The 115,343-nt window shown below is 38.6% G+C and carries 109 protein-coding genes (1 of these 109 running past the window's edge); 64 read left to right on the top strand and 45 right to left on the bottom strand.

The window, feature by feature from the left end; translation table 11 throughout:
• Positions 1-249 precede the first annotated feature (249 nt).
• From OQX64_RS13940 to OQX64_RS13910, 7 genes are all read left to right on the top strand, one after another.
• Positions 250-669, top strand: a complete 420-nt coding sequence (locus OQX64_RS13940; RefSeq protein ID WP_088299749.1) for a cobalamin B12-binding domain-containing protein — start codon at positions 250-252, stop codon at positions 667-669.
• 3 nt (positions 670-672) lie between these two features.
• Complete coding sequence (locus tag OQX64_RS13935) at positions 673-1,452, top strand: enoyl-CoA hydratase-related protein (RefSeq protein WP_265819239.1); 780 nt, start codon at positions 673-675, stop codon at positions 1,450-1,452.
• A 131-nt stretch (positions 1,453-1,583) separates the two neighbouring features.
• On the top strand, positions 1,584-2,996 hold the full coding sequence (locus OQX64_RS13930) for a sigma-54-dependent transcriptional regulator (protein WP_265819238.1): 1,413 nt from the start codon (positions 1,584-1,586) through the stop codon (positions 2,994-2,996).
• A gap of 49 nt (positions 2,997-3,045) precedes the next feature.
• Positions 3,046-4,095, top strand: coding sequence for an AI-2E family transporter (locus tag OQX64_RS13925; RefSeq protein ID WP_265819237.1), 1,050 nt, complete (start codon positions 3,046-3,048; stop codon positions 4,093-4,095).
• 71 nt (positions 4,096-4,166) lie between these two features.
• Complete coding sequence (locus tag OQX64_RS13920; protein ID WP_088299745.1) at positions 4,167-4,433, top strand: YtxH domain-containing protein; 267 nt, start codon at positions 4,167-4,169, stop codon at positions 4,431-4,433.
• A 55-nt stretch (positions 4,434-4,488) separates the two neighbouring features.
• Positions 4,489-4,869, top strand: a complete 381-nt coding sequence (locus OQX64_RS13915) for a phage holin family protein (RefSeq protein ID WP_088299744.1) — start codon at positions 4,489-4,491, stop codon at positions 4,867-4,869.
• Positions 4,856-5,293 carry a hypothetical protein gene (locus OQX64_RS13910; RefSeq protein WP_088299743.1) on the top strand — a complete coding sequence of 146 codons (438 nt, stop codon included), beginning with the start codon at positions 4,856-4,858 and terminating at the stop codon, positions 5,291-5,293. The genes OQX64_RS13915 and OQX64_RS13910 overlap by 14 nt, the downstream gene beginning before the upstream one ends.
• A 324-nt stretch (positions 5,294-5,617) precedes the next feature.
• Here OQX64_RS13910 and aspS read toward each other — a convergent pair whose 3' ends face one another.
• The 4 genes from aspS to OQX64_RS13890 form a co-directional block, all read right to left on the bottom strand.
• Positions 5,618-7,363 (bottom strand): aspartate--tRNA ligase, encoded by a 1,746-nt coding sequence (gene aspS, locus OQX64_RS13905; RefSeq protein ID WP_088299742.1) that lies wholly within the window; start codon positions 7,361-7,363, stop codon positions 5,618-5,620.
• Positions 7,364-7,538: 175 nt separating this feature from the next.
• Positions 7,539-8,108: a Crp/Fnr family transcriptional regulator gene (locus OQX64_RS13900; RefSeq protein ID WP_265819236.1), complete on the bottom strand. Its 570-nt coding sequence runs from the start codon at positions 8,106-8,108 to the stop codon at positions 7,539-7,541.
• A gap of 15 nt (positions 8,109-8,123) precedes the next feature.
• A complete protein-coding gene (locus OQX64_RS13895) occupies positions 8,124-8,348 on the bottom strand; it encodes a DUF2798 domain-containing protein (protein ID WP_088299740.1) in 225 nt (74 codons plus the stop codon).
• Positions 8,349-8,425: 77 nt separating this feature from the next.
• Positions 8,426-8,827: a hypothetical protein gene (locus OQX64_RS13890; protein WP_265819235.1), complete on the bottom strand. Its 402-nt coding sequence runs from the start codon at positions 8,825-8,827 to the stop codon at positions 8,426-8,428.
• Between the two features lie 199 nt (positions 8,828-9,026).
• On the opposite strand from OQX64_RS13890, the gene OQX64_RS13885 reads away from it, so the two are divergent.
• From OQX64_RS13885 to OQX64_RS13865, 5 genes are all read left to right on the top strand, one after another.
• Positions 9,027-9,584: an RNA polymerase sigma factor gene (locus OQX64_RS13885; protein ID WP_172406425.1), complete on the top strand. Its 558-nt coding sequence runs from the start codon at positions 9,027-9,029 to the stop codon at positions 9,582-9,584.
• Positions 9,577-10,104 carry a hypothetical protein gene (locus tag OQX64_RS13880; RefSeq protein ID WP_265819234.1) on the top strand — a complete coding sequence of 176 codons (528 nt, stop codon included), beginning with the start codon at positions 9,577-9,579 and terminating at the stop codon, positions 10,102-10,104. Before OQX64_RS13885 ends, OQX64_RS13880 begins: the two co-directional genes overlap by 8 nt.
• 125 nt (positions 10,105-10,229) lie before the next feature.
• Positions 10,230-11,519: a hypothetical protein gene (locus tag OQX64_RS13875; RefSeq protein WP_265819233.1), complete on the top strand. Its 1,290-nt coding sequence runs from the start codon at positions 10,230-10,232 to the stop codon at positions 11,517-11,519.
• A gap of 133 nt (positions 11,520-11,652) precedes the next feature.
• Positions 11,653-13,020, top strand: a complete 1,368-nt coding sequence (locus OQX64_RS13870) for a S41 family peptidase (protein ID WP_265819232.1) — start codon at positions 11,653-11,655, stop codon at positions 13,018-13,020.
• A gap of 134 nt (positions 13,021-13,154) precedes the next feature.
• The gene (locus tag OQX64_RS13865) at positions 13,155-13,931 is read left to right on the top strand and encodes a TerC family protein (protein ID WP_265819231.1); all 777 of its coding nucleotides are present in this window, start codon (positions 13,155-13,157) and stop codon (positions 13,929-13,931) included.
• 61 nt (positions 13,932-13,992) lie between these two features.
• Here the strand turns inward: OQX64_RS13865 and OQX64_RS13860 are convergent, their stop codons facing one another.
• Positions 13,993-14,883, bottom strand: coding sequence for a bestrophin family protein (locus OQX64_RS13860; protein ID WP_088299735.1), 891 nt, complete (start codon positions 14,881-14,883; stop codon positions 13,993-13,995).
• A 122-nt stretch (positions 14,884-15,005) separates the two neighbouring features.
• On the opposite strand from OQX64_RS13860, the gene OQX64_RS13855 reads away from it, so the two are divergent.
• Both OQX64_RS13855 and OQX64_RS13850 read left to right on the top strand, forming a co-directional pair.
• Positions 15,006-16,526 carry an MFS transporter gene (locus OQX64_RS13855; protein WP_265819230.1) on the top strand — a complete coding sequence of 507 codons (1,521 nt, stop codon included), beginning with the start codon at positions 15,006-15,008 and terminating at the stop codon, positions 16,524-16,526.
• A 1-nt stretch (position 16,527) separates the two neighbouring features.
• Positions 16,528-16,770 carry a DUF6814 family protein gene (locus tag OQX64_RS13850; protein ID WP_265819229.1) on the top strand — a complete coding sequence of 81 codons (243 nt, stop codon included), beginning with the start codon at positions 16,528-16,530 and terminating at the stop codon, positions 16,768-16,770.
• 77 nt (positions 16,771-16,847) lie between these two features.
• On the opposite strand, the gene OQX64_RS13845 is transcribed toward OQX64_RS13850, so the two are convergent.
• From OQX64_RS13845 to OQX64_RS13830, 4 genes are all read right to left on the bottom strand, one after another.
• Positions 16,848-17,525: an OmpA family protein gene (locus tag OQX64_RS13845; RefSeq protein WP_172406424.1), complete on the bottom strand. Its 678-nt coding sequence runs from the start codon at positions 17,523-17,525 to the stop codon at positions 16,848-16,850.
• Positions 17,526-17,698: 173 nt separating this feature from the next.
• Complete coding sequence (locus OQX64_RS13840; RefSeq protein WP_265819228.1) at positions 17,699-18,391, bottom strand: ABC transporter ATP-binding protein; 693 nt, start codon at positions 18,389-18,391, stop codon at positions 17,699-17,701.
• A gap of 1 nt (position 18,392) precedes the next feature.
• The gene (locus OQX64_RS13835) at positions 18,393-19,865 is read right to left on the bottom strand and encodes a DUF5687 family protein (RefSeq protein ID WP_265819227.1); all 1,473 of its coding nucleotides are present in this window, start codon (positions 19,863-19,865) and stop codon (positions 18,393-18,395) included.
• Between the two features lie 57 nt (positions 19,866-19,922).
• On the bottom strand, positions 19,923-21,203 hold the full coding sequence (locus OQX64_RS13830) for a replication-associated recombination protein A (RefSeq protein WP_088299729.1): 1,281 nt from the start codon (positions 21,201-21,203) through the stop codon (positions 19,923-19,925).
• Positions 21,204-21,580: 377 nt separating this feature from the next.
• Here OQX64_RS13830 and OQX64_RS13825 point away from each other — a divergent pair, with 377 nt between their 5' ends.
• Complete coding sequence (locus tag OQX64_RS13825) at positions 21,581-22,312, top strand: class I SAM-dependent methyltransferase (RefSeq protein ID WP_265819226.1); 732 nt, start codon at positions 21,581-21,583, stop codon at positions 22,310-22,312.
• Positions 22,313-22,514: 202 nt separating this feature from the next.
• Here the strand turns inward: OQX64_RS13825 and hisS are convergent, their stop codons facing one another.
• Together hisS and OQX64_RS13815 are read right to left on the bottom strand one after the other, a co-directional pair.
• Positions 22,515-23,906, bottom strand: a complete 1,392-nt coding sequence (hisS, locus tag OQX64_RS13820) for a histidine--tRNA ligase (protein ID WP_265819225.1) — start codon at positions 23,904-23,906, stop codon at positions 22,515-22,517.
• A 191-nt stretch (positions 23,907-24,097) separates the two neighbouring features.
• Positions 24,098-24,388, bottom strand: a complete 291-nt coding sequence (locus OQX64_RS13815) for a LytR/AlgR family response regulator transcription factor (RefSeq protein ID WP_322974973.1) — start codon at positions 24,386-24,388, stop codon at positions 24,098-24,100.
• Positions 24,389-24,874: 486 nt separating this feature from the next.
• On the opposite strand from OQX64_RS13815, the gene fumC reads away from it, so the two are divergent.
• The 8 genes from fumC to OQX64_RS13775 all read left to right on the top strand — a co-directional run bounded on the left by fumC (position 24,875) and on the right by OQX64_RS13775 (position 30,635).
• Positions 24,875-26,272, top strand: coding sequence for a class II fumarate hydratase (gene fumC, locus OQX64_RS13810; protein WP_088299726.1), 1,398 nt, complete (start codon positions 24,875-24,877; stop codon positions 26,270-26,272).
• Positions 26,273-26,341: 69 nt separating this feature from the next.
• The gene (locus OQX64_RS13805) at positions 26,342-26,677 is read left to right on the top strand and encodes a hypothetical protein (protein ID WP_088299725.1); all 336 of its coding nucleotides are present in this window, start codon (positions 26,342-26,344) and stop codon (positions 26,675-26,677) included.
• 48 nt (positions 26,678-26,725) lie between these two features.
• A complete protein-coding gene (locus OQX64_RS13800; RefSeq protein WP_088299724.1) occupies positions 26,726-27,241 on the top strand; it encodes a fumarate hydratase in 516 nt (171 codons plus the stop codon).
• Between the two features lies 1 nt (position 27,242).
• The gene (locus tag OQX64_RS13795) at positions 27,243-28,049 is read left to right on the top strand and encodes a S1/P1 nuclease (protein WP_088299723.1); all 807 of its coding nucleotides are present in this window, start codon (positions 27,243-27,245) and stop codon (positions 28,047-28,049) included.
• Positions 28,050-28,154: 105 nt separating this feature from the next.
• Positions 28,155-28,574, top strand: a complete 420-nt coding sequence (locus OQX64_RS13790) for a hypothetical protein (protein ID WP_088299722.1) — start codon at positions 28,155-28,157, stop codon at positions 28,572-28,574.
• 14 nt (positions 28,575-28,588) lie between these two features.
• Positions 28,589-29,011: a low molecular weight protein-tyrosine-phosphatase gene (locus OQX64_RS13785; RefSeq protein ID WP_322974972.1), complete on the top strand. Its 423-nt coding sequence runs from the start codon at positions 28,589-28,591 to the stop codon at positions 29,009-29,011.
• 46 nt (positions 29,012-29,057) lie between these two features.
• Positions 29,058-29,822: a ThuA domain-containing protein gene (locus OQX64_RS13780; protein WP_265819223.1), complete on the top strand. Its 765-nt coding sequence runs from the start codon at positions 29,058-29,060 to the stop codon at positions 29,820-29,822.
• A gap of 357 nt (positions 29,823-30,179) precedes the next feature.
• Positions 30,180-30,635 (top strand): ferritin-like domain-containing protein, encoded by a 456-nt coding sequence (locus OQX64_RS13775; RefSeq protein WP_088299719.1) that lies wholly within the window; start codon positions 30,180-30,182, stop codon positions 30,633-30,635.
• A 62-nt stretch (positions 30,636-30,697) separates the two neighbouring features.
• Here OQX64_RS13775 and cphA read toward each other — a convergent pair whose 3' ends face one another.
• Complete coding sequence (gene cphA / locus OQX64_RS13770; RefSeq protein WP_265819221.1) at positions 30,698-33,313, bottom strand: cyanophycin synthetase; 2,616 nt, start codon at positions 33,311-33,313, stop codon at positions 30,698-30,700.
• Positions 33,314-33,606: 293 nt separating this feature from the next.
• Between cphA and OQX64_RS13765 the strand changes: the two genes are divergently transcribed.
• The 4 genes from OQX64_RS13765 to OQX64_RS13750 all read left to right on the top strand — a co-directional run bounded on the left by OQX64_RS13765 (position 33,607) and on the right by OQX64_RS13750 (position 38,612).
• Positions 33,607-34,482: a cyanophycinase gene (locus tag OQX64_RS13765; protein ID WP_265819219.1), complete on the top strand. Its 876-nt coding sequence runs from the start codon at positions 33,607-33,609 to the stop codon at positions 34,480-34,482.
• A 116-nt stretch (positions 34,483-34,598) separates the two neighbouring features.
• Positions 34,599-35,441: an isoaspartyl peptidase/L-asparaginase gene (locus OQX64_RS13760; RefSeq protein ID WP_265819218.1), complete on the top strand. Its 843-nt coding sequence runs from the start codon at positions 34,599-34,601 to the stop codon at positions 35,439-35,441.
• A 29-nt stretch (positions 35,442-35,470) separates the two neighbouring features.
• Complete coding sequence (locus OQX64_RS13755) at positions 35,471-36,151, top strand: hypothetical protein (RefSeq protein ID WP_265819217.1); 681 nt, start codon at positions 35,471-35,473, stop codon at positions 36,149-36,151.
• A 292-nt stretch (positions 36,152-36,443) separates the two neighbouring features.
• The gene (locus OQX64_RS13750) at positions 36,444-38,612 is read left to right on the top strand and encodes a carboxy terminal-processing peptidase (protein ID WP_253248947.1); all 2,169 of its coding nucleotides are present in this window, start codon (positions 36,444-36,446) and stop codon (positions 38,610-38,612) included.
• 77 nt (positions 38,613-38,689) lie between these two features.
• Here OQX64_RS13750 and OQX64_RS13745 read toward each other — a convergent pair whose 3' ends face one another.
• The 3 genes from OQX64_RS13745 to OQX64_RS13735 form a co-directional block, all read right to left on the bottom strand.
• On the bottom strand, positions 38,690-39,610 hold the full coding sequence (locus tag OQX64_RS13745; protein WP_265819216.1) for a helix-turn-helix domain-containing protein: 921 nt from the start codon (positions 39,608-39,610) through the stop codon (positions 38,690-38,692).
• 9 nt (positions 39,611-39,619) lie between these two features.
• Positions 39,620-40,513 (bottom strand): SDR family oxidoreductase, encoded by an 894-nt coding sequence (locus OQX64_RS13740; RefSeq protein WP_265819214.1) that lies wholly within the window; start codon positions 40,511-40,513, stop codon positions 39,620-39,622.
• A 206-nt stretch (positions 40,514-40,719) separates the two neighbouring features.
• Positions 40,720-41,652: an SPFH domain-containing protein gene (locus tag OQX64_RS13735; protein ID WP_265819212.1), complete on the bottom strand. Its 933-nt coding sequence runs from the start codon at positions 41,650-41,652 to the stop codon at positions 40,720-40,722.
• Between the two features lie 89 nt (positions 41,653-41,741).
• Here OQX64_RS13735 and OQX64_RS13730 point away from each other — a divergent pair, with 89 nt between their 5' ends.
• The gene (locus OQX64_RS13730; protein ID WP_265819211.1) at positions 41,742-43,784 is read left to right on the top strand and encodes a M13 family metallopeptidase; all 2,043 of its coding nucleotides are present in this window, start codon (positions 41,742-41,744) and stop codon (positions 43,782-43,784) included.
• Between the two features lie 108 nt (positions 43,785-43,892).
• Positions 43,893-44,078: a hypothetical protein gene (locus OQX64_RS13725; RefSeq protein WP_088299709.1), complete on the top strand. Its 186-nt coding sequence runs from the start codon at positions 43,893-43,895 to the stop codon at positions 44,076-44,078.
• 44 nt (positions 44,079-44,122) lie between these two features.
• Here the strand turns inward: OQX64_RS13725 and OQX64_RS13720 are convergent, their stop codons facing one another.
• The 3 genes from OQX64_RS13720 to OQX64_RS13710 form a co-directional block, all read right to left on the bottom strand.
• Positions 44,123-44,311, bottom strand: coding sequence for a hypothetical protein (locus OQX64_RS13720; RefSeq protein WP_088299708.1), 189 nt, complete (start codon positions 44,309-44,311; stop codon positions 44,123-44,125).
• Positions 44,312-44,375: 64 nt separating this feature from the next.
• On the bottom strand, positions 44,376-45,473 hold the full coding sequence (locus tag OQX64_RS13715; protein ID WP_265819209.1) for a CapA family protein: 1,098 nt from the start codon (positions 45,471-45,473) through the stop codon (positions 44,376-44,378).
• 89 nt (positions 45,474-45,562) lie between these two features.
• Positions 45,563-46,120: a C40 family peptidase gene (locus OQX64_RS13710; RefSeq protein WP_088299706.1), complete on the bottom strand. Its 558-nt coding sequence runs from the start codon at positions 46,118-46,120 to the stop codon at positions 45,563-45,565.
• 655 nt (positions 46,121-46,775) lie between these two features.
• Here OQX64_RS13710 and pdhA point away from each other — a divergent pair.
• Both pdhA and OQX64_RS13700 read left to right on the top strand, forming a co-directional pair.
• Positions 46,776-47,771, top strand: a complete 996-nt coding sequence (pdhA, locus tag OQX64_RS13705) for a pyruvate dehydrogenase (acetyl-transferring) E1 component subunit alpha (protein ID WP_088299705.1) — start codon at positions 46,776-46,778, stop codon at positions 47,769-47,771.
• 30 nt (positions 47,772-47,801) lie between these two features.
• Entirely contained in the window at positions 47,802-49,493 is a 1,692-nt protein-coding gene (locus OQX64_RS13700; RefSeq protein WP_265819207.1) for a pyruvate dehydrogenase complex dihydrolipoamide acetyltransferase, read from the top strand.
• 165 nt (positions 49,494-49,658) lie between these two features.
• Here the strand turns inward: OQX64_RS13700 and OQX64_RS13695 are convergent, their stop codons facing one another.
• Positions 49,659-50,036 carry a GxxExxY protein gene (locus OQX64_RS13695; protein WP_088299703.1) on the bottom strand — a complete coding sequence of 126 codons (378 nt, stop codon included), beginning with the start codon at positions 50,034-50,036 and terminating at the stop codon, positions 49,659-49,661.
• Positions 50,037-50,781: 745 nt separating this feature from the next.
• Here OQX64_RS13695 and OQX64_RS13690 point away from each other — a divergent pair.
• The 5 genes from OQX64_RS13690 (at position 50,782) to OQX64_RS13670 (ending at position 54,777) form a co-directional block, all read left to right on the top strand.
• Positions 50,782-51,333, top strand: coding sequence for a cupin domain-containing protein (locus OQX64_RS13690; RefSeq protein WP_265819206.1), 552 nt, complete (start codon positions 50,782-50,784; stop codon positions 51,331-51,333).
• Positions 51,334-51,401: 68 nt separating this feature from the next.
• The gene (locus OQX64_RS13685; RefSeq protein WP_088299701.1) at positions 51,402-52,631 is read left to right on the top strand and encodes a serine hydrolase domain-containing protein; all 1,230 of its coding nucleotides are present in this window, start codon (positions 51,402-51,404) and stop codon (positions 52,629-52,631) included.
• Between the two features lie 5 nt (positions 52,632-52,636).
• Positions 52,637-53,620: a hypothetical protein gene (locus tag OQX64_RS13680; RefSeq protein WP_265819205.1), complete on the top strand. Its 984-nt coding sequence runs from the start codon at positions 52,637-52,639 to the stop codon at positions 53,618-53,620.
• A gap of 98 nt (positions 53,621-53,718) precedes the next feature.
• Entirely contained in the window at positions 53,719-54,024 is a 306-nt protein-coding gene (locus tag OQX64_RS13675; protein ID WP_088299699.1) for a YbaB/EbfC family nucleoid-associated protein, read from the top strand.
• 75 nt (positions 54,025-54,099) lie between these two features.
• Positions 54,100-54,777 (top strand): metal-dependent hydrolase, encoded by a 678-nt coding sequence (locus OQX64_RS13670; RefSeq protein WP_088299698.1) that lies wholly within the window; start codon positions 54,100-54,102, stop codon positions 54,775-54,777.
• Positions 54,778-54,880: 103 nt separating this feature from the next.
• Here OQX64_RS13670 and OQX64_RS13665 read toward each other — a convergent pair whose 3' ends face one another.
• Positions 54,881-55,219: a hypothetical protein gene (locus OQX64_RS13665; RefSeq protein WP_088299697.1), complete on the bottom strand. Its 339-nt coding sequence runs from the start codon at positions 55,217-55,219 to the stop codon at positions 54,881-54,883.
• Between the two features lie 88 nt (positions 55,220-55,307).
• Positions 55,308-58,112: a DNA polymerase I gene (gene polA / locus OQX64_RS13660; RefSeq protein WP_265819203.1), complete on the bottom strand. Its 2,805-nt coding sequence runs from the start codon at positions 58,110-58,112 to the stop codon at positions 55,308-55,310.
• A gap of 203 nt (positions 58,113-58,315) precedes the next feature.
• On the opposite strand from polA, the gene OQX64_RS13655 reads away from it, so the two are divergent.
• The gene (locus tag OQX64_RS13655; protein ID WP_265819202.1) at positions 58,316-58,999 is read left to right on the top strand and encodes a hypothetical protein; all 684 of its coding nucleotides are present in this window, start codon (positions 58,316-58,318) and stop codon (positions 58,997-58,999) included.
• 139 nt (positions 59,000-59,138) lie between these two features.
• Here OQX64_RS13655 and OQX64_RS13650 read toward each other — a convergent pair whose 3' ends face one another.
• The 3 genes from OQX64_RS13650 to OQX64_RS13640 form a co-directional block, all read right to left on the bottom strand.
• Complete coding sequence (locus OQX64_RS13650; protein WP_265819201.1) at positions 59,139-59,729, bottom strand: DNA-3-methyladenine glycosylase I; 591 nt, start codon at positions 59,727-59,729, stop codon at positions 59,139-59,141.
• 165 nt (positions 59,730-59,894) lie between these two features.
• A complete protein-coding gene (locus OQX64_RS13645; RefSeq protein WP_088299693.1) occupies positions 59,895-60,272 on the bottom strand; it encodes a four helix bundle protein in 378 nt (125 codons plus the stop codon).
• Positions 60,273-60,325: 53 nt separating this feature from the next.
• The gene (locus OQX64_RS13640) at positions 60,326-60,679 is read right to left on the bottom strand and encodes a carboxymuconolactone decarboxylase family protein (protein ID WP_265819200.1); all 354 of its coding nucleotides are present in this window, start codon (positions 60,677-60,679) and stop codon (positions 60,326-60,328) included.
• 57 nt (positions 60,680-60,736) lie between these two features.
• On the opposite strand from OQX64_RS13640, the gene OQX64_RS13635 reads away from it, so the two are divergent.
• On the top strand, positions 60,737-61,096 hold the full coding sequence (locus tag OQX64_RS13635) for a hypothetical protein (RefSeq protein WP_265819199.1): 360 nt from the start codon (positions 60,737-60,739) through the stop codon (positions 61,094-61,096).
• Here OQX64_RS13635 and OQX64_RS13630 read toward each other — a convergent pair.
• The gene (locus tag OQX64_RS13630; RefSeq protein ID WP_265819198.1) at positions 61,086-61,418 is read right to left on the bottom strand and encodes an MGMT family protein; all 333 of its coding nucleotides are present in this window, start codon (positions 61,416-61,418) and stop codon (positions 61,086-61,088) included. The genes OQX64_RS13635 and OQX64_RS13630 overlap by 11 nt on opposite strands.
• On the bottom strand, positions 61,418-62,068 hold the full coding sequence (trmB, locus tag OQX64_RS13625) for a tRNA (guanosine(46)-N7)-methyltransferase TrmB (RefSeq protein ID WP_088299689.1): 651 nt from the start codon (positions 62,066-62,068) through the stop codon (positions 61,418-61,420). The genes OQX64_RS13630 and trmB overlap by 1 nt, the downstream gene beginning before the upstream one ends.
• A 113-nt stretch (positions 62,069-62,181) precedes the next feature.
• Between trmB and fcl the strand changes: the two genes are divergently transcribed.
• Together fcl and OQX64_RS13615 are read left to right on the top strand one after the other, a co-directional pair.
• A complete protein-coding gene (fcl, locus tag OQX64_RS13620; protein WP_265819197.1) occupies positions 62,182-63,108 on the top strand; it encodes a GDP-L-fucose synthase in 927 nt (308 codons plus the stop codon).
• 183 nt (positions 63,109-63,291) lie between these two features.
• Complete coding sequence (locus tag OQX64_RS13615; protein ID WP_265819196.1) at positions 63,292-64,224, top strand: hydrogen peroxide-inducible genes activator; 933 nt, start codon at positions 63,292-63,294, stop codon at positions 64,222-64,224.
• 187 nt (positions 64,225-64,411) lie between these two features.
• Here the strand turns inward: OQX64_RS13615 and OQX64_RS13610 are convergent, their stop codons facing one another.
• From OQX64_RS13610 to OQX64_RS13595, 4 genes are all read right to left on the bottom strand, one after another.
• Positions 64,412-64,873: a hypothetical protein gene (locus OQX64_RS13610; protein WP_088299686.1), complete on the bottom strand. Its 462-nt coding sequence runs from the start codon at positions 64,871-64,873 to the stop codon at positions 64,412-64,414.
• A gap of 100 nt (positions 64,874-64,973) precedes the next feature.
• Positions 64,974-65,582 carry a superoxide dismutase gene (locus tag OQX64_RS13605; RefSeq protein ID WP_265819195.1) on the bottom strand — a complete coding sequence of 203 codons (609 nt, stop codon included), beginning with the start codon at positions 65,580-65,582 and terminating at the stop codon, positions 64,974-64,976.
• A gap of 144 nt (positions 65,583-65,726) precedes the next feature.
• A complete protein-coding gene (locus OQX64_RS13600) occupies positions 65,727-66,194 on the bottom strand; it encodes a nucleoside deaminase (protein ID WP_265819194.1) in 468 nt (155 codons plus the stop codon).
• 847 nt (positions 66,195-67,041) lie between these two features.
• Positions 67,042-67,377 carry a tRNA-binding protein gene (locus tag OQX64_RS13595; RefSeq protein WP_088299947.1) on the bottom strand — a complete coding sequence of 112 codons (336 nt, stop codon included), beginning with the start codon at positions 67,375-67,377 and terminating at the stop codon, positions 67,042-67,044.
• Between the two features lie 229 nt (positions 67,378-67,606).
• On the opposite strand from OQX64_RS13595, the gene OQX64_RS13590 reads away from it, so the two are divergent.
• From OQX64_RS13590 to OQX64_RS13580, 3 genes are all read left to right on the top strand, one after another.
• A complete protein-coding gene (locus OQX64_RS13590) occupies positions 67,607-69,082 on the top strand; it encodes a xylulokinase (RefSeq protein ID WP_265819193.1) in 1,476 nt (491 codons plus the stop codon).
• Between the two features lie 24 nt (positions 69,083-69,106).
• A complete protein-coding gene (gene xylA / locus OQX64_RS13585) occupies positions 69,107-70,438 on the top strand; it encodes a xylose isomerase (protein ID WP_088299682.1) in 1,332 nt (443 codons plus the stop codon).
• Between the two features lie 130 nt (positions 70,439-70,568).
• Positions 70,569-72,248, top strand: a complete 1,680-nt coding sequence (locus OQX64_RS13580; protein ID WP_088299681.1) for a sodium/sugar symporter — start codon at positions 70,569-70,571, stop codon at positions 72,246-72,248.
• Positions 72,249-72,374: 126 nt separating this feature from the next.
• Here OQX64_RS13580 and OQX64_RS13575 read toward each other — a convergent pair whose 3' ends face one another.
• From OQX64_RS13575 to OQX64_RS13540, 8 genes are all read right to left on the bottom strand, one after another.
• A complete protein-coding gene (locus OQX64_RS13575; RefSeq protein ID WP_088299680.1) occupies positions 72,375-72,758 on the bottom strand; it encodes a hypothetical protein in 384 nt (127 codons plus the stop codon).
• A 2-nt stretch (positions 72,759-72,760) separates the two neighbouring features.
• Positions 72,761-73,990 carry an ABC transporter permease gene (locus tag OQX64_RS13570; protein ID WP_265819192.1) on the bottom strand — a complete coding sequence of 410 codons (1,230 nt, stop codon included), beginning with the start codon at positions 73,988-73,990 and terminating at the stop codon, positions 72,761-72,763.
• A 97-nt stretch (positions 73,991-74,087) separates the two neighbouring features.
• Positions 74,088-74,726 carry an MBL fold metallo-hydrolase gene (locus OQX64_RS13565; RefSeq protein WP_265819191.1) on the bottom strand — a complete coding sequence of 213 codons (639 nt, stop codon included), beginning with the start codon at positions 74,724-74,726 and terminating at the stop codon, positions 74,088-74,090.
• A gap of 3 nt (positions 74,727-74,729) precedes the next feature.
• On the bottom strand, positions 74,730-75,320 hold the full coding sequence (locus OQX64_RS13560; protein ID WP_265819190.1) for a gliding motility lipoprotein GldD: 591 nt from the start codon (positions 75,318-75,320) through the stop codon (positions 74,730-74,732).
• Between the two features lie 39 nt (positions 75,321-75,359).
• Positions 75,360-76,103, bottom strand: a complete 744-nt coding sequence (locus OQX64_RS13555) for a shikimate dehydrogenase family protein (RefSeq protein WP_265819189.1) — start codon at positions 76,101-76,103, stop codon at positions 75,360-75,362.
• Positions 76,104-76,184: 81 nt separating this feature from the next.
• Positions 76,185-76,952, bottom strand: coding sequence for a phosphosulfolactate synthase (locus tag OQX64_RS13550; RefSeq protein WP_088299676.1), 768 nt, complete (start codon positions 76,950-76,952; stop codon positions 76,185-76,187).
• A 60-nt stretch (positions 76,953-77,012) separates the two neighbouring features.
• Positions 77,013-78,416 carry a tetratricopeptide repeat protein gene (locus tag OQX64_RS13545; protein ID WP_265819188.1) on the bottom strand — a complete coding sequence of 468 codons (1,404 nt, stop codon included), beginning with the start codon at positions 78,414-78,416 and terminating at the stop codon, positions 77,013-77,015.
• A gap of 369 nt (positions 78,417-78,785) precedes the next feature.
• Positions 78,786-81,299 (bottom strand): M1 family metallopeptidase, encoded by a 2,514-nt coding sequence (locus OQX64_RS13540; protein ID WP_265819187.1) that lies wholly within the window; start codon positions 81,297-81,299, stop codon positions 78,786-78,788.
• A gap of 123 nt (positions 81,300-81,422) precedes the next feature.
• Here OQX64_RS13540 and OQX64_RS13535 point away from each other — a divergent pair, with 123 nt between their 5' ends.
• Together OQX64_RS13535 and OQX64_RS13530 are read left to right on the top strand one after the other, a co-directional pair.
• Entirely contained in the window at positions 81,423-82,964 is a 1,542-nt protein-coding gene (locus OQX64_RS13535) for an aldehyde dehydrogenase family protein (RefSeq protein ID WP_265819186.1), read from the top strand.
• Between the two features lie 64 nt (positions 82,965-83,028).
• Positions 83,029-83,745 (top strand): 3-ketoacyl-ACP reductase, encoded by a 717-nt coding sequence (locus tag OQX64_RS13530; RefSeq protein WP_088299672.1) that lies wholly within the window; start codon positions 83,029-83,031, stop codon positions 83,743-83,745.
• A gap of 60 nt (positions 83,746-83,805) precedes the next feature.
• Here OQX64_RS13530 and OQX64_RS13525 read toward each other — a convergent pair whose 3' ends face one another.
• Positions 83,806-85,617, bottom strand: coding sequence for a DUF4153 domain-containing protein (locus OQX64_RS13525; protein WP_265819185.1), 1,812 nt, complete (start codon positions 85,615-85,617; stop codon positions 83,806-83,808).
• A gap of 131 nt (positions 85,618-85,748) precedes the next feature.
• On the opposite strand from OQX64_RS13525, the gene OQX64_RS13520 reads away from it, so the two are divergent.
• The 4 genes from OQX64_RS13520 to OQX64_RS13505 all read left to right on the top strand — a co-directional run bounded on the left by OQX64_RS13520 (position 85,749) and on the right by OQX64_RS13505 (position 90,734).
• Positions 85,749-88,559 (top strand): TonB-dependent receptor, encoded by a 2,811-nt coding sequence (locus tag OQX64_RS13520; RefSeq protein ID WP_265819184.1) that lies wholly within the window; start codon positions 85,749-85,751, stop codon positions 88,557-88,559.
• 43 nt (positions 88,560-88,602) lie between these two features.
• Positions 88,603-89,376 (top strand): GLPGLI family protein, encoded by a 774-nt coding sequence (locus OQX64_RS13515; RefSeq protein WP_088299669.1) that lies wholly within the window; start codon positions 88,603-88,605, stop codon positions 89,374-89,376.
• Positions 89,377-89,397: 21 nt separating this feature from the next.
• Entirely contained in the window at positions 89,398-89,967 is a 570-nt protein-coding gene (locus tag OQX64_RS13510; RefSeq protein ID WP_265819183.1) for a Crp/Fnr family transcriptional regulator, read from the top strand.
• A 332-nt stretch (positions 89,968-90,299) separates the two neighbouring features.
• The gene (locus OQX64_RS13505) at positions 90,300-90,734 is read left to right on the top strand and encodes a carboxymuconolactone decarboxylase family protein (protein WP_265819182.1); all 435 of its coding nucleotides are present in this window, start codon (positions 90,300-90,302) and stop codon (positions 90,732-90,734) included.
• Positions 90,735-90,784: 50 nt separating this feature from the next.
• Here the strand turns inward: OQX64_RS13505 and OQX64_RS13500 are convergent, their stop codons facing one another.
• Positions 90,785-91,549 carry a rhamnogalacturonan acetylesterase gene (locus OQX64_RS13500; RefSeq protein ID WP_265819181.1) on the bottom strand — a complete coding sequence of 255 codons (765 nt, stop codon included), beginning with the start codon at positions 91,547-91,549 and terminating at the stop codon, positions 90,785-90,787.
• Between the two features lie 39 nt (positions 91,550-91,588).
• A complete protein-coding gene (locus OQX64_RS13495) occupies positions 91,589-93,226 on the bottom strand; it encodes a glycoside hydrolase 43 family protein (RefSeq protein ID WP_265819623.1) in 1,638 nt (545 codons plus the stop codon).
• Between the two features lie 286 nt (positions 93,227-93,512).
• Here OQX64_RS13495 and OQX64_RS13490 point away from each other — a divergent pair, with 286 nt between their 5' ends.
• The 11 genes from OQX64_RS13490 to OQX64_RS13440 all read left to right on the top strand — a co-directional run bounded on the left by OQX64_RS13490 (position 93,513) and on the right by OQX64_RS13440 (position 109,088).
• Complete coding sequence (locus OQX64_RS13490) at positions 93,513-94,469, top strand: pectinesterase family protein (protein WP_265819180.1); 957 nt, start codon at positions 93,513-93,515, stop codon at positions 94,467-94,469.
• A gap of 158 nt (positions 94,470-94,627) precedes the next feature.
• Entirely contained in the window at positions 94,628-96,301 is a 1,674-nt protein-coding gene (locus OQX64_RS13485; protein WP_265819179.1) for a glycoside hydrolase family 28 protein, read from the top strand.
• The gene (locus tag OQX64_RS13480) at positions 96,301-98,235 is read left to right on the top strand and encodes a glycoside hydrolase family 88 protein (protein ID WP_265819178.1); all 1,935 of its coding nucleotides are present in this window, start codon (positions 96,301-96,303) and stop codon (positions 98,233-98,235) included. Before OQX64_RS13485 ends, OQX64_RS13480 begins: the two co-directional genes overlap by 1 nt.
• Before the next feature lie 76 nt (positions 98,236-98,311).
• On the top strand, positions 98,312-99,325 hold the full coding sequence (gene pelA / locus OQX64_RS13475; protein ID WP_265819177.1) for a pectate lyase: 1,014 nt from the start codon (positions 98,312-98,314) through the stop codon (positions 99,323-99,325).
• A gap of 107 nt (positions 99,326-99,432) precedes the next feature.
• Entirely contained in the window at positions 99,433-100,944 is a 1,512-nt protein-coding gene (locus tag OQX64_RS13470; RefSeq protein ID WP_265819176.1) for a tagaturonate reductase, read from the top strand.
• A gap of 2 nt (positions 100,945-100,946) precedes the next feature.
• Positions 100,947-102,593 (top strand): UxaA family hydrolase, encoded by a 1,647-nt coding sequence (locus tag OQX64_RS13465; protein WP_265819175.1) that lies wholly within the window; start codon positions 100,947-100,949, stop codon positions 102,591-102,593.
• Positions 102,594-102,841: 248 nt separating this feature from the next.
• Entirely contained in the window at positions 102,842-104,242 is a 1,401-nt protein-coding gene (gene uxaC / locus OQX64_RS13460) for a glucuronate isomerase (protein WP_265819174.1), read from the top strand.
• Positions 104,243-104,331: 89 nt separating this feature from the next.
• The gene (locus OQX64_RS13455; protein ID WP_265819173.1) at positions 104,332-105,387 is read left to right on the top strand and encodes a sugar kinase; all 1,056 of its coding nucleotides are present in this window, start codon (positions 104,332-104,334) and stop codon (positions 105,385-105,387) included.
• The gene (locus OQX64_RS13450; RefSeq protein ID WP_172406422.1) at positions 105,380-106,042 is read left to right on the top strand and encodes a bifunctional 4-hydroxy-2-oxoglutarate aldolase/2-dehydro-3-deoxy-phosphogluconate aldolase; all 663 of its coding nucleotides are present in this window, start codon (positions 105,380-105,382) and stop codon (positions 106,040-106,042) included. Before OQX64_RS13455 ends, OQX64_RS13450 begins: the two co-directional genes overlap by 8 nt.
• Before the next feature lie 16 nt (positions 106,043-106,058).
• Positions 106,059-107,432: an MFS transporter gene (locus OQX64_RS13445; protein WP_265819172.1), complete on the top strand. Its 1,374-nt coding sequence runs from the start codon at positions 106,059-106,061 to the stop codon at positions 107,430-107,432.
• A gap of 39 nt (positions 107,433-107,471) precedes the next feature.
• Positions 107,472-109,088 carry an NADP-dependent glyceraldehyde-3-phosphate dehydrogenase gene (locus OQX64_RS13440; protein ID WP_088299658.1) on the top strand — a complete coding sequence of 539 codons (1,617 nt, stop codon included), beginning with the start codon at positions 107,472-107,474 and terminating at the stop codon, positions 109,086-109,088.
• Positions 109,089-109,218: 130 nt separating this feature from the next.
• On the opposite strand, the gene OQX64_RS13435 is transcribed toward OQX64_RS13440, so the two are convergent.
• From OQX64_RS13435 to OQX64_RS13425, 3 genes are all read right to left on the bottom strand, one after another.
• Entirely contained in the window at positions 109,219-110,298 is a 1,080-nt protein-coding gene (locus tag OQX64_RS13435) for an NADH:flavin oxidoreductase/NADH oxidase (RefSeq protein ID WP_265819171.1), read from the bottom strand.
• Between the two features lie 99 nt (positions 110,299-110,397).
• Positions 110,398-111,387, bottom strand: a complete 990-nt coding sequence (locus tag OQX64_RS13430; RefSeq protein WP_265819170.1) for an aldo/keto reductase — start codon at positions 111,385-111,387, stop codon at positions 110,398-110,400.
• Entirely contained in the window at positions 111,387-111,785 is a 399-nt protein-coding gene (locus OQX64_RS13425; RefSeq protein ID WP_088299655.1) for a DoxX family protein, read from the bottom strand. The genes OQX64_RS13430 and OQX64_RS13425 overlap by 1 nt, the downstream gene beginning before the upstream one ends.
• A 179-nt stretch (positions 111,786-111,964) precedes the next feature.
• Here OQX64_RS13425 and OQX64_RS13420 point away from each other — a divergent pair, with 179 nt between their 5' ends.
• Genes OQX64_RS13420 through OQX64_RS13405 form a run of 4 tightly spaced genes read left to right on the top strand, consistent with a single transcriptional unit; the run spans position 111,965 to position 114,865 of the window.
• On the top strand, positions 111,965-112,792 hold the full coding sequence (locus OQX64_RS13420; protein WP_265819169.1) for an ATP-binding cassette domain-containing protein: 828 nt from the start codon (positions 111,965-111,967) through the stop codon (positions 112,790-112,792).
• Between the two features lie 6 nt (positions 112,793-112,798).
• Complete coding sequence (locus tag OQX64_RS13415; protein WP_265819168.1) at positions 112,799-113,608, top strand: hypothetical protein; 810 nt, start codon at positions 112,799-112,801, stop codon at positions 113,606-113,608.
• A gap of 17 nt (positions 113,609-113,625) precedes the next feature.
• The gene (locus tag OQX64_RS13410; protein WP_265819166.1) at positions 113,626-114,000 is read left to right on the top strand and encodes a GntR family transcriptional regulator; all 375 of its coding nucleotides are present in this window, start codon (positions 113,626-113,628) and stop codon (positions 113,998-114,000) included.
• A gap of 4 nt (positions 114,001-114,004) precedes the next feature.
• Positions 114,005-114,865 (top strand): hypothetical protein, encoded by an 861-nt coding sequence (locus OQX64_RS13405; RefSeq protein WP_265819165.1) that lies wholly within the window; start codon positions 114,005-114,007, stop codon positions 114,863-114,865.
• Positions 114,866-115,033: 168 nt separating this feature from the next.
• Here OQX64_RS13405 and OQX64_RS13400 read toward each other — a convergent pair whose 3' ends face one another.
• Positions 115,034-115,343 carry the end of a DUF6263 family protein gene (locus tag OQX64_RS13400; protein ID WP_265819164.1) on the bottom strand. It continues 605 nt past the right edge of the window, so 310 of the gene's 915 nt are visible here — the last part of the coding sequence; the start codon falls outside the window, past its right edge; the stop codon is at positions 115,034-115,036.

The raw sequence follows: 115,343 nt of genomic DNA, 5'->3' as shown, positions 1-115,343 counted from the left end.
AGCGTATTTAGGTAATGATTAGAAAATAGAAAATGTATAAATAGGGAATTAAGTAGTAACTTAATGAATAGGGAGTTGGAAACGGTAAATAAATGGAGCTTGCTTTGCTCTTCATCATTTCCCATCTATAGGCAGGAACGTAAAAATAGAGAATGGGCTGGAAATCTATTTTTATTATTGATTTCCCGTTACCTATTCTCTATTCACATAAAAGAAAAATCAATACATTTACATCAATTTAATATTACCATGAGCAAAGTATTAAACAGACCAATACGCGTTTTAGTCGCGAAGGTTGGATTAGATGGGCACGATAGAGGTGCCAAGGTAATTGCCACATCACTACGCGATGCCGGGATGGAAGTAATATATACGGGCTTGCGGCAAACCCCAGAAATGGTTGTAAATACCGCATTGCAGGAAGATGTGGATGCAATAGGCATATCTATACTTTCTGGGGCACACATGACCATCTTTCCAAAAATTATTCATTTTATGAAAGAAAAACAGCTCGACGACGTTTTGTTAACAGGTGGGGGGATTATACCTGAATCGGACCGGATGAAACTTGCGGAAATTGGTGTCGGAGAATTATTTCCGCCAGGAACCACCATGGCCAGTATTGTAGCATACATTCAGAATTGGGTAGCAGAAAACAGAAATTTTTAAATTATGACATATCAGCATTTAATATCAGAGATAAAAGAGAATATTCTTTATGTGACCATCAATCGCGAAAGGGCATTAAATGCCTTAAACAAAGAAACGCTAGCTGAACTGGCAAAAGTAGTTTCATTTGCAAATGAAACTGCAGAGGTGAAAGGTGTGATTTTGACGGGCGCAGGCGAAAAAGCTTTTGTTGCCGGAGCCGATATTAAAGAATTTTCGGAGTACAATGCCGAACAAGGGAAAGCACTGGCGAGAAATGGGCAACGTGATGTTTTTAATGCTATTGAAAATTCACTAAAACCTTTTATCGCAGCCATTAATGGTTTTGCTTTGGGCGGCGGATTAGAACTTGCCATGGCCTGCCACATGCGCATTGCATCCTCACATGCGAAACTCGGTTTACCTGAAGTTACGCTGGGGTTAATTCCGGGTTATGGTGGAACACAAAGGCTAACCCAACTGGTTGGGAAGGGGAAAGCCATTGAACTAATTACCACGGCTGGTATGATCTCTGCAGACGAAGCCCTGAAAATAGGTTTGGTAAACCATACAGTCGATCCATCTGATTTGATGAATAAAGCAACTGAAATTTTAAACCTGATTAAACAACGCGCGCCATTGGCCGTATCTGCTGCCATAAAAGCGGTTAATACTTGTGTTAATGAATTAAATGGTTATGACGTTGAAATAGAAGAATTTGGGAAATGTTTCGAAACAAGTGACTTTAAAGAAGGTGTTTCTGCATTTATTGATAAGCGGAAAGCGCACTTTAAGGGAATTTAGGATTGTAAATTGCTCTTAAAATATGTTTGTTTTAATTAATCATTGATCTTTATAATTTCTAAATTATCGCTCTATTTAGGAATGCTTGCTGCTAATCTGGAGGTTTTTAGCTAAACAATTAGTAAACGCTCATGAATAAAAAGATTTTAATAGTAGATGATGAAATAAGTATAGGGTTATTCCTGTCTAAATTTTTAACAAAGAATGGTTTCGAAGTGTCAAACGCTATATCGGGTGCCGCTGCGATGGAGATTTTATCACAGGAAACGTTCGACTTGATTATCTGCGATTATCGTCTTAATGATACCGATGGGCGTGAAATTTTAATTAAAGTAAAGGATAAACATCCATCCACAATTGTCATCATTATTACCGGTTATTCAGATGTAAAACTTGCCGTAGAGTTGATTAAACTTGGTGCATATGACTATATTACCAAACCCCTGTATCCTGATAAAATTTTAGCGGCTATTCATACTGCACTCGAAAGTCAGAAAAGCTTAAAGGAAATTGTATTGCAGGCTAATGCAAAAGATGTTGCAGAATACGAGACAGATCCTGTTGATTTTATTTGCGGCCAAAGCGAAGCCTCTTGCGAACTGCTGAAGGAAATTCATTTGATTGCACCAACATCCTATAGTATAATTTTAACAGGTAAAAGTGGAACCGGAAAAGAATGTGTAGCTAAAGCAATTCATTCCAACAGTTTAAGAAAAGATAAGCCTTTTATCGCTATGGATTGTGGTTCATTAACGAAAGAACTTGCAGGAAGCGAATTTTTCGGACATGAAAAGGGTGCCTATACCGGAGCCTTGTTTACCAAAATTGGCCATTTTGAGCAGGCTAATGGAGGTACTTTGTTTTTGGATGAAGTTGGAAATTTGTCCTATGAAATTCAAGCCGTTCTGTTAAGGGCCGTTCAGGAACGCAAAGTGAAGCGCATCGGAAGTACAAAAGAAATTGATATCGATGTTCGTATTATCGTAGCAACCAATGAAAATATTGCTTTGAACATTAATAAAGGAACATTCAGAGAGGATTTATTTCACCGTTTTAATGAGTATTCTATTCATCTGCCATCACTTAAAGAGCGTGGAAATGACATTTTAATTTTTGCGGCTAAATTTTTAATGGTCGCAAACCTGGAGCTGAATAAAAAAATTAAAGGTTTTTCTGAAGGAGTAAAAACATGCTTCCTGAATTATAGCTGGCCGGGTAATATCCGCGAATTAAAAAATGTAGTCAGAAGATTAGCCCTGCTAACTGATGGAAACGAAATCCAGGTTGATGTTCTGCCATTGGAATTATCAAATTATACTGGTCGTGAGGAAAAGCATAAAAATGGTATTGAAGCGATTAATCCATCGAAAGCCTTAAAAAATGCAGCGAAGGAAGCAGAATATGATGCCATTCTAAATGCTTTAATAAAGGTTAATTTTAATAAAACCAAGGCAGCACAAATTTTAAATATTGACAGGAAGACACTCTATAATAAAATGAAAGGCCTTAAATTAAATGAAGCCTTTAAAACTGAAGATCGCTAAAAACAAATTGCAGGGTTTTGCTATTTAAATGTTGCAGTGCTTCTAAATTATGTCCGTATTTTCTTATAAACAGCGTCAGAATATTAATCTTGTGATCATCATAGCACTTGGTGTGCTGATTGCCTATTCATTAAAAGATATATTTTCTGCCATACTATCTACACTGGTCTTATACACCATTATGCGTCCGGTATATATTTATCTGGCCGAAGTAAAAAACTGGAATAAGCGTATTGTGGCCATTATGCTCATTACCATTAGTATAGTGCTGATTATATTGCCTTTTTATGCATTAAGCAGTATGGTGATCAGTAAAATTTCAGAGTTAAGGAGTAATGAAATTTTCTTTAAAAATTTACTGGTTAAAATTCAGCACCTGCTTCCTTTAAAAATTAATGAAAATTTAATTCAGGAAGGTTTAAACCGGCTGGGTAACTGGGCCACACAGCTTTTCCCGTCTTTAATTTCAAGCGCAGTAAATATCATATTGAGTTTGCTGGTGATGTATTTCCTGCTTTACTTTATGCTGATAGAACGAAAGCAATTTGAATTCTCTCTGGTTAAGTATGCCCCTTTCAGAGAACAGAATGCACTTCGTTTTGGCGATGAAATGAAAAATACTACTTATGCAAATGTACTTGGCCAGGGGCTGATTTGTTTGGTTCAGGGTTCGCTTGTCAGTTTATCTTTTTATGTTTTGGGTTATCAGGATCCTGTTTTCTGGGGTGTAATTACTACATTTATTTCTTTCGTGCCTGTTTTGGGCCCTCCGGTAGTATTTGTTCCGGCTGCTATTCTTCAAATTGTGAACGGACATAATTTTGAAGGTTGGGCAATGCTGATTTTTGGTTTCGTGGTGATTATAAATATTGATAACGTGCTAAGGTTTGTTATTGCTAAAAAAGTAGGCAACATTCATCCCATCATCACCGTAATTGGCGTAATTATTGGTATCCCATTATTTGGGATTCTGGGGCTCGTTTTTGGGCCGCTTTTGCTATCTTACTTTATATTGCTGATTAAAATTTATGAAACGAGCACGCTTGCCTCAGAAAGATTAGAAAGAATTAAAACAAATAATGAGCATAATGAGTTATAAATTACAGCTTAACAATTAAATAATATAGTAATCCTTATATTGTAAACGTTAAACCCTTAAAATACATAATTATGAATGATAACTCAAAAGTTGTAGTTGCCCTTTTAGCAGGATTAGCTGCCGGTGCCGCCTTAGGTATTTTATTTGCACCTGATAAAGGTGACGAAACCCGCGATAAATTAAGCCAGTCTTTAAAAGATTTAGGCGATTCTATTAAAGATAAAGCTGCTGATGAAATTAACAGTCTGTCCAGCCTGAAAGATAAAGTCGTGACCTCAATTAAAACCAAATTGAGAAGTGTTGAAGAGGAGTATAGTGACGACGTAGAGCACGCATAAGCAATAAAATAATAGCTGGGTGTTTTATGGCACCCAGTTAAATTTCATCTTAACTATGCAAGAAAATAAAGAGAAAGGTATCGAGGATATTTTCGATGATGCCAAAGGCTATTTAGAGGCAAGAGTAGAATATACCCGACTTTACCTCGTGGAAAAGGTATCTAAAATATTTGCCGATTTAGTAACCAATACGGTGGTAATTGTATGCTTTATTCTGGCATTCTTATTTGGTAGTGTAACATTGGCTCTCTTCTTATCTAGCGTTTTAAATAGTTATGCCGGAGGGTTTGGCTGCGTTTCATTAATTTATATTTTACTTGCAGTTGTGGTGTATTTAACTAAAGATAAATACATCGAAAAGGCAATTATAAATATCGCAATTAGTAAGTATTTCAACAAACTTGCCGATAAGGAGGAAGAAGATGAGAAGTTATAAAAATATCAGCAATCTGGAAGATTTGCAAGCCAAAAAGCTTGAGCTTAAGGTAGAATATACATTAAAACAAAACCTGCTTATTGCGGATTCAAAAAATTATGCAAAACAATTTACTTTTGGGGCACTGATTAAAAAATACGCTACTCCGAATAATTTTTTCAAAGCTGACGAGAAATTGAATATCAGCGGAACAGCGATGTCTTTGCTGCTGCCGATGTTTATGAATAAGACACTTTTCAGGGGTGCAGGCTTTTTAACTAAAGCAGCAGTCGGATTGGTTTCTGGTAAGGTTGGTAAATCTTTAGATGCAGAACATCTTTCAGCAATTTACAATTCGGTTAAAGGCTGGTTCGGCAGCAGAAAAGATAAGAAAGCAAAAAAGTTTATTGATTATGGCATTCCGCCAGATAGCGAAACATATTAGTCTGATGATTTATTAATCATCCGTTAATTAGTTAACGAGGTGCAAAAATTAGATAAACAAAAAACTCCTGATGATTCATCAGGAGTTTTTTGTTTATGCTCGTAATTTCGTATTTCTGCGCTTAGCCCCATGAACGAATAACAACTAAACTGATGAACCGTTATAAATCAGTTTTAATTTTACCCTACTGGTTGGTGTCTCACCTAACAGCTTAAATTTATCTTATTTAATGCATTTATGGGCATTAATTTCAGTTGGTGGGGCACCACACCGATAGACAAAAGGCTGCTATGGAGTATTTTTAGCCCCATGAACTAATGAACCTTATAAATCCGTTTTAATTTTCAGCTCTTTTAATTGTTTTTCATCAATAGTACTCGGACTGTCAATCATCACATCCCTGCCCGAATTATTTTTAGGGAAAGCGATAACATCACGAATGGAGTCCAAACCAGCGAAAATGGATGTTAAACGATCAAAACCAAAGGCAATACCTCCGTGTGGCGGTGCGCCAAATTCAAAGGCATCCATTAAGAAGCCAAATTGTTTCTGTGCTTCTTCTGCACTGAAACCTAAGTGTTTAAACATTAGTGCCTGAAGGGTACGGTCATGAATCCTGATTGATCCGCCACCAACCTCAGTTCCGTTAATGACCATATCATAGGCGTTGGCACGTACATTTTTTGGATCGGTATCTAATAATGCAATGTCTTCTGGCTTAGGAGAGGTAAAAGGGTGGTGCATGGCATGATAGCGTTCCGTTTCTTCATCCCATTCTAACAGAGGAAAATCCAACACCCAAAGCGCAGAAAATGTATTTTTATCACGTAGCCCTAAACGGTTACCCATTTCCAAACGAAGTTCGTTCAATTGTTTGCGCACTTTATCTGTAGAACCTGCTAAAATTAAAAGTAAGTCACCCTTTTCCGTTTTAAATACCTGGCTCCACTGTTTCAAATCTTCTTCATTGAAAAACTTGTCAACAGAAGATTTTATGGTTCCATCTTCGTTATGACGGGCATAAATAAGTCCTGTGGCACCAATTTGCGGGCGTTTGATAAAATCTGTTAATTCATCTAACTGCTTGCGAGTATAGTTTGCGGCCCCTTTGGCATTAATACCAACGACCAATTCTGCATTGTCAAAAACCGGGAAGCCTTTGCCTTTCACCAAATCATTCAGTTCTACAAACTGCATGGCAAAACGGGTATCAGGTTTATCAGAACCATATAATCGCATAGCATCTGCATACTGCATTCTTGGAACCTCTGGTAAATCATAATTGCGTACCTCTTTAAAAAGCGTACGGATTAAGCCCTCAAAAGTATTTAAGATATCTTCCTGTTCAATGAAAGACATTTCACAGTCTATTTGTGTGAATTCTGGCTGACGGTCTGCCCTTAAATCTTCATCTCTGAAACATTTTACAATCTGGAAATACCTGTCGAAACCTGAAACCATCAGCAATTGCTTAAAAGTTTGCGGTGATTGAGGCAAAGCATAAAATTCACCCTCATTCATACGGCTTGGCACCACAAAATCTCTTGCACCTTCTGGGGTAGATTTAATTAAAACAGGGGTTTCCACTTCAATAAAATCTAAAGCATCCAGGTAGCGACGAACAGATTGCGCTATTTTATGGCGTAAAACCAGGTTATTGCGAACCGGGTTACGGCGCAAATCCAGGTAGCGATATTTCATGCGTAATTCATCACCACCATCAGTATCATCTTCGATCATGAATGGAGGCAGTTTAGCTGCATTTAAAATTTCTAAAGCCGTGATTTTTATCTCTACATCGCCAGTAGGCATTTTAGGATTTTTGTTGCTCCGTTCAACAACAATACCGGAAGCCTTAATCACAAACTCCCTGCCTAAGGTACGTGCAGATTCGCATAACTCGCGGTTATCATCCATGTTAAAAACCAACTGGGTAATACCATAACGATCGCGGATGTCTATAAAAGTCATCCCACCTAAATCTCTTGATTTTTGTACCCAACCACACAAGGTTACACTTTCGCCTAAGTTATTAAGGGTGAGTGCACCACAAGTTACTGTTCTTAACATATATTGTAATCTAAATTGAGCGGCAAAAATACCGAATTAGTTTTAAACTTTGGAATAGAAGCGCCGAGGTTTTTTAGCTACTTAAGCAGTTTAAGGTGAATAGTTTCTTAAACAGGAAAATATCAAATTTAATAACCATTGCCTTATTCAGAATTTAATCATTCATAAAAAGGCATTAACCCTTAGACTTTAATCTGCTCAGTGTTTCCGGCGAGATGTTCAGGTATGATGCAATCATTTTATTTGACAGTCTTTTCACAATGATTGGATGTTGATGAAGTAATTGCTGATACCTTTCCGTAACATCTGATGTGATAAATGACATTAAACGGTTGGTGTTGGTTACATAGGCATACTCCAGATAATGACGATATAGTTTTTCCCAATGTGGAACAATTGTTAAAAGGTTATAGAAGTCGGTTTTATTTATGCTCAGCAATGTGGTGCTTTCTGTAGCCTGAACAAATTCCAAAGACTTCGCTTCGGTAACAAAACTAACCAAAGCTGTTACAAATTGATCTTCGAAAGCAAAGAGCCTGGTTGCTTCACTTCCTTTTTCATTTAAAAAATAGATTCGCAGGCAACCCTTGGTTACAAAATATATTTTATTGCTAATTTGACCTGGACTTACCAAGTGTTCATTCCGCTTTACTTTTGATATAGTAAAAAACGATAAAACAGTTTTCAGATCATGTTCACTAATTTCAATACGATGGCTGATATAATTTGAAAGCTGTTGGTACATTATTTTAATAGCGAATTAGTTTTTTGACGCAATTTTCTCTGCTAATTTACGGGCAATAGGAATAATGATAAAGGCAGAAAGATATGATACAGGTAACATCACGCTCCAGGCCTTTAAAAATTTAATGAACCAATCTTCACCAAAACCATAGTTCCGCATCAGTCCTACAAATGCCATAATTAAGGTCATTGGGATGACTACCAGTAGTGTGTTGAGGTATTTAAAATATGCTTTTTTCATATGAATTTTGTTTTTAAGACAAAGATGCAGGGATAAAAAAAGCTAAACTATGATGTAAGTCAATAAATAGAAATGGGCTAATATTTCTCTTCCAGGATTACCTGTACGGCTATTACTTTCCAGTTGCCCCCCATATTCTTCCATTGGAAAATTTCCTCTGTTTGGATGGTTTGTTTTTTAGAGAAGACTATTCCTTTCACTTGAACAACTGTTTTCCTGGCAATCTTTTCGGATACTATTTCACCATCAATGGATGATCTTAGCCGATAGTGTGTGGTAGAAATCTCTTTTGTTTTTTTAAAATACTTTTCGGTTTGGTAAACCAGTTCTTTTCTGTCATACACGGTGGCATCGGCATTGCTGTATTGTATGCCATCATCAAATTGGCTCATGTATAGGCTAATATCTTTTCTTTCAAAAGCCAGATTAGCTTTTTGGTGTACAGTATCCAGTTCGTTTAAGATTAAATCAATTTCCATGGCATGAAGTTAAAAGTTTGCATGAAGCTTTAAAAATAATAATGAGGGGTGATCCTCTTTCGGAATTAACAGATAAAGTGCGTAAAAGATTTGATGGTTTTTATTAAAGTTTACAGGTGCAAGGTTTATTTAAACTTTTTTATACATTGATGCAACGTTTTAAATTCCCTTATGTCTTATCATCAGAATCTTCGAAATTTTGGAAACGGTATATATCGATAAAAACCTGGAATTGGTAAAAGCATGCATGCAGGGCAGCCGTGCAGCACAGTTTGATTTATACAAACTGTATGCGAAAGCGATGTATAATGTAGCCTTGCGGATTTTAAATTACGAAGAAGAGGCTGAAGATGTTTTACAGGAATCCTTTTTGGATGCCTTTACCAGGATTGTTGATTTTAGACAGGAAACAACATTTGGTTTATGGCTGAAACAGATCGTGATTAACAAATCCATTAATTATCTGCGAAAACGTAAAATGGAATTTGTGAGCACTGATGAGGTGTCTGAAGTGCCTGATGAAATCAGTTTCGACGATTATGATATCCGTTTACAAGTTGAAGAGGTTAGAAAAGCAATTACTGAATTGCCAGATGGTTACAGGGTGGTTTTAAGTCTATACCTGTTAGAAGGCTATGATCATGAAGAAATATCACATATTTTAAAAATTAGTGAAAATACCAGTCGCACGCAATACATGAGGGCAAAAAAGAAATTAAAAAGCATATTAGAACTGAAAGGGATGAGAGATGAATAATAGATTAGAAACTTTTGTTAAAGAGAACCGGAGATCTTTCGATATGATGGAACCATCGCCGGCACTTTGGGCAAAAATTGAACAAAAACTGGATCAGAAAAAAGAAAAAAAGCCGGTAAAGCTATACTTATGGATAAGTGTAGCAGCAGCAATAGTAGTTGTTTTCAGTTTAGGCTGGTTCTACGCAGGAAAGATGCAAAGCGGCGAAATAGAAATCGCTGATGTAAATACTGTTTATGCAAAGAAAGAAGTTCAGTTTGCAGGTCTGATTGTAGAGAAGAAAGATAGTCTGGCAATTTTTGCTGCTGCAAATCCGGAGTTATATAAAAAATTTACGGCAGATTTAAAGAAACTGGATGAGGAATATGAACGGTTAAAAAATGAACTTCCTGCTTCTCCTAATCAAACGTTTGTAGTGAAGGCCATGGTTAAAAATCGCGAAATTCAATTGCAATTGTTAAAACAGCAACTCCTGATCATCAACCAGGTAGACGACTATAAAAAAGTAAATCAGATTTAGGTAAAAGACAATTCGAAATTCAAGTATAAAATGGGTGCATTGCTCATTTGATACCTGTTATTAAATATAACATATGATGGTTTTAGTCCGCCGGCAGGTTTAGGCCATTATTTATAATAAACATCATGAAAATAAAAATATTATTAGCCTTGATGGCGCTCTTTGCCGTTAAAAGTGATGCACAGGAAACTGTTGTGATGCAGTTACCCACTGAAAGCTATGTGGTAAATTCAAAGGTTTCCACTCCCGCCAATGTTAATGCTACTGTGTCTTTAAAACAGGATGAGCAGGGCGGCGATACTGAAAAGTTTAAATCTTTCAGTAAAAGTTTCAATGTCGATATCAATGATAAAGTAAACCTGAATAACCAATACGGTACCATTACCATTAAAACCTGGGATAAAAAAGAGGTTAAGGTAGATGTAGATATTAGGGCTTTCAGCAATTCTGATGGGGATGCGCAAAAAATGATTGATGCCGTTACCATTGATGCCAGCAAAAATGGAGATATGGTTACAGTTAAAACCAATATGAGTGAAAGAGATGGCCGTTATGGCCGGGGAACGAGAAATGGTGTCACCAGCTGGCGCAGAGAAGTTAAAATCAACTATGTGGTTTACATGCCTGCCGCAAATTCACTTCAGCTTATTCAACAGTATGGTAATGTGGAAGTAGGCAACTTTACTGGCCCAACCTCTTTAAAAGTGCAATATGGTAATTTACTTGTGGGCAGCCTGAACAACAGCAACAATTATATTAATGTACAATATGGTAAATGCGATATCCGGGAATTAAATGCGGGCGTAGTTAAGCACAGTTATAATGGCCCCGTGAATATTGGCAGCGCAGGGACTTTAGAATTGGATGCAGAGTATGTCGGCGTTAATATCAATACCATCCGCAGGTCTGCTGATTTGAGCATTCAATATGGTAAAGGCTTAAACGTGGGTACCATTGGGGGGAATTTATTGTTAAATACAGAATACGCCAAGGTGAACATTAATACCATCAGGGGAAATATGGTAGCTAAACAAGCATATGCAGACCTGACCATCGCATCAGCAGGTAAAATTGCAGTGGATGCTGAATATTCAAATGTCACTTTGGGTTCGGTTAACGGTGATGCCAATATTAAAATGGATTATAACCGTTTAAATGTGAATGAAATTACGCCTGCCTGCAAAAGCTTTACCTTTGCCGGTGAATATGTTGGCGTTGGTTTGGGGTTTGCAGAGCGATATAACGGGAACTTTAATGTGTCTACTTCTTATGCCGGCTTTAAATTCGGATCAAATGTATCCGCTTCATTAACCAGCAAAGATGATGAGGACAAGCGATATTCCGGTAAAATCGGGAATGGTAGCACTGGAAATGTAAATATTAAAACCAGCTACGGTTCGGTTACTTTTAAATAAGAATTTACAGGCTAGATGAGCTAAACAGGCCTTTCCGCATTTGGGAAGGCTTATTGTTTTAATAATAACTAGTTTAGTAAATTAAAGGAGATAAATTAAGCATAATTTCAATAGCTGTTTACTTTTTAATTTCATGAAAAAATTTTTCCTTTTAATGCTTATGCCCTTGCTGAGTTTTGCACAATCAAATAAACTTAGTAAAGCGGATAAAATTTATGGGTTATCGAAATTGTGGCAAGAGGTAAATTATAACTTTGTTTACCTCAATAAAGTTGACCGCATTAAATGGGATAGTACTTATAAAGTATTAATCAATACCATTCCTGAAACCAAAAGCGATTACGAATATTATCGTGAGCTACAACGTTTTTTGGCCATGCTGAAAGATGGACATACTGATCTTTATATGCCTGCCGGACGTGATTTCGAACCTTTAAATACGAAGTTTGGTGATTACAGGCTGTTCATAGAAAACATGGCTGGTAAAGCAATTGTTACCCGTGTTAACCTCAGTAAGAAAGAGGAGATTCCGATAGGGAGTGAGGTCATTGAAGTAAACGGCAAGCCTACGGCTGCATATATTTCTGAAAATATTACCCCGTATATTTCCTCATCAACGGATTATGGACTTCAGGATATCAGTATAAGCACCTTATTGCAGGGGCTGGATGGTACGCAGTTTAAAATTAAAATTAAAACTCCGAAAGGAAAGGTATTGTCATTTACCCTAACGCATCAACAAACTACGGAAACCGAAGTTTTTCCAGCTTTTCCCTCTGAAGGGAAATTGTTTAGTTTTAAATGGGAAACCAAAGGAATTGCCTACATAGCGTTAAACTCTTTTACCGACGAGAAAATCGATTCTATGTTTGTGGCTAAACTGCCAGAACTTTACAAGGCAAAAGCCCTGATTTTAGATTTAAGAAGCAATGGGGGCGGAACCACAGGTATTGGAAGCTATATCCTGAAATACCTGACCAATGATAGTTTGTTATATGGCTCACGATATTCTACCAGGCAATTAAATTCTGCTTTTAAAGCCTGGGGTAAATACACAACGGCTAAAGATACGGTGAATAATTCATGGAATGCAAAAGCGCTACTCACCTATCAGGATAATTATTTTTATAATTTTGATTATTATCCGCTTAAAAATGACCTTTCGGCAAAACGAATAGTTGTTCCTACCGTGCTATTGATTGGGCACAATACCGCATCAGCTGCTGAAGATTTTCTGATTTATGCGGATAACCAGAAACACATGACTAAAATTGGTCAGAATTCTTGTGGTAGTACAGGGCAGCCTTTTCTTTTCGATCTTCAAGGTGGGGCAGTGGTGAGGGTATGTACCAAAAAAGACACCTATCCTGACGGACGCGAATTTGTGGGCTATGGCGTTAAACCTGATATTGAGGTTGTACCAAAGGTGGAAGATTTAATCAATAACAATGATCCTGCGCTGAAAAAAGCAATAGATTTTTTGAGCAAGAAGCTAAAATAATTCTAAAGAATAAAATTAGCGACTAAGCAGAGATCAAAAATCTTCGTCAGGCAGATCAAAACTAAAATATCACATCATCTGTTCCATATAAGGTGGTTGATTTATTTATCTTCGCCTTATCAGATAAAAAACATATGGATTTCTTAAGTACTCCGGAAGCCTGGATCTCACTTTTAACCTTAACTCTTCTGGAAATTGTTCTGGGCATTGATAACATCGTCTTTATTTCCATCCTTTCAGGCAAGTTACCTCAAAACCAGCAGAAAAAAGCCCGTCAGCTTGGCTTAGGTCTGGCCATGATTACGAGGGTAATGTTGCTCCTGTCGCTTAGCTGGATCATGACGCTTACTTCTCCTTTGTTTAATATCGGAAGCTGGGTTGGTATTGATGGTGGGGAATGGTATGAAAAGCTGGCCATTTCAGGCCGTGATTTGATTTTAATTATTGGCGGATTGTTCCTGATTTATAAAAGTACGCACGAAATTCATCACAAACTGGAAGGTGAAGAAGACGAGGAAGGGAAAACAAAAGTACATTCGTTCTGGGCAACCATTGTTCAGATCCTCGTCTTAGATATTGTTTTTTCATTAGATTCTGTAATCACTGCAGTGGGGATGGCAGAACATATTGAAATTATGATTGCAGCCGTAGTCATCGCCGTAATTATCATGATGTTTTCTGCCGGTAAAATCAGTGAGTTTGTGAATAACCATCCAACAGTTAAAATGCTTGCCCTTTCTTTCTTACTTTTAATTGGGGTTTCGCTTCTTGCAGAAGGACTTGATCAGCATATTCCTAAGGGTTATGTGTATTTTGCAATGGCCTTTTCAGTCCTAGTGGAAATGCTTAACCTCAAGATGAAAAAGAATACGAAGAAACCGGTTGAACTCAGAAATATGCCAAAGAAATAGTGAAATCACCATTGAACTTCTCAACTTTAGTTTAAAGTCTATATCTTTTTAAGAATAAATCTTACAGCACATATTCTTCATTAATTGGTTTTATAGGGTCTGGAATATCAGTTTCTTCCAGCATTTGCAGCAGATTAATTTCAATTGTTCTGGTGATTTGATTCAATGGAATTCCTGCAGAATTATTTTCAAAAGGATCTACCAGGCTCATTCCATTAATCTGAGTAGAAACGAAAACAAAACCAATTAACCAGCCTAAAAAGATAGAAGCTGGCCCGGCAGACTGGCTAATTACCAGTGTAAAGGTAACCACGAAAAGCCAGATAAACACTTTAGTCAAATAAGTGTAGGTGGTAGGGAAAATAGTGTTTTTAATCCGCTCACTCATGCCCATTGAATCTGAAAATCGAACCAGCATTTCATTGATCTCAATAAACCTGAAGCCGTCAATTTTATTTTCTTTAGACAGTTTTTGTAATTCTCTCGACTGGATATTTAGTATTGCATTGTGCACATTTGAATGTTTGCGAACTTCAATCAGTTCTTCAGGAGGTAAATATTTAATGTAAATTTCATCTACAGTACTACGTAAGCTCGCTTTAAGCGCATAAAGAAAAGCAATATGCCTGAAAATAATCCTTTTGGTACTTGCTTCATCATCATCTACATAATTAATCAAGGCCCTTGCATAAGAGCGGGAATCATTTACGATAGCACCCCATATTTTTCTGGCTTCCCACCATCTGTCATAAGCCTGGTTATTATTAAAGCCGATAAAAAAAGCAATTGCCGTACCTAAAACGGTAGGAATAATGGAAGGAATTTCAAAATGATGCGCAATTAAATATTCACGAATGAGATAAGCCGCAGTGCAGGAGGCAATCATAATGAGGTCAACCTGCCATGTATTTCTTAAAATTCTACTGAGTCTGATATTTTGTATTAAAAGCATATATATGATTTTCGGTATGAAAGTACAAAACTATGGCCAAAATGCTTTACTATTCTAATTTAAATCATCACTAATCTTTTTACCACTCAAATGTTTATATTCGGAAACCAAATATTCTGTTTATGAGCGAAGCATTACCTAAGAATAGTATTTTTAAAGTGATAGGTGCCTCTTCACTGGGCACATTAATTGAATGGTATGATTTTTATATTTTCGGCAGTTTAGCTGTCATTATTGGCGATCAGCTTTTTCCAAAAGATGCCGGCGCTTCAGCACTGATCAATACGCTTGCTATTTTTGCTGCGGGTTTTATTGTCCGTCCGTTTGGTGCTTTGGTTTTTGGGCGGCTGGGTGATCTAATAGGCAGGAAATATACTTTTCTACTGACATTGGTCCTCATGGGGGGCTCAACCTTTCTAATTGGTTTAGTACCTTCTTATAAAAGCATTGGTTATGCTGCTCCGGTTTTAGTATTGGTGTTGAGGTTAATCCAGGGGTTGGCACTTGGCGGGGAATACGGTGGTGCAGCAACGTACGTGGCTGAACATGCTCCGAAAAATAAGCGGGGATTCTTCACCAGCTGGATTCAAACTACTGCAACATTGGGCTTATTTCTTTCTCTGGGCATTATTGTAATGACCAAAAATGTTTTAGGGGCTGATACTTTTGCCGATTGGGGCTGGCGGATTCCTTTTTTATTATCGATTTTACTGGTAGTGGTATCCATCTATATCCGGATGAAAATGCATGAATCGCCCATGTTTTCTAAATTAAAAGCAGAAGGAAATGTATCTAAGAACCCACTGAAAGAAAGTTTTAATAACAAAGCCAACTTTAAAATGGTCTTACTGGCTTTATTTGGAGCAACTATGGGGCAGGGAGTGATCTGGTACACGGGGCAGTTTTATGCTCAATCTTTTCTGGAAAATACCTGCAAGCTTGATTTTAATGATTCAAGATATATTTTGCTATGGGGCATTGCTTTTGCCACACCCTTTTTTGTAATTTTTGGTGCCTGGAGCGACCGGGTGGGTCGGAAGTGGATTATGCTGGGTGGAATGCTGCTTGGGATTATTTTTTACCGGCCTATTTATCAAACCTTTTTAGATGATACGGATACTTCCAAAATGGATTTAAGTTTGGCAAACTACAGCAAGCCTTCGGTTAAACGTGAGTTAATTGACGGAACACCTGATAGTCTTTATACGGCTACCACTAAAGTTTTACTCTCTAATGGTGCATCTTTTAACCGTGTTCAGGCAGATACAATTTCAAAGACTTCAGGAATTCTTACAGGAAAAGAAATCATTAAAGATAAAATTTTACCAACATCCATCTTCTGGAAGTTTGTCGGACTTATTTTCTTTCAGATTTTACTGGTTACGATGGTGTATGGCCCTATTGCCGCATTTCTGGTTGAACTCTTTCCAACCAAAATCAGGTACACTTCCATGTCGCTCCCATACCACATTGGTAATGGCGTATTTGGAGGTTTAGTGCCATTTATTGCCACTTTAATAGCCAGTTTTTCTGGCTCCACACCGCTCTCCGGTTTGTGGTATCCTATCGGAATTGCCACGCTGAGTTTAATTATAGGAACAGTTTATTTATCTAACAAGAAGGATGAAAGCATAAACGATTAATATGAACAGGTTAAAGAAATTATTAGGAATCATATGGATAGCTTTAGGCCCGTTGGCCATGGCATTCCTGTTTTTGCAGGCCATTGATAAAGTTGGATTGGCAAATAGTGATATAGAAAGAATGAATACCATTTTGCAATGGGGGATCATTCTGTTTATCTTTTTTCCGATTAGTTTAGGTTTGGTGGTTTTTGGCTTTTATGCCTGGAAAGGTGAATATGATCAGTTGGAAAACCCTGATTAAGGGAAATAAAAAACCCCGATGCTTTTTGGCATCGGGGTGGATATATGAAGACCTCATAGGTAGAGGGTAATTGCTTATTATCCTTGTTTTTGAGCCGTTTGTTTTAATGAATCATTTGCAACGATTACAATCTCCACACGACGATTTGCTGCACGGCCGGCTTCTGTTTCATTGTCAGCAATTGGCTCAGAAAAACCTTTACCAATAGTTACCAGTCTTGAAGATGGAACACCCTGAGAAACGGCATAAGCTTTAACTGCTGCAGCTCTTCTTTCTGATAATCCCTGATTGTAAGTTTCAGTACCTTTGCTATCTGTATGTCCGATGATTTTAATATCAGTATCAGGGTATTGATTTAATGATGCAGCTAAACTCTGAACGTTTGTTTTAGCAGCGTCTTTTAATGCTGTTTTATCAAAATCAAATAAAATACCACTGTCAAATTTTACAATAATACCTTCACCTTCACGGATAACCTCTGCATTCGGTATTGCTTTTTGAATTTCAGCCGCTTGTCTGTCCATTCTGCGACCAATAAATGCACCTGCAGTACCACCAATAGCACCACCAATTAATGCACCTACAGCGGTATTACCTGCTTTCTTTCCAATTAACGCACCCACAACACCGCCTGCTGCTGCACCAATACCAGCACCTTTCTGTGTTTTGGTTAAACTATCACAACTTTGAAATGCGATTGATCCTACTGCTAATCCTATGCTTAATGTTGCTATTCTTACTTTTGAGATACTCATGATTATTTATATTTAAATTCTGAATATTGATATTCAAACACGATGCCAAAAAATCATTTAAATAAAATTTCGTGAGTTTTACACATTTAAAGGTTAAAAAGAATAACATGTTATGATTTAGTATGCCCAATCAAATTGTCATTCATTTATAATGTATCATTCTTAGTACAAGATTAAGCAGAGAAATAACTCTCCAGTTCTTTTAATGTATTTTCATCTGTTTTAAAGTCTTTAATGACCTGGCCCTTCTCTACTAAAATAATTCGGTTGCAAACATCGGTCACGTGATTTAAATCATGACTGGAAATAAAAGTAGTCATACTGCCGGCTTGTGTTTTTAATAAATTTTTTAGCCTGATCTGAGTGGTCGGATCAAGATTGGCGAAAGGCTCATCTAAAATCAGGATTTCGGGTTTTTGCATTAATGCAGCTGCAATTCCAACTTTAACCTGGTTGCCCTTACTAAAATCACGGATATATTTGCCGCTGTTTAAAATCTCGCCATTAAAAAATTCTCCATACTGAGTAAGGTAGGCCGAAACATCTGCAGCACCTAGGTCGTGAAGGCTTCCTATAAAAATAAAATATTCTTCAGGAGTTAGATAATCAATTAAAAACCCTTCATCAAGAAATGAAGCAGTATAATTTTTCCAGTTATCATGCTGCATGACGTTTTCGCCTTTCGATAAAACTTCGCCTTGGGTTGGGCGAATTAAATCTAATAGCATACGGAAGAACGTGGTTTTTCCTGCCCCGTTATTACCTACTAAACCTACGGTTTCACCAGCTCCGATATGTAAATCTTCGATGTTTACAACGATTTTATCGCCATAAACTTTTTGTAAATTTTTAACTTCTAAAATCATATTATTCTCTAAAGCCTTCGGCTATTTTATAACGTTGTAATTCAAGTCTTTTTGTAATATAGTTTACCCAGAAACCACGCATGAGCAGCATAACCAGGCCGAAAATTGAAACGGCTATTAAACCCCAGTAAGGCTTGTTGAGTATTCCGAAGGGTACATAAATTAAAATTGGCGTTAATGCATAAGGAAACATTAAAAGCCATTGCGTTGCGCCTGTCCCCTGGTAATTAAAGCTTGCTGCTTTGGTAATGTCTAAGCGCTTGTAATTTAAGGTGGCAAGATAAAGTACCACCACTGTACCGAAGCCTATATTATAAAGGTAAGCTGCTAAATGAAGCAATAAGAGTTTGGGGCTTAAAAATCCATAAAAACTGGCAAGCAAAGTAATCACGGTACAGCCGATAGTAAAAAGTAAAAACTTGGCCTTGATGTAATCTTTAAAGTTGATTTTATTGGCCAGGATTCCATCAAAGTGAGCACTTTGCCATGCAAACATAAACTGTCCGTAAATAATGATGGAAATTCCGGTCATGAAAATGGCACCGAACATCATTTGTCCGAAAGCATCTGCATTTATGGCTTTTTCTTTGTAGAAAATAAATCCATAGAACAGAAAGAAAAAACCCATAATCACGGAAGAACGAGGTCTTTTATGGCGAAGAATTAATTTCAGTTCTAAAGCAGCTAATTCACCTACTTTGCCAAAACGATTTAAGAAGGCATAATCTGTACTTGCTTTTTTCTCCTGCTTGCTGCCAAGTTCTTCCGTATATAGGTTTTTACGAAGGAAAGTGGAATTCAGATAGAAGATAACGATTGCTGCAAGTGTGAAAACGAAGCCGATATATGGTTTTGAAGCAATGGTTTTAAAAAGGTAATCAGAGGCTGCCATTACCGAAATCACTTTATAATATTCAAGTGCAGCGAAAGCAGCGAAAATTACCAGGCCGGCAAGTGTGTAAAGTACATTGCTAATCGATTTTCTTTTGATGTAAAGTGCCAGATAATTGTTAAAAACAGATAAGGAAAGAATGGTAACGATATACATTAAAGCTGCAAAAGCACCGTAGGTTGGTGCAATTTTCATAAAGCAAAATGGCCAGAATATAAAAAAAGGCCACAGGTTAAATGCCGAGAAAAGTGCTTTAACATTTAGAAAATTAATAATCTTGCTTCTGGAAATGCGAAGATGCAGATAAGGAATAATACTTAAAGTTGGCAACTCCTGCAATTGCAAACGCATAATGAAATCAAGGGCGAAATAATAGAGGATTAATCCGTTAAAACTTTTGATTACATCTTGATTTGGGAAGGCTTTCGGCAAAAAATATTGCATTCCAAAACCTGCACCAAGGGCGAGAACCAGAAAATAAAGCATGAAAAAACCCAGAACGATTTGACCGGCAATACTGCTGCCCCGATTCCGCGAACGCCAGAAGGATTTCCATTGATGGCTTAAAAAAGTATTCAACATATATAGTTTAGGTATTAGTTCTCCTGTTTAGTATTTATTTTGGTTAAAATGTTACAGCTAATAGTTGTATTTATCTTTCCAGTTTTGTTTGAGTTTTTCACGAAGCTTTTCTTCTGCAGGGTTTTTACCCGGATCATAAAGTTTGGTGCCGCTTAATTCATCAGGGAAATATTCCTGTGCTTCAAAATTTCCTTCATAGCCATGCGAATATTTATAATCTTTTCCATAACCGATATTTTTCATCAGTTTGGTTGGTGCATTTCGGATATGTAGCGGAACAGGCAGGTTTCCGGTTTGCTTCACTAAGGCCTGGGCATGGTTGATTGCTTCGTAAGCTGCATTGCTTTTGGGTGAACTGGCCAGGTAGGTTACACATTGCGACAAAATAATCCGCGCTTCGGGATAACCAATAACATTTACGGCAGTGAAGCAATTATTGGCCAGAAGCAATGCATTTGGATTGGCATTGCCGATATCTTCTGAAGATAAAATCAATAATCTCCGGGCAATAAACAGGGGGTCTTCGCCGCCTTCAATCATGCGGGCCAGCCAGTAAACAGCCGCATTAGGGTCGCTACCACGGATAGATTTGATAAATGCAGAAATGATATCATAATGTTGCTCACCGGCTTTATCATAAAGTGCTAAGTTTTGTTGCGCATGAGCCAGAACATTATCATTCGTCAAGGAGATTTCATTTCCGCCAATACCATTTATCGCAATTTCTAACACATTTAAAAGCTTGCGCGCATCGCCACCTGAAAGTCGAATGAGTGCTTCGTGTTCTTTAATGGTTATTTTCTTTTCGGCAAGAATCGGGTCTTTTTTTATCGCTGTTTGAAGTAAACCGGCCAGTTCATCTTCGGTCAGCGATTTTAAAATGTAAACCTGGCAGCGTGAAAGTAAAGCGGAAATCACTTCAAACGATGGGTTTTCTGTTGTGGCACCAATTAAGGTTACTAAGCCGCGCTCTACTGCGCCAAGCAAACTATCTTGTTGCGATTTGCTGAAACGATGAATTTCATCAATAAATAAAATGGGCAAACCCAAAAAACTATCTTTTAATGCGGCCGCTTTATCAATTACCTCGCGAATATCTTTAACGCCACTATTAATGGCACTCAAATTAAAAAACGGGCGATCCAGTGCCTGTGAAATAATATATGCCAAAGTTGTTTTGCCAACCCCGGGCGGTCCCCAGAAAATCATGGAGGGCAATTGGCTGCTTTCTATTGCCTTGCGTAAAACGGCACCTTCTCCTACCAAATGTTTCTGCCCTACATATTCATCCAGGTTTTGAGGACGCATTCTTTCGGCTAACGGTGCTAGATTTTGCATAATGGTAAATATATGAAAAAATGATTTTTAACTACAGATTTCATAAGGGAACACGGTTTATGGGTTGCGATATTTCAATCCGTGCGATTAAAAACAATCAATTATAAATCCTGTTTTATGCCTCTGTTTTTGAATGATGTTCATATCTTTATTTTCATTAGACTGATGTTCTATATGCATTTTATGCACGTTATGAAATGGGATTGAAGATTCGGCCCTCGAATTTTAAACACAAACCTTAATCTGTTGTTTATTTATGTGTGATTTATAAGTTAATTTGAATAGATAGATCCGAACTATTCAACATTCATCCATTCATTCACCCAATCATTCACGCATTCATTTATCCAATCATTCACGCATTCAATCTTTAAGATATGAAAGATAACTTTTCTATACAAGCGGCAGAATATGCCATTTACCGCCCTACTTACCCTGTTGAATTATACGACTTCCTTTTTAAATTGGTGGATCAGAAGGATACTGCATGGGATTGTGCCACTGGAAACGGTCAGGTGGCGAGGATATTGGCACAACACTTTCGGCAGGTTTATGCTACTGATATCAGTGAGAAACAATTGAGCCAGGCACTTAAATTGCCAAATATTTTATATAAAGTCGAATCTTCCGATCAGGTAAATGTTGCTGATCAAAGTTTCGATTTAATCACAGTAGCCCAGGCTATTCACTGGTTCAATTTTGAAGCCTTTTATTCGGAAGTGAAGCGTACCTTGAAACCAAATGGTTTGATTGCTGTGATGGGTTATGGTTTGATGCTGATCGATAAAAAAGTGGATCAGGTCATTTATAAATTATATGAAGATATTTTAGGTAAATACTGGGATAGTGAACGCCGGTATATCGAGGAGGGTTATAAAACGATTCCTTTCCCTTTTGAGGAAATTACAGCACCTCATTTTCAAATCAAAACCACCTGGAATTTTAACCAGCTGATCGGATATTTAAATACCTGGTCATCACTGCAGCATTATAAAAAGGCAAATGAACGCAATCCGCTGGAGTATGTGATGATTGAGTTAAAAGAAGCCTGGGGCAATGATGCAGAGAAAGAAGTGCGTTTTCCGGTATTGTTGCGGGTTGGGAGGTAAGTTTAACCGCCAAGCTAACAAATAAAAGGCGCGAAGAAACGCAAAGTTGGATGTTTAGTTTTAACACGGAGAAGAACAAGAAAGACACAGCGCACACGAAGTTTAGGCCATTGTTACGGAGAGGCGCGATAACAAAGCTTTAAAAAGCTCTGTTTTCCCCCTGTGAAACCCTCGGTATAAGCTGTGGTTAAAATCGAAAACCTTATTTCAGCAAATCCAGAATACCTAAAACCGTCAGTTTTTTCTGCTCGCCACTTTGCATATCTTTCAAGGTTAATTCACCACTGGCCATTTCATCGCCACCGATTAAAATAACATATGGGATTTTCTTCGCATCAGCATAAGCCATTTGCTTTTTTAATTTCGCTGAAGATGGGTAAAGCTCCGCTGCAACACCTGCACTTCTGAATTGTTGTAAAATAGGCAAAGCATATTTTTCTGCCTCGGCGTCGAAGTTACTGATTAAAACTTTAGTGCCTACTTCTGCTGATGTCGGGAAAAGCTTTAATTCTTCTAAAACATCATAAATACGATCTGCACCGAAAGAAACGCCCACTCCAGTTAAATCTTTTAAGCCGAACATGCCGGTTAAATCGTCATAACGGCCACCTCCTCCAATACTACCCATGGCTACCTCATTGGTTTTGACTTCGAAAATACAACCGGTGTAATAATTTAGGCCTCGGGCCAGGGTGATATCTAATTCGAGTTTTGCAGTTAAAGGCAAACCATAAGAAATTAAACTTTCTACATATTCGAAAACCTGCTCAATTTCGGCAACACCTTTTAAGCCTGTTTCTGAGGTAGCAAGAACTTCTTTCAGGCTTGCTAATTTTTCTTCGTTGCTGCCCTCTAATAAAATCACCGGACGAAGTTTCTCCAGGTCATCTTCTGTAAAGCCGCGTTCTAAAAGTTCTTTACTCACTCCATCCAGGCCAATTTTATCCAGCTTATCAATGGCTACAGTCATGTCGATAATTAAATCAGGTTTGCCTATAATCTCGGCAATGCCTGATAGAATTTTTCTATTATTAATTTTAATGCTGAAATCTTTCAGGCCTAATTTGGCTAAGGCTTCGTTGTAAATCAGGATAAATTCAGCTTCGTTTAATAAGCTGTCTGAGCCTACCACATCCACATCACATTGATAAAATTCCCGGTACCGGCCTTTTTGTGGCCTGTCTGCACGCCATACCGGCTGCACCTGAAAACGTTTGAACGGTAGCGTAATTTCATGCTGGTGCATCACCACGTAACGGGCGAAAGGAACGGTTAAGTCGTAGCGGAGGGCTTTTTCAGAGATTAATGGGATTAGTTTATTGCTGTTTTCCTCTTCTGCAAAGTCGAAAGATTTCTTTTTAGGATCTTTGAGGTATTCCCCGCTATTCAAAATTTTAAAAATCAGTTTATCCCCTTCATCGCCATATTTGCCGGTTAAGGTAGAAAGGTTTTCAAAGCTTGGTGTTTGTATTTCAGCGTAACCATATTTTCTGAAAACCGTTTTAATGGTATCATAAATAAAGTTGCGTTTGACCATTTCAACCGGTGAAAAATCGCGGGTACCTTTTGCTAATGAGGGTTTAATAACTGACATAGCCGCAAAAGTACAAAAAGGTTTATTAACCACGGTTATGTTTTACCGCCCAGTAGTCGTCATTTCGACTGGAGCGAAGCGCAATGGAGAAATCTTTGAACATTGCTATCGCGTTTATTCTAAAGATTTCTCCGCTGCGGTCGAAATGACGACAAAATTTAGAATATTAAGAAATATTCATCAGCTTAATCCTACTTCCCCAACACAGCTTTAACCATTTCCCTGTTCGGTTTTGATACGGGGATTTTATCGCCGTTGCTCATTAGCAATAGTCCACCATCTTCTTTTAACCAGCTTTTAACAAACTTCGGATTTACCAGATGACTTTGGTGTGCCCTGACAAATCCCTGAGGTTTCAATAAATCAGAATATTCCTTTAGTGGTTTGGAGATTAAAATCTTTTCTTCGTTTGATAAATAGAAAAAAGTATAAGTATTATCAGCTAAACAGCGAACAATATCATTTACTGCAACATAGCGGATTTCATGCTGCTGCGGTAGTACAATTTTAGGGGCAGAAGATTAAATTCCGGGCTGTAAAATGCCAAAATAGTAAATGAAACCATCAACTTAGTATTTGTATGGTTACGGTCAGTATTTAATCTGTAAAGCGAAACCGAATCAGGCTTACTGTAAACTTATTTTAGTAATAGGACAGTATAATAATAGTGGAACGGTTGCGAGGGACTTTCGACGGGGTTAAGTCGGAGGTTCGTCGGACTTATGACAATTGTACCCGACTAAACTGCGTCTAAAATATGACCTAACTTTATCAAAAAGGTTACTTTATTGTAAGCCGGGCAAAATGTATTAACAGTCTGATTTAACTATCTTCAAGTGACCATTTACGTTTTGGTTTTTGTAGATATAATCAAATAACTCTCAAATCATAGATTTTAAATATCGAAGATAATACCTTGCTTTATAGGCAAAAAACTTAAATTTGCGACAATAAAAATCAAAATTATCATGAGTTTCAGAATAGAACACGATACCATGGGCGAGGTGCAGGTGCCTGCAGACAAATACTGGGGTGCACAAACCGAACGCTCACGCAATAACTTTAAAATCGGACCGGAAGGGTCGATGCCTAAAGAAATTATTCATGCTTTTGGCTATTTAAAAAAGGCCGCTGCTTTAGCTAACACCGAACTTGGTGTACTTTCTGCTGAAAAAGCAACATTAATTGCAAAAGCTTGTGATGAAATTATTGCCGGCGATTTAGACGATCAATTTCCATTGGTGATCTGGCAAACAGGTTCTGGTACACAGAGTAATATGAACGGCAATGAAGTCATTGCAAACCGTGCACATGTCATCAACGGTGGCGCATTAGCCGATGATAAAAAAGTACTTCACCCAAATGATGATGTAAATAAATCACAATCATCTAATGATACTTACCCTACTGCAATGCACATTGCAGCATATAAACTTACGGTAGAAAACACCATTCCAGGCTTAGAACATTTAAGAAATGCCCTGGCTAAAAAGGTAGAAGAATTTAACACGATTGTTAAAACAGGTCGTACCCATTTTATGGATGCAACTCCGCTTACTTTAGGGCAGGAATTTTCAGGTTATGTACAGCAAATTGATAACAGCATCCGCGCCATTAAAAATGCCCTTGTGATGGTGGCTGAATTGGCTTTAGGTGGTACGGCTGTTGGTACAGGTTTAAATACACCTAAGGGTTACGATGTTTTAGTGGCGAAGAAAATTGCCGAATTAACGGGGTTGCCTTTTGTTACCGCACCAAATAAGTTTGAGGCTTTGGCAGCACATGATGCAATGGTTGAACTTTCCGGTGCTTTAAAACGTACTGCAGTTGCTTTAATGAAAGTGGCAAACGATGTGCGGATGTTAAGCTCTGGTCCACGTTGTGGAATTGGTGAAATTGTGATTCCTGATAATGAGCCCGGTTCTTCTATTATGCCTGGGAAAGTAAATCCAACACAACCAGAAGCTTTAACCATGGTTTGCGCCCAGGTAATGGGTAATGATGTAGCCGTTTCAGTAGGCGGGATGTCGGGTCATTTCGAATTAAATGTTTTCAAACCTTTAATTGCAGCTAACGTATTGCAATCTGCCCGTTTAATTGGTGATGCCTGTGTTTCTTTTACTGATAAATGTGCGGAAGGCATTACGGCGAATTTACCAGAAATTGAAAAGCATTTGCAAAACTCACTGATGCTGGTAACGGCTTTAAATCCACATGTAGGGTATGAGAATGCGGCAAAAATTGCTAAGAAGGCACACAAGGAAAACAAAACGCTAAAAGCTGCGGCTGTAGAATTGGGCTTATTAACCAACGCGCAATTCGATGAGTGGGTTCGTCCGGAAGATATGGTTGGAAGTTTAAAATAGCATATTCAGGCCTGATAGGTTTCAAAAACTATCAGGCCTGAGTTTAAATAAAAGCTTAATTAATAAAACATGGATAATTCAGTTTTGCCATTCTTATTTGCCTTGATACCATTAATTTCACCACTTTTGGTTTTTATTGCCTCTTGTCTTTACATGATTAAAATCGCAAGGGTTGATGCCATTTTACTTTGTGTGGGTTCAGGAATTACCTTATTGATAAGTGGCATGTATATTTGGATGCCACATATAGCTCAAAATAGAGCAATGCCCGTTGGAGAGGTAAGTTTTTACTATTCTATACTTGGAGGTATTGGTCTTTTAGGCGGGCTTTTTTTTGCAACCGGGCTTTTTCTATTAATCAATAATATGCTAAATGCCAATAAGCTGTTTCGCGAAAAATTTTAAAACATCGGCAATGCATCAGAAACCTTATTTTACATTTTCATCAGCACAATGCCAAAAAACAATCAAAAACTAAAATTTCTGTATGTGATGTTTTTCACCGCCATTTTGCTGTATTCTTCCTGTTCCAGGCGGCCCAATATTCAAGGTAAAGGTGAAGAATTTATGCAGGGGGTATGGAATGAAGATACCGTCGCTTTTAGCCATAAGCGGAGCAATTATACGCAGCATCATTTTAAAGTGACCTGCGATTCTATTTATATTGATCTGGTCACGCACAGTAAAATAAACTTTTATGAAGATTCTTGTTACCATAATGGAATCTGGAAAGAATATGCAAAAGGCGTGTATGCGGTTAGGGGCGATACGCTATATGTGGGTGCCACCTTTACACACGCCAATTATAAACAGAAAATTTCCGGCTGTTACCGCATTGGCCGTTACGATAAAAACTTTCTGATCAAAAAACATTCAACTGATACCTTGATATTAGAGAGCTTAAATGATCAAAGTGAAATCAGATTGGCACTCAAAGAAAAAATCACCTGTGTACAAAAAGAATTATAAAATGAAATTTAAATCGATCAAAAAGAAATTAAAAACCATTGCTGTCGTTGGCCTGCTCGCCTATTTACCTGTTCAGGCCAATGCCTGGGGGATGATAGGTCACCGTGTAGTTGGAGAAATTGCAGATAGTTACTTAAAGACCAAAACCCGTAAGGCTATCAGGGCTATTTTAGGAACAGAATCTTTGGCCATGTCTGCCAACTGGGGCGATTTTATAAAATCAGATTCCACTTATAATTACATGTACAACTGGCATTTTGTAAACCTTCCAGGTGGATTGGATAAGCAGGGTGTTTACCATATTTTAGAAACGGAAAAAGCACCAAACCTCTACAATAAGATCATCGATTTAACTGCCGTTTTGAAAAAGGCAGGCAGTACGGCATCAGAAAAGAAACTGGCGCTGAGGATGCTGGTGCATATGGCCGGCGATTTATGTCAGCCCATGCACGTGGCACATAAGGAAGATTTAGGCGGGAATAAGGTTTCAGTGATGTGGTTTAATGAAAAATCTAACCTGCACCGTGTTTGGGATGAGCAATTAATTGAATATCAACAGCTCAGTTATACCGAATTTGCCAAAGCGATTAACCATCCATCAGCCGTTGAGCTTTATAATTGGCAAAATACGAGTTTAAAAGATTGCGTTTATGATGCCTATACCATTTGTGGTAAAATTTATGAAGGTGCAAAACCAGATTCCAGGTTAAGCTACCGCTACAATTTCGACTGGTCTGAAACACTTAACCAGCAATTATTAAAAGGCGGTGTTCGGTTGGCTAAAATGCTGAATGACATTTACGGATAACCTGCTTACAGCACAGTTAAATCCTCCAGAAATGGGGGATTTTTTTTTATGCAGCAAATTCATCATTAATTTCCTTTACCTTACATACATCCAACATTTAACGATATGAAAAAACTATTATCTGTACTTTTAATTTGCACTGCGATTGCCTGTACAAAAGATGCTTATAAAACACTTGTTTCAAAAAAATGGGTAATTGAATCAGTAACGGTTCAGCCGGCGATGACCATGGGCGATAAGACGAGCGAAAACTATATAGCGCTATCAGGACCCGAAAGTTGTGTAGCCAACTTATCACTATCTTTTGCCAAAGATAGTTCTTACGTAGCGGGTGCTAATGGGGCACTTTGCGACAGGATGAACGATGCGAGTGTAAAAACCTGGAGAAGAGAAGGTAACAAGATTGTTTTATCTGCTTCCCCTTCAACGCCGTTATTCTTTGATGGCAAAAAATTGACACAAACCACCACGACTGAACAAGAAGGAAAAACTTATACCTTTGTATACGTGTATAAATCTAAATAGCATTGAAAATTTTAATGGTTTGTCTGGGTAATATTTGTCGCTCTCCTTTAGCTGAGGGCATTATGCATCACCTTGCAAAACAAGAAAACTTGGATTGGGAAATTGCATCGGCCGGAACCGGAAACTGGCACATCGGTCAGGCACCTGATCGTAGAAGTATAGCCGCGGCTCAGGATTCTGGCTATGACATCAGCAGGCAAAGGGCGCAACAATTCTCTGTTGCTATGTTTTCAACATATGATTTGATTCTGGTGATGGACCGGAAAAATTTAAGCGATGTTAAGAATCTGGCCAAGACAAAAGAGGAGCGGTTGAAGGTTAAACTTTTTCTAAAGGATGATGAATTGGCAGATCCTTATTGGGATGATACCCTGTTTGCACCAGTTTGTAAACAAGTTGAGGATCGGTGTAAAGAAATTATCAAAGAACTTTCCTAAATTTATCTGTATTACAGAAAGCATTTAAACGTCTAACCAAATTTCGATGAAAAAAATAATAACAATGGCGATTACGCTAGTCATCCTGCAAAGTATCGCATTTGCGCAAAGCTATCCCGGTATTCTGGTCTTTTCTAAAACAAAAGGCTATCGACATGCATCTATTGAAGAAGGTAAAAAAGCAATTATCCAGTTAGGTCAGTTACATCATTATACTGTTGATACCACCGAAAACGCGGAGCTTTTTACCGAAAGTAATTTAAAAAAGTATGCTGCCATTATCTTTTTAAGCACCACAGGTGATGTATTGAACGACATACAGCAATCCGCATTTGAACGTTACATCCAGGCGGGAGGAGGCTTTGTGGGCATTCATGCGGCAACAGATACAGAATATGACTGGGCATGGTATGGCAAATTGGTAGGTGCTTACTTTGTTAGCCACCCCAAAGTGCAGGAAGCCAGATTTGTCATAAAAGATAGAAATCACCCTGCAACCAGGTTTCTGACAGATTCTGTATGGATGCATACAGATGAGCTTTATAATTTCAAAAATGTCAATCCGGATATCAAAGTGCTGATCACGATTGATGAAGCTTCTTATCAGGGTGGTAATAATGGTAATTTTCATCCCTTCAGCTGGTACCATAATTTTGATGGCGGCCGGGCGTTTTACACTTCAATGGGGCACACCAAAGAATGTTGGAACGATCAAAAATTTCTGATGCACTTAAATGGAGGCATAGTATATGCAATTGGAAAACATCAAAAACTGGATTACCGCAAAGCAAAAACCAAACTACTGGAGTAGCTCAATTAAGCTGCAATAATAAATGAGAAAGATAAAAATCTAATCATTTTCATGACGTTTAATCAGGAGTCAAATATTGGAAACCGAAACCTGACAGAGAGCATTAACTATTAATACTTAGTTGAAAAGTACGAACTTAAACGTCAGGTATACGCTACCTTTCAGTAAATAAAGTCTTTTGATATTTAAAAGTTTCGAGGAATTTTTAATCTATTTGAAAAGAAATCATATCATGGCGAAATGTCAGCTGATGATTGAAAATGAGGCGATAGTATTTTCAGGAATTAAAATTTAGAAATAAATATAAACTATTCCATGCCGATCATGTTCCATTAGTACATCAAAACTTATAAAAACATGAATACTGCAACAATAACAACAGAAGTATTAAACGATTTAGTGCAAATTAATAACGACCGTATTGCCGGTTATGAAAAAGCACGTACCGAATTAAAAGATGCCGATGCCGATTTAAAATCCTTATTCCTGGATATGATCTCAGAAAGTCAGAAATATAAAATGGCTCTGGGAACAGAGATCGCTGCTTTAGGAGAAGATATTGATACAGGTACCACAAATTCTGGAAAAATATATAGGGCTTGGATGGATGTTAAAGCATTATTTACAGGCCATGACAGAAAAACAGTTTTAAATAATTGTGAAGGTGGAGAAGATGCTGCTCAAAGCGCTTATAAAATGGCTTTAGAAGTGGAAGATCTTCCGGCCAACATCAGAACGTTGATTTCAGATCAGAAAGCTTCTTTAAGAACTTCACACGATGAAATCAAAAGATTGCGCGATGCTCAGGTATAATTTGGCTGAGTGAAACGAAAAAATCCTCCTGATATGAGCTATCGGGAGGATTTTTTCGTTTCTTAAGATTCCAGTTCTCTATCCAGATGTTCAGTTACCCGCTGGATGGTGTTATCAATGGTGTTACTTAAAATGGTTAAGTAAGATCCTTTCTTCGCCGTATTGATGGCAATTTGCAAACATTCTGTACTCTTATTATTGATGATGATTTCCTTGTTGGGATCTACCTCTTTAATGCCCTTAATCAATAAATTGATCAGTTCATCTTGCTTACGGCCGCGCAGGTATTTTTCCTGGCAAATGTAAATCTTATCGAACATTTGTGCCGAGATGCGCGCGGTTTCAATAATATCTTCATCACGCCTGTCGCCCGTTCCGGAAATGATGCCTACATGTTCTGTGGCTTCAACGCTTTGCAGGTATGCTTTCACGCCATTAAAACCATCAGGATTATGTGCAAAATCTACCAATACTTTAAAATCTTTAAACCGGAACACGTTCATCCTGCCAGGTGTATGTGCTGCAGATGGGATAAAGGTTTCTAAGGCTAAGCGGATATCTTCCGGCTTGTAGCCCCATAAGTAAGTTGACAATGTTGCTGCCAGAACGTTCTGAATCATAAAGTTCACCGCGCCGCCAAAAGTAAGCGGAATATGTGTTGCTTTATCAACCCTTAATTTCCAGTCTCCCGTTTTAATGGTGATATAACCATTTTCATATATGGCGGCGATACCACCCTTTCTGCAATGTTCTTTAATCACCGGATTGTTTTCATCCATGCTGAAATAAGCTACATTACAGCGTGCATCTCTGGCAATTTTCACACAATAGCCGTTATCAGCATTTAATACGGCCCATCCTTTACGGCGAACAGCGCCAACTACTACCGCTTTAACCCGGGTTAAATCATCCAGGTTATGGATATCAGATATACCCAGGTGATCTTCCTGAATATTGGTAATCACCCCAATATCACACGCATTAAAACCCAGTCCGGCTCTTAAAATTCCACCACGCGCGGTTTCAAGAACGGCAAATTCTACCGTAGGGTCTTTTAAAATAAATTCGGCACTAACCGGCCCTGTGGTATCACCTTTCATCAGCATGGTGTTGTGCACGTAAACACCATCACTGGTGGTATAACCTACACGTTTACCGTTACTGCGGATAATATGGGCAATTAACCGTGTAGTGGTGGTTTTTCCATTGGTTCCGGTTACCGCTATAATGGGAATAGAGGATAGCCTGTTTTGCGGGTAAAGCATGTCTACAACAGAAGCGGCAACATTTCTGGGTAAGCCTTCGCTTGGTGCCAGGTGCATTCTAAAACCCGGGGCAGCATTTACTTCCAATACCACACCGCCATTTTCTGTTAGTGGCTGGGTCAGGTTTTGCGCCATGATGTCAATTCCGCAGATATCCAGTCCGATTACCCTCGAAATTCTTTCGCAGATAAATATATTTTGCGGATGAACAATATCCGTTACATCGATGGATGTTCCCCCGGTACTCAGGTTAGCTGTTGATTTTAAATAAACGACCTCGCCTTTTTCAGGAATGGTTTCTAAAGTATATTCCTTTTTGGCCAGTAAATCTAAAGTATCACGGTCAACAGCGATTTCGGTTAATACATTTTCATGCCCGTAACCGCGACGTGGATCTTCATTTTCCTTATCGATTAACTCCTGGATCGTGTGAATACCATTTCCCAGTACATGTGCCGGATCACGCTGCGCAGCTGCCACTACCTTATGGTCAATCACCAGCACCCGGAAGTCAAAGCCGGTAATGAATTTTTCTATAATGACTTTTCTCGAATACGTCTTCGCATATTCGAAAGCTTCTTTGGCAGCCTCCAGGGTTTTAACATTAATGGTGGCACCTTTGCCGTGATTTCCATCCAGTGGTTTAAAAACTAAAGGAAAACCTACTTTACTTACCGATGCTTCCAGTTCATCTGGATTCGAAATGGTTACACCTGAAGCTACGGGAATGGCTGCTTCTGTTAATAAGCGCTTGGTTTCTTCTTTGTTACTGGCAATGTCAACAGCAATGCTGCTGGTTTTTTCAGTCATGGTTGCCCTGAAACGCACCTGGTTTTTGCCATAACCCAACTGCACCAGCGAACTTTTATTTAACCTGATCCATGGAATATTTCTGCTCACTGCTTCCTGAACAATTGATCCTGTACTTGGGCCAAGGGCTTCCAGTTCACGGATTTCCTTCATCCTCCTGATATCATGCTCCAAATCATATTCTTCATTATCAATCAGTGCCTGAGCGATTTTCACTGCCGCCTCTGCGGCATAAACGCCTACTTTTTCTTCCAGATAGCTGAATACGACATTGTAGATCCCCTCAGTTTTGGTTTGGCGGGTTCTGCCAAAGCCAGTTTCCATTCCGGCAATGGTTTGAATTTCAAGGGCAATATGTTCAATCACATGCCCCATCCAGGTGCCTTCTTTAACGCGTGTAAAGAAACCACCTTCCACACCTTTAGAGCAGCGGTGGATAAACATACTGGGTAATAATTTTTCTATTCGCTCACTAAACCCCTCAATCAGATTGGTTGGTCTTTGCTCCAGCTCCTCTAAATCCAGTCTCATCTGGATGAGTTTTTTGCGGTTAATCGACCATATATTTGGTCCTCTTAATACTTGTATGTTATGTATCTTCATGTAATGTTTTGTCGTTATGATTAAAAGAACGGATTTTAGGCGAACCTTTTTTCAAATGGAGAGACTAAAATTGATGATTGTAAATTATGCATTTATTTTGAAAATTGGCAATTCAAATAGCTAAATCAATTTCATAGGCGATTTGTTTTATTTTCAGACCTAACTTTAACTCAAATTATTCATAATTATTTCAACCATTGTTGATAATTGCAGAATTATTGACAAAAAAAGTCGTGTTTTTTATCTTAACCTGATATATTTGGGTTTTTTGATAGAATACTAATACACATAAAATGGTTCCTAAGGGCAAACTCATCATTATTGGAGGTGCAATAAATACAGGCAGCTTTGCAGAAACACAGTTCGGATTGCCCGAAAATATGAATTTTTTCGAACGGGGAATTTTAAAGAGAATTACGACAGAATCAGTCAGAGATGTTGAATCGAGGTTCGAAATCATTACCACGGCCTCTTTAATGCCCGAAAAAGTGGGGGAAGAATACATTAAGGCTTATGCCCAGTTAGATGTGCATAATGTTGGCGTATTGAACATAACCAATCGGGAAGAAGCAAATGCCGAAGAAAATTGTGAGCGCATTAAGGCCGCTGAAGTGATTATTTTTACCGGAGGAGATCAGTTAAGGCTATCATCTATTTTCGGTGGAACCAAAATCCATCAGATTCTGATTGATAAATATAAAACGGAACCCGTAGTTATTGCAGGAACATCAGCAGGTGCGGCGGCAAGTTCCAAGAATATGATTTATCAGGGAAGTAGTAAGGATGCCTTGCTAAAAGGCGAGGTGAAAATTACAGGCGGACTGGGTTTTATTGATGATGTAATTGTAGATACACACTTCGTGCAGCGCGGGCGGATTGGAAGATTACTTTATGCCGCTGCGAGTAATCCCGGGATCCTGGGGATCGGCCTGGGTGAAGACACGGGCTTATTTATCTCGGATGGACACATCATGGAAGCCATTGGTTCAGGCATGGTAATCCTGGTTGATGGCCGTCAGATGGCTGATACCAATTTAACCGATGTAGAAATGGGGCAGCCTGTATCTATCAAAAATATGGTGGTGCATGTGATGTGTGACGGCGATGTTTACGATCTGACTGATCATAGCCTGGTGATCCACCATCCAAAAGTTGTTCCGATAGAATAGTGAAAGGTTGAAGGTTTACCAGATAGAAGGCCTGATGTTATCGCTCAATGATAAAAAGTTCAGGGCTTAGCACTTCAATCTAACTTCTCATATCTAACATCTCAAATCTCTTAAAAATGAAATTAATTATACATGGTGGCTTTTTCAGCGAGTCATCAACCAATCAGGAAACAAAGAAAGCCAAACAGGATGCACTGTCTGCTATTGTTCAGCTTGGTTACGCTTACCTGGAAAATCATTCTGCACTTGAAACAGTTGTTTATACGGTTGCTTTGCTTGAGGATAATGAACTGTTTAATGCAGGGATTGGTTCTCAGATTCAAAGTGACGGGAAAGTACGCTTAAGCGCTTCCTTAATGGATGGGAAGACGGAAAAATTCAGCGGTGTGATTAATATAGAAGAGGTAAAGAACCCCATTCAGATTGCGCAAAGTTTATTGGCATATGATGACCGGGTACTGAGTGGTGAAGGTGCGCAACACTTTGCACGTGAAAAAGGGTTTGGGTATTTTAATCCGGTTACTGATCAGCGGCAATCTGAATATGAAGCGAAGATAAACCAGCAAAACAATAAGGGAACTGTAGGTTGTGTGGCTTTAGATGCGGACGGAAATATTGCGGCGGCTACATCTACAGGAGGAAAAGGATTTGAAATTCCTTGTAGAGTAAGTGATTCAGCTACAGTAGCAGGTAACTACGCTAATCAGTTTGCCGGTGTTTCCTGTACCGGAGTTGGCGAAGATATTGTGAGTGGTGCACTGGCCTCAAAAATAGTGACCAGGGTTACCGACGGGTTTTCTTTAAAAGATGCCTGCGACAAATCTTTCCGGGAACTTAAATCATTTGATGGTTTTGCAGGAGTTATTGGCATCTCCAATACTGGTGAAATTTATCATTGCGATTCACACCCTTACATGGTTTGGGCATCTTTTGATGTTAATTTACAGGTATTTAACTAAAGTTAAATATAAAGTATTATTTTTGTTGCATGTCCAAAATTGTATTGGCGCTCATAAGCCTTTTTGCCTCATTTCAACTACATGCTCAAAATTTTGATAGCCAGGAACCCGCTGCTGGCAATGCAATAACAATATCGGTATCAAAATTTGATCTGGTAGATGGCAATTCCTTTTATGAAGAAGCGGAGAGTTTCGAAAAAAAGGGCGATTTTAATGAAGCATTGACCTTATTTGGCAAGGCCGCATTTGAATATAATTCAGTAAAAAACTTTAATAGGTATGGTCAGGCCATTATAAAAATGAGCAATATGCATTATATGCTCGGTCGTTTTGGTGATGCAGAACAAATTCTATTAAATGTTGCGCTTAAAAACTATTCTAAAATGGGCAGCAGAAATGGCCTGATGAATACCTATGGCTTACTTGGTAAGGTTTATCTGGCCAATAATAAATCTACACAATCCATGTGGTTTTATACCCAGCAAGGCATGCTGGCCAAACAGTTAAAAAGCAATAATGCCTACCTCGAATCGGTTTTGGGCATTGTGCAGGTTAAAATAAAAAAGAAGGATTTTACCTTGGCTTTAAGGGATCTTAAAGCTGCAGAGTGGTTTGCCAATTCGGTAAAAATTACACAATATAAAGGCCAGATTCGTGATGCAAGGGAAATGATTTCTGCTAAAACAAATCCTAAAAAGGGTTTAAAATAATATCCCCGCTACTTTCACTATAAAAATCAATCGGACAAAGATTTTTGTGAACAAAAATCCATTTCAATATTCTTGTGGTCATCCGGCATAAAAGCCTGATGATCTAAGATCTTAAAACAAAATAAATCTAATTACGTTACCATTTTAGAATTGTTAAATAAGAAGCTTTTGGTTAGATTTGATCAGTTTTAACAAGAGACGGTAATAATGCTGTCTCTTTTTTGTTTTTTCGTTAAAATGGTATCATATTGGCTATATAGAATTGAAAATGGATTTTAAATCATTTAAAGAGATGTTGAAGAGAGTATTTTTTGTAATTTTTACGGCAGCAGTGATTGCATGTCATGCTGCTCCAAAGCCCCAGCCAATAGTGGATGGCATTGCGAATGTTATGCCTGACCAGCAACAACAGCTTGTGATCAAAGAAGTAGTTAACCTGATTGAAAGCTATAACTATAAAAAAGTTCAGGTAAATGATTCCATTTCTTCTTTAATCCTTGATAAATATATTAAGGCTTTAGACCAGGGGAAAAATTATTTCTTAGCTTCTGATATTGCCGCATTTGAGAAATACAGGTATACGCTGGATGATGATTTTAAAAATGGTGACCTGAGTGGTCCGTTTTATATCTATAATGTTTACGCAAAAAGGCTGAATGAGTATTTTGCCTATTCGCTGGCGCAGATTAAAAATAAATACGATTTCAATCAGAATGACACCTATGTTTACGATCGTGAAAAGCTGCCATGGGCACCTTCAACAGCAGCATTAAATGATACCTGGAAAAAAAGGGTAAAGTATGAACTGATTAATTTAAACCTGGCTGGCTCTGCCCAGGATAAAAATGTTACAACGCTTACCAAACGTTATCAGAACTTAAAATCGCAGATCGCTAAAAATAATAATCAGGATGTTTTTCAGATTCTGATGGATGCTTTTACAGAATCAATTGACCCACACACCAATTATTTCGTACCGGCAAGGGCAACAGAATTTAATGAAGAAATGTCAAGGTCTTTTGAGGGTATTGGTGCACGTTTACAACTGGAAAATGAAGTAGTAAAGATTGCCGAAATTATCCCCGGCGGACCAGCGTTTAAAGGAAAACAATTAACTGCGGGTGATCGGATTATTGCTGTTGCCCAGGGAAATGATGATTTTGTGGATATTGTAGGGTGGAGATTAGATGCCACTGTCAGTAAAATTAAAGGTCCGAAAGGAACTAAAGTACGCTTAAAAGTTATTCCGGTTGGAAAAGAAATGTCTTCTAAGCCCGTCATTATTGAGATGATGCGCGAGAAGGTTATTCTCGAAGATCAGTCTGCTAAGAAAAAAGTAAAAACGGTAACAACCAATGGCAAGAACTATAAAATTGGCGTGATTTCACTTCCTGCTTTCTATGCTGATTTTAAAGCGGCTAATGCAGGAGACAAGAACTATAAAAGTACAACCCGTGATGTACGGAAATTGGTGGATTCTTTGAAAAATATTGATAAGGTTGATGCTATTGTAATGGATTTACGCGGCAACGGCGGCGGATCTCTTGTAGAAGCGATTTCCCTTACAGGCTTATTTATTGACCGCGGACCAGTTGTTCAGGTAAAAGATCTGCGAGGCAAGATCGAAGTGGATGAAGATGAAAATGCAGGTGTGGCCTGGAATGGACCATTTGGTGTTATAGTTGACCGTTTAAGTGCTTCAGCTTCAGAAATTTTTGCCGGAGCGATACAGGATTACGGACGTGGAATTATTATGGGTAGTCAAACTTACGGTAAGGGAACTGTTCAATCATCTATTGATTTGAATAAACTGGTTAACCCGGGCATGTTGCAGAAAATTGCCGGCCTGGTAACGAAAGACAAAACACTTGGTACTTCACCAACTTCAACTAATGCTTCAGATATTAACTTAGGCCAGATTAACCTTACCATGGCCAAATTTTACCGGGTGGCCGGAAGCAGTACGCAGCATAAAGGTGTTTTACCGGATGTTATTTTTCCTTCACTTTATCCAATGGATAAAATCGGAGAGGATACTGAACCATCGGCATTGCCCTGGGATGTTATTCCGAGTTCTAATTTTACTGCAGTGGCTAACCTATCAGCTGTAAAAGCAGGACTCATGAAAAACAGTGAACAACGTATCTCAAACTCTTTGGATTTTAAATACCTGAAAGAGGATATTGCTGAATTGAAAAAGCGTGATAAGGAAGTTTCTGTTCCCTTGAATGAGGCCAAGCTTAAAGCTGAACGAGAAGCCCAGGAAGCCAAATCTTTGGCCAGACAAAATGATTTAAGGGCTTTGAGAGGCTTGCCTGCAATTAAGAAAGGAGAGAAAATAACCAAACAGGATACTTTTGATTTCATTGAAGATGAATCTTTAAAAGTGATGGGTGATTTTATGCAGCAATCTGGTAATTATGTAATGAATTTGGGAGGTGCAGCGGCACCTAAACTTTAATCATAAAAAGTGAAAAAAAACGGGCGATCTATTTCAGATCGCCCGTTTTTTTTTGGAATTAACCTCAAGACCAGATTTCAATTAAAAGATTGCCTGAACGCCGAGGGGGTAAGGTTTGTCTTGGATTTAAACAGCTTTGTAAAAGATTGCAAATGTTCAAAACCAAGTGCATAAGCAATTTCACTAATGGAAAGATTTGTGGTAGAAAGTTTCTCTTTAGCCAGGTCAATCAGTTTTTGATGTAAATATTGCTGTGTATTCTGTCCAATAAGTGTTTTTAATAGTCCGGAAAGATAACCTGGCGAAACATTTAGTTTTTCAGCGATGTAACCTACGGTAGGCAATCCCCTAAGGCCAAGATTATCATTTGCAAAGTAACCCTTAACGATCTCTTCCAGTTGATCAAGTAGCTGATGATTGATGGCTTTACGTGTAATAAATTGCCGTCCGTAGAAACGTTGTGCATAATTGAGAAGCAATGCTATTTGCGCGATCACGACATCCTGAGTAAAGTGATCGATATTGCTATTGGTTTCATTTTTTACCAATTGGGCAATGGCATTAAGAATTGTTTCTTCATTTTCAGAAACATGCAGGGCTTCAAATAAAGCATAGTCGAAGAAATCATAATCTTTTATGGTTTTAGCCAGATGCGTATTCCAGAGTAATTCTGAATGGAACAGAATCATCCAGCCAGTTGGACGATGGTATTGATCCTGATTAACTTCAACGGTAAAAACTTGACCCGGAGCCATGAAAAATAACACACCATCATCAAAGTCGCTCATTTGCTGTCCGTATTTAATTTTAGCATCCGGAACACGCTTTAGTGCTATGGAATAAAAATCAAAAATCATCGTCTTTGATCGTCCATTCACCTGCATTTGCACTTCCTCCATGTTAACAACGCTAATTAACGGATGCCCAGGCTTGGGCAATCCAGCCAATTTATGATATTCTGATATTGTTTTAAAGCGGTAGCGGCTCAGGTTTTCCATGGTTATAATTTACGTAAAATAAATCCCTTGCTCCAAATCCTGAATTAAACCGGAATATTGGGGCTCCCAATGCAAACGCTGACGGGTTAATTTTGCTGAAGCAGGCCCGTCAATATTTGCAAAATGTTCAAACCAGCCAAAATGGGCAGCAACTTCATCGTTTGATTTTGATACAACAGGTAAGTTCAGCTGCTTACCAATGGCTTCAGCTATCGATTTAAAGGTTATTGATTCTTCTGCCACACCATGAAAACGAGCTCCAGGCCTGGCCTGCTCCAAAGCCAATCTGAAAAGAACAGCGGCGTCAAGACGATGAACAGCTGTCCATCGGTTTGCGCCATCTTCTACATAGGCTGATGAACCCTTTTGGCGGGCAATATCAATAAGCATGGGTATAAAGCCATGCACATCGCCTTCGCCATGAACTGATGGCGATAAACGGACAACTGATATGCGGACATTCTTCGCAGCAAGATTATCAACTGCTTTTTCTGTAGCAATCCTGGGATTTTGACCATTATAATCAGGCATTTTATCTTCAGTAGCCAGTTGACCAGGGCTCACGATCAACGTTCCGGAGGTAACAATAAAGGGCTTATCCGTTCCCGTTATTTCATTTCCAATAGCCGCTATTGCTACACGATCAATTTCACACACGGCTTTAAAACGGCTAAAATCATGAATAAATCCAGTATGTATAATCCCATCAGCAGCATTTGCTCCTCTGCGTAAACTTTCCAGATCTTCCAGGTCACCCTTATGCACTTCGGCACCGGCCAGCAATAGTGCTTTTTCTGCAGCTTCATTTCGGGCTAAACCCAAAACCTGGTGGCCGGCATTAATTAATTCTTTTACTACAGCTGAACCAACAAAGCCTGTTGCTCCTGTTACAAAAACTTTCATAGCGATTTATTTTAATTTCATAAATAATGTTACATGAGTTTTGAGATCCCGCATACGTATCTCTTTAATCACTGTACAAAACTCCATTATTTTTGAGTACACTATTTAGCCTAATCCATTTTTGATTTAGCCAAAACGAAATTATACAGGGCAAAAAAAAGACTGCTGCATTTCAGCAACAGTCTCTCTATATATAGCAGAATATATTAGTCTTTCTTTGGAGCATTTTGACTTAACTGCATGGCCATCATTTCTTTCATGGTTTTATTCATGCCTTCTGTACTGCCATCCAGGAAAATGATATTACCTTCACCATATTCGGCAAATTGTTTAATCGCTTCCGTCCACATGGTAAATAAAATAACTGAAGTATCTAAATTTGCCTGTTGCATTTCATGCGCGGCATTAGTCATACCCTTTGCTACCTCTTCTCTGAACAAAGCAATACCTTGTCCACGGAGTTGTGCAGCTTCCCGCTCGGCAGTCGCTGCAATTTTAATGGCGTTACCATCTGCTTCGGCACCTTTGGTTTTGGTAATTAATAAGGCCTGACCTTCATTTTCTGCAGCTGCCTTTAAATTATTGGAAGCAACTACACGGCTCATGGAGCGCATAATTTCTTCATCGAATGTAATGTCATTTAATTGAAGATCTTGTAAATGATAACCCCATCCATCTAAAACCTGGTCTATCTGCTCTTTAACATGCAAAACGATTTCGTTACGTTGCGCCAGAACATTGGCCTGTTTCTGGGTAGCCACATAAGCACGGATGGAACCTTCTATTGTTCTGATCAGTGCCTGCATTAAATTGGTTGCATCTACAAACTTAAAGGCTACGTTTTTGATGGTTTCTTCATCCTGGTTAACAACAGAATATAAAAGCATTGCTTTAAAATAAACATTGGCCTGATCCTGGGTAACTGCCTGAAATGACAACTCAACAGAGCGATTTTGAATTGAAATTCTGGAATAAATTTGCTCTATTAGTGGGATTTTGAAGTTTAATCCTGGCCTGAGTTGTCTACGGTATTTTCCGAAAACCGTTACTACTGCTATGGTTCCTTGTTTAACAGTAACAAATGAGCTTAGCAAAATAATAATCGCCAGGAAAATGAGAATGTAAATAGTGTACTGCATAATTAGATTTTTTTTGAAGTTAAAAAAAAATCATACAAACTACATAATGCTTTTTGTAGCTTTATTTTTTCCTAACTAGATTATACTACATGAAAAAGAATTTATTTCTCTCTGCGGCGGTAATAATGTTATTCGCAGCCTGTCAGAATGATAAAAATCATCAAGCTACAGAAACAGATCAGCGGACTGTTTTTTTTGATACTGCCGGAATGGATTCGACAGTAAAACCCGGCGATAACTTTTTCCTTTATGCCAATGGAAAATGGATGAAAAACGCACAAATCCCACAAACAGAAACCGGATGGGGTTCTTTCTATACCTTATATAATGATAACCTTAAAAATTTAAAGGTCATTCTGGAAAACGCGGCTAAAAGCAAAGTAGCAAAGGGTAGTAATGAACAAAAGGTTGGCGATTTTTATGCCAGCGGAATGGATTCTTTAACCATCGAAAAGCTTGGGGTAATGCCCGTAAAGCCACTGTTGGAGAAAATAGACGGTATTAAAAACGATGAGGATCTCATTAATTTTGTATCTGAAGGTTTTAAAAATGGCAATGGAGACTTATTCGGTTTTGGTGTTGATCCGGATGATAAAATGAGTTCAAAAAACGTGCTTATCTTTACCCAGACAGGGATAAATTTACCAGAACGTAGTTATTATCTCGATCAGGATGATAAGGCAAAAAAAATCAGGACAGAATATTTGAAATACATCACCAAAATATTTAACCTTGCCGGAGATTCTGCTCATGCCTCCTCCTATGCCGACCATATTTTAAAGCTGGAAACCATGTTGGCAAAATCACATTCAACTCCGGTTGAATTGCGTGATCCTCAGAAAAATTATAACAAGCTGGCGGTTGCAGATTTCCAGAAACAAATTCCAAATATCAATTTTAATACGGTACTGAAAAATCTTGGCGCATCAACGGATAGCATTATTGTCAGACAGCCAAAATATTACCAGGCATTATCTGCCCTGATAAAAAGCCAGCCCATTGAAACCTGGAAGGAAAAACTAAAGTTTGATGCACTGAATAATGCTGCAAATGCACTTACTAAAGCCTTTAGAACGGCAAAATTTGAATTCTTTAGTAAAACCTTGTATGGCCAGCTTGCACAAACTGAAAGATGGAAAACAATGGTTAACAATACGGATAGTAATTTGGGCGACTTACTGGGACAGCTTTATGCCGAACAATATTTTAAGCCTGAAGCTAAAAAACGTATGTTGGAATTGGTGAATAACCTGCAGAAAGTATATGCAGAACGAATCAAAAAAGTAGATTGGATGTCTGCCGAAACTAAAAAGAAAGCCCTCGAGAAGTTAAATGCATTTATCAAAAAAATAGGCTATCCTGATCAATGGAAAAAGTATGATGATGTGGAAATTTCGAGAAGTACATATTTCGCTAACCTTCAATCGGCAAGAAAGCACGGTTATAAAGAGATGATGGCTAAACTGGGTAAAACGGTTGATAAAACGGAATGGTTTATGACACCGCCTACAGTAAATGCCTACTATAACCCTGCCTATAATGAAATTGTATTTCCAGCCGGCATTCTGCAATTTCCATTTTTTGCTTTCAATGCTGATGATGCCATTAATTATGGCGCTATCGGTGCCGTTATCGGCCATGAAATGACACATGGATTTGATGATCAGGGCAGACAATATGATGCAGCTGGTAATTTAAAAGAATGGTGGACGAAAGAAGATGCCGCGAAATTTAAAAGTAAAGCCGATAAAGTAGTTGCACTATATAATAAGTTTACACTTTTGGATAATCAGCATGTGAATGGTTCATTAACTTTAGGTGAAAATCTGGCTGATATTGGTGGTTTGAATATTGCGTATGATGCCTTTAAATTAACCGAACAAGCTAAAAGCGATAAGAAAATCGATGGATTTACACCAGATCAACGATTCTTTTTAAGTTTCGCTCAGGTTTGGAGAATGAAAACCAGAGATGAATCAATGCGTGTTCGTATTAAGACTGATCCACATAGTCCGGAAATTTTTAGGGTAAATGGCACCGTCTATAACATGGAAGCATTTTATAAGGCATTTAATATACCCACTACAGCTAAAATGTATCTGGCTCCAGAAAACAGGCTAGGTGTTTGGTAATGCTGAATAAATAAATTTAAGCCACGTTTTAAAAAAGGACGTGGCTTTTTTTGTGCGCTTTAAAACAAAAGTTGGTATTTGTTGTATTTACACTATTAATCTAAAATCATGAATATAAAACGCACTTTCGGAACCATATTAACTGTTCTGGGCATTATCGGACTCATCTATGCCGGATATGGCTTTGTCAACCACAGTCAGAATACACGTGGCTTATTTGTGTACGGTATTATCGGATTGATATTCTTCGTATCTGGAATTGGGCTTGTTAAAAATACCAAAGACGAGAGTTAATGCTCTTCCTATAAGATCGCTGGATAAACAACCTTTAATAGGTATTAGTGCTTGTTTTTTCTTTTATGCTTTATAATCTGATACTGGCTAAATGCAACCAGACAGCCAGCCAAAATAATAATTCCAGCAGATAGCAGGTTTTTAGGATTCTGGTTGATGTAGTAAGCTGCGGCCAATACTAAAACTGCTGCAGCGATGCCGATGATGTAATGAAGAACTAGTCCTTTTTTCATATGCTGTTTAACTTCAGTAAGTAACAAAGATTCGGAAATAAATCAGAATTGGTGTAACAGGAAGTTAATTTTTTAAAGTAATCCTGTTGTTTTCAAAATTGAGCTGATGGCCTGCAAAATCTATATCTGTTAACTCCTTCATGCGTTTAAAAGCACGGTGGCTTTCATCCCGTGTCAACCGTTTAATTTTATCTTGTTGTATAGATGTCACATCGGCGTAAAGGAAATTACCTTTGGCATTTACTTTCAACTGAAGCAATGGTGCAATGCCGTTATTGCCTTTCAGACTGAACATGCCGTAAGTGCAGAAGTTTCCGAGGCTATAAGCAATGAACTTGTTTTTATAAACTTCTACGGCTCGGGTAACGTGTGGGCCGTGACCTAAAACCACATCTGCACCAGCATCTATTACAGCATGGGCAAAAGCATAAACATTGCCCCTGTTTTCTTTATAAAATATTTCATTTTTACGTGGCACATGTTCAAACCTGGCGCCTTCGCCACCACCATGAAATGATACAATTACAATATCTGCCATGGTTTTGAGACGGGTAACCAAAGCTTTGGCATCAGCTACTTTATTGATAGAAACGGTATTTTCATTTGGCGCAAATGCACAGAAAGCATATTTCACGCTATCCTTTTCAAAAATTTCGAAAGGTTTGTTCAGCTGACCAGCATAATGAATTTGTAACGAATCTAAAATTCTGGCAGTGTTTTTTCTTCCTCTCGAATCAAAATCGCCCACGTGGTTATTGGCAATGCTTAATACATTAAAGCCTGCTTTTTTATAGATACCGGCATAGCGCTCCGGCATTCTGAATGCATAGCAATTATTGGGATTAATGCCATTACATTTTGTAGAATGACCTGAGTTTAAAAAACAACCTTCCAGATTACCAAAGACAATATCACCCTTTAATAGGCTATCAACCGCCTGAAAACTATTCACTGCATCATCAGCGGGAAGGTTTGAAGTGGATGGAAAGGCTGAGCCCAGCATGATATCGCCAACGGCGGTGATGGAAATGGTATCTTTTATTTTTTTAACTACAGTATCTGTTTTAGCTGTTGATACCACTACCTGTGCACTATTGTTGGTGCAACTGAAGATGGTAATGATTGCGGAAAGGGTTAAAAAAGATGTCTTTATGAATTTCATCGGCTATGGATGGGATAAAAAAAATCCTCCAAAATTACTTCTGGAGGACTATATCTGTTTAATCTAAGATCGTAAATCTACAATCGTATTTATTCTACTGTAAATTCTTTTTTAAATGATTCTAAAACGCGGCCGCCCTTGTAAAAATAACGACTGTAATAGGGCTCATTTAAATTGCTGATCACTACACCACGTGAACTCGATGCATGTGCAAATCTGTTATCACCAAGATAGATACCAACATGAGAAATACTTCTGCTTCTTATCTTGAAGAAAACGAGGTCACCCTCTTTTAAATCTTCTTTAGATAATGGGTCTACCATACTGAAGATATCACGAGAATTTCTTCTGATTGTAGTGTTGAAAACTTTGTCGTATATCGCTTTGGTAAAAGCAGAGCAATCAATCCCTTTTTTGCTTGAACCACCATAACTGTAAGGTGTTCCGATCCATTCGTAAATAAACTTATATAATTTTAAGTTCGACGTTGCATCCACCGCTACACCCATTACCTGAGAAAAGTATTGTGAAGCTAAGTTGTCAGGATCATTTAAGTCTTTACCAGATTCTTTTGTTTTTGTTTGTGCAAATGCAGTTGAGAGCGTACAGATAGCAATTATGGATGAAAACAAAAATTTTTTAATCATGTTATACAGTTATGTTTGGGTATTCACTTACACAGTAACGTAAACCATTTTGGCTTATTGTTGATTTGTCAAAGGTATCAATTATACAAATGTCATCCAAATGTTTGTGTTAAAAAGTAAAAGTTATTAACATCTCCACGTTGTGACATGTTAGTTAACGGTGTTTTATATTTAAAATTATCCCAAGATAGAAAACAATTTTTGAAGAAAACTAGACCACTTCGAATTGATTTTAATTGTTCTGGCTCAAAGTTATTTAAGATGATTAATAAGTGAGCAATTGAAACGTTAAATCAATCTGTATTTACCATTGTGAGCTTTAATTCCTTAAAAAGTGGAAATTAATTTCCGGATTTTTTTGTATAAGTATTTCCTATACGATCTGATGGAAAGGGAATTGGTTAATTGTGGTGTGGTAATGTTTCGCAGAATAAAATTTCACAATCATTAGAATAAGTAATTTGTTAAATCGTGAAATTAATCATCCGTGAAATTGCCTTTTTTGAAGAATAGGGAGATATGAACGCCAAATGGTTAAGTAACAAAAGTTAAATGTAATTTCATAGCTGATATTATGATGTTTTTACATTAGAAAGTGCCAAAAATTATAATAAAAAAATTAGATTTGCTGTCGCAAAAAAACAAATACCCTAAAATGAGTGCAGTAGAAATAAATAAAGATACCTGGTTAAAGTGGTTTGAGTCGATGTTGCTGATGCGCAAATTCGAAGAGAAAACTGGCCAGTTATACGGACAACAAAAAATACGTGGCTTTTGTCATTTATACATTGGACAAGAAGCTGTTGTAGCAGGTGCAATATCTGCAATGCAAAAAGGTGATTCGATGATTACTACTTATCGCGATCACGCTCATGCTTTAGCTTTAGGTGTAAGTGCCGACAGCATCATGGCAGAAATGTATGGTAAGGCTACAGGTTGCTCTAAAGGTAAAGGTGGTTCAATGCACATGTTTAGCAAAGAACATAATTTTTATGGTGGACACGCAATTGTTGGAGGTCAGATTCCATTAGGCGCTGGTGTTGCTTTTGCAGAAAAATATAAAGGAACAGATAATGTTAATATTTGTTATATGGGCGATGGCGCAGTACGTCAGGGTGCATTAAACGAAACATTTAACATGGCCATGTTGTGGAAATTACCGGTAATTTTTGTTTGTGAAAACAATGGTTATGCCATGGGTACTTCGGTACAGCGTACCACCAACATGACTGATATTTATAAAATTGGTTTAGGTTTTGATATGCCATGCGCACCTGTTGATGGTATGGACCCTGTTGCTGTTCATAATGCAATGGATGAAGCTATTCAGCGCGCCCGTAAAGGTGAAGGACCAACTTTCCTGGAAATGAGAACTTACCGTTACCGTGGACACTCCATGTCTGATCCGGCTAAATATCGTACTAAAGAAGAATTAGAAGATTATAAAGCTAAAGATCCGGTTGAATTGGCGAGAGAAACAATCCTGAAAGAAAAATATGCCGATGAGGCCTGGATTGAAGAAGTAGAAGCTAAAGTTAAAGCAACTGTAGACCAGGCAGTTAAATTTGCTGAGGAGTCTCCGTGGCCGGAAGTTTCTGAATTATACAAAGATGTGTATATGACAGAAAACTATCCTTATGTAATGGACTAATATTTTAAAGATTTCAATTAATTAGATATAATGGCTGAGGTAATTAAAATGCCCAAAATGAGCGACACCATGACCGAAGGGGTTTTGGCGAAGTGGCATAAAAAAGTGGGCGATAAAGTGAAAAGCGGAGATGTTTTGGCAGAAGTAGAAACTGACAAGGCAACAATGGATATGGAATCTTACTGGGATGGTACGCTTTTATACATCGGTGTAGAAGAAGGAACCGCTGTGCCTGTTGATGCTGTTATGGCCGTTATTGGTAAAGAAGGTGAAGATTACAAAGCAGCTTTAGAAGCAGAACAGTCTGGAAGTCAGGAATCGGCAAGTCCGAAGTCTGAAAGTAAAGATGACGTGCCTAAGGCTGATGATAAAAAAGAAGAAACTGCTCCTGCGCAAGGTGGTGGTTTAAGCGAGGAAGAACTGGCAGAAAAAGGTGTTACCGTAATTCGGATGCCTTTGCTAAGTGATACCATGACTGAAGGCGTAATTGCTGAATGGCATAAAAAAGTTGGTGATAAAGTTAAGGACGATGATGTTTTAGCTGATGTAGAAACCGATAAGGCAACTATGGAAGTGATGGGTTATGCAACCGGTACTTTATTGCACATTGGTGTGGAGAAAGGTTCAGCAGCTAAGGTAAATGGAATTATAGCTATTGTTGGTCCTGAAGGAACCGATGTAAGTGGTATCTTGGCTGGTGGAGATCAAAACGCAAAGCCTAAAGCAGAAAGCGAAGAAAAAACCGAAGCACCTAAAGAAGAGAAGCAAACAACAGCCGCTGACGCCACTTCAACTCCTGTTGTAGAAGGTTCTTCTGATAGTCGTGTAAAAGCATCGCCTCTGGCTAAGAAAATTGCCAAAGATAAAGGAATTGATTTATCGCAGGTTTCTGGTAGTGCAGAAGGTGGTCGAATCATTAAAAAAGATATTGAAAACTATAAGCCAGCAGCACCAGCTGAAAGCGGGAAGCCAAAAGCAGAAAGCAGCGAACAACCGAAAGCAGCGGCCGCCGCTCCGGTAATTCCTACTTATGTTGGCGAAGTTAAATACACTGAACAGCCGGTTTCGCAAATGCGTAAAGTAATTGCCAAACGTTTAGCTGAAAGTTTATTTACTGCTCCTCATTTTTACTTAACCGTAAGTATTGATATGGATAATGCAATGGCAGCCCGTACGGCAATTAATGCTGTTGCCCCAGTTAAAGTTTCATTCAATGATATCGTAATTAAAGCGGTTGCAGTTGCATTGAAGAAACACCCTGCTGTTAACTCATCATGGGGTGGAGATAAAATCCGTTTCAATGAACATACCAACATTGGTGTAGCGATGGCTGTTGAAGATGGTTTATTGGTTCCTGTAGTACGTTTTGCTGATGGGAAATCATTATCACATATTTCTGCAGAAGTGAAAGACTTCGGTGGTAAAGCAAAAGCTAAAAAATTACAACCAGCAGATTGGGAAGGTTCTACTTTCACTGTATCTAACTTAGGTATGTTTGGTATTGATGAATTTACTTCTATTATCAACTCTCCTGATGGTGCAATTTTATCAGTGGGTGCAATTCAGCAAGTTCCTGTAGTGAAAAATGGTGCTGTTGTTCCAGGTAACGTAATGAAGTTGACTTTAGGTTGCGATCACCGTGTAGTTGATGGTGCAACCGGAGCGCAGTTCCTGCAAACCTTGAAAGGATTACTTGAAGAACCAATCAGGTTATTAGCTTAATCAGTTAACAAATTACAAGTTTAAGTTTTCGGACTGAGAAATATACATCAAGCCATTCCTGAATAGGAGTGGCTTTTTTGGGTTTTGAATTTTGCAATATGTCCAGCAATTTCAGACATCCCTTAGATATTCATTACACATATAATTTAACTGCGCAGAAGTTTTTTACAACCCATTCACTTTGCGATGGATTGATGCAGCTATATTCGACGTATTGAAATTGACCAGCAAGCCAAGCTTAATACCTGATAATTTTAAATAGGTTAATACTTGTTTATGATGAACAGGAGCAAGCATTTCAATAGATTTTATTTCAATGATTACTAAGTTATTGACAAGTAAATCTACCCTATATCCTGTTTTAAGTTTTATTTTATTAAAGATGATTGGTAAAGGAACTTGCCTCCTGACACTTAAGCCATCTTCAGTTAGCAAATAGATTAATATCGCTTCATAGGCAGATTCCAATAAGCCTGGACCAAGTGTATGATATGTTTTAAAGATAGCACCACGTACCAGATAAGAAATATCATTTTCATCCATTGTTAAATTATTTTGATGTTAAGAATGGGATGAATAGTCTAATATAAGAATTTAATTAAAATCTATGTAAATCTTTGATCCGCGGGAATAAAAAGATATGTTTAAATGGTTCCCGCTGATATGCACAGATCTCGCAGATATAGGACTTTGAGGATGTTTTAAGCGCTATATTAAAAATCAGCGTTAATCATCTTTGATCTGCGGGAGTAAAAAAGGTGTTTAAATGGTTCCCGCTGATATGCACAGATCTCGCAGATATAAGACTTTGAGTATATATTAAGTGCTATATTGAAAATCTGCGTTAATCATCTTTGATCCGCGGGAATAAAAAATGTGTTTAAATAGTTCCCGCTGATATGCGGGGATTTCGCAGATATAGGACTTTGAGGATGTATTAGGCGCTATATTAAAAATCAGCGTTAATCATCTTTGATCTGCGGGATAAAAAAGGTGTTTAAATGGTACCTGCTGATTTGCGGGGATTTCGCAGATATAAGACTTTGAGGATGTAAAGCGTTATATTGAAAATCTGTGTTAATCATCTTTGATCTGCGGGAATACAAAAAATGCGTTTAATCGTTCCTACTGATTGCGCAGATCTCACCGATGAAATAAGCCTTCATGCGTATCATCCAGTATATTCAACAACTAAACCTGCTTAGATCTCCATGACCTGCAGGCAATTTTGAAAACAAATCCTAAACCCTTTCTGCATTACTTTGTTAATTATGGAAATACCACAATCATGAATAAAGAAAAATTAATACAGGAAGCTTATCTTGTATCACATACAATAGCAGAAAACGGAAATTTCCCCAATAATCAAAAATTACCTTTAATGATTTATAAGGGTGCTTTCCTGATTCATCCTGATGAAACTGAAGAAGTGATTAAAAAAGTGTTTGCTCAAAATGGATATTCTAATGCCTGGGTGGATGGGATTTTTGATTATCCACATTATCATAGCAATACGCATGAGGTAATGGGGGTATTCTGTGGCAAAGCCGAAGTACAGTTTGGTGGTGAACACGGCGTTTGTATTGAATTGGATAAAGGCGATGTTGTAGTAATCCCCGCTGGTGTTGCACACATGAAATTAAGTGCCAGTGAAGACTTTACGGTAGTAGGTGCTTATCCAAATGGAGCAGAGTACAATATTAAATATGGTAAGCCTGAAGAACGTCCGGAGGCAGATGAAGAGATTGCAAAAGTTAAGAATCCGGATAATGATCCGGTTTATGGAAGCAAAGGACATTTGTTCGAATGCTGGTATCATCAAAAATGCGCAAATGTTTAAAACTCTTTCTGATTAAACGTCTAAAATTCTTTAATTTTCGGGTTTTAAATCCCTCTTTTTTTACATAAATGAATTTTAGATATATCTGTTCAGTATTAGCCCTCTCTGTCACTTTATTAACCGCATGCAACAGCAAAAAATCAGAAGAGAAAAAGGCTGCTGACGCCAAAATCCGCGTAAAAGAAGATGATAAGGCGGACAGTATTTTAATTGCATACGATCCGGCGAAAGGTGATAAGTGGATCGCTGATTTTGTACAGAACCTGCATAAAAAGTATGGGTTTAATGGAAATATGCTCGTTGCGAAGGATGGCAAAATTCTATATGAAAAAGCCATTGGCTGGGCAGATTATCTGCATCGCGACAGCTTAAAGATCAATTCAGAGTTTGAACTGGCCTCTATTACCAAAACCTTTACCGGAACTGCCATTATGCAGTTGGTTGAGGCCGGTAAATTGTCGTTAAATGATAATGTAAAGAAGTTTTTTCCAAACTTTCCATATGATGGCATTACTGTAAAATTGCTTCTGAGTCACCGTAGCGGCATGATGAATTATGTTTATTTCATTGATGATATCTGGAGGAAGGAAAAGCGTCCGATGAAAAAGGGCGTGACCAATCAGGAAGTGATGAATGTAATTGCCGAGCGCAAACCAAATCCCTATACCAAACCAGATAATCGTTTCCATTACAACAATTCCAATTTTATGGTTTTGGGAGCGATCATTGAAAAGGTTACAGGACAGCGCTACTCGCAATACATGATGGAACATATTTTTAAACCTGCAGGCTTGAAACATACGCATGTATACAGCACTACCGAATATGAAAAAATTCCGGTTGACGTGGTAGGGCATGATCGTACCTGGAAGTACTCTGTTGCACAGAATTTTTTAGATGGCCCAGTTGGAGATAAAGGAATTTACAGTACGTTACATGATTTGGTTTTATTTGATAAGTATCTTAAAAACGGAAGACTAATTACCAAAAAAAGTAGCGATTCTTCATACGTTGGGCGTAATAAGCCTGTAAATGGCCACTTTAACTATGGCTATGGATGGAGAATGTTTGATGGTGAAAAGATGGACAAGGTGGTATACCATACCGGATGGTGGCATGGTTTCAGGCACATCTATGTGCGTGATTTAGATAAAAACATCATCGTTATATTTTTGGGAAATTTAACTAACGGAAGTTTAATGCATCTGGATGATTTATACAAACACTTGAATATGCCAATTATCCGTAAAGGTGCTTATCATGGAAACGGGAGCTTACCAGGCTCCGATGAAGATTAATTTTTATGGCAAAGACAAAATGGATTATTGAGCCAAATACGCTCACCATTTATCCGAAACGTAATTTACGGATAGTTGGATTGGTTTTTTTCATTCTCTTTTTAGGGCTTGTTTACTATCTTTCTACTCAGATGAGCGGCTATTCTCAAAGCACTACCATAATTTATTGTGGGGTACTGTTAATGGTTCCGTTACTCTTAGTCTGGATGGCAGAATCAAAATTAATCTTTAATGGAACGGACAGAACATTATATCGGAAGATTGGTTTTTTACCAGTAGGCTCTATCTCTTTTGATGATATTGCCGCTGTTGACTCATATGAAGTTTATGGTGGCGGATACAGTTATCGCTTATTTAAAAAAAGTAACAGGCATGGGAAAGGCCTGCCAGTATCTAACGGGTATAGTAAGGTTACCGATGCTAACCTGATTCAGTATCAGAATGAGGTTTTACCAAAAATTGATGAACTTGTTTTTGCCAACGCACCGGTGATTCTGAAACAGGCGATTTATGACTTTGAATTCTTTAAAGAAGAAGGCGGCATTTACCAATTAAAGCAGCAGAAAATTGGAGGAGTGATTGTTGGTTTAATTATGATAGGGATTACGGTTGCCATCTTACTTCAACCAGATTTTATGGCTGGAGAAAATGCCTTTAAAAGGATCCTGGTGACTTATTTCCCGCTTATAATTGGTCTGGTGTTATTCTACATGGTATTTTCAAGTGTAAAATTTGATAAACACCAGCGAAAATTAATCCATGCTACTTTTGGCGGACGTAAGGTGAAAGAATATGCTTTTGATGATATTATTCGTTTTCAGATTGTTAGAAAAACCACAAACCTGATTTATTCGGGCACAGAGGTTAATGCCGAAATTTACCTGCCTGGTAAAGATAAAATGCGTGTAATGTCTTTAAAGAGTTTTATGGGTACTAAAAAAATTGATCGCTTTCTTGATGAACTCAATACTATTCTGGGAAGAATTTAAAAAATAGCAGAAAAGTATTAGCGTGTAAATTAATGCTTTTACAAGCTTCATTTGAAAACCAATCCAGCCGAGTTTCGTTTACTATAAAAACAATAAATATGTTCGATAAATTATTTGCAGCGCAACAAAAAGCTGAGGAAATTAAAAAACGTTTAGATACCATTTCTGTATTTGGTGAAGTCGAAAATGGCGCCATAAAGATTACAGCAACAGCCAATAAAGCCATTACCGGTGTTGCTATTGATGATGAATTTTTAAAAAATACAGATAAGGAGGCGTTGGAAGAATTGCTGTTAACTGCCATCAATAAAGCCCTGGCGAATGCTGAAGAAGTAAGTGCTACAGAAATGCAGGCCTCGGCACAAGACATGCTGGGTGGTTTAGGTGGCATGTTTGGACAGTAATTAATTTTAAAGTCCCAACTGGGTGGTGAAGCTATAAGTTCATTACCAAGTATACAATAACTAAATCTCCGATATATGAAATATACATATTATGGTCAGTCTTGCTTTTTAATCGAAGCAGATGGCAAAAAATTCCTCTTTGATCCGTTTATTAAATCAAACCCACTGGCAAAGGATGTTGATACCTCTAAAATTGAAGCCGATTATATTTTGGTTAGTCATGGGCACGGTGACCATGTGGCTGACTTAGTCGAATTGGCTAAGCAAACCGATGCACAGGTTATTGCAGTGGTAGAGGTAGCCAAATGGATAAAGGAACAAGGTGTTGAAAAGGTTACCGACATTAATTTTGGGACACAAACAATGCCTTTTGGTAAATTGCGTACCGTATGGGCTGTTCACAGCAGTTCAAATCCTGATGGAAGCTATGGCGGAAATCCGGCGGGTTTTGTGCTAGGACTAGAGGGTAAGCAAATTTATTTTGCCGGCGATACGGCTTTAACCTCAGAAATGAAGTTACTGGCTGAACTGCATCACCTCGATTATGCCATTTTACCTATCGGTGGTCATTATACGATGGATGTAGACGATGCTGTTATCGCAGCTAAATACATCAATTGTGATCAGATAATAGGTGTACATTATAATACTTTTCCTCCGATTAGTATCAATGAAGAAGATGCGATAGCCAAATTTAAGCGCGAGGACAAAACGTTATTGCTTCCAAAGATTGGTGAAACCATCAGTTTATAGCTGATTTGTTATATGATTTCTGACGGGTAAGTATACCAGAAAGAGGATAATAAAAAAAGGGTTCTAACTTTCGTCAGAACCCTTTTTCAATCATCATACTAACCTAATTTTTTTTAGCAGCAGTTTTATTTGCTTTATAGCGCATATCTGGTGTACCGTCTTTTTTAGTTTTTACATCAACTTTAGTTACTGATTTAGTTTTATTTTCTTTAAAACGTTTATCCGGAGTACCATCAGCTTTAACTTTAGAAGTTGCCGTAGTTGTTTTTGTCTCTACTTTTTTAGTTTCTTGTTTTGCAGCTGCTTTTGCAGGAGCTGTTGTAGTTTTCACTTCTTTTTTAACAACAGTTTTAGCTTTAGCCGGAGTTGTTGCAGGTGTTTGAGCAAATGCTGTAGATAAACCAAATGCTGCGATTGCGATTAAACTTAATAACTTTTTCATAATTCTTTATTTTTTTGTTTTACTCGTTTATTTGTTGATGTAAAATTGATTAATCGTAATGAAGTTTTAATGAAGATGACTATTTAATTTAATGAGCGGCCAACCAGTTATCTCCTTCACCAATTTCTACTACAATTGGAACGGTTAACTTAATGGCATTGGCCATCTTATCCTGGATAATGGATTTCATCACTTCTTTTTCAGATTTAACTACATCAAACACAAGCTCATCATGTACCTGCATGGTCATGGTTGACTGCAGATTTTGTGCTTTCATTTCGCGATGAATGTTGATCATCGCAATTTTGATCATATCTGCTGCCGAACCTTGGATAGGTGCGTTAATAGCATTTCGTTCTGCAAAACCACGTACTGTTTGATTGGCTGAGTTAATGTCTCTTAAATAGCGTCTTCTACCCATAATCGTCTCTACAAAACCATTTTCCCTTGCAAAGTTCATGGTATCGCTCATATATCGCTTAATACCCGGATACTGGGTGAAATATTGTTCAATGATATCAGCAGCCTCTTTACGCGGTATGCCCAGGTTTTGCGATAAACCAAAAGCAGATTGGCCGTAAATAATACCGAAGTTAACCGCCTTTGCATTTCTTCTCTGCGTACTATCTACATCTTCAATACTTACGCCATATACTTTTGCTGCTGTGGCGGTATGAATATCAATGCCGTTGTTAAAAGCATCCAGCATGTTTTCTTCTTTACTGATTTCGGCAATTATCCTCAATTCAATTTGAGAATAATCCGCAGATAGCAAGATATGGTTCTCATCCCGGGCAATAAATGCCTTACGTACCTCTCTTCCTCTTTCCGTACGGATAGGGATGTTCTGAAGGTTAGGGTTGTTAGAACTTAACCGGCCTGTTGCGGCAACAGCCTGATTGTATGAAGTATGCACCCGGCCCGTTTTTGGATTGACCATTAATGGTAGTGCATCAACATAAGTAGATTTTAGTTTTTGTAACTGCCTGAAATCTAAAATGTCTTTTACAATATCGCTCTTATTTGCCAGGGCCATGAGTACATCTTCGCCGGTTTGGTACTGTCCTGTTTTTGTTTTCTTAGCTTTAGGATCAAGCTGTAGTTTATCAAATAAAACTTCGCCCAATTGTTTTGGAGAGGCTAAATTGAAGGTTAAGCCCGCTTTTTCATAAACGCTTTGCTCTGCTTTGCGGATTTCAATTTCCAATTCGGAAGAATAAGCTTTAAGCGTGTCCATATCAATGCGAACACCTTCTTTTTCGATATCAGCAAGAACATATACCAAAGGATTTTCTATTTCTTCTGCAAGTTTAGCGGCATTGAGCTCTACCAATTTCGGTTCAAAGATTTGAGCCAGTTGCAAGGTTACATCAGCATCTTCAGCAGCATAATCTACAACGTCTTCCACCGGAACATCACGCATCGTGCCTTGGTTTTTTCCTTTTGGACCAATCAGCTTGGTAATGGAGATGGGTGAATAACTCAGGTAATTTTCAGCTAAAATATCCATCCCATGTCGCGTATCCGGATCAATCAGGTAGTGGGCCAGCATGGTATCAAAAATTTTCCCCTGAACTTCTACACCATACCATTTCAGAACCAGAATGTCATATTTAGTATTTTGTCCGATTTTCTCAATTTCCGGATTTTCTAAAACTACCCGAAACTCATCAACAATGGCCTGTGCTTCGTCTCTGACTGCAGAAAGCGGAATATAATATCCGGTTCCGGGTTTAATAGAGAATGATAAACCTACAAGATCGGCAATGTTGGCATCCGTTCCGGTGGTTTCGGTATCGAAAGAAATTTTAGGCTCTGCTAATAAAAGTTTAATTAAATCAGCACGTTTTTCAGCCGTATCCACCAACTGATAATCATGTTCGGTGTTTTCTATCGTTTTGGCTGGCAGCTTCTCTGCAGGTTCCTCTTCTAAAGTGTTGGTATATTGGATGGATTCTCCGGATTGATTGCCAAATAAGTCTGTCTGTGTGCCTTCTCCAAACCTGGCAGTGGTTACAGAAAATTCATCACCAAAAACACGGCGACCTAAAGTTCTAAATTCAAGTTCAGTAAAAAGAGGTTCGAGCAAATCACGACTAGGATCGCAGATTTCTAAACTGGCCTCATCTAATTCTACGGGAACATCTAAAATAATAGTGGCCAGCTTTTTTGAAATTAATCCCTGTTCAGCAAAGTTTTCTACATTTTCACGTTGCTTACCTTTAAGCTCGTGCGAGTGGGCAATGATATTTTCCATAGATCCATAGGTCTTGATTAAAGACTTGGCGGTTTTTTCGCCGATTCCCGGAATCCCAGGGATATTATCCACAGCATCACCCCATAATCCTAAAATATCAATCACCTGGAGTACGTTCTCAATTTCCCATTTGGCCAGTACCTCTTTAACGCCCAGAATTTCCATGTCGTTACCCATACGGGCGGGTTTATAAATAAAGATATTTTCAGATACCAGCTGAGCAAAATCTTTATCTGGGGTCATGCAGAAAACCTGATAGCCTTTTTGCTCGGCTTTTTTTGCCAGGGTACCAATAATATCATCCGCTTCATAGCCATCAGACGTAATGACCGGAATATTAAAGCCGGTGATCAGTTTGATTACATAAGGCATGGCTGCCGCTAAATCTTCCGGCATGGCCTGGCGCTGTGCTTTATAGGCTTCAAAGGATGTATGTCTTTCTGTTGGTGCATCCGTATCAAAAACCACCGCCATATGGCTTGGCTTTTCTTTCTTTAAAACATCAAGCAGTGTATTGGTAAAGCCCATAACAGCAGATGTATTAATTCCGGAAGAAGTGAATCGGGGATTTTTACTTAATGCAAAATGCGCCCGATACATCAATGCCATTCCATCTAGAAGAAAGAGTTTTTTCATAAAATATTGATTACACAGATAAAAAGGATTACTCCGGTTTATTGTTTACTTATTCGAGTAAAAGTAACCAAAGTTAGCCAAATCATTAAAATGCTTTTTCAACAAAATCCAGTGAATGCAAAGGATTAAAAAAAATGCAACTTTATGGTTTAAATAATAAGATTTAGGTTTGAGTTCACGTTATTTGTATAAAGGCTATTCATATGATGAAGTTTCTATTTGCTGTATCTCTTTTCTTATTTTCAATAACCCATCTTTTCGCCCAGGATTTCATCGTAAAAAATAATGACGATGTGATTCGTGGTACCATAAAAGGAACAGATTATTTCTCTGTTTTAATCAGTGCCAATGATGAAAGTGATGTTGTTCTGCCGGCTAAGGACGTGAAGAATTTTTTCTGGAACGGCAATGCTTTCCTAAGTAAGGGTTTTGCTAACGGTAAAAATTTTGAATACCGCTTTGTAAAAGTAATGGAGTTGGGGGCAGTGAATTTATATTCTTTTGGTGGGGGCAATCTGGTGCCTGCAGCGAAGGATAGAAAAGTTAGGTTTCGTCCGTCTGTGGGGATTGGGGCAGGAACCGGAGGTTTTGGTGGCATGGGCATGGGCGGAGGAATTAGCATAGGTGGTGGCGGTAATGCCAGGCGAGAAAAGCCTGCCGGTGCATCTGCAGTAAGATACTTTATTGAAAAACCAGGTTCAGGTCCGCTGCAGGAACTATCGGTTAAGGCCATTACTGATGATGATAAGCGTGCTGCTGTGCGAACCATTTTACTGCAAAAGCTGGGCGATGCTCCGGGTTTTAAAGAGAAAGTCGAATATAGCGCTGAGTATAATATTCGCGATGTAATTGAATTGGTGAAAGCCTATAATGAGGTGAAGAAATAACGAGGACTTACAGGATTGAATGATTTTAAGATCGAGATTAACTATTGGTTAAAGATGTAGCACGAAAGCTGAAATAACCAGGGGTTTCAACGTTAGTATACAACAAATTTATCAGGTTTTAAGGTTTGAAAATCATTAATTATCGCGCACAGCAATTCATTAAATGATCATTTACCATACCAGTGGCCTGCATAAAAGCATAACAAATGGTGGTACCGAAAAACTTAAAGCCACGTTTTTTCATATCCTTGCTCATCCGATCGGAGATTTCTGTGCTGGCTGGTACATCGCTCATCTTCTGAATATTGTTTTCAATGGTTTTATGACCAGGAATATAAGCCCAGATATAATTGTAGAAACTTCCGAATTCTTTTTGAATTTCGATAAACAGTCTGGCGTTTAAAATTGCAGCATTTACCTTCAGTTTGTTTCTGATGATCCCCTGATCGTTCAGGAGGCGTTCAACATCCTGCTCATTAAATGCTGCCACTTTTTGTACGTCAAAATTGGCAAAGGCTTTGCGGTAATTTTCCCTTCTGCGAAGAATGGTAATCCAGCTTAAGCCGGCCTGCGCGCCCTCCAGGATCAGAAATTCAAATAAAGTTTGATCATCATAAACAGGCTTACCCCATTCTTCATCATGATATTTGATGTATAGCGGATCAGTGCCGGCCCAGGTGCAGCGTATTAGGGAGTTTTGAGTTTTGAGTTTGGCGTTTTGAGTATGCATGGTGGCGAGTTTGGAGTTTGCGGGATGGCTAGCTTGGAGTTTAGATTCTATGCGATAACTAGTTCAGAGTTAAGCTTGTTAGGAATAATGAGAAATACTTAATAGAGTATAAAAGCATATGGATAGAACAAAACTATAGTTGGTTACTTTTTTTTTAAAGTGTGATTATGGTGTATTTTTAATTAGGAAACGCTCAGGATTGTTCATCATGTAAACTAATAATTTTGCAACCTCTTCAGCTTGACTATTTAGTTTCTCAAATTCAACATTACTGATATAGTCACAAGCTAAAGCAAACTCCAACCATGTTTGTGTTTCGCCATTTTCAGTATCAGCATCTGATAATTTGCTTACAAAGTGATTTGGATATCTTCGTTTTCGGTATGCCTCCGCCAGGTTGGCACAAACGCTTCTGGAGCATCTCCGAATTTGATCAGTCAAACTGTAGCGTTCATCTGCCGGAAACTTCTTAGTTATTATAAAAATATCCATAGCCAGTATGAAGCCTTTTTGATAGGCAAGTAAGTCTTTAATCGTTCCCATAGATAAATATAATTACATTATCTGAATTTGAACGGCCACCCTAAACTCCAAACTTAAGACTCCAAACTACTTTGTAACTCATCCCAATACTCCACTGCTCTTCTGTAATGCGGGATTACGATGCTTCCACCAACCAGGTTGGCGATCATAAAAATTTCATTCATTTCTTCACTGTTTACACCAGCATCATGACATTTTCCTAAATGATATTTAATGCAATCATCGCAACGTAAAACCATTGAAGCAACTAAACCAAGCATTTCTTTTGTTTTAACATCTAAGGCACCATCGGCATATGAAGTGGTATCTAAAGCAAAAAAACGCTTGATGTTTGTATTTGCAGTTTCCATGATTCTATCGTTCATTTTTTCACGATAGCCATTAAATTCTTCTACTAACTTTCCCATATTGTAAAATTTAAATCTTTTTTAAGAGACGATTGTTTGTTTATTAAATGATTGAATATGAAAATTATATCCCCTAAGTTTCATGCCGTTTTAGATTATATGCTGGTGATGTTGCTCCTGATTTCGCCAGATCTCTTTGGTCTTTCTGAAACCGGTTCAACATTATCTTATACCCTCGGAATTGTCCAATTTCTTTTAACCATCTGTACCAATTTTAGTGGTGGTATTTTTAAAATCATCAGTCTAAAGCTTCACGGTTTACTTGAACTTGTGGTCAGCATCATTTTAATCATTTTGGCCTTTACTGTGTTTAAAGGTAATGTGGTAGATGAAATGTTTTATGCCTGTTTAGGTCTTTTGATTTTAATTATTTTTACCATCACAGATTATAAAAGAAGCTTGCCGGTTATTCTGTAATCTCTTCCAGCGGATTCCAGAAAACCTGTTTGAAATTTAAAACCTTATCACCTTTTACCCGGATACCCTCTTTGGCCAATAATTCTTCCATCATTTCCGGTGTTCCGAAATGAAACTTTCCCGTCAGTAATCCACTGCTGTTTACCACACGATGTGCCGGTACTTTCGGGTGTGCGGTACCTGCAAAACGCATCGCATGACCAACCATTCTCGATGATTTTGCTGCACCTAAACTTTTAGCGATGGCACCATAAGAGGTAACCCTGCCTTTCGGAATCAGTCGCACAATTTCATATACCTGCTCGTAAAAGTTGGTGTTCATTACTCAAATGAAAATTGGATGTAATTGATGTTTTTATCGTGTAATAAGTATTTCTTTTCGTAATAAGTTTTGATCGATAATACATCATCAGCAAACTCCGAAGTGTACAGATGATCCGTATTTTTGTGCACGATCAAACCTAACGCTGTTGTTTTTTCAACAGTGTAGGCATAAAGCTGGTCGTTATCTGTTTTCAGGTTTACACATCCACCTGGTTTCAACACCTGTTTATATCGGTTCAAAAATGCGGGAAAGGTGAGTCGTTTTTTTTCCCGGCTATCCTGTGGCTGAGGATCAGGAAAAGTAATCCAGATTTCATCAATTTCACCTTCTGCAAAATACTCGAGGATATTTTCGATCTGTATTCTCAGAAATGCAACGTTATCAATGCTTTCTTCAATAGCGGTTTTGGCACCACGCCAGATGCGGTTACCTTTATAATCGATACCGATGAAATTTTTATCCGGGAATAACCTGGCCAGGTTTACGGAATATTCGCCTTTACCACAAGCAAGTTCGAGCACCACCGGATTGGTATTTTTGAAATGATGAGCTGCCCAATTTCCCTTTAATACTTTGCCTTCTTCTAATTGATATACGTTTGCAAAGGTTTCGATCTCCGCAAAACGCCTAAGTTTATCTTTACCCAAAAGTTTAATTTTTCTGCAAAAATACAATTAAATCAATATCGAAGTTCTTTTGACAGAAAGATTAATGCCATTCTTATCAAGGAATTGTATTTTTGTGGCCTATAAAAATAACTGTGGAAAAGAACGCAAAAATATATGTAGCCGGGCATCGTGGAATGGTGGGATCTGCCATTTACCGGAAACTGGTTAAAGAGGGATATAGCAACATCATTATCAGAACGTCTGCTGAGCTGGATCTTCGGAACCAACAGGCGGTGGCTGATTTTTTTGCTGTTGAAAAACCTGATTACGTTTTTCTGGCTGCTGCGAAAGTTGGTGGTATTGTAGCGAATAATACTTACAGGGCAGATTTTCTTTATGACAATTTAGCTATCCAAAATAATGTTATCCACCATGCTTACCTTAATCAGGTTAAAAAGCTAATGTTTTTAGGCTCGAGTTGTATTTATCCCAAATTGGCACCACAGCCTTTAAAAGAAGATTATCTGCTCACCGGAACTTTAGAGGAAACCAACGAGCCTTATGCCATTGCAAAAATTGCCGGTATCAAAATGTGCGATGCATACCGTGATCAGTATGGCGCTAATTTTATCTCCGTTATGCCAACTAATTTATACGGTTATCATGATAATTATCATCCGCAAAATTCACACGTTTTACCTGCGCTGATCCGGAAAATTCATGAAGCGAAAGTAAATGATGCAAAAGAAGTAGTGGTTTGGGGATCAGGGTCGCCAATGCGGGAGTTTTTGTTTGCTGATGACCTGGCTGATGCCTGTTACTTTCTGATGCAAACATACAATGAACCTCATCTAATCAATATTGGTACAGGTCATGATTTAACGATCAAAGATTTGGCGTTGCTGATCAAAGATGTTTTAGACTATGAAGGCGAACTGGTTTTTGATACAACCAAGCCTGATGGAACACCCAGAAAGCTGATGGATGTGACCAAACTGCATGATTTAGGCTGGAAACATCAGGTTGAATTGAGGGAAGGAATTGCATTGGCATACGAAGATTTTAAAAGCCGGGATTAAAAAATTAGAAAATAATTGAAATGAAGAATTTTGAATGAGAGCATGTTAAGGTATGGAGTATAGCTATTTGTCATAAACCAATCAGTTAAATATTTCTTCATGCTATCATTTACTCATTCCATCAATCATTTCCCGCTATAGTTAAAATTTATATCTTTGAACAAATAAATCAATTTCTATGATATGACATTAGTTCAGCTTGAATATATAGTTGCTGTTGATACTTACAGAAGTTTTGTAACTGCTGCCGAAAAGTGTTTTGTGACGCAGCCCACGCTAAGTATGCAAGTTCAAAAGCTGGAAGAAATGTTAAGTGTTAAAATATTTGACCGCAGTAAACAACCCGTTTTCCCAACAGAAATTGGTGCGCAGATAATCGCGCAAGCCAGGATAATTCTACAGGAAAGCGGAAAGGTGAAAGAACTGATCAGCAGTCAGCAGCAAGATGTTTTAGGAGAACTTAAAATAGGTGTAATCCCTACTATTGCTCCTTATCTATTACCTGAGGTGATTTCAGCCATGCTGGAAAAATATCCTGATCTTAAATTATTGATTTGGGAATATACCACCGAAGATATTGTTCACCACCTTAAAACAGGTGTTTTGGATTGCGGCATTTTGGCTACGCCATTAACAGATCCTCATATTTCTGAAACACCAATGTACTATGAGAATTTTGTAAGTTATATCAGCAAAAATAGCAAGCTGTTTAGAAAGAAAGCAGTTGATGCCGATGACCTGAACGAGGAAAACATCTGGCTGTTGAACGAAGGCCATTGTATGCGCAACCAGGTTTTAAATATTTGCCGGTCTACCAAAAACAACAGGATGCAGGGCTTGGAATACAATACAGGAAGCGTAGAAACATTAATCAGAATGGTTGATTTAAACGGTGGTGCAACCTTGCTGCCTGAGTTGGCTATTGCCGAGTTAAGTGTGAAACAAACCGCAAAAATACGTCATTTCAAATCGCCTGAACCAGTGAGAGAGATCAGCTTGGTTACACATAAAAACTTTATCAAAAAGCGGATGCTGAATGCTTTAAAAGAGGAAATTTTAGCCATCATTCCTAAAACCATGAAGCAAAAGAAAAAAAAGGATATTGTTGGGATTTAATATCCAGCACTGTTAAAAACTTTGGAATGGTATTGATCATATAGGAAGATTCTTTATCGCAGTCAACGCTTTGATTAAGAATCTATTTTGCAGGATTCCCTGATAGGAAAGATTACTTCGTTGCTGAAAAAGCCATCTCGCAATGACGAATAAAAGTATTATTTCTTGAGGAACCTTCTGATTACGATTATTGCTTTTGTTGTTCTAATGGAGGTGCAGAAAGAAGACCTTTGATATCACCCTGAACTTCTTCTTCATCGCTTTTTTTCTTTTTCTTATTTTTTCCTTTAGCTGATTTACCGCTCAAACGTTCTTCAATTACCTTATCATATTCGGCTTGTTGCTCACCTTTTAATACGTTACGGATATTTTTGGAGGTTTCGTTTTGCAGTTTATAAAATTTGTCTACATCATCTTCACGTGAGTTACCAGCTTGTTGTCTTTTAATAAGATCTGCCTGTTCCTTGGCCTGATTAAAGGTAAAACGATAAATAACGCTTTTTTGCGTATCGTTTAGTTTTAATCTTTTATCTAAATCATCTACATTTTTTTTAGCAATCTCGTCTGGTGTAGGAACCTTATTTTGTTGTGCATTTACCAAGCCACTGATCCCAACTAATATAAAGAGTAAAAATATAACCCGCTTCATTTTGAATGTTTTAATAGCTGTAAAGTTAGGTAATTATCTTAAAACAAGAAAGTCCCGATTTTTAATGCCGGGACTTTCTCACTGATTTAAATGGATTTTCTTACAATGCTTTTTTGTAAAGTTCTGCAACAGCATCCCAGTTTACTACGTTCCAGATGGCAGCTAAGTAATCCGGGCGTTTATTCTGATATTTTAAGTAGTAGGCATGTTCCCAAACATCGATACCGAAAATAGGTGTGCCTTTTACTTCAGCAACATCCATTAAAGGATTATCCTGGTTTGGTGTAGATGAAACCTGAAGTTTTTTATCCGCACCAACAGATAACCAGGCCCAGCCTGATCCAAAACGGGTTGCACCAGCTTCCTGTAATTTAGTTTTTAATTCAGCAAATGAACCAAAAGTTTCATTAATCGCTTTAGCTAAATCGCCAGTGGGCTCGCCACCTTTGTTCGGACCTAAAACGTTCCAGAACAAAGAGTGATTATAATGACCACCGCCATTGTTTCTAACAGCAGCAGGATATTTTGAAATGTTTTTAACAATTTCTTCGATACTTAAATTTGCTTCAGGTTTGCCTTCAACAGCTTTGTTTAAGTTCGTTACGTAAGCCTGATGATGTTTATCATGGTGGATTTCCATGGTAGTTTTATCAATATGCGGTTCTAATGCGTCTGTAGCGTAATGTAACGCTGGTAATTCAAAAGCCATAGTTTTATGTTTTAAATTTAAAAATGTTTGTTGAGCAAATATAACATTCGTAGGTTAAGATTTGTTCATGTTATTATCATCAAATGGTATTCACTTTCGTAAAAGCCTGATCAGAATAAAATATGCGTAAAATAGATTTGAAAATTAACGTTTTCTGGCAAAGAAATTTTTCATTAATAAGGAACATTCATCTGCCAATACGCCTCCTTTCAAAATTGTTTTTGGATGAAGGAGGTTTGACCCCTTAGAAATAAAACCTCGTTTTTCTTCCCGTGCACCATACACAATCCTGCTGATTTGTGTCCAGTAACTGGCCCCGGCACACATCACACAGGGTTCAATCGTTACATATAACGTGCAATCTTTTAGATATTTACCGCCAATGGTTTGCGCTGCAGAAGTGAAAGCCTGCATTTCGGCATGTGCAGTTACATCGTTAAAGCGTTCTGTTAAATTATAACCCCGTCCAATAATCCGGTTTTTACTCACCACAATAGCACCAATGGGAATTTCCTCTTCGGCCAATGCCTTTTTAGCCTCTTCTAAAGCCAGCTTCATGTAATGGATATCTTCTTCACCTGAATCAGTGTCATCAAAATTGTAAAAACTCATGAAACAAATATAGAGAATCTTTAAGGCTGATTTAATATGTAAAAAGGTTCCCACTGATTAGCGGTGATCTCGCGGATTAAAGTAGGGTTTTGTTTCAGGCCATTAGCAATCTGCGTACATCGCTTTGATCTGCGGGAAATATAAATTGTAAAAAGGTTCCGGCTGATTAGCGGAGATCTCGCGGATAAAAGTAAGGTTTTGTTTCAGTCCATTAGCAATCTGCGTGCATCACTTTGATCTGCGGGAAATATAAATTGTAAAAAGGTTCCAGCTGATTTGTGGTGCTCTCGCGGATTAAGGTAGGGTTTTGTTTCAGGCCATTAGCAATCTGCGTGCATCACTTTGATCTGCGGGAAATATAGATTGTAAAAAGGTTCCCGCTGATTAGCGGAGATCTCGTGGATAAAAGTAGGGTTTTGTTTCAGGTAATTAAGAATCTGCGTGCATCTCATTGATCTGCGGGAAATATAGATTGTAAAATGGTTCCCGCTGATTAGCGGAGATCTCGCGGATTAAAGTAGGGTTTTGTTTCAGGTAATTAAGAATCTGCGTGCATCACTTTGATCTGCGGGAAATATAAATTGTAAAAAGGTTCCGGCTGATTTGCGGTGATCTCGCGGATTAAAGTAGGGTTTTGTTTCAGGCCATTAGCAATCTGCGTGCATCACTTTGATCTGCGGGAAATATAAATTGTAAAAGGTTCCCGCTGATTAGCGGTGATCTCGCGGATAAAAGTAGGATTTTGTTTCAAGGCATTAGCAATCTGCATGCATCACTTTGATCTGCGGGAAATATAAATTGTAAAATGGTTCCCGCTTAAGAAAAGTATAAAATCTGCCTTGCCAACTTATACCAATTTGCTTCCATTGGGAACTTTACGTTCCACAGCCGATAATACAATATCGCCATTTTCATCTGCAAATCCTGTAACCAGGAATTCAGACATAAATTTTCCGATTTGTTTCTTTGGGAAATTAACCACACCTATAATTTGCCTGCCCATTAATTCTGTTAAGGTATAGTGTTTGGTAATTTGGGCGCTACTGGTTTTTATACCAAACTCGCCAAAGTCTACACGTAATTTATATGCGGGACGTCTGGCTTCCGGAAATTCTAAAGCTTCTATAATCGTTCCGACTCTGAGTTCTACCTTTTCAAAATCATCCCAGGATATTTGTTGCATCATTTTTATTTTATGGTAACTAAAGTAATAAATTATCAGCAATACTGGCTTCTTTGGTGTGTTATTCATCTTTTAAATTTAAAATCAAGGTTTAATAGGTGAACTCTAACAGTCGCTTCAGGTAAAAAAAGCATTATAAAAGATAAAAAATTTGCGATTCAGAATTTTACAATTAACTTTATGCAACCGTTTGCATAACCAAATATTAAAAAAATCCAATTATAAACGAATGTATTTATTAGGTATTGATGTTGGTACATCATCTATAAAAGTTGCAGTTGTAGAGACAGCCACACAAAAATGTATGGCAACAGCTCAATATCCTGACGAGGAAACAGCGATAAAATCTGTTAGAAACGGTTGGGCAGAACAATCGCCGGCAGAATGGTGGGAAAATGTACAACAAGCCATATTAAAAGTGAATGCTAAAGCTGATTTTGATCCTAAAGAAATTAGGGCGATCGGCATTGCGTACCAGATGCATGGTTTAGTCGTGGTAGACAAAGCCCAACAGGTATTGCGTGACAGTATTATCTGGTGCGATAGCAGGGCTGTTGAAATCGGTGCCGGTGCTTTCGAGGCCATTGGTCGGGAAAAATCTTTATCACATTTATTAAATTCTCCGGGCAATTTCACGGCCTCTAAACTGGCTTGGGTGAAAGAAAACGAGCCTGAGGTTTTCGGGCAGATTGATAAGATCATGTTGCCGGGCGACTTTATTGCCATGAAATTAACAGGAAGCATCACTACCAGTATTCCGGCTTTATCAGAAGGGATTTTCTGGGATTTTCAGAACGATAAGATTTCCAGCGATTTAATGAAATATTACGGATTTGAAGAAAGTCTTATTCCGGAAGTGAAGCCATTATTTTCATCTCACGGAAGACTACTTGATGAAACCGCGGCTTTGCTTGGGCTTACAGCCGGCATTCCGGTATCATATAAATCAGGTGATCAGCCTAATAATGCCTTATCACTGAATGTTTTTAAGCCAGGTGAAGTTGCTGCAACGGCAGGCACCTCAGGCGTTATTTATGGGGTAAGTGATCAGTTAACTTACGATCAGGAATCAAGGGTAAATACCTTCGCCCATGTCACCTATACCAAAGAAAAGAAACATACAGGCGTGTTGCTGTGCATCAATGGAACCGGCAGCATGTACCGGTGGGCAAAACACAATTTTGCGCCAAATGCCAGCTATCCGGAATTGAATGCACTGGCCGCAACTTCGCCTATTGGCAGTAAGGGTTTAAAAGTGATTCCTTTTGGAAACGGGGCAGAACGCATGCTGAACAATAAATATACAGGCGGACAATTGTTGGGTATTGATCTTAACATTCATCAGCAGGCCGATATATTCCGCGCGGTGCAGGAAGGCATTGCCTTTTCTTTCAGGTACGGTTTAGATATCCTGCGTGAAAACGGGATGCAACCAAAAGTAATTCGGGCAGGCCGGGCCAACTTATTTTTAAGTGAGGTATTTGCCCAGACATTTGTTGATGTGACCGGTATCCCGGTTGAATTATATGAAAATGACGGAAGTGTTGGTGCGGCATTAGGCGCAGGAATAGGTGCCGGAATTTTTAATAGTGCTGAAGATGCTTTTACGCAACACCAGGTCATTAAAACCCTAACCCCCAAAAATACGGAACAATACGAAACGGTATATCAGGAATGGAAAGAAATTTTAATCAAATTATTATAAATAGAACCGCAAATTAAGAGTACAATGAAAAACGTAGTAACAGGAGAAAAAGAATTTTTTAAAGGTATAGATCAGGTTAAATTCGAAGGTCTGGAAAGTGATAATCCGCTTGCCTTCAGGTGGTATGATGCTGATAAAGTAGTGGCCGGAAAAACCATGAATGAGCATTTTAAATTTGCTTGTGCCTATTGGCATTCATTTAACGGAAATGGGGCAGATCCTTTTGGTGGTGCCACCCATGTTTTCCCTTGGGATGAAAAGAAAGATGCTGTTGAAAGGGCTAAAGACAAAATGGATGCTGCATTTGAATTTATTACTAAAATGCAGTTGCCTTACTATTGTTTCCATGATGTGGATGTGGTTGATTATGGTAATAATGTTGCTGAAAACGAAAACAGGTTACAAACGCTGGTTGAATATGCTAAACAAAAGCAGGCCGAGAGTGGTGTGAAATTACTTTGGGGAACGGCAAATTTATTCAGCCATGAACGTTATATGAATGGCGCTTCTACTAACCCCGATTTCAAGGTTTTGGCACATGGTGCTGCACAGGTGAAGGCCGCATTAGATGCTACAATTGCTTTAGGTGGTGAAAATTATGTGTTCTGGGGTGGTAGAGAGGGCTACATGAGTTTGCTGAACACGAATATGAAACGTGAGCAAGAGCATTTGGCCAAATTTTTACATACAGCCAAAGATTATGCCCGTAAACAAGGATTCAAAGGTACCTTCTTTATTGAGCCTAAGCCTTGTGAACCTTCAAAGCACCAATACGATTATGATGCTGCTACGGTTAAAGGATTTTTACAGCAGTATGATTTATTAAATGATTTTAAATTAAATCTAGAGGTTAACCACGCTACCCTGGCCGGCCATACTTTTCAGCATGAATTACAGGTTGCGGTTGATAGTGGTTTATTGGGTTCAATTGATGCAAACCGCGGCGATTACCAGAATGGCTGGGATACGGATCAATTTCCAAATGATATTAACGAGTTAACAGAAGCCATGCTGATTATCCTGGAAGGCGGTGGCCTGCAGGGTGGTGGTGTGAATTTTGATGCTAAAATTCGCCGTAACTCTACAGATCCCAAAGATTTATTTTATGCCCATGTAGGCGGTATGGACATTTTTGCACGTGCTTTGGTTACTGCTGACGCCATTCTGCAAAAATCTGATTACAAAAAAATAAGAACTGATCGTTATGCCTCTTTTGATAGCGGAAAGGGAGCCGAATTTGAACAGGGAAAACTAACTTTAGAAGATTTAAGAAACTATGCTGCCGAAAACGGAGAGCCCGAAGTGAGAAGTGGCAGACAAGAATATCTGGAAAATTTAATTAACAGATACATCTAAAATTTAATGTTTCAGTAAGATCATAAATTAATAAGCGTCTTTTTAACGTTTTTATTTAAAAAAATGTGAATATTAATTTATGATTTTACTACATTTAGATTTCTAAACCAAATAACCTTTATATCATTCAATGAAACAAAACTTACTGGACACGAAGGATTACATTGTATTTGCAGTATACTTCGTTATTGTAGCTGCCTATGGCCTCTACATCTACAATAAGAAAAAATCTGCATCCACAGGTTCCAAAGATTACTTTTTAGCAGAAGGTTCGCTTACCTGGTGGGCAATCGGTGCATCACTCATTGCCTCCAATATCTCTGCTGAGCAGTTTATAGGAATGAGTGGTTCCGGCTTTAAGATGGGATTGGCCATTGCTACATACGAATGGATGGGTGCTTTAACATTGGTTATTGTTGCTGTTTTCTTTATTCCTGTTTACCTCAAGAATAAAATTGCAACGATGCCTCAATTCCTGCATCAGCGCTATAATGGTACTGTTGCTATGATTATGGCCGTGTTTTGGTTACTTTTATATGTAGTAGTTAATTTAACTTCCATCTTATATTTAGGTGCACTGGCAGTAAGCAGTATATCAGGCTTTGATTTAACTTTCTGTATGTATGCCATTGCTGCATTTGCCATTTTGATTACCCTTGGTGGTATGAAAGTAATTGGCTATACCGATGTAATCCAGGTGTTTTTCTTAATTCTTGGAGGGTTGGCAACAACTTACCTGGCACTGAATTTAGTGTCTACCCATTATGGTACATCAGGTGTTTTAGAAGGCTACAGCCTGATGACTTCAAAAGCATCAGAGCATTTTCACATGATTTTAAAACCGGATAATGAAAACTATATCGATTTGCCAGGTTTAAGCGTTTTAATCGGCGGGATGTGGATTGTGAATTTAAATTATTGGGGTTGTAATCAATACATCACACAACGTGCGTTGGGCGCCGATCTAAAAACGGCCCGTGGCGGTTTATTATTTGCCGCTTTCTTAAAATTATTAATGCCTATCATTGTTGTGCTTCCGGGTATCGCAGCCTACGTGCTGTACAAGGACGGTGTTTTCCAGGCAGAAATGTTGCAGGATGGTTCTGTAAACCCTGACCGTGCTTATCCGGTATTGTTAAACTTATTACCTGCCGGATTAAAAGGCTTATCATTTGCAGCTTTAACTGCGGCAGTAGTGGCTTCTTTAGCGGGTAAGGCCAACAGTATTGCAACCATCTTTACACTTGATATTTATAAAAAGGTTTTGAAAACCAATGCTTCAGAGAAAGATCTCGTGTTTACGGGTAAAATTGCTGTTGTAGTTGCTATGGTACTGGGTGTTTTAATTGCACCTCACTTAGGGATTGACAAAAAAGGTGGTTTCCAATACATTCAGGAATATACAGGTTTTGTATCTCCGGGTATCTTTGCCATGTTTATTTTGGGTTTCTTCTGGAAAAGATCTACTTCAAATGCGGCGCTATTTGCAACAATTGGTGGTTTCGGCTTATCCTTACTATTGAAATTCTTACCTGGAATGATGGATCTTTCTTTCTTATCAGGAATAGGTTTTTCTGTTAAAACGGCCGCCGGAATCTATGAAATTCCCTTCCTTGATAGAATGGGCATCGTATTTGTATTCTGTATTCTCGGAATGGTATTAATCAGCTTAACTGAAAACAGAAAAGGTATCGCCAATCCAAAAGGACTTGAAATTGATTCGAACATGTTTAAAACAACAACAAGCTTTGCGGTTGGTGCTTTAATCATTGTTGGTTTGTTGGTTGCGCTTTACGGAATTTACTGGTAGTGCAGACTAAATGCTATTAAACAGAAAGAGCTCCATTTAGGAGCTCTTTCTGTTTAATTATATTGCGGTTAACTTGTTTTGCGGCATAATTAATGCCAATATATTATTATTCAGATACGTGAATGGTTATTGTGCACAAGGTCCATCAGGAATTTCCTTGCTGATTTTCAGAACTTTTGTAACCACCAAAGTGGAATCAAAATCTGCCGAAACGGCTGTTGTATCTGATTTGGAAAAATAACCTTCCAGTTCAACATAAACGGGTTCATAGGGCTTTTCGAAATTCAGATTGCTGTAGGAAAGCTCCAGATTTTTAACACTATCTGCCACCCAATATTCCCGGCCATCGTCACACATGGTGAATGATTTCATCTCCGGACCAAAGCTATATAATCCTTTTACCACCTTAACGTTACTTTCTTCCCGCTCGGCTTTATCCTTTCTATTACAAGCTGTAACAGCTACTCCAAGGAGCATAACACCTACAAATGCTTGTTTAAATAACTTCATCCTTATATCGTTTGATTAATTTGGTCTATCTTTTTGACACTTAAATTTGATGACAAAGCTGATGCCAAAAATGAAAAAAATCCAACCGTAACGAATACTAAGACATAGTCTTTCCACTTAAGTCCGATTGGATAAGATTCCATTAGCAAATTTGCTTCTCCCATTTTGATAATGCCATATTTATGCTGAATAAAGTAGAAAATCAGCCCGATAATCAATCCTAATATACAGCCAGACATGGTAATCATCATGCCTTCAAATAAGAAAATCCTTTTAATGAGCTTTTTACTCGCTCCAAGGCTGCTTAAAATGGCAATGTCTTTTACTTTATCGATCACCAGCATCGTTAATGAACCAATGATATTGAAAATAGCAATAATCAGAATAAATGTCAGGATAATATAAACCGCCCATTTTTCAGTGTTTAAGATGTGGTAGAGCGACCGGTTTTGTTCTGCCCGGTTACGCACCTCAAAAGCCTCTCCAAGCCTGGAAGCCACTTCTTCCTGAAAATGGTCCACATCAGTTCCGGCCTGCAGGTTTATTTCTATAGTGGATACATTTTTTTCTTCCCCCAGCAATTCTCTGGCAAAGGCCAACGGTACAATAATGCCATTATCGAATTCCTGTTGTACCTCAAAAACACCACTTACCCTGATGCGCTTATTGACAAAATCATCTGTCGGGTTTAATGAGTTCACTGCAATGGTTTTCTTAGGTGAGAAAAGTTCCATTTCTGTAAATGGATCAAGGGTATTCACGGCGAGCTGGCTTTGTAATGTAGAACCTATTACAGCACTATAACCATTTTTGTTCTGTAAGATGAAATGGCCTTCTTTAATAGAACTATCCAGCTTACTGTTTTTTAAATAGGCCAGGCTTACCCCCTTAACCATGCCTACGGCTTGTTTTTGATTGTATTTTAACAAGGCGTTTTCCTGCAGTACTTCTGTATAAGAAAATACCGAAGCATTTTTTCTGAGTGATGAAAAGTATGGTGTATTTGGGTCAAATGTTTTACCCTTTGCCGGTACAATGACGAGCTCTGGTGTCATGGTATCAAATAAACCAAGAACCACTGTTTCCAGTCCATTGAATACGGAAAGGATAATAATGAGTGCCGCGCTTCCAACCATTACCCCAACCATTGATATGCCGGATATCAGGTTAATGGCATTGGTAGACTTTTTTGCAAACAAATAACGTTTTGCAATATATAGTGGCGTATTCACAGCAGTAAAGATAATTAAAAGGTTGAGGGTTTAAAGATAAAAGGCCAGGCTTGTGAACCCCGCACAATGTATGGCTCGTTAATCATCCTGTATTATTTTAAAAAAAAGGATTGTTTTGTTTTTCATAACCAATAGTTGTTGCCGGACCATGGCCTGGATATACCATTGTTTCATCAGGTAAAACGAAAAGTTTCTGTGAAATGTTTTGAATTAATTGCTGATGATTTCCGCCCGGAAGATCAGTACGGCCAATACTCCCCTGAAATAATACATCACCACCCATTAAGGTATGATCTGCCGCGCTGTAGAAACATAAATGAGCCGGAGAGTGACCCGGAGCAAAAATGATGGTAAGCGAACTGTTTCCAAAAGTGATGGTATCTGTTTCTGTTAAAAACTTATCTGGAAGTGGAGAAATCTGGTATTTAGTAAAACCCATTGCTGGTGCATAACCCGGAACAGCATTTAATACTTCCAGTTCGCCCTTATGAAACTGTGGTTTTAACCCATAAGTATCGAAGATAAACTTATTGCCAAAAACATGATCAAGATGACAATGCGTATTCAGCAACAAAACGGGCTTAAGGTTATTTTCTTTAATGAAAATAGTCAGTTCATTTTGCTCATGGCCTTCATACATGCCCGGGTCTATAATTATACATTCCTTCGTTTCATCAAATAAAACATATGTATTTTCACTGTAGGCGTTAAAGGTCAGGGTTTTTACTGTAATCATATATTATTGGTTTTTCCACCTGAAGGTAGAGATCAGGGTGTCGATATCTTTTTTAATAAAATTAATTACTGGTGCTATGGAATCATATTGCGGGCGCTCATTGAAATATAAGGCACCCCTAAAATAATGTTTTGTGCTGTCTGTTAGAAAAAACTGTACCGAAGAAGCCGTATTTCCTTCAATGGCATAATAAATTCCATAAACCTTTCTATCTGGGTAGTGAATAAGGTTTTGATCGATGGCGCTGGCTTTTATGGTATGTTTGAAAGCTAATTTCCTGGCATCTTCAACCATATTGTCATATTCCTTTTTGCCTGAAATATCATAATATGTTAAATGCAGAAAACCGTTAAACTGCTTAAAATGTAAATTGTACCAATACTTTTGCGCATCACGGCTAACATCTTTTTCCAGCGTAGCATATTCCGGATAATCAAAACGGAAAGGAACCGGTGCTAATAGTGGCTGGTAAGTTTTTTTTGGATATAAAATGCGGTAATATGCTTTAGGTTTCGGACTGTAATCATTGTTTTGGCAAGCCGAAAAACTCAACAGCAGAACAAACTGAAAAAAGATAAGGTATTTTAATTTCATTGTTCCTAATCATTAATAAAGCCTTAACAGCCATTAAAATTATTTATTCCAGATGTCCCAGGCTTGCTCAGCCTGTTGATGCAACATTTCCAGCCCATTTTTAATTACAGCGCCCCGGGCGGCTGCTTTTGCCAGAAAAGCAGTTTCTAAAGGGTTATACACTAAATCGTAGGCCAGGTGCTGCGGCCCGATCTGCGAATAATCTATTTCCGGATAGGTATCCACATGAGGCAACATTCCCAGCGGGGTGGTATTAATCAGCAAAGTATGGCTGGAGAAAATTTCCGGTGTAACTTCAGCATATAAAATTCCATTTTCAATGGGTTTACGCACCACGGTAAGATAGGCAATACCCAGTTTCTCCAATACATATTTAACCGCTTTAGCTGCTCCGCCATCACCAAACACCAATGCTTTTTTATGGTGTGATTTAAGTAAGGGAACTAAAGACTTTTCGAAGCCAAAGGCATCCGTATTGAAGCCTTTTAAATAAACTTCACCTTCAAGCCGTTTGATGGATATGCAGTTTACTGCCCCGATTTTTTCTGCGGCCTCTTCTATCTCATTCAGGAATGGTAAAATGCTTACCTTGTGTGGAATGGTAACATTTAAGCCGGCTAATGTCGCATCTGCACTTAATAATTCGGGCAGTGATTGAATCTGTTCAATAGGATAAAGCTCATAGCGATGATTAACAATGCCTTCATTTAAAAATTTCTCTGTGAAATACTTTTTAGAGAAGGAATGAGATAGCGGAAATCCGATTAAGCCGTAAGTTTTCATATTGATATATAAACAGCAAACCTTACAGGTTTTGAAACCTGCAAGGCTTATTTAACTATGCATCCTTATCAGGACTGTAGGTTATTTAGTTTGGTTCAGGAAGTAATCAAAAGTATCACCTCTAAGTCCTAAACGTATGGTTTCTAAAGGGATCACTTCTGCCGGTGCAATATTGCCCAGGTTAACATTTGAGCCGATCAGTTTGATAAACCAAACCTGTTGTTCTTTTTGCGGTGCTTCCCAGATGATGGTTTCTTCCGGAATCTGTGTCAGAATTTCATCTACCAAGCCTTCACGTACTTCGCCACTGCCACGGTAAATTCCTACATTTCCACCTTCGCGTGCTTCTGCAATTACCTTCCAGGAGCCTGCTTCAAGTTCTGCCTGCATTAATTTGATCCATTTGTATGGCGCAAATATTTTAGCTGCATCCTTACTGCCTACCTCAGAAATTACAGTTACCTGTTTAGCCAGTTCGGAAATGTAGCCACATTTCAGGTCATGCTCAATTTCAATGGAACCATCAGATACTTCGGCGTATTCCATTCCGTATTGATCGAGAATGCGTTGATAATCAGTGAACTGATTCCGGATGATAAAGGCCTCAAACAATGTTCCTCCAAAATAAGTAGGAATGCCGGCACTTTTATATAAAGCTAATTTTTCTTTAAGGTTTGGTGTAACGTGAGATGTAGCCCAACCTAATTTTACGATATCTGTATGTACGCCGGCAACTTCGATAAAATCTTCCACCTGGCGAAGGCTTAATCCTTTATCCATAACCATGGTGAGGCCTTTCTGGCGTGGTTTAGCAGGACGTTCAGGAACGTTTAATAATGGGTAATTCATATGCGTACAAAAGTGAAAAAAATTTTGAGATTTATTTGTTAAATTTTTCTCAAAAGGCTTTTACCTGATATATCTGTTAATAACATTAATAATGGCACTGTTATCCTGCAGCTGCGGTAAATATTCAAATAAGATGTAATGCTTATCGGGATCAGTGGTTAAAGCGGTTTCGAGATAACCCAGCGCATCTGCATAATTTCCCATTGCAAACAGGTATGCCACCATGCGGTAGTATAATTCTGCTGCTTCCGGATTATTCTTAATGGCTTCAGCCATTGTTTCTGATGCATCAAGCAATTTCCCTTGTTCATACAATACTGTGCTGAAATCCAGCCAGGCTTCAATATCAAGCGGATTGTATTCCAAAACCTTTTCGTAAGCCGTAATAGATTCTTCAATCTGCCCTAATTTATAGTAGGCATCAGCCATAGCAAACCAGAAATCAGCATTTTCCGCTTCCAGGTCGATTGCTTTTTTATAAAAATGCAATGATTCAAAATAGCGCTCTTCATGGTTAAGGGTTACGCCAATTCCGAACCAGGCATCAGCCATTTTCGGATCCATTTTCACCGACTTTTTGTAATAGGAGCGGGCTTCGTCCATCTTTTCCAACTTTTCATAACATTCCCCGATGGCGCAGTAGGTATCGGCATTGGGCTGTTCATATTCGAAAGTTTGCTTATAAACATCTATGGCCTCATCGTACTTGTCAAGCTGTACCAGGGCATTTCCCTTATTAAAATAGGCCGAGCTGAAATCTTCTTTGATTAAAATTGCATAATCATAAGCATCTATGGCTTTTTCAAAAAGATTTAATTTATGAAAACTGTTGCCCAGATTGTACCATGCTGCATATGAATAAGGATCGGTATCAATGTACTGCTGATAGAATTTAATACTTTCTTCCTGTTTGTCTAAAACATCATAACAGAAAGCCAGCTCATATAAGCCATCCTGGTTTTCCATATTTTGTTCCAGGCTCAGCTTAATGTAGGTGATGGCACTTTCATAATCGCTCATGCTCTGGTATACATAAGCCATCTGCAATAAAATTTCATCCGTACTTTCGGCTAAGCCCAATGCCTTTTCGTAATTTTCCAGAGCCTCACTAAAACGCTCGGTATTCTGAAAGATATTACCACGGAGCAGATAAATATCAGGCTCTGATGGTTCCAGTAATTCGGCTTTTTGCAAGGCTAAAAAAGCCTGATCATTATTATTGGTTAAAATATAAAGATGTGCCTGTTTAATTAAAAATACGGTGGCATAAGGATGTTGATTGATGGCATAATCTACCACTTGTAAAGCCTTAACCGGATCATTTTTTTCGATGTAAAAATCTACAATATACTCAAAGGCGCCTGCATCAAAAAAGTACTGATCCTGATTGCGGATCATCTCTTCATAGCGCTCTACCGAACGTTGTGCGTCTTCATTGGATTCAAAAAAGAATTCTTCTTCCATATATAATTAAATTAAAGAACCGTGCCAATTGGCAGAAAGATACAATATAAGTTTACCAATTTAAATTATTCGGTTAAGAAATAATTATTAACATCAGTTGTTGAAAAAGATGTAAGCAACTGAAAATAAAGCTTATTGTTCCAATTATAAGGTGTGGATAATCAAAATATTTTTTCAACATCGCGGCTCCTTTTCCCTTCTCGTACAAAAATAGCACTAATTTGCCTGACTAAGGTAATGATGAAGTCATGAAAATTAAGCGGTAATATCTTTGGTTGTGGGTACTACACCCTACAAAACCACTGCTTTCAAAGGCCGGCATTAAGCAAAGAAAAAAGGTTGATGATCTGACTCATCAACCTTAATTTTTTATGATTCTTTTCCTAAATCAACAGCTGCTTTTTTGAATATCTCAGCCTGTTTCATCAGGTTCTTTTTATCTTCTCCGCTTGCTGCGCCGGCTTGCTTGGATTTACCCTGGGCCGTAGCTTCATATGCTGATGAAAGTTGTTTATTCAGGTAGGGCTGTAATTTTAGTCTTTCAATGGCATCTTTAATATTTTTAATGCCTTTTTCTGTTACAGCCGGATTGGTATTGGCCCTCAGGTATTGAAAATATTGACCAATCACCGCAAAAACTTTATTCCGGTCTCCCTTATCCATAATGTTTGTATAAAATTCCTGGTGTTCATCTTTCGGATCGCCAATGTAAAGTTCGGCAATCGAAGGCGCAATATGATCTTTTGTATCCTGATCCAATGCTGATAGCGTGCTTATACTTTCCTTAGGGGCAAGTTTTGCCAGACCGCTTATTCCTGCAGCAATCACGCGATAAGATCTGTCCTTTAGGCTTTCGGACATTAAACTTTTATAAGTCTGATCGCCGGTTTCTCCCAATTTGGAAATTGCTGCAGCCCTCACTTCAGTATCCCGGTCTGTTTTTGCCAGCTGTAATAAAACCGGAAGTGCCGCAGCTTTAATTTGGGCATCTTCAAGATTTAAACCGGCGATGCTTAAGGCACGTAAATCTCCTGACGAATCTTTTAGGGCTGCCAATAAAACCTGCTGACCACTTTTGGCTTTGCTTTGCATAATGAATTGCAGTGCTTCAAGTCTGTTGGCATAACTTGGTGCATTTTTATATTGAAAGTAATAATCTTCAGCCACTTTATTGTCGTTCATTTCGCCAACGATAATTTTATCGGCATCAAAATCAATTAAATCTGGCTTGCTGCTTACGTCAAAAGAAAAAGTCTCTTCACGCTTGTCGATAATAATTTCTTTTCTGATCTTTTTCCCGGCTGCATAGATATCTACTTTAACTGGTAAGGTAAAAGTTTGTACACTTGAATCTTGTGTTTGCTTCACTTTAATAGTGGCCTTTCCATTTTGATAGCCATAATCTATAGCTAAAATGGGGTGGCCGCCATTGTAATACCACTGGTTAAAATAAGGACTCCAGTCTTTGCCGGTCACGTCTTCCATGGCTAATCTCAATTGGTGCGTTTCCCCATTTTTAAATGCGTTGGTGGTTAGGTATTTATTGAGCGATTGATAAAAAGCCGCATCGCCCATTTGATTTTTCAGTGCATATAAAATAACAGATCCTTTTGCGTAGCTCACATTATCAAACATGTCTTCTTTATCTGCATAGTGAAAACGTGCTAAAACAGGACTTTCTCCATTTTTGGTGGAACTGATATAAGATTGAAGTTTTTCATAGCGTAATTTATCTTCGGCATCTTTACCCGCATCGTGTCCTTGCCAGATAATCTCACCAAAAGTGGCAAAAGATTCGTTCATGGTTAAGTTTGACCATGATTCTGCCGTTACATAATCGCCAAACCACTGGTGGAAGAGTTCGTGTGCAATGATGCCTTCTTCGTTTCCATCTAACAATTCGCGATCTGTTTTCTGAATCTGCTCACCGTGTAAAGTTGCCGTGGTATTTTCCATAGCACCCGAAACATAATCTCTGGCCACCACCTGTGCATATTTATTCCAGGGATAATCCAGCCCTAAAGTTTCGCTGTAAAACTTCATCATCTCAGGGGTTTTCCCAAAAATCTGTTTGGCATAAGGTGCGTATTTTGGTTCCAGATAATAGTTAACCTCTTTGCCTTTATAAGTATCTTTAGTGATTTTGAAATCGCCAATGGCCATCATAAAGAGGTAAGGAGAATGCGGCAAGTCCATCTTCCAGGTATCGGTTCTGGTACCATCTGTATTGGGTTTCTGGCTGACCAGTTTTCCGTTGGATAAGGTGGTGTATTTCGATTTAACTGTCATCGAAATTTCCTGGGTAGTTTTTTGGTCTGGCTTATCTATCGTCGGAAACCAGGCTGACGAAGATTCAGTTTCACCTTGTGTCCAGATTTGGGTGGGTTTATCTTTATCCGTACCGTCCGGGTTGATGAAGTATAATCCTTTCGCATCCGTTATGGCTGCACTACCTTTTACTTTTAATTCATCCGGCTTCGCCGTATATGCGATGTAGATGGTATATTTTTCTTGTTTAGTGTATTTTTTATTAAGGTTAATGTATAACTTATTGTTGTTATATACATATTTCAACGGTGTATTTCCTTTGATACCTACTAATGCAACGGTTTTAATATCCATTCCCTGGGCATCAAGGGTAAGGGAGTCTGTCGGGTAAAAATGAGGTTTTAAGGTTACCCATTCTTTTCCGTACAGATAACGTTTGGCATAATCAAAGGAAACATCCAGTTTGGTATGCACCAAATCATTAATTTTAGTGGGGGTAACACGGTAGACAGATAAATTTTCGGGCTTTTCTGTAGGTTTTTCCTGAGCTGAAAGATTACCTGCCACAAAAAAAGTCAGCAACAGCGCACTGCAGGTGAGAAACTTATTATTCATTTTTTATGATTTTATGGGTCTGTTATCTTTAAAACAACATCTAAATTATTGTGATAAAGTAAAGACTCAAATGTACCTGCTTTCTCTTAATTTTTTGTTTTTTTGTGTAAATCGTTTAGTTATATGAAGACAGATATTCAATCCATTTTGGATCAGTTAGGTGTAAAAGCCAATAATGCTGCTTTTAGTACAGGAAGTAATTGGGGTGGCCTTTCCAACATTGAATTGTTGGAAAGTTTTTCTCCTGTAGATGGAAAATTAATTGCTTCTGCCAAGGTTGCCACTGCTGAAGACTATAACCAGGTGGTGGAAAAGGCTCAGCTGGCATTTTCTGAATGGAGAACCGTGCCAGCTCCAAAGCGTGGAGATTTAATCCGGCAGTTTGGTGATGCTTTGAGGGTGAATAAGGAAGCTCTGGGCGCACTGGTTTCATACGAAATGGGAAAAAGTTTGCAGGAAGGTTTAGGTGAGGTGCAGGAAATGATTGACATCTGTGATTTTGCAGTAGGCTTATCGCGCCAGTTATATGGCTTAACCATGCATAGTGAACGCCCGAACCACCGCATGTATGAGCAATGGCATCCACTGGGGATTGTTGGCATTATTTCAGCATTTAATTTTCCGGTGGCCGTTTGGAGTTGGAATGCAGCTTTGGCGCTGGTTTGTGGCAATGTTTGCATCTGGAAACCCTCTGAAAAAACACCTTTAACGGCAATTGCGTGTCAGCATATTATTGCTAAAGTTTTTAAGGCCAATGATATAGAAGAAGGCGTTTGTAACCTGGTTTTAGGGGACAAGGTAGTGGGAGAAGCGATGACCCATGATGGCCGTGTGGCCTTAATTTCTGCAACAGGTTCTACCCGGATGGGAAAAGAAGTTGCTGCAGCCGTGGGCGCCCGCCTGGGTAAAACCTTGCTGGAATTGGGAGGTAATAATGCGATTATCATTTCAGAACATGCTGATTTGGATATGAGTTTAATCGGTGCTGTTTTTGGTGCCGTTGGTACAGCTGGTCAGCGTTGTACCTCTACCAGAAGATTGATTATTCAGGAAAGTGTTTATGATACCTTTAAAGAAAAATTAGTGAAGGCTTATGATCAGTTACGGATCGGCGACCCGCTGGATCAAAGTAATCATGTTGGTCCGTTGATTGATCAGGATGCTGTGGCTTCATATCTGGATTCGATTCAGAAATGTAAAGCCGAAGGTGGTCAATTTATCGTGGAAGGTGGTGTGTTAACCGGCGATCATTACAGCAGCGGTTGTTATGTAAAACCCTGTATTGCCGAAGTTAAAAATGACTTCAAAATTGTTCAGCATGAAACTTTTGCGCCGATTTTATACCTGATTAAATATAAAACCTTAGCAGAAGCCATTGCTTTACAAAATGGTGTTCCACAGGGTTTATCTTCAGCAATTATGACCTTGAATTTGAGAGAAGCTGAACTTTTTCTATCTTCAAAAGGATCAGATTGCGGGATTGCGAATGTAAATATAGGTACATCAGGTGCTGAGATTGGTGGTGCTTTTGGAGGTGAAAAGGAAACCGGCGGTGGAAGAGAAAGCGGATCTGATGCCTGGAGGGCTTATATGCGCAGACAAACGAACACAATCAATTATTCGGATACCTTGCCCTTGGCACAAGGGATTAAGTTTGATTTGTAATGAAATGATTTAGGTTAGCGTTACTAACTTTTAAAAAGTTTAACGCCATATTAATAATGTAACAATGGAAAATATATCAGGAAAAAATGCAATCGTTACCGGTGCGGGTAAAGGCATAGGAAAGGCTATTGCCACGGCTTTAGCAAAAGAAGGTGTAAACGTAGCCTTAGTTGGCAGAACGAAAAGTCATTTAGATGAACTGGCAGAAGAGTTAAAGCAATATCACGTAAAAATAGCTGTTGCAACTATGGATGTTAGTGATATCGATTCTGTAAACCATGCCATAGAAACAGTTAAAGGAGCGTTGGGTTTTATTGAAATTTTGATCAATAATGCTGGTGTTGGAAAGTTTGGTAAATTCTTAGAAATGGAAATAGCAGACTGGGAGCGGATTATTCAAACTAACTTAATGGGTACTTATTATGTAACCCGTGCAGTTGTGCCAGAAATGATAGAAAGGCAAACTGGTGAGATTATTAGCATTTCAAGTTCATCAGCATTTAGTCCTGCGGCAGTAACCAGTGCATATTCGGCATCTAAGGCGGCAGTTAATGCTTTTTCTGTTTCATTAATGCAGGAAATGAGAAAACATAACATCAGGGTAACGGCATTATCGCCGAGTACTACGGCAACGGATATGGCTATTGATTTAAAACTGACCGATGGTAATCCTGATAAGGTGATGCAACCAGAAGATATAGCAGAACTGATTATTGCTCAATTGAAGCTTAACAGAAGGGTGTTTGTAAAAGATGCAGCCGTTTGGTCTACCAATCCGTAAAAAAAGAAAAGGGGCTGTTCATTTTTTCCTGATACAGCCCCTTTCCAAAATAGTTTTATACTATAATTTTTTAATCAATAAATGCGCTTCAATATCAAACCAGTTTTTCTGTAAACTACTTCCAGTTTTGTAACCTCTGATTTGACCAATTGTATAAGTAAACTGATAATTCTTCACTATTTTAGAAAAAGTTAGCTTATTGGCAGGCAGGAGAAATTCATTATAATTTTTAGTTGATTTTAATTTTTTAGCTTTCACCAGTTCTACTGATTCCTCAAAAATTTTAGTCAGGTTAATTGCTAATTTGGCTGTATCACCTAGGTTAATGATTAAGTTTTTATCATTAGTACGATCTATTTTTATTTGGATGCCATTGAAAACCTTTTCCGTATTTTCATAGCTATTTATATCCAGCAGGTAATCAAATCCGCTAATCGCAGGGAAATCATGATCGGTACTTAAAAAAGTATATTGGGTATCGGCGGGATAAATATCCTTGTCGTTGATCTTTAAAGTGGAAAAGGCAGTATCCACTTTTATCTTATCTTTGACATATTGATAATCATCTCGACTGTCAATTACATTTTCAATATGAGTCAGGTTTTTTGAAGTAAAAGGCTGCAAAGCGCTTAAGCCATGTTTAGATACGAGATATTTCACCACAGATGGCTTTTCCTTTAGATCCTCGGCCTTTTGAGAGTATAATATCTTCTTGAGCCTTGTAATTTGTGCGTATTTAGAAACAGCAGATGCACTTTGAGGTCCGTAAACTGCAAGCATCGTTAAAATAGCCAGGCTAATGGGAATGAGTTTAATGTTTTGCCTTTTACTAAAGAGAAAGTAAACCGTTATGCAAGTTAGCCATAAGGCAATCAGTATCAGTATGTACCTGCTTTCTGTTATTCCATAAGGTTCAACCCGCTTCCAAACTGCCAATAAAAGGAGTATGATGAGCGGAATCAGCATGCTATAAAAGAAACGCGAGAAAAGTTTTATCCAGCTGTTTCCTTCCTGCTCTTTCATCGGATAAATAAGGAGCAATGATAGGATTCCAAAAACGGCGTAACCAATAATCAGGCTGGAAACCAAACCTTTAGGTAATGACCAACTTACCATGATTTTGATTTCATAAAATAATAAAATCGCCAGGTAAATGGTCATTAGTGGAATAAGTACAAATTGTGTAAATATCTTCAGTCCTTTAGGGTAAGCAGCTTCTTTTTCCAGTTGTTCGAAATTGGTGGGTATACCTGCTAAAAAGAATACCGGACTAAAACCAGCGACTATGATTGCAAAAACAATCATGTATGTTTTCCAATAAATAGCGACATTGAATAAGCCATCTATGGCTACCAGGGCTATCGCTAAACCACCATACAGCACAATAGAATAAAGCGCTGCTGTTAGAAAGCGGAGGAACAACACTTTATTAAATTGCCAGAAGCCATTAATCTGGCCTTTATCCATAAATGGAGAGAAAGCAACAAACAAATGAAAGGCAAATGCCATCAATGCAATTCTTAACTGATCAGCAAAGTTATCTGCAGGATTTAATAAGAAAAAGAGCGACAGGCAACTCAAAACCGTAAAGATCCTGATCAGCCACTTTTTTCCAGGCTTATATGCCTTTCTTTCTGCTAGTAAATCTAAAGCGAGTGTAAGGGTAAGGCCGAGGTTACTGATTAATATAGCTTTTATCAGAATCTTTTGAAGAGCGGCGTTAAGCAATGAATCTGCACCATAACGGTCAAGATGAATATAATATGTCCAGCATACTGTTGCCACAATAATAAATACGAACTGTAGCGGGAAGCGTTTAACAACAGTTAATAAGTCCTTATAAAGGTGTTGTATAGATGGGAGTTTCATCATTTTAAAATTTGATTAAATATAATTTTTTTAATGATTTAAATATGGTGTGATCATATTGTTAAAAAAAGTTAAAGCCTATTTTAACTAATTAATTAGTTTTATATTAGAGCACCAAGCTAATCAATTATCTTATGAAACGAACGCTCCTCTGCCTGTGTTTTCTGGTTTTTGTTACTTCCTACCTGAAGGCGCAAATTGTTCACCAGATTAAAGGCCGCACCATAGACACTGCTTCAACTACTTTACTTTCCGGATCTACCATTGCCATATTAAATGCTAAAGATTCTACGCTGGTGAAATTTACCAGGTCTGCTGAAAACGGCTCCTTTGAAATCAACGGTATTAAAAATGGCAAGTTTATGCTATTGGTTTCTTATCCTAAATATGCTGATTTTGTTGATCACTTTACCTTAGATTCTACTAAAAAAGACATAGATCTTGGTACGATTAATTTAACCGGAATAGCGAAACTTTTGGCAGATGTAATTATTAAAGGCGAAAAGGCCGCTATTAAAATTAAGGGCGATACTACAGAGTTTAACGCATCAAGTTATAGTATACAACCAAATGATAAAGTGGAAGATTTGTTGAAAAAACTGCCGGGAATACAGGTAGATAAGGATGGGAAAATTACGGCCCAGGGGAAAACCGTACCTAAAGTATTGGTAGATGGAGAGGAGTTTTTTGGTGATGATCCAACCTTGGTAACTAAAAACCTAAGGGCGGATATGGTGGATAAAGTTCAACTTTATGAAAAATCCAGCGATCAGGCAGCCTTCACAGGTGTTGATGATGGGCAAAAAACACAAACCATCAATATAAAACTTAAAGAAGATAAGAAAAGTGGTTACTTCGGAAAGATTGATGCGGGTTATGGTACTAAAGATTTTTATCAGGGCCAGGCATTGTTTAACCGCTTCAAAGCCAAACAAAAGTTCTCTGTTTATGGTACGGCCGCAAATAACGGTACTACGGGTTTGAGTTGGGAAGATGGCAATAAATTAGGTGCGGGTAATAGTAATATGCAAATGAGTGATGATGGAAATATGTGGTTTAGCTATGGGGATGGAGATGAATTAGAAAACGGAAATTATTATGGTGAAGGGATACCCCGGGCCTTAACCGGCGGTGCACATTATGATAATAAATGGAATAGCGATAAGGAGAGTATTAACACCAATTATAAGTTGGGTACCTTAGGCATCAAAACGACTAAAAATACCCTTAGTCAGAATAATTTACCTGATGGTATTATCAATACAAATACCGATGAAAATTCTGATCGAAATGTGTTTAGGCAGAAAATTGATGCAGTATATACCATCAAACCGGATACCACCAGTAACCTCAAAGTATCAGTAGATGGCCTGCTTAAAAACAGTGATAATATCTCCAGCTTAAATAGTATTGGATTAAGGGGCAACAATTCCAAACTCAACGAAAATAGGCAGTCGAATAGTAACAATGGTAAAGAACAAACATTTAATATCTCTGCCTTTTATACCAAAAAGCTAAAAAAAGCAGGGCGTAATTATTCAGTAAGTCTTAGTCAGAATCTCAATGATCTCAATTCAGATGGTTTTTTAAATTCAGTTGTAGAATATTATGATGAAGCTGGTTTACCTTTAAGAAAGGAAGTTACAGATCAGTTAAAGAAAAACAATACCCAGAGTTCTATTTTTAGTAGCAATTTAACTTACAATGAGCCACTAACAAAATCAATCTCTTTAGTGTTAAATTATGGTTTTGGTATTAATGAAAGTCGTTCTGATCGTAAATCTTTCAATCAATCATCACCTGGAAATTATGATATTCTGGATAAAGAATTCAGCAATGATTTTAAAGCAAGTCAATACCTTAATCAGGGTGGAGCTGTTTTTAACTATAAAAAGCCTAAAACAACTATTAGTTTTGGTAGTAAGGTGAGTGCCGCAAAGTTTGATCAATTTGAGCAACTCTCTAATCAAAGTTATAGCAGAAGTTTCGTAAATTGGTTACCTCAAGCCAGTTACATGTATAAATTCTCCGCTCAAAGGGCTTTTAGGTTCAGTTATAACGGAAGTACAAACCAACCTACCGTTAACCAGTTGCAGCCGGTAAGGGTAAATGATAATCCATTATATCAACCTCTTGGTAATCCAGATCTGGCACCATCCTTCAATAGTCGATTTATTGTAAGTTATAACGCTTATAAAGTTTTGAGTCAGCAATCAATATACATTAACGGTAGTTTCGGCTTTGTTAACAAAGCAATAGTCAGTAGCACAGAAACAGATGCTTCTGGAAAGACAATAGCGAAATCTGTTAATTTAACAGATAGAACGCCGGTTAATTATAGTGTATATAGCGGGTTCAATAGAAAAGTTAAATTTCTGTTTGATGCCAATATCGGGCTAAATTTAAATGCAAATGGCAATACAAATTATAGCTACGTAAAAAGTCAGTTAAGTGATGTGGTCGAATTAAATCAAATTGTGAGTACCAGCTTTTCTCCTTCATTACAGATTAACAGGTATAAGGATAAGAGTGAAATCTATTTAAACTTTGGTCCGAGTTATCATGCACAGGTAGCCTCGCTTCAAAAAGATCGGGCAAATAAAGGATGGGGGATGCAAGGTTGGGGAGGCTTCAGCTTAACCTTGCCGAAAAAAATCAAACTTCGTGCGGATGGTGAATATACTTACACACCTAAATCGCCAGCTTTTGATACCAGTTTCGAACAGATCATTATCAATGCAGCTGTAACCAAATGTTTCTTTAAAAATGAAGATCTGAAACTTACCATTCGCGGTAATGATTTATTTAATCAGAACCGGGGTTTCAGGCGGTCTTCCTATTCCAATATGATCACGCAAACAAGCTATAATAATATCAGCCGTTATTTTATGTTCTCCCTGATTTGGGATTTTAATAAAATGGGCGGTGGTGCGCCTCAAAAATAAAATTTGAATGGTAATGATTCAAAATCCTTTTAAAATATTATAAATGAAATTAAAATATACTTTACTGATGCTGGTTTGCACAATGAATAATGCAATGGCGCAAAATGCGAGGTTTGTGAACCAGGGCATTATAGAATTTGAGAAAAAGATCAATGTTTACGCATTGATTCAAGATCAGGCAAAAAAATATCCTGATAACTTTTGGAGTGCACAGGCGCTGGAGCAGTATCAAAAAAATAACCCGCAATTTAAAACTTTGAAAAGTGAGCTTACTTTTAAGAACAACCAAACATTTTTTAATCCGCTGGCAGATGAAAGTGTATCTAACAATTGGTTAGGTAATTTCGCGACGGCAAAGCAGAATAACATTATTTTAAGTAATCTTAAATCAGAAACCAGTATTATTCAAAAATCGGTTTATGAAGAAACTTACCTGGTTAAAGATTCCATCCGCAAAATAAACTGGAAAATAACAGATGAATTCAGAAATATTGCAGGCTATGATTGCAGGCGGGCAAATGCTTTAATGATGGATTCTATTTACGTTGTTGCCTTTTATGCCGATGCCATTCCGGTATCTGGCGGTCCGGAAACCTTTAATGGATTACCAGGTATGATATTAGGCGTAGCCTTGCCGCGTGAACATATTACCTGGTTTGCAACGAAAGTAAAAGATATAGAGGTTACGGATGCACAGCTTAAAGTACCTTCAAAAGGGAAGCTTGTAAATAAAAAACAGTTGAGTGATATTTTAAAGCGTGCGTTAAAGGACTGGGGCAATTATGCCAGTGATATCTTAAAATCTGCAGATATGTAATTCATCTGTATATTCGCTATAATGTATCAATCTTTATTTAGTCATATCAACAGGTTTATAAATTTAAGTAGGGAGGAAGAAGAAATACTGTCGGCTTTGCTCAAATCATTGACAGTTCAAAAGAAATCTTATTTACTGGAACAGGGGCAGGTTTGCAGGGCCAATTATTTTGTGGTAAAAGGATGTTTAAGGTTATATTTTATTGATATCAAAGGTGCAGAACAAACCACGCAGTTTGCCATTGAAAACTGGTGGCTTTCTGACCTGACCAGCTTTCTTTTTCAACAACCTTCTGAGTTTTTTATCCAGGCTGCTGAAACGACTGAAGTTATTGCCATTGAGCACCGCCATTATGAAGAAATGTTTACTCAATTACCAAAGCTGGAGAGGTATTTCAGGCAAGTATTGCAGAAAAGCCATCAGGCCAGCCAATTGCGGATCAGGTATCTGTACAGCATGACGGCAGAAGAAAGGTATCATCATTTTAACAGATCATTTCCCGAATTTGTACAGCGCATTCCACAATATATGCTGGCTTCATATTTAGGTTTTACACCTGAGTTTTTAAGTAAAATAAGGGCGAAGCGATAATGTTTTACCATTTAAGGCATATACGGAAATAGTACGTGCTAAGTATATAATGGGTATCCATAATAGTGAGCTTATATATGTTCTTATTATAGGCAAATTTAAAATAAATGTTTATTCTTATCATTTAATGCAAATAAGCAACAATCTCAGTTGTTTCAACCAAGGAAGGCACTGAACTATGTTCAGGTAATATGATTATTAAACCTTTCCAATTTTGAATTCATTGCAAATAGCTTGGTGTCCTTTGCGGTTAAGTAGCCTCTTTTCTTAAACTAGATTAAGTTTTTTGATCTATTGATTCCGGACCTTTATAGCGTAATTAAAATATAACAATGGAAACTAGAATTAACATTAAAAAAGCAGAGCCAGCAGCTTATGAAGCCATGTATGGTTTGGAAAAATATTTATCAACCACTAAAATTGACCCCATATTATTGGAGCTGATTAAAATGAGGGCATCGCAAATTAATGGTTGTGCTTTTTGCCTGAATATGCACAGTACAGATGCACGTAAAATTGGCGAAACTGAACAGCGTTTATACTTGCTGAATGCCTGGAGAGAAACCACTTTGTTTACTGAAAAAGAAAAAGCTGTTTTGGCTTTAACGGAAGAGGTAACTTTAATTTCAAAGCATGTTTCTGATGAGACATACCGTAACGCTTCTCGTTTTTTTAATGAGCAGCATTTAGCTCAGGTTATAATGGCGATTATTACCATCAATGCCTGGAATAGAATTGCCATTGCCACGAAATTAATGGTTGGATAAATAATCTGGGATCACTAATGTGATCGGTTAAATCCCGCTCATATTAGTGATTATATTGAAGATGTATTGATTTTTTTTAAGCCTTCATATACTAACCTGGCAATCTCTTTTGCGCCATCCGGCTGAAAATGGGTATTGTCTTTTTGTCCTTTAGGATAAGCAACATATTTCCCGGAATCTAAATTCATGAAATAATTTTTGGTAACGAAATCAATGCCTTTTGAAGTAAATAAATCTGCGGAAAGTGTTGTTAAATCAATTACCGGAACACTTAATTCCTTCGCTACATCCATGACGGCCTGAGGATATTCACCATGAGCACTGCCAAGTACTCCATTCTTCCAGGGATAATTTCGGGTTACGGGAGTAATCAGGATAGGTTTGGCACCTTTCGCCCTGGTTTCATTTACATACATTCTTAAAAAATTTTTATAGCCAGGGATATCAACATAACGCTCAGGTTTATCTTTCGCTGCATCATTATGTCCGAATTGAATGAGGACTAAATCATTTTTCTTCAATGTAGATAAAACCGCTTTCCATCTGCCTTCTTCAAAAAATGACCGGGTGCTTCTGCCGCCTTTTGCTTGGTCGATTACCAGGGCACTATCATTTTTGATCAGATGATTTAAATTTTTCAGACTATCTTTTATCAGGAATTGTTGAAAAACCTGTCCCCAGCCTGTTAGAGGATAACGTTTCTGCATGTAACCGGTTTCCAGGCTGTAATCAGCAACAGTAGAATCACCAATCAGGTAAACTTTTACGGGTTCGCGTTTTATCATGAACGACATCAGCAAAACTGTTAATCCCATGAAGAGACAGATTTGAACATATTTTTTCATATACCGCAGTTATTTTAATTTATCAATTCTGAACCAATCATACTCTGCTATTCCGGCATCATTGGTTTGTGTATCCCTTATGGCGTACAAGCCTACTTTTGCACCAATCCATTGTCCGGCTGTAGCCTGAAATTCATCACCAACATGTTTAAACTTGATGCCATCTTCACTAAAACTAAACTGACATTTAGCACTTTTAGCAACCGTTACCTTCATATAAACCTGACCTGATTTAAGTTTGGCAATTTCTTTTTCGCTTTCGGCTTTTCCCTTATCTGCACTCTGGCAAATGCCAAACATCAGATAAAGTCCGTCATTTTTACTTTTAACACTGATCTTAGCATAGCTTCTGCCCATTATCACTAATCCGGTTTGTTCATTTTCGAGTTTTGGATTGGGTTTAAAATTTACTTTAGTCGTGACCGTAAATTCTTCTGCAGGAAATTTCTGCATCAGTAAATTGGGCACATCCCACAAGTTCTTCGCTTCTTCCGGAATTTTTGCAGTATACAATTTCAGAACACCTTTACCTGCATCGGTAAACATCCATGTAGGCTGCGGGTTGGCCTGCCACTGCCATTGCAAGCTTAAATCTGTTGCATTGAATTCATCACTTTCTACTGGCGTACTCATCGGATAAGTTTGGCCAACATTTGGTTTTTTATAAATCATGACCGGTTCTCCAATGCCATCATTATCCTGGTCAGTACCAATTATCGGCCAGTTATTTGTCCATTTCATGGGCTGTAAATGAACCACTCTTCCATAAGCATCTTGATCCTGAAAATGGAGGAACCAGTCTTCGCCGGTTGGTGTGTTAACCCAGGCACCCTGATGTGGCCCGTTAACTGTTGATTTTCCCTGATCCATCACCACCCTTCTTTCATAAGGACCGTAAATATTTTTACTTCTTAATACCAATTGCCAGCCAGTAGAGACCCCGCCAGCAGGAGCAAATAAGTAATAAAAGCCATTACGTTTATAAAATTTAGGTCCTTCAATGGTCGGGTCTGATTCATGTCCGTCATAAACAATTCTACCCGTCCCGGTAGCTTTGGTTCCATCAGCAGTAAGCGGCATTACGGCTAAAACACTTTTAATTCCGGCACGGCTTCCGGCATAAGCATAGGCGAGGTAGGCTTTTCCATCTTCATCCCAAAACGGACAAGGATCGATCAAACCTTTCCCGGCAGCCACTAATTTCGGGGCAGACCACTCTCCTGTAATGTTTTTTGCTTTAGTTAAATAAATGCCAAAATCCGGATCGGGATAATAAATATAGAATTCACCATTTCGGTACCTGATAGAGGGTGCCCAAACACCATTACCATGCTGTGTTTTTTCAAAATGATCAAACGGAGGTTGCCTCTTTAAAGCATGACCAATAATTTTCCAATTAACGAGGTCTTTTGAATGAAGAATGGGCAAGCCCGGAACGGCATCAAAGCTTGAAGCAATCAGATAGAAATCATTGCCCACACGGATGGCATCCGGATCAGAATAATCGGCATAAATAACCGGGTTTTGATAAGTACCATTGCCCTGATCAGCTACCCAAACTTTTGAGATATCACTATTATTCTGAGACTGTGCCAATGCATGGAAGCAAAGGCCCGTTACAAGTATGAATTTCAGGAAATATTTCATCATGATGATTGATATATGGTTAGTATTATCGGATTAAATCTTTGGCTATTTATATAATCAAGCCTGCAGATTAGCCAACTAACAAGATTAAGCCTTTTTTTATTTTTGATCAAGACGATACTGTGCAATCGTTCCCGATATCGTTTGCAGCATTTATTATCCCAGATTTTTCTTTCCGGTAGATATTAATGTTTAAAATTGCTCATCATATATTTGTTAAAGCCCGGCTGCGTAATAAGTTTAAACCTTGCGTAGCCGGTTTTATTTGTACCTAGCCAAAGCCGATATGAAATTGATAGTCCTGATTTTGCTTGTTACCTGTGCCATAAGGGGAAATGCCATCGACATTAAGCCTGATTTTGTGGTAGATGCCAAAGGGAGTGGCGATTTTAAAACGGTGCAGGAAGCCATCCATGCGGTACCTGATTTTAGAAATAAGGTCACAATTATTCTTATTAAAAAGGGGATATACAAAGAAAAATTAGTGCTGGCCGCTTCAAAAAAAAATGTCAGGTTGATTGGTGAAAGTTTAAATGAAACCATTTTAACCTATGATGATTTTGCACAGAAGAAAAACATTTTCGGAGAAGATAAAGGTACTTCAGGATCTTCCAGTTTTTATATTTATGGAGAAGGATTTTCAGCTGAAAATATCACCTTCGAAAATTCTTCTGGTCCGGTGGGGCAGGCTGTTGCCGTTTGGGTAGGTGGCGATAAATCTGCTTTCATAAACTGCCGGTTTCTGGGGTTTCAGGATACGCTTTATACTTATGGCGGGAATAACCGGCAATTTTATAAAAACTGCTACATTGAAGGAACGGTAGATTTTATCTTTGGTTCTGCTACTGCCTGGTTTGAAAAATGTACGCTTTTTTGCAAAAAGCAAGGTTACATTACCGCCGCATCAACTGCTGATACGACTAAATTTGGCTATGTTTTTAACCAATGTACAATCAAAGGCGATGCGCCTGAAAACAGCTTTTATCTGGGGCGTCCGTGGCGGCCTTATGCAAAGGTGGTATTTTTAAACTGTGAGCTTCCGGCACTGATTCGACCTGAAGGCTGGGATAACTGGGGGAAAGAAAGCAATGAACAAACCGCTTATTATGCTGAATATCAAAACAGCGGCAAAGGTGCCCGGCCTGAAAAGCGGGTGAAATGGTCTCATCAGCTCAGCAATGAGGCGTATAAAAGTTACATTATGGAAAACGTTTTCCGCGGATGGAATCCTGAACAAAAATAATGTATGTAAGGCTTTGTATTTCAGTTTTTTAATTATTTGTATGGCAGGTATCTGATGCTTTTTTCCGGCAACGTTTGCATAGATTTCTCTTCGCTTTTAAAGGCAAACAACGTACACTTGTTATTACAATAACCAAGTATAATTTAACCGCGCAAATAATGAAATATATTTCTGGAAGTTTATGCCATTCTAAAATAGCCCTCGCCTTTATCCTTATTTGTAGTGCTGGTATAACAAAAGCCCAGCAAAAAACGAGTTTACCAGTTATCCGGCAGGTTAAAATTAAAAATGATACCACCAGTATTGTTGCTTTTGGCGCTAAAGGTGATGGCATAGCTTTAAATACAGAAAGCATCAATAAAACCATAAGCAGTGTCAGCCAGAAAGGTGGCGGAGTGGTGGTAATCCCTTCAGGTTTATGGCTTACCGGGCCTATAGAACTGAAAAGTAACGTGAATCTTCATTTAAAAAGAGATGCTATTCTTCAGTTTACAGCTGATTTCAATCAATATAAACTGGTGGAAGGAAATTGGGAAGGCAGGCCGGCTTGGCGCAACCAAAGTCCGATTTCAGGAACAAACCTGGAAAACATTGCCATTACCGGAACCGGCATTATTGATGGGAACGGTGGCGCTTGGCGCATGGTAAAAAAAGATAAGTTAACAGAATCCCAATGGAAAAACCTGGTTGCTTCCGGTGGAATTGTTCGCGAAGATGGCAAAATGTGGTACCCGTCGGCTAAAACCGTTAGGGGCTCAAATACCAAAAATGCAGGTGTCATTGAATCAGGTAAAACAGCAAAGGATTATGAAGATATCAAAGATTTTCTCCGTCCGAATCTGCTCGTGCTCACCAATTGTAAAACCATCCTTTTAGAAGGGGTTACTTTTCAAAACTCACCCGCCTGGAACCTGCATCCCCTGCTTTGTGAAGATTTAACCTTGAGAAATCTTCAGGTGAAAAACCCCTGGTATGCACAAAATGGTGATGGGGTAGATGTAGAATCCTGTAAAAATGTATTAATTGAAGGCAGCACTTTTGATGTTGGTGATGATGGAATCTGCATTAAATCTGGCAGAGATGAAGCCGGACGCCAGCGTGGTGTACCAACAGAAAATGTAATTGTAAGAAATAATGTAGTATACCATGCGCATGGCGGTTTCGTTATAGGAAGTGAAATGAGCGGTGGTGCTAAAAATATCTGGGTATATGATTGTTCTTTTATTGGTACCGATATTGGCTTACGCTTTAAAACAACACGCGGGCGTGGTGGAATTGTAGAAAATATTTATGTAAACAACATCAACATGATTGATATTCCGGGTGAGGCCATCCTGTTTGATATGTATTATGCCGCCGTTGATCCCATTGTGCTGGCGGGTGAAAAACGTGAGGCCATAAAAAGTGTCATGATTCCGGTTACAGAAGCTACACCACAGTTCAGAAATTTTTATATCAAAGATGTGGTGGCGAATGGTGCTGAAAAAGCCATCTTTTTCAGGGGTTTGCCAGAAATGAATATCAAAGACATTCACCTGGAAAATGTAACCATTAAGGCTAAAGAAGGCATTGAAATCATTGAAGCAACAGGCATCTTTTTAAAGAATGTAAAGGTGATTACCGATAACTCTAACCCGGTTGTGAATATTCAGAACAGCTCCAATATCAATATCGATAAACTCCAGTATAAAAACGGTGCCGAATTATTATTTAATGTAGCCGGCGATAAATCAAAAGGAATTAAAGTAAGCGGCACAGATGCTTCAAAAGCAAAAAAGGTATCCAGCAGTGCTGCTGAAGTCAATAAAAATGCATTAGAGATTTCAAAATAATGAAGAAGAAATCAGTTTTATATACCGCAATCGCATTTCTGGGATGTTCAGTATTATCGCTGACAGGTTTTGCACAAAAGAAACTTTCTGAACAGTTAACCAGGACTGCAATGGAGAAATTGTTTCAGGATACTGCTGTACTAAAAGGTGCGAAAGGTCCGAAGTGGACATACGATATGGGTGTAGTGCTTGAAGGTGCCGCTGCCGTTTGGCGCAATACCGGAAACGGTGACTATTTTAAATACATCCAGTCATCTATGGACGCTTATTTAGATAAGGAAGGAAATATTGCTACTTACAAGGCGGAAGATTTTAACATCGACAATATTAAAAACGGGCGTTCGCTTCTGCTGTTGTATAAAGTTACCGGGCAGCAAAAATACCTTCTGGCAGCAAATAAACTTTATGATCAGTTGCAGCAACAGCCGCGAACGAAAGAGGGGGGCTTCTGGCATAAGAAAATTTATCCCAACCAGATGTGGCTTGATGGCCTGTATATGGGCGAGCCTTTTTACGCGGAATATGCTCGTCTGATGAAAAAAGATGCTGCTTATGATGATATTGCCAATCAGTTTATCTGGATGGAAAAAAATGCTCGCGATCTGAAAACAGGTCTCTTATACCATGGTTATGATGAAAGCAGGACCGAAAGATGGGCAGATCAGAAAACAGGCTTATCGCCGCACTTCTGGGGGCGGGCGATGGGTTGGTACATGATGGCTTTGGTTGATGTATTGGATAATTTTCCTGAAAATCATCCGAAACGAAAAGAATTATTGGCCATTTTAAACCGTACAGCCACTGCTGCAGTAAAAGTTCAGGATGCTAAATCAGGGGTTTGGTTTGATATCCTCAACCTGCCCGCTAAAAAAGGCAATTACCTGGAAAGTTCCGCATCGAGTATGTTTGTGTATGGTTTAGCTAAAGGTGTTCGCAAAGGCTGGTTACCACAAAATTTTATGGCTGCAGCAAGTAAAGGTTATGCCGGTTTAAAGAAAGAATTTATTGAAAAGGCTGGTGATGAAAGGGTAAACCTGACTAAAACCGTTTCTGTTTCTGGTTTAGGCGGAAAGCCAAAATACCGTGATGGCAGCTTCGAATATTACATCAGTGAGAAAGTGATTACCAATGATCCGAAAGGTGTTGGGGCTTTTATTTGTGCAGCCGCCGAAATGGAAATAGCCGCATTGCCTAAAACTGGAAAAGGCCTTACCGTTACGGTCGACAATTTCTTTAACAACGAGTACATGACCGGCCCAGCCGGTGATAAAATCCCCTTCCATTACCTTTGGAACGAAGATGATAACAATGGATTTTCTTTGCTTGAAAAGGTTTTTAACGATGCAGGTGTAAAAACCTCAACCTTAAAAGTTGCGCCAACCACAGCGAATTTAAAAGGCAGTAATATTTATATTATTGTTGATCCGGATACCGAAAAGGAAACAGCAAATCCAAATTTCATGAATGCCGAACACGCCAAACAAGTGAGCGAATGGGTGAAAGCTGGCGGCGTTTTAGTGTTATTGCTTAATGATGTGGGCAATTGCGAGATCACTAAATTTAATGTATTGCCAGAATCCTTCGGAATTAAATTTAATGAGGATAGCCGGAACAAAGTACAAGGCTCAAATTTTGAACAGGGTGCAATCAAAATCCCGGCAGGAAATTCGATTTTCAAAACAGCGAAAAAAGTGTACATCAAAGAAATTTCAACCATCGTTGCCAAAATGCCTGCAGTTGCTGCGCTAACCGATAAAGGTGATGTAATTATCGCGACAGCAAAATATGGAAAAGGAACGGTATTCGCCGTTGGCGATCCATGGTTCTACAATGAATATATCGATGGAAGAAAATTGCCCGCAGAATTTGAAAATTTTAAGGCAACCAACGATTTGGTAAACTGGTTAATCAAGCAGGTGCCGGTTAAGAAATAAGAATTTAATGGCCTTAACTTAAGGAGAAAACAGTTTAATTCAGTTCATGATTTTGGTTAATGAAACGAACAACAAAATGAGCATAAAATTATTATTAACCGTTATCTGTTGTTTCCTGCTGGCATCTTGCTATGCGCAAATGCGAACCGATTCAACCGCAGAAAAAATGTTGGTTTATCAGTTAGGAAACGGCGGCTGGCCAAAGCAACTGGAAGATAAGAGTGTTGTCAATTATGGTGCAGACTTAACACCTGCATTGCTTGCCAGAATAAAAGCCACTGAAGATAAGCATGCTACATTTGATAATAAGGCGACCAGCCGGGAAGTCGTTTACCTGGTAAAAGCCTATAAAAAAACGCAGAACAAAACTTACCTGAAAGCTGCAGAAAAAGGGCTGGATTATATGCTGGCGGCTCAATATGATAATGGTGGCTGGCCTCAGTATTATCCCGATCAATCTTCCTACCGTTCGGAAATTACATACAATGATGATGCAATGGTCAATGTGCTGAATATTTTACAAGACATTGCCAGTGGGAAAAATGATTTCGAAGTCGTTAACCCAAAGTATCTTCCGAAAGTTAAAAAGGCCATTGTAAAAGGAACTCAATGCATGTTGGAAACTCAGGTAAAACAACAAGGTGTGCGCACCATTTGGGCAGCACAATATGATAAAGACTCGATGTTACCGGCAAAAGCCCGGAATTTTGAGCCAGCTTCTTTAAGTACAAGTGAATCAGTTGGTATTGTTCGTTTTCTCATGCGTATTCAAAACCCATCTAATGAAATAAAAGCAGCAATAGCCTCTGCAATAAAATGGTTCGATACTTATAAAATAACAGGTTATCGTTTCGACAGGGAAAAAGGAAAAACAGCCGCGCTAATCGCCGATCCATCAGGAATGGTTTGGGCACGCTTTTATGATTTAGATAAGAACGTGCCCCTTTTTGGCGACCGCGATAATTCCATAAAATCAAAGCTGGAAGAATTAAGTCCGGAAAGAAGGAATGGTTATGCCTGGTATGGTAACTGGGGACAAAAATTGATAGAAAAAGAATACCCGAAGTGGTTGGCTGCTAACGGGAATTAAATAAAAATAAGACTTGTCATTGCGCGGAAGGAAGCAATCTTAAACTACAGGTAGGGATTTTACCGTTTAAGATGGCTCGGTTCCTGAGATGACGAAATGATGTGAACATGATTCTAAACAAAGAAAATTTAAAGAACATTAGCGAAGAAAAGGTGAAAAAGCCAACCGCTGAAATGTTGGAGTTGCCAGAGCGGGTAATCCAATTCGGAACCGGCGTTCTGTTACGTGGCTTGCCGGATTATTTTATTGATCAGGCCAATCATCAGGGCATTTTTAACGGAAGAGTAGTGGTGGTTAAAACAACAGCTAAAGCCGGCGCAGATGAATTTGCTAATCAGGATAACTTGTATACACTTTGTGTTAAAGGGATTGAAAATGGTGACGAAGTGGAAGAAAACATGATCAATGCGGCCATAAGCCGTGTATTATCAGCAACATCCGAATGGGCAGAAGTTTTAAAAACGGCACATCAGCCCGAGATGAAGGTTGTGATTTCAAATACAACTGAAGTTGGAATTGTAAAAAGTGAAGATAAAATTACGGATGCGCCACCGCAATCCTTTCCAGGTAAACTGTTGGCTTTCTTACATGAAAGATATAGAGCCTTCAACGGATCGGAGGAAAGCGGGATGGTAATTGTGCCAACAGAACTTATTAGTGATAATGCAGATAAATTAAAAGAAATTGTACTCGATCTGGCTATTCAGAATAAACTGGGTTGGGATTTCGAAAACTGGTTGAGAACAGCTAATCATTTCTGCAAAACACTGGTAGACCGGATTGTGCCCGGAAAGCTGCCGGCAGAAGCACAGCAAAGCATGGAAGATGCACTCGGGTATACTGATGGATTGATGATCATGGCTGAGCCGTTCAGGCTTTGGGCAATTGAATCATCAAATGAGAAAGTGAAAGAAATTTTATCGTTTGCTTCAGCAGATAAAGGCGTTTTTATTGTACCCTCCATTGATAAATTTAAAGAGCTGAAACTCCGTTTGTTAAACGGAACGCACACCATTAGCTGTGGGTTAGCCATTTTAGCAGGTTTCCATACTGTAAAAGAAGCCATGGCTGATGGAGAATTTGCTAACCATGTGTTGAAACTAATGCAGGAAGAAATTGTACCGGCAGTAGAAAATGAAGATATTACCAAAGATGAAGCCCTCGCTTTCGCTAAAAGTGTGGTCGATCGTTTCAGTAATCCGTTTTTAGACCATCAATGGCATGCCATTACGCTAAACTATACCCAGAAATTGCAGATGCGTAATATGCCTTTGATTAGAAAATATTATGCACTTCATAACCAGGTGCCTCAGCGCACTGCGCTCGGTGTTGCTGCCTACATCGTTTTCATGAATGTTACTCAGGATGGCGGCCAATATGTATCCACCGTTAATGGAAAAAGGTACACTACGCAGGATGAATTTGCTGAAGTGCTTCACGGTTACTGGAAAAACCCTGAAACAGTGGTAGAAAATACATTGGGCGATCGGCGTTTATGGGATAAAAACCTGAACAATTATCCTGGTTTTAATGCAGCTGTAAAATCTTACGTAGAACAATTACAAAATAAAGGTGCAAAGGAAACTTTAAGTAACTTGCATCAAGAAAGAACAAATTAAAAATGGTGACTAGAATTTTAAAAATCCATCCCAATGATAATGTGCTGGTAGCCTTACAAAATTTAACAAAGGGCGAAACCATTATTTACGATGGAGATGAATATGTTTTACAGGATGATATTCAGGCGAAGCATAAGTTTTTCATGCAGGATATGAATGCAGGTGATCACATCATCATGTATGGCGTTTTGGTAGGTAAAGCGCAACATTTTATCCTTAAAGGTGGGTTAATGGATACTGAAAATACCAAACATGCTTCAGATCCATATGAATTTAAACCCTACCATTATGAGTGGCGTGCACCTGATGTTTCTAAATTTGCAGCTAGGACCTTTAACGGGTACATCCGTAATGACGGTCGCGTGGGTACAGCAAATTACTGGTTATTTATTCCAACGGTATTCTGCGAAAACCGTAACCTGGATGTGATCCGTGAAGCACTGCACAATGAGTTGGGTTATGCCGTTACTGATAAATACAAATCATACGCTCATCATCTGGTAGAGGCTTATAAAAATGGTGAAGATTTAAGCGAGGCTGATACCACCACTATCGGACAGGCCAATCATGTAGCCAATCGTATTTTCAAAAATGTAGATGGCATTAAGTTTTTAAACCACCAGGGCGGATGTGGCGGTACCCGTCAGGATGCAGCGACATTAAGCAAGCTTTTAGCTGCTTATGCAGATCATCCGAATGTGGCTGGAGTTACTGTTTTAAGCTTGGGCTGCCAGAATTTACAGGTGCAGGATTTTGTGGATGACTTAAAACAACGTTCGCCGAATTTCGATAAACCAATGTTTATTTTCGAGCAGCAGCAATCGCAAAGTGAAGAACAATTGGTAAAAGAAGCGATCAGGAAAACCTTTATCGGTTTAACGGAGATCAATAAAATTGAACGTCAGCCAGCACCTTTAAGCAAACTGGTATTGGGCGTGAAATGTGGCGGAAGCGATGGCTTTAGCGGCATCAGCGCCAACCCGGCAGTGGGTTATACTTCAGATTTATTGGTGGCCCTGGGCGGAACCATACTTTTAGCTGAATTCCCGGAGCTTTGTGGTGCCGAGCAACAGTTAATTGATCGCACAAAAGATGAAACTGCGGCCCGTAAATTTATCCAGCTGATGACAGCTTATAACCAGGCTGCAGAAAACGTGGGCTCGGGCTTTTTCATGAATCCATCACCTGGAAACATTAAAGATGGCTTAATTACGGATGCCATTAAAAGTACAGGTGCGGCGAAGAAAGGCGGAACATCGCCTGTAGAAGATGTGCTTGATTACACCGAACCTGCCACCAAGCCCGGCTTAAACCTGGTTTGTACGCCCGGTAATGATGTGGAAGCCACAACGGGAAAAGCTGCTTCAGGTGCAACGCTTATTTTGTTTACAACCGGATTGGGAACGCCGACAGGAAACCCGGTTTGTCCTACTATAAAAGTGTCTACCAATAACGCTTTAACCAAACGCATGGGCGATATCATCGATATCAACTGCGGGCCGGTAATTGAAGGGGAAAAAACCATCGAACAAATGGGCGAAGATATTTTAGAATATTGTATTAAAGCAGCCAGTGGTGAGGTAATTCCGAAAGCAGTCCTCTTAAACCAGGATGATTTTATTCCATGGAAACGGGGAGTGAGTTTGTAGTAAAGAGTCATTAGTCGGGAGTCTAGAGTCAGAAGTCTTTAGTCCTAAGTCTCTGGCGTAAAAACCGTCATTGCGAGATACGAAGTCATTTCTTTCGGAATTAAATGTCGTACTGCTCAATGAGGATAAATACCATAAGAAGTTAGTGTTCTGTGTCTTCACAAAACATCATACAAAGATTATTAATAAATGAAATGAATAGACAGGCGTTTTGATCATCTCAAATCTAATGTCTCAAATCAAATAGAATGAAACCATTTTTAGACGAAAATTTTCTTTTGCAAAGCAAAACAGCTGAAAAGCTTTACCATGATTTTGCAAAATCGTTACCCATTATTGATTACCACAATCACCTTATTCCTGATCAGATTGCGAACGATAAACAGTTCGAGAATATTACACAGGTCTGGCTGGCTGGTGATCATTACAAATGGAGGGCGATGCGTGCCAACGGTGTAGATGAAAAATACATCACTGGCGATGCATCAGATTTTGAAAAATTCGAAAAATGGGCAGAAACTGTTCCTTATACCTTACGTAATCCTTTATACCACTGGACACACCTGGAATTGCAACGTTATTTCGGGATCACCGATATTTTATCAGGCAAAACAGCCCGTAAAATTTACGATGAATGTTCGGCCAAACTGCAAACACCAGCCTATTCAGTTCGTGGTTTGCTGGCGAAGATGAATGTCGAAGCCGTTTGCACTACTGACGATCCATTAGATAGTTTGAATTTTCATCAGCAGCTGGCTCAAGAAGGGGTGGCTTTAAAGATGTTGCCTGCTTTCCGTCCGGATAAGGCCATGAACAGTGACGATGTGACGGGTTTAAATGAATACATTGATAAGTTAGAAAGTGTGGTTGGGTCATCGATCAGCAGTTTTCAGGATTATCTCAATGCCTTAAAAAGCCGTCATGATTACTTCGCTGCGAACGGCTGTTCCGTTTCAGATCACGGTTTGGAGCAGATTTATGCCGAGGATTATACCGATCAGGAAATCACTTCCATTTTTGAAAAAATCAGAAGTAAACAAGAAATTTCTTACGAGGAAAACCTGAAATTTAAATCAGCCATGCTGATCTGTTTTGCCGAGTGGGACCATGAAAAAGGCTGGGTGCAACAATATCATTTGGGGGCTTTGCGCAACAACAACGCCCGGATGCTGCGCCAGCTTGGTCCGGATACAGGATGGGATTCTATCGGCGATTTTTCTCAGGCCAGAATGCTGTCTAAGTTTTTAAACCGTTTAGATAATCAGGATCAACTGGCAAAAACCATTATTTACAATTTAAATCCGGCAGACAATGAATTAATTGCCACCATGATTGGCAATTTTAACGATGGATCAATCGCTGGTAAAGTGCAGTTTGGATCGGCATGGTGGTTTCTGGATCAGAAAGACGGCATGATTAAACAGCTAAATGCCTTATCAAATATGGGGCTTCTGAGCCGCCTTGTTGGGATGTTAACTGATTCCAGAAGTTTTCTGTCTTTTCCACGACATGAATACTTCCGCAGGATAATCTGTAACCTCTTTGCCGAAGATATAGAGAATGGCGAATTGCCTGACGATTTGGATTGGGTGGGTAAAATAGTGCAGGATATTTCGTACTTTAACGCAAAAAATTACTTTACTTTTTAATTCAGCACCTCGCTTTCTGTCAGCACAAACCTAAATAATTAACGGTTCTTAGCATACGAACTAAAGTGAATAAACAAGCCGAAAAAAACATGAGTAATCAATTCGCATCCTTTATAAAAAAAGGAGAACAAGTTTTAAGTTTTGGAGAAATCCTTCTACGTATCTGCCCTGATAGTGATGGACAGTGGCTGAATGAGAATAAACTGCCCTTTTACATTGGTGGAGCAGAACTCAATGTGGCTACTGCACTGGCACTTTGGCAAGTGCCCTCTGCTTATCTGTCTGCCATGCCTGAAAATTCAGTTACGCAGGATATTGTTGGCTATCTTAATGAAAGAAATGTTAATACCGGGTCTATGGTTTTTCATGGCGACCGTTTGGGTTTATATTATCTTACGAAAGGAAAAGATTTAAAAAATGCCGGCGTAATCTATGATCGGGCTAATTCTGCTTATGCCAATTTAAAAGTAGGTCAGATCAATTGGGATGATGTTTTTGAGGGGGTAACCTGGTTTCATTTTAGCGCGATTTGTCCGGCGGTTAATCAATCTATAGCAGATGTTTGTCTGGAAGCTTTAAAGGTAGCCAGCGAAAAGAACATCACCATTTCTCTGGATTTAAATTACAGGGCCAAACTCTGGAAATATGGGAAAGAGCCAATCGATATCCTTCCGGAACTGGCTAAATACTGCACCCTGATTATGGGCAACGTATGGGCAGCAAATAAAATGCTGGGCACGGCACTTCACGAAGATTTGTTACCAACAGAAGGCTATGCAAAGGAAACGTTACTGCAACAAGCGACTGATACCTCCAAAGAAATATTAAGTTTGTTTCCGGCATGTAAGGTTGTTGCCAATACCTTTCGTTTTGATCATGGGAAGGGCATCAGGTATTATACAGCCATTTACAGTAATGATGAATTAACCGTTTCGCCAGAATATGTTTCTGATGAGATTCTAGATAAGGTAGGCAGTGGCGATTGTTTTATGGCCGGATTGATTTATGGTTTTTACAACCATCTTCCGGTGGCTGAAACCCTGAATTTTGCCACCGCAGCGGCTTACGATAAATTATACATCCCAAGCGATGCCACCACCAGTACCGTGGCGGATATTGAAAAAAGAATAATACACCATGATTAGTAACAAACACAAGATTTTAGATGCCATTTTAGAACAAGGCATGCTGCCACTTTTTTACCAGGATAGTGAAACAGGGAGTGTAGAAATATTACGTACGTTATATAAAGCCGGTGTTCGCGTGTTTGAATATACCAATCGTGGAAAATCAGCTTTGCCAAATTTTAAAAAGCTTAAAGAAATCAGAGATGCAGAAATGCCCGATCTTTATCTGGGCATTGGAACCATAAAAACACCAGCTGATGCAAATGCTTTTATTGAGGCAGGAACAGATTTTATTGTAGCGCCAATTGTTAATCCTGCAGTAGCAGAAATTGCGAATAAAATAGGGATGCTCTGGATTCCGGGTTGTATGACACCTACCGAAATCAGCATCGCACAGGAACATAAGGCCATGCTGATTAAAATCTTCCCGGCCAATATCTTAGGGCCTGAATTTATTTCTTCCATTAAAGATCTTTTCGCTGGTCAGCTTTTTATGCCAACAGGTGGTGTGGAAATTAATGCCGATAACCTGAAAACCTGGTTTAAAGCAGGGGTTTGCGCCGTGGGGATGGGCAGCAAATTGATCAGTAAAGAGGTCATGAATAAAGGGCTTTATGAGGAGCTTTCTGAAAACACAAAACTAGCGCTCGATCTGATCAAGCAGAGCAAATAACTTAACAACTAACCAAATGAACCGTACCAAGATTGGCAAATACAGGTGGACAATATGTGCCCTGCTGTTTTTTGCTACTACCGTAAATTATTTAGATCGCCAGGTATTAAGTTTGCTTTCGGGCAAGCTTGAAACTGAATTTGGCTGGACAAACTCCGATTATGCTAACATCACGGCAGCCTTTCAGTTTGTTTATGCCATTTCCATGCTTTTCGCCGGAAGAATTATCGATAAGCTGGGTACCAAATGGGGTTATGCCATCGCAATCATTGTGTGGTCTTTAGGGGCAATCCTGCATGCAAAAGCCATTCCGGTTGGCGAGGCTGTTTCCTCCTTACTGGCCTTGATTGGCATTACCAGCATATCAGTTTCGGTGTTGGGGTTTATTGTATCACGGGCAGTGCTGGGTTTTGGTGAATCGGGAAACTTTCCGGCAGCCATCAAAGCTACGGCAGAATATTTCCCTAAAAAAGAACGTTCTCTGGCCACCGGGATTTTCAATTCCGGAGCCAATGTTGGTGCTATCCTTGCGCCGGCAACCGTACCCTATATTGCCGAAGCCTGGGGCTGGGAAACTGCTTTCCTGATTATTGGCGGGGTGGGTTTTTTATGGCTGATTTTCTGGTTTATATTTTATGATAAACCGGAAGAGCAAAAACGATTGAAGAAACCTGAACTTGAATACATCCTGTGTGACACAGATGAGCAGGTAATTGTGCCTACAGAATCTGAAACCGAAGCCAAAAAAGTGTCGTGGTTTAAACTGCTGGGTTACAAACAAACCTGGGCTTTTACTTTCGGTAAGTTTATGACCGATGGTGTTTGGTGGTTTTTCCTGTTCTGGCTACCGTCCTATCTTAAAGCACAGTATGGCATGGAAGGTACATCCATCTCTTTTCCTTTATTTATCCTCTACAGCATGACCATGATTGGAAGTGTTGGTGGTGGATGGTTCCCGGCCTATTTTCTGAAAAAGGGATATAATGTATATGAAGGCAGAATGAAAGCCATGTTTGTGATTGCATTATTTCCTTTGGTCGTGCTCCTGGCGCAACCTTTAGGTCATTATACTTTCTGGATTCCCGTTATCCTTATCGGTATTGGCGCATCGGCACATCAGGCCTGGTCTGCAAATATTTTTACAACTGTTTCTGACATGTTTCCTAAAAAAGCGGTAGGTTCCATTATCGGAATCGGCGGAATGGCGGGTGGTTTAGGTGGTGTTATTGTTTCAAAAGTAGGTGGCGCTTTATTCGATCATTATAAAGCCTTGGGCCATATTCAAACCGGCTATACCATTATGTTTGCATTTTGTGCCATTGCCTATGTAATCGCCTGGACAGTGATGAAATTTCTCGTTCCAAAATACAAAGTGATAGAACTGGATTAAACTAAATTATAAATCTTAATAAATGACCAATTGAACATCATGCTAGATCTTGAAAGTATTTTCGTTGAAGAAAGCCAGATTCCGGATGAATTCAGGCTGAAAGAAGAAATTAATCAGAGAGCGTTTCTGTCGAACGGTGAAATGAAAACCTGGAACGGACCTTTCAACGAGGTTTTCTCTCCGGTTTGCGTAAAAACCCCTGAAGGTTACCAGCGGAAGCGGATTGGTAGTTTTCCGGTTTGTACGGAAAAAGAATCTACCGAAGCCTTGGATGCTGCGGTTGCGGCTTACGACAATGGCCGCGGGCAATGGCCAACCATGAGTGTGGCCGACCGCATCACCTGCGTAGAAAATTTTACCCACAAAATGATCGAGCAAAAAGAAATTGTTGCCAAACTCATCATGTGGGAAATCGGTAAATCTTATGCCGATTCGGTTAAAGAATTTGACCGTACAGTGGAATATATCTATGCCACGATTGATGCGCTGAAAGATATCGACCGTCAATCTTCCCGTTTTGAGATTGAGCAAGGCATTGTGGCACAGGTTCGTCGTTCACCACTAGGCGTGGTGCTTTGTATGGGCCCGTTTAATTATCCCTTAAATGAAACGTTCACTACCCTGATTCCTGCTTTGATCATGGGCAATACGCTTTTATTCAAACCACCTAAACATGGTACCCTATTGCATTATCCTTTATTGGAGGCTTTCCGGTCTAGTTTCCCAAAGGGGGTGGTAAACACCATTTATGGCCGTGGAAATACAATTGTTCCGGGTTTAATGAAGTCAGGAAAAATTAATGTATTAACCTTGATCGGCTCAAGTAAGGTGGCTAATGAACTGAAGAAATTGCATCCCAAAGTGAATCGTTTGCGTGCAATTTTAGGTTTAGATGCAAAAAATGCAGCCATTATCACAAAAGATGCTGATCTGGATTTAGCCGTTTCTGAAACGGTTCTTGGCGCATTGTCATTCAACGGACAGCGTTGTACCGCACTTAAAATTATATATGTGCACCGGAGCCTGGCACAGGAATTTTTAAAACGTTTATCTGCAGAAGTGGAGAAACTGAAATTCGGAATGCCCTGGGAGAAAGGTGTAAATCTTACCCCGCTTCCGGAGTTAAATAAACCTGAATACCTGAAAGAATGTATTGATGATGCCATTGTACACGGAGCGAAAGTGGTAAACAAAAATGGCGGACAAACCTTCGAAACGTTCGTTTATCCGGCAATTGTTTATCCGGTAAACAGCAATATGAAATTATATCGTGAAGAACAGTTTGGTCCGATTGTGCCGGTGGTTCCATTTGATGATCTGGAAGAGCCTATTGAATACTTAATTGGATCGCCACACGGACAGCAAGTGAGTATTTTCAGTAATAATGCTGCGGTGATTTCTTCACTGATTGATCCTTTGGTAAACCAGGTGAGTAGAGTAAACATTAACTGCCAGTGCCAGCGTGGGCCGGATGCATTTCCTTTTACAGGAAGAAAAGACAGTGCCGAAGGAACGCTTTCTGTAGTTGATGCTTTGCGTTCTTTTTCTATTCGTTCATTGGTGGCTACCAAATTTACGGATGACAACAAGAAATTACTGAATGAGATTGTAAATGGAAATGATTCCAATTTCTTAAGTACGAAATATATTTTTTAAGCTAAATAGCCAACTGGCGAAGTCTCAAAAGCAAGTGCTCAGCAAGACTTCGTCAGTTTTAAAGATCTTAGTTTTGACAACTTTTATAAGCATCTGCTAATAAAGGCTGTCAAAGCTATTCATATGGTACTTACTTTTTAAAGGTTTCTCTTTTGGCCCGTACATACTGATTCGGCCATTCCACATCATCACCGAGAATCTGAGCGGCATGTGTAGGAAAATAAGCATCACGTAAAGATTCCCTGGCGATGAAAATCAAATCGGCTTTGCCTTCCTGTAAAATTTCTTCAGCCTGATGGGCATCCACAATTACACCTACAGCACCGGTATAAATACCGATTTTATTCCTGATCTGATCTGCAAAAGGCACCTGATAGTTTGGCCCGGCAGGGATAACTGCATCTGGTACATTTCCTCCCGACGAGGTATCGATTAAATCTACACCCCGATCTTTTAATACGGCTGATAACTGTAAAGAATCATTTTCATTCCATCCGTTTTCTGTCCAGTCGGTGGCAGAAATGCGTACGAATAATGGCAAAGTTTCCGGCCAGACAGATTGTACGGCTTCTACCACATCAATAACCAAACGAATGCGGTTTTCGAAACTTCCACCATATACATCTGTACGTTTATTGCTGATCGGGCTAAAAAACTCATGCAATAAATAACCATGTGCCGCATGGATTTCCACCACCTTATAGCCCGCATCAAGTGCCCGTTTTGCCGCAGCACGGAAAGCAAAAACAATTTCCTGGATCTCAGGAATACTCAGCTCATGTGGCGCAACCTGCCCCGGTTTAAAAGGAATGGGTGAAGGCCCAACTGTTTTCCAGCTGTTTTCGCCTGCCGCTAGTTGTTCACCACCGTTCCAGGGTAAATCACAACTTGCTTTCCGGCCGGCATGTGCCAGTTGAATACCTGCAAGGGCCCCATTTTCGTGAATGAACGAAACAATCTGTTTTAGTTTTTCCACATGCTCATCCTTCCAGATGCCTAAATCTGCATGTGTAATTCTGCCCTCTGGAGTTACTGCTGACGCTTCCTGAATAATCAGGCCTGCACCACCTACCGCGCGACTGCCCAAATGCACCAAATGCCAGTCGTTGGCAAAACCATCCACTGCCGAATACTGACACATGGGCGAGATCACAATTCTATTTTTAAACGTAACATCCTTTATGGTGAAAGGAGAAAATAATTTTGACATATTAATATGATATTATAACGTAAATTAAAAAGGGAGACATAAAAATTTAGATTTATCTGCCTATTTTGCTTTCCCTTTACATGCGTTGCGTTGATGAAATTAAAAACCTGCGTTTTTCAGTTCTGTGTTGATCAGCTGAATTTCATCTGCTGATAACTTCACATTGATAGCTTCAGCATTCTGAACGGATTGTTTGGCATTTCTGGCCCCAACCAAAGCAATGGTTATCCCTGGACGCTCCACTGTCCACTTTAAAACCAACTGAGAAAGCGACGCATTTTTTTCATCGGCCAGCGGCTTAATCTTATTTAAAAAAGCATTTGTTTTTTCAATGTTTTCAGCCGTAAAAAATTTAACGTCCTTCCGGTGATCGCCTTCTTCAAACTGATAACCCGGTGTAATTTTTCCGGTCAGCAAACCACGTTCCATCGGGCTATAAGCCAAAACAGATTTATTATTTTCAATGCAGTAGGGAACTGTTTCATCTTCAACGCCGCGGTTGACCATACTAAACGGAATCTGGTTGGAAATAATCTCTAAAGTCTGGTCAGCCTCCTTCAGCTGTGCTGCATTATAATTGCAAACCCCTGCATAACGCACTTTTCCCTGTTCCATTAACCTGCTCACGGCCTCAAAAGTTTCGCTGATGGGCGTGGTTACATCCGGCCAGTGAATCTGGTACAAATCAATATAATCTGTTCCCAACCGTTTTAAAGATTGCTCACATTCATAAATTACACTTTCCTTACCTGCATATTTATAAATATCAATGTCTTTGCCCTCATTGTTTTTACTTTTGAAACCAAAATCGCCTTTGGCTAAATCCCAGCGCATACCAAATTTGGTTACAATCTGTAGTTTATCTCTGGAAATTCCTTTAATGGCATCGCCAACAATTTGTTCACTATCACCCTGACCGTAAATCGGAGCGGTATCAATAGAAGTTACACCTAAATCGTAAGAAGCCTTAATGGCATTAATGGCATCGTTTCGGTCTGTGCTGCCCCACATCCACCCACCTGCGGCCCATGCGCCAAAAGTAATTACTGAAAGTTCTAAATCTGATTTTCCTATTTTTCTATATTCCATTATCTTTTTTTTATCATTTGATCAATTGCATAACTGTTGTGTGGTAAGTAAGCCAGTAACACAGATAAGAAGGCGATGTGCATGAGCTGTGAAGGCAAGGCTTCCCAATTTTCGATCATGGTGGTGCCAAAAATAAGGGCCAGCGAAACGGCTCCGGCTAACAGTAATCCCTGCCTGGTGAACAATCCGGTTAAAATCATTAGTCCTGATGCAAATTCCAGTAAGGGTAGGGCGTAGCTAAAAGGCAATACCAAAGCTTCAGGCAGCCATGATTTAGAAAATTGTTCCATCATCCAGTGGCTGAAACCATCAAGTTTTGGTAAACGAACCAGCCCGTGTCCGAAAAAGCTTAATCCGATTGCCATTCTGCTTAATAAATAAGCCTGTTTTGTATCCATGATTATTGCGTTACTGTTAAAGATACAATCTCTATATGGATCATGTTTTAATATAAAAGAGCTTTTCGTGCATTTTACAAACAAGTTATAAACGATCTCTGTAAATGAAAAAAATAAAAAATTTGGAGATATCAGAAATCAACTTTATATTAGTGTATTATTTAACTAATACAGTAGGTATGATAAAGGTTAACAATCTTCATTTTGGATATGGCAAAAATGGTCCGTTATTCAAAAACATCAGTTTCCAGTTGCATGCTGGTCATATTTATGGTTTGCTTGGCAAAAATGGCGCTGGCAAATCGAGTTTATTGAAAAATCTGGCAGGCCTGGTTTATGCGCAAAGTGGTACGCTGGATGTTTTTGGATTTAATCCGGCTAAAAGAACACCGGCTATGCTTGAACAAATTTGCTTCATTCCGGAGGAGTTTTATCTGCCTGCCGTTAAAATTGATGCTTATGTCAACGCCAATGCTCCATTTTATAAAAAATTTAATCATGATTATTTTACTGAGTTGATTAAAGAATTTGATATCCCCGTAAATCAGAAACTCATTCACATGAGTTACGGACAAAAGAAAAAGGTCATTATTGCATTTGCATTGGCTACACAAGCCAAACTGATTATCATGGATGAGCCTACAAATGGACTGGACATTCCTTCGAAGGCACAGTTCAGAAAAATAATGGCTTCAGCCTTAACGGACGATTGCTGCATCATTATTTCCACGCATCAGGTGAGGGATCTGGATAATTTAATTGATACGGTGATGATGCTGGATGAAAACAACATCGCTTTACATGCTTCAGTAGAAGAAATTACGGAAAAACTGACTTTCAAGAAAATCAAATCGGTTGATGACAGCATTATTTATGCTGAGCCCTCATTATCAGGATATAATGCCGTAATGCCAAATTATCACCAGGAAGAGAGCAAGCTCGACCTTGAACTGCTGTTTAATGCTATACTGACCGAGAAAACAAAATTTAAACCTTATTTTAATTAAGCACCTATGAGCAATACCTTCAACTTTAACCGGTTCGGATTACTGGTAAAAAGACAATGGATGGATTTTGGGAAAATTTATTTGGGAACGCTGATTGTGCTGGCCGGAATCATATTTGCCTTTTATTCTTATTTTATCCCATCTACTGGAGATCATAATATTCTTGATCATGATGGCAATCTAGATATGCGTTTCAGATACGGCCTTTTTCTGATGCTGGGCTTTCTGTTCATCAGCATCACTTCCAGTACTTACTTTAATAATTTTGGTCAGAAATCAAGAGCCATACATGAACTGATGATCCCGGCTTCAATCTTTGAAAAGTTCATGGTCGGCATTTTTTATACCGTAGGGGTAACCTTGTTTGGGTATTTACTGGTTTTTTATCTGATTGATCTGGGTTTTGTGAAATACCTGAACGCCAACCTGTCGGCCTTTAAATCTGCTGCAGACATAAAAACACCATTGAAAATGACAGATGGCCTTTTTGATCAGGTGATGAGTGATCAAAAATACCTTAAATATTGCAGTGCTTTCTTTGCGTTTCCATTTTTGGTTATAAGTCTTTTTCTTTTAGGTTCCATTTACTTTAACCGCTTCCATTATATTAAAACAGCTGTTTCAGTTGTGGTTTTTACCTATGCAGGTGGTTACCTGATTTATAAAACCGGTGACTTACTTACCAGGAATATGACAAGGATTAATCTTCATATTAAAGAGATTGATGTGCTGACCTGGATATTTCTGGTGAGTGCCATTATTACCCTGGTTTTATGGTTCATCACTTATATCCGTCTGAAAGAGAAAGAAGTTTAACATTAAAAGGTATACATATGGAATTTAGAGATAATAAGGCAATATACCTGCAAATAGCAGATTACGTCTGCGAGCATATTTTGCTGGAAAAATGGAAGGCTGAAGAAAAAATACCATCGGTGAGGGAAATGGCGGTTGAACTGGAAGTGAACCCGAATACCATTATGCGCACATATGAATTATTACAAACTAAAAATATCATCAGTAATAAAAGGGGAATAGGCTTTTTTGTATCGGAAAAGGCCATAAATCAGGTAAAAGATTTTAGAAAAGCACATTTTATAGATGATGAGCTACCCGTTTTATTCCGAAATATTTACTTGTTAAATATCAGCTTTGATGAACTGCAACGTAAATATGAGACTTTTGTTAATGAAAATTTTAACGCTTAGAATTATGAAAACAAGTAATAAATTATTAATCGCGCTTGCAGCATTGCTGATTATTGTTCCCATTTTGGTGATTGCCACCTACGTCAAAGTAAATTATATCACAATAAATGAAGCCGTTAAAAATAATGAAGGCTTAACACATTTTAACACTAAAACACCTGCATTCGTATCGCATAAAATCGATCAGGCATTTAACCTGATAAACATCAATGGTTCAGAAAAGGCGATATTAAATCTGACCTTAGTAGAAAACCCCGCATATGGGTATAAAATTTCTGAGGATAACGATCAACATTATCAAGCCATTGTTGATGCCAATGGAAGGTTGAATATTTCCAGAAAGGCAAATCAGGACGACGATAAGTATGTTTTAAACCTGGTGATTTTTGCACCGAAATTTAATCAGCTTGCCGTTGCAGATGTTTTGCAGCTGGAGCTGAATACAAAACTCAAGCAGCTTAACCTTGATCTAAAGAATATAAACAGTGTTTCATTTGATCAGAAAACGAAGATTTCGCAATTAAATGTAAATGGTGATCAGGTAAATGACTTCTCCTTAAGCCATAATGAAGTAAATGAACTGAAGCTAAACCTGATGGATGTTGAGTTCAGAAGCACTTCATCTTCCTACAAATCATTAGCGCTTACATTATCCGGGAAATCTGATATTACCATTTCAGGAGATGACATTGATGGAAATAAGTACCAAATTGATCGTTTATTGATTACGGATAAGGGCAGTTCAACCATTTCATTGGATAAAATTAAGGTTATTGAGGCAATGGGAAATTTTTCAGATGCTACGAAAATCAATACCCCGGCAAGATACATGAAGCAATTTTACGGGAAGCAATCGTCAAAATAAAAACAGCTGGCAATACTTAAGGATAAATTCGTTCTTGCGAACAGAAGGGCAGGATTTAAAGCTTGAGTGTAGCAATCTTTCTTACAAAATAGATTGCTTTGTGGACTGGAAGGGTCGCCTTGCAATGACGATTTTTCGATAAGGCTTTTGCACCAGACCCCATAGGTTTTAAAAACCTGTGGGGTTTACTTGTTCCCTACCCATAATTTTATTAATTCCCTGCAATTCAAAATCAATATTCTGACCACCTGTTTGCATCTTACCCGTTAATTCCATCCGCAAATGACTTTTAAGGATCAGGCCGGTTTTAATATCAAGCTCGGCATCACCAACGTTGGTTCCGGTTAAATCCGTATCGATTGTGTTACCCATGCTTTTAAAACTACCCTTTGAAACTAAAGTGCCGTTAATATTCAGGAAAGCAATATTATCCTTTACGTCCTTAAGGGTATACCGTGTAATGGTTTCTACCGGCATG

Origin of the sequence: Pedobacter sp. GR22-10, from assembly GCF_026239715.1 — a bacterium.
GTDB lineage: Bacteria > Bacteroidota > Bacteroidia > Sphingobacteriales > Sphingobacteriaceae > Pedobacter.
The sequence above is the reverse complement of the archived record's forward strand: the minus strand, read 5'-3'. Positions and strand labels throughout refer to the sequence as shown.

What these genes read in the sequence shown, in the direction of transcription:
- OQX64_RS13940 (WP_088299749.1), top strand. Translation starts at nt 250, where the DNA reads ATGAGCAAAGTATTAAACAGACCAATACGCGTTTTAGTCGCGAAGGTT.
- OQX64_RS13935 (WP_265819239.1), top strand. Translation starts at nt 673, where the DNA reads ATGACATATCAGCATTTAATATCAGAGATAAAAGAGAATATTCTTTAT.
- OQX64_RS13930 (WP_265819238.1), top strand. Translation starts at nt 1,584, where the DNA reads ATGAATAAAAAGATTTTAATAGTAGATGATGAAATAAGTATAGGGTTA.
- OQX64_RS13925 (WP_265819237.1), top strand. Translation starts at nt 3,046, where the DNA reads ATGTCCGTATTTTCTTATAAACAGCGTCAGAATATTAATCTTGTGATC.
- OQX64_RS13920 (WP_088299745.1), top strand. Translation starts at nt 4,167, where the DNA reads ATGAATGATAACTCAAAAGTTGTAGTTGCCCTTTTAGCAGGATTAGCT.
- OQX64_RS13915 (WP_088299744.1), top strand. Translation starts at nt 4,489, where the DNA reads ATGCAAGAAAATAAAGAGAAAGGTATCGAGGATATTTTCGATGATGCC.
- OQX64_RS13910 (WP_088299743.1), top strand. Translation starts at nt 4,856, where the DNA reads ATGAGAAGTTATAAAAATATCAGCAATCTGGAAGATTTGCAAGCCAAA.
- aspS (WP_088299742.1), bottom strand. Translation starts at nt 7,363, where the DNA reads ATGTTAAGAACAGTAACTTGTGGTGCACTCACCCTTAATAACTTAGGC.
- OQX64_RS13900 (WP_265819236.1), bottom strand. Translation starts at nt 8,108, where the DNA reads ATGTACCAACAGCTTTCAAATTATATCAGCCATCGTATTGAAATTAGT.
- OQX64_RS13895 (WP_088299740.1), bottom strand. Translation starts at nt 8,348, where the DNA reads ATGAAAAAAGCATATTTTAAATACCTCAACACACTACTGGTAGTCATC.
- OQX64_RS13890 (WP_265819235.1), bottom strand. Translation starts at nt 8,827, where the DNA reads ATGGAAATTGATTTAATCTTAAACGAACTGGATACTGTACACCAAAAA.
- OQX64_RS13880 (WP_265819234.1), top strand. Translation starts at nt 9,577, where the DNA reads ATGAATAATAGATTAGAAACTTTTGTTAAAGAGAACCGGAGATCTTTC.
- OQX64_RS13875 (WP_265819233.1), top strand. Translation starts at nt 10,230, where the DNA reads ATGAAAATAAAAATATTATTAGCCTTGATGGCGCTCTTTGCCGTTAAA.
- OQX64_RS13870 (WP_265819232.1), top strand. Translation starts at nt 11,653, where the DNA reads ATGAAAAAATTTTTCCTTTTAATGCTTATGCCCTTGCTGAGTTTTGCA.
- OQX64_RS13865 (WP_265819231.1), top strand. Translation starts at nt 13,155, where the DNA reads ATGGATTTCTTAAGTACTCCGGAAGCCTGGATCTCACTTTTAACCTTA.
- OQX64_RS13860 (WP_088299735.1), bottom strand. Translation starts at nt 14,883, where the DNA reads ATGCTTTTAATACAAAATATCAGACTCAGTAGAATTTTAAGAAATACA.
- OQX64_RS13855 (WP_265819230.1), top strand. Translation starts at nt 15,006, where the DNA reads ATGAGCGAAGCATTACCTAAGAATAGTATTTTTAAAGTGATAGGTGCC.
- OQX64_RS13850 (WP_265819229.1), top strand. Translation starts at nt 16,528, where the DNA reads ATGAACAGGTTAAAGAAATTATTAGGAATCATATGGATAGCTTTAGGC.
- OQX64_RS13845 (WP_172406424.1), bottom strand. Translation starts at nt 17,525, where the DNA reads ATGAGTATCTCAAAAGTAAGAATAGCAACATTAAGCATAGGATTAGCA.
- OQX64_RS13840 (WP_265819228.1), bottom strand. Translation starts at nt 18,391, where the DNA reads ATGATTTTAGAAGTTAAAAATTTACAAAAAGTTTATGGCGATAAAATC.
- OQX64_RS13835 (WP_265819227.1), bottom strand. Translation starts at nt 19,865, where the DNA reads ATGTTGAATACTTTTTTAAGCCATCAATGGAAATCCTTCTGGCGTTCG.
- OQX64_RS13830 (WP_088299729.1), bottom strand. Translation starts at nt 21,203, where the DNA reads ATGCAAAATCTAGCACCGTTAGCCGAAAGAATGCGTCCTCAAAACCTG.
- OQX64_RS13825 (WP_265819226.1), top strand. Translation starts at nt 21,581, where the DNA reads ATGAAAGATAACTTTTCTATACAAGCGGCAGAATATGCCATTTACCGC.
- hisS (WP_265819225.1), bottom strand. Translation starts at nt 23,906, where the DNA reads ATGTCAGTTATTAAACCCTCATTAGCAAAAGGTACCCGCGATTTTTCA.
- fumC (WP_088299726.1), top strand. Translation starts at nt 24,875, where the DNA reads ATGAGTTTCAGAATAGAACACGATACCATGGGCGAGGTGCAGGTGCCT.
- OQX64_RS13805 (WP_088299725.1), top strand. Translation starts at nt 26,342, where the DNA reads ATGGATAATTCAGTTTTGCCATTCTTATTTGCCTTGATACCATTAATT.
- OQX64_RS13800 (WP_088299724.1), top strand. Translation starts at nt 26,726, where the DNA reads ATGCCAAAAAACAATCAAAAACTAAAATTTCTGTATGTGATGTTTTTC.
- OQX64_RS13795 (WP_088299723.1), top strand. Translation starts at nt 27,243, where the DNA reads ATGAAATTTAAATCGATCAAAAAGAAATTAAAAACCATTGCTGTCGTT.
- OQX64_RS13790 (WP_088299722.1), top strand. Translation starts at nt 28,155, where the DNA reads ATGAAAAAACTATTATCTGTACTTTTAATTTGCACTGCGATTGCCTGT.
- OQX64_RS13785 (WP_322974972.1), top strand. Translation starts at nt 28,589, where the DNA reads ATGGTTTGTCTGGGTAATATTTGTCGCTCTCCTTTAGCTGAGGGCATT.
- OQX64_RS13780 (WP_265819223.1), top strand. Translation starts at nt 29,058, where the DNA reads ATGAAAAAAATAATAACAATGGCGATTACGCTAGTCATCCTGCAAAGT.
- OQX64_RS13775 (WP_088299719.1), top strand. Translation starts at nt 30,180, where the DNA reads ATGAATACTGCAACAATAACAACAGAAGTATTAAACGATTTAGTGCAA.
- cphA (WP_265819221.1), bottom strand. Translation starts at nt 33,313, where the DNA reads ATGAAGATACATAACATACAAGTATTAAGAGGACCAAATATATGGTCG.
- OQX64_RS13765 (WP_265819219.1), top strand. Translation starts at nt 33,607, where the DNA reads ATGGTTCCTAAGGGCAAACTCATCATTATTGGAGGTGCAATAAATACA.
- OQX64_RS13760 (WP_265819218.1), top strand. Translation starts at nt 34,599, where the DNA reads ATGAAATTAATTATACATGGTGGCTTTTTCAGCGAGTCATCAACCAAT.
- OQX64_RS13755 (WP_265819217.1), top strand. Translation starts at nt 35,471, where the DNA reads ATGTCCAAAATTGTATTGGCGCTCATAAGCCTTTTTGCCTCATTTCAA.
- OQX64_RS13750 (WP_253248947.1), top strand. Translation starts at nt 36,444, where the DNA reads ATGTTGAAGAGAGTATTTTTTGTAATTTTTACGGCAGCAGTGATTGCA.
- OQX64_RS13745 (WP_265819216.1), bottom strand. Translation starts at nt 39,610, where the DNA reads ATGGAAAACCTGAGCCGCTACCGCTTTAAAACAATATCAGAATATCAT.
- OQX64_RS13740 (WP_265819214.1), bottom strand. Translation starts at nt 40,513, where the DNA reads ATGAAAGTTTTTGTAACAGGAGCAACAGGCTTTGTTGGTTCAGCTGTA.
- OQX64_RS13735 (WP_265819212.1), bottom strand. Translation starts at nt 41,652, where the DNA reads ATGCAGTACACTATTTACATTCTCATTTTCCTGGCGATTATTATTTTG.
- OQX64_RS13730 (WP_265819211.1), top strand. Translation starts at nt 41,742, where the DNA reads ATGAAAAAGAATTTATTTCTCTCTGCGGCGGTAATAATGTTATTCGCA.
- OQX64_RS13725 (WP_088299709.1), top strand. Translation starts at nt 43,893, where the DNA reads ATGAATATAAAACGCACTTTCGGAACCATATTAACTGTTCTGGGCATT.
- OQX64_RS13720 (WP_088299708.1), bottom strand. Translation starts at nt 44,311, where the DNA reads ATGAAAAAAGGACTAGTTCTTCATTACATCATCGGCATCGCTGCAGCA.
- OQX64_RS13715 (WP_265819209.1), bottom strand. Translation starts at nt 45,473, where the DNA reads ATGAAATTCATAAAGACATCTTTTTTAACCCTTTCCGCAATCATTACC.
- OQX64_RS13710 (WP_088299706.1), bottom strand. Translation starts at nt 46,120, where the DNA reads ATGATTAAAAAATTTTTGTTTTCATCCATAATTGCTATCTGTACGCTC.
- pdhA (WP_088299705.1), top strand. Translation starts at nt 46,776, where the DNA reads ATGAGTGCAGTAGAAATAAATAAAGATACCTGGTTAAAGTGGTTTGAG.
- OQX64_RS13700 (WP_265819207.1), top strand. Translation starts at nt 47,802, where the DNA reads ATGGCTGAGGTAATTAAAATGCCCAAAATGAGCGACACCATGACCGAA.
- OQX64_RS13695 (WP_088299703.1), bottom strand. Translation starts at nt 50,036, where the DNA reads ATGGATGAAAATGATATTTCTTATCTGGTACGTGGTGCTATCTTTAAA.
- OQX64_RS13690 (WP_265819206.1), top strand. Translation starts at nt 50,782, where the DNA reads ATGAATAAAGAAAAATTAATACAGGAAGCTTATCTTGTATCACATACA.
- OQX64_RS13685 (WP_088299701.1), top strand. Translation starts at nt 51,402, where the DNA reads ATGAATTTTAGATATATCTGTTCAGTATTAGCCCTCTCTGTCACTTTA.
- OQX64_RS13680 (WP_265819205.1), top strand. Translation starts at nt 52,637, where the DNA reads ATGGCAAAGACAAAATGGATTATTGAGCCAAATACGCTCACCATTTAT.
- OQX64_RS13675 (WP_088299699.1), top strand. Translation starts at nt 53,719, where the DNA reads ATGTTCGATAAATTATTTGCAGCGCAACAAAAAGCTGAGGAAATTAAA.
- OQX64_RS13670 (WP_088299698.1), top strand. Translation starts at nt 54,100, where the DNA reads ATGAAATATACATATTATGGTCAGTCTTGCTTTTTAATCGAAGCAGAT.
- OQX64_RS13665 (WP_088299697.1), bottom strand. Translation starts at nt 55,219, where the DNA reads ATGAAAAAGTTATTAAGTTTAATCGCAATCGCAGCATTTGGTTTATCT.
- polA (WP_265819203.1), bottom strand. Translation starts at nt 58,112, where the DNA reads ATGAAAAAACTCTTTCTTCTAGATGGAATGGCATTGATGTATCGGGCG.
- OQX64_RS13655 (WP_265819202.1), top strand. Translation starts at nt 58,316, where the DNA reads ATGATGAAGTTTCTATTTGCTGTATCTCTTTTCTTATTTTCAATAACC.
- OQX64_RS13650 (WP_265819201.1), bottom strand. Translation starts at nt 59,729, where the DNA reads ATGCATACTCAAAACGCCAAACTCAAAACTCAAAACTCCCTAATACGC.
- OQX64_RS13645 (WP_088299693.1), bottom strand. Translation starts at nt 60,272, where the DNA reads ATGGGAACGATTAAAGACTTACTTGCCTATCAAAAAGGCTTCATACTG.
- OQX64_RS13640 (WP_265819200.1), bottom strand. Translation starts at nt 60,679, where the DNA reads ATGGGAAAGTTAGTAGAAGAATTTAATGGCTATCGTGAAAAAATGAAC.
- OQX64_RS13635 (WP_265819199.1), top strand. Translation starts at nt 60,737, where the DNA reads ATGAAAATTATATCCCCTAAGTTTCATGCCGTTTTAGATTATATGCTG.
- OQX64_RS13630 (WP_265819198.1), bottom strand. Translation starts at nt 61,418, where the DNA reads ATGAACACCAACTTTTACGAGCAGGTATATGAAATTGTGCGACTGATT.
- OQX64_RS13615 (WP_265819196.1), top strand. Translation starts at nt 63,292, where the DNA reads ATGACATTAGTTCAGCTTGAATATATAGTTGCTGTTGATACTTACAGA.
- OQX64_RS13610 (WP_088299686.1), bottom strand. Translation starts at nt 64,873, where the DNA reads ATGAAGCGGGTTATATTTTTACTCTTTATATTAGTTGGGATCAGTGGC.
- OQX64_RS13605 (WP_265819195.1), bottom strand. Translation starts at nt 65,582, where the DNA reads ATGGCTTTTGAATTACCAGCGTTACATTACGCTACAGACGCATTAGAA.
- OQX64_RS13600 (WP_265819194.1), bottom strand. Translation starts at nt 66,194, where the DNA reads ATGAGTTTTTACAATTTTGATGACACTGATTCAGGTGAAGAAGATATC.
- OQX64_RS13595 (WP_088299947.1), bottom strand. Translation starts at nt 67,377, where the DNA reads ATGCAACAAATATCCTGGGATGATTTTGAAAAGGTAGAACTCAGAGTC.
- OQX64_RS13590 (WP_265819193.1), top strand. Translation starts at nt 67,607, where the DNA reads ATGTATTTATTAGGTATTGATGTTGGTACATCATCTATAAAAGTTGCA.
- xylA (WP_088299682.1), top strand. Translation starts at nt 69,107, where the DNA reads ATGAAAAACGTAGTAACAGGAGAAAAAGAATTTTTTAAAGGTATAGAT.
- OQX64_RS13580 (WP_088299681.1), top strand. Translation starts at nt 70,569, where the DNA reads ATGAAACAAAACTTACTGGACACGAAGGATTACATTGTATTTGCAGTA.
- OQX64_RS13575 (WP_088299680.1), bottom strand. Translation starts at nt 72,758, where the DNA reads ATGAAGTTATTTAAACAAGCATTTGTAGGTGTTATGCTCCTTGGAGTA.
- OQX64_RS13565 (WP_265819191.1), bottom strand. Translation starts at nt 74,726, where the DNA reads ATGATTACAGTAAAAACCCTGACCTTTAACGCCTACAGTGAAAATACA.
- OQX64_RS13560 (WP_265819190.1), bottom strand. Translation starts at nt 75,320, where the DNA reads ATGAAATTAAAATACCTTATCTTTTTTCAGTTTGTTCTGCTGTTGAGT.
- OQX64_RS13555 (WP_265819189.1), bottom strand. Translation starts at nt 76,103, where the DNA reads ATGAAAACTTACGGCTTAATCGGATTTCCGCTATCTCATTCCTTCTCT.
- OQX64_RS13550 (WP_088299676.1), bottom strand. Translation starts at nt 76,952, where the DNA reads ATGAATTACCCATTATTAAACGTTCCTGAACGTCCTGCTAAACCACGC.
- OQX64_RS13545 (WP_265819188.1), bottom strand. Translation starts at nt 78,416, where the DNA reads ATGGAAGAAGAATTCTTTTTTGAATCCAATGAAGACGCACAACGTTCG.
- OQX64_RS13540 (WP_265819187.1), bottom strand. Translation starts at nt 81,299, where the DNA reads ATGAATAATAAGTTTCTCACCTGCAGTGCGCTGTTGCTGACTTTTTTT.
- OQX64_RS13535 (WP_265819186.1), top strand. Translation starts at nt 81,423, where the DNA reads ATGAAGACAGATATTCAATCCATTTTGGATCAGTTAGGTGTAAAAGCC.
- OQX64_RS13530 (WP_088299672.1), top strand. Translation starts at nt 83,029, where the DNA reads ATGGAAAATATATCAGGAAAAAATGCAATCGTTACCGGTGCGGGTAAA.
- OQX64_RS13525 (WP_265819185.1), bottom strand. Translation starts at nt 85,617, where the DNA reads ATGATGAAACTCCCATCTATACAACACCTTTATAAGGACTTATTAACT.
- OQX64_RS13520 (WP_265819184.1), top strand. Translation starts at nt 85,749, where the DNA reads ATGAAACGAACGCTCCTCTGCCTGTGTTTTCTGGTTTTTGTTACTTCC.
- OQX64_RS13515 (WP_088299669.1), top strand. Translation starts at nt 88,603, where the DNA reads ATGAAATTAAAATATACTTTACTGATGCTGGTTTGCACAATGAATAAT.
- OQX64_RS13510 (WP_265819183.1), top strand. Translation starts at nt 89,398, where the DNA reads ATGTATCAATCTTTATTTAGTCATATCAACAGGTTTATAAATTTAAGT.
- OQX64_RS13505 (WP_265819182.1), top strand. Translation starts at nt 90,300, where the DNA reads ATGGAAACTAGAATTAACATTAAAAAAGCAGAGCCAGCAGCTTATGAA.
- OQX64_RS13500 (WP_265819181.1), bottom strand. Translation starts at nt 91,549, where the DNA reads ATGGGATTAACAGTTTTGCTGATGTCGTTCATGATAAAACGCGAACCC.
- OQX64_RS13495 (WP_265819623.1), bottom strand. Translation starts at nt 93,226, where the DNA reads ATGAAATATTTCCTGAAATTCATACTTGTAACGGGCCTTTGCTTCCAT.
- OQX64_RS13490 (WP_265819180.1), top strand. Translation starts at nt 93,513, where the DNA reads ATGAAATTGATAGTCCTGATTTTGCTTGTTACCTGTGCCATAAGGGGA.
- OQX64_RS13485 (WP_265819179.1), top strand. Translation starts at nt 94,628, where the DNA reads ATGAAATATATTTCTGGAAGTTTATGCCATTCTAAAATAGCCCTCGCC.
- OQX64_RS13480 (WP_265819178.1), top strand. Translation starts at nt 96,301, where the DNA reads ATGAAGAAGAAATCAGTTTTATATACCGCAATCGCATTTCTGGGATGT.
- pelA (WP_265819177.1), top strand. Translation starts at nt 98,312, where the DNA reads ATGAGCATAAAATTATTATTAACCGTTATCTGTTGTTTCCTGCTGGCA.
- OQX64_RS13470 (WP_265819176.1), top strand. Translation starts at nt 99,433, where the DNA reads ATGATTCTAAACAAAGAAAATTTAAAGAACATTAGCGAAGAAAAGGTG.
- OQX64_RS13465 (WP_265819175.1), top strand. Translation starts at nt 100,947, where the DNA reads ATGGTGACTAGAATTTTAAAAATCCATCCCAATGATAATGTGCTGGTA.
- uxaC (WP_265819174.1), top strand. Translation starts at nt 102,842, where the DNA reads ATGAAACCATTTTTAGACGAAAATTTTCTTTTGCAAAGCAAAACAGCT.
- OQX64_RS13455 (WP_265819173.1), top strand. Translation starts at nt 104,332, where the DNA reads ATGAGTAATCAATTCGCATCCTTTATAAAAAAAGGAGAACAAGTTTTA.
- OQX64_RS13450 (WP_172406422.1), top strand. Translation starts at nt 105,380, where the DNA reads ATGATTAGTAACAAACACAAGATTTTAGATGCCATTTTAGAACAAGGC.
- OQX64_RS13445 (WP_265819172.1), top strand. Translation starts at nt 106,059, where the DNA reads ATGAACCGTACCAAGATTGGCAAATACAGGTGGACAATATGTGCCCTG.
- OQX64_RS13440 (WP_088299658.1), top strand. Translation starts at nt 107,472, where the DNA reads ATGCTAGATCTTGAAAGTATTTTCGTTGAAGAAAGCCAGATTCCGGAT.
- OQX64_RS13435 (WP_265819171.1), bottom strand. Translation starts at nt 110,298, where the DNA reads ATGTCAAAATTATTTTCTCCTTTCACCATAAAGGATGTTACGTTTAAA.
- OQX64_RS13430 (WP_265819170.1), bottom strand. Translation starts at nt 111,387, where the DNA reads ATGGAATATAGAAAAATAGGAAAATCAGATTTAGAACTTTCAGTAATT.
- OQX64_RS13425 (WP_088299655.1), bottom strand. Translation starts at nt 111,785, where the DNA reads ATGGATACAAAACAGGCTTATTTATTAAGCAGAATGGCAATCGGATTA.
- OQX64_RS13420 (WP_265819169.1), top strand. Translation starts at nt 111,965, where the DNA reads ATGATAAAGGTTAACAATCTTCATTTTGGATATGGCAAAAATGGTCCG.
- OQX64_RS13415 (WP_265819168.1), top strand. Translation starts at nt 112,799, where the DNA reads ATGAGCAATACCTTCAACTTTAACCGGTTCGGATTACTGGTAAAAAGA.
- OQX64_RS13410 (WP_265819166.1), top strand. Translation starts at nt 113,626, where the DNA reads ATGGAATTTAGAGATAATAAGGCAATATACCTGCAAATAGCAGATTAC.
- OQX64_RS13405 (WP_265819165.1), top strand. Translation starts at nt 114,005, where the DNA reads ATGAAAACAAGTAATAAATTATTAATCGCGCTTGCAGCATTGCTGATT.